The 113878-nt window shown below is 63.5% G+C and carries 104 protein-coding genes, 1 tRNA gene and 1 other RNA gene (1 of these 106 cut by a window edge); 63 read left to right on the forward strand and 43 right to left on the reverse strand.

Annotated elements, in window-relative coordinates; all coding sequences use genetic code 11:
• Positions 1-44: 44 nt before the first annotated feature.
• The 3 genes from fba to AB4037_RS08730 all read right to left on the reverse strand — a co-directional run bounded on the left by fba (position 45) and on the right by AB4037_RS08730 (position 3411).
• Positions 45-1109, reverse strand: a complete 1065-nt coding sequence (gene fba / locus AB4037_RS08720; protein ID WP_441771255.1) for a class II fructose-bisphosphate aldolase — start codon at positions 1107-1109, stop codon at positions 45-47.
• A 47-nt stretch (positions 1110-1156) separates the two neighbouring features.
• Positions 1157-2347, reverse strand: a complete 1191-nt coding sequence (locus tag AB4037_RS08725) for a phosphoglycerate kinase (protein WP_441771256.1) — start codon at positions 2345-2347, stop codon at positions 1157-1159.
• A 167-nt stretch (positions 2348-2514) separates the two neighbouring features.
• Complete coding sequence (locus tag AB4037_RS08730; RefSeq protein WP_441771257.1) at positions 2515-3411, reverse strand: LysR family transcriptional regulator; 897 nt, start codon at positions 3409-3411, stop codon at positions 2515-2517.
• Between the two features lie 96 nt (positions 3412-3507).
• On the opposite strand from AB4037_RS08730, the gene AB4037_RS08735 reads away from it, so the two are divergent.
• Together AB4037_RS08735 and AB4037_RS08740 are read left to right on the forward strand one after the other, a co-directional pair.
• Complete coding sequence (locus AB4037_RS08735) at positions 3508-4383, forward strand: NmrA/HSCARG family protein (protein WP_441771258.1); 876 nt, start codon at positions 3508-3510, stop codon at positions 4381-4383.
• A gap of 114 nt (positions 4384-4497) precedes the next feature.
• A complete protein-coding gene (locus AB4037_RS08740) occupies positions 4498-5052 on the forward strand; it encodes a TetR/AcrR family transcriptional regulator (protein WP_441771259.1) in 555 nt (184 codons plus the stop codon).
• Positions 5053-5098: 46 nt separating this feature from the next.
• On the opposite strand, the gene AB4037_RS08745 is transcribed toward AB4037_RS08740, so the two are convergent.
• From AB4037_RS08745 to tkt, 4 genes are all read right to left on the reverse strand, one after another.
• On the reverse strand, positions 5099-5812 hold the full coding sequence (locus AB4037_RS08745) for a DUF3142 domain-containing protein (protein WP_441771260.1): 714 nt from the start codon (positions 5810-5812) through the stop codon (positions 5099-5101).
• A 2-nt stretch (positions 5813-5814) separates the two neighbouring features.
• Positions 5815-7932 carry a tetratricopeptide repeat protein gene (locus AB4037_RS08750; RefSeq protein WP_441771261.1) on the reverse strand — a complete coding sequence of 706 codons (2118 nt, stop codon included), beginning with the start codon at positions 7930-7932 and terminating at the stop codon, positions 5815-5817.
• A gap of 168 nt (positions 7933-8100) precedes the next feature.
• Positions 8101-9111, reverse strand: coding sequence for a type I glyceraldehyde-3-phosphate dehydrogenase (gene gap / locus AB4037_RS08755; protein ID WP_434955164.1), 1011 nt, complete (start codon positions 9109-9111; stop codon positions 8101-8103).
• 137 nt (positions 9112-9248) lie between these two features.
• On the reverse strand, positions 9249-11237 hold the full coding sequence (tkt, locus tag AB4037_RS08760; RefSeq protein WP_434955163.1) for a transketolase: 1989 nt from the start codon (positions 11235-11237) through the stop codon (positions 9249-9251).
• 295 nt (positions 11238-11532) lie between these two features.
• On the opposite strand from tkt, the gene AB4037_RS08765 reads away from it, so the two are divergent.
• From AB4037_RS08765 to AB4037_RS08785, 5 genes are all read left to right on the forward strand, one after another.
• A complete protein-coding gene (locus AB4037_RS08765) occupies positions 11533-11784 on the forward strand; it encodes a DUF4164 family protein (RefSeq protein ID WP_441771262.1) in 252 nt (83 codons plus the stop codon).
• Between the two features lies 1 nt (position 11785).
• The gene (locus AB4037_RS08770; protein WP_434955161.1) at positions 11786-12151 is read left to right on the forward strand and encodes a cell division protein ZapA; all 366 of its coding nucleotides are present in this window, start codon (positions 11786-11788) and stop codon (positions 12149-12151) included.
• A 106-nt stretch (positions 12152-12257) separates the two neighbouring features.
• Positions 12258-12415, forward strand: a non-coding RNA gene (gene ssrS, locus AB4037_RS08775) — 6S RNA.
• 22 nt (positions 12416-12437) lie between these two features.
• On the forward strand, positions 12438-13016 hold the full coding sequence (locus AB4037_RS08780) for a 5-formyltetrahydrofolate cyclo-ligase (protein ID WP_434955160.1): 579 nt from the start codon (positions 12438-12440) through the stop codon (positions 13014-13016).
• Between the two features lie 316 nt (positions 13017-13332).
• The gene (locus AB4037_RS08785; RefSeq protein ID WP_441771263.1) at positions 13333-14157 is read left to right on the forward strand and encodes a TIGR00282 family metallophosphoesterase; all 825 of its coding nucleotides are present in this window, start codon (positions 13333-13335) and stop codon (positions 14155-14157) included.
• A gap of 25 nt (positions 14158-14182) precedes the next feature.
• Here AB4037_RS08785 and AB4037_RS08790 read toward each other — a convergent pair whose 3' ends face one another.
• Entirely contained in the window at positions 14183-15160 is a 978-nt protein-coding gene (locus tag AB4037_RS08790; RefSeq protein ID WP_441771264.1) for a HEAT repeat domain-containing protein, read from the reverse strand.
• On the opposite strand from AB4037_RS08790, the gene AB4037_RS08795 reads away from it, so the two are divergent.
• The 5 genes from AB4037_RS08795 to ruvB all read left to right on the forward strand — a co-directional run bounded on the left by AB4037_RS08795 (position 15159) and on the right by ruvB (position 19205).
• Positions 15159-15905, forward strand: coding sequence for a YebC/PmpR family DNA-binding transcriptional regulator (locus AB4037_RS08795; protein ID WP_434955158.1), 747 nt, complete (start codon positions 15159-15161; stop codon positions 15903-15905). The two genes, AB4037_RS08790 and AB4037_RS08795, sit on opposite strands and share 2 nt — an antisense overlap.
• A 93-nt stretch (positions 15906-15998) precedes the next feature.
• Positions 15999-16508, forward strand: a complete 510-nt coding sequence (gene ruvC, locus AB4037_RS08800; RefSeq protein ID WP_434955157.1) for a crossover junction endodeoxyribonuclease RuvC — start codon at positions 15999-16001, stop codon at positions 16506-16508.
• Positions 16509-16626: 118 nt separating this feature from the next.
• Entirely contained in the window at positions 16627-17445 is an 819-nt protein-coding gene (locus AB4037_RS08805; RefSeq protein ID WP_441771265.1) for an isocitrate lyase/PEP mutase family protein, read from the forward strand.
• 72 nt (positions 17446-17517) lie between these two features.
• Positions 17518-18135 carry a Holliday junction branch migration protein RuvA gene (ruvA, locus tag AB4037_RS08810; protein ID WP_441771266.1) on the forward strand — a complete coding sequence of 206 codons (618 nt, stop codon included), beginning with the start codon at positions 17518-17520 and terminating at the stop codon, positions 18133-18135.
• The gene (ruvB, locus tag AB4037_RS08815) at positions 18132-19205 is read left to right on the forward strand and encodes a Holliday junction branch migration DNA helicase RuvB (protein WP_434955154.1); all 1074 of its coding nucleotides are present in this window, start codon (positions 18132-18134) and stop codon (positions 19203-19205) included. The genes ruvA and ruvB overlap by 4 nt, the downstream gene beginning before the upstream one ends.
• A gap of 121 nt (positions 19206-19326) precedes the next feature.
• On the opposite strand, the gene pal is transcribed toward ruvB, so the two are convergent.
• The gene (gene pal / locus AB4037_RS08820) at positions 19327-19857 is read right to left on the reverse strand and encodes a peptidoglycan-associated lipoprotein Pal (protein WP_434955153.1); all 531 of its coding nucleotides are present in this window, start codon (positions 19855-19857) and stop codon (positions 19327-19329) included.
• Between the two features lie 368 nt (positions 19858-20225).
• Here pal and AB4037_RS08825 point away from each other — a divergent pair, with 368 nt between their 5' ends.
• The 6 genes from AB4037_RS08825 to AB4037_RS08850 all read left to right on the forward strand — a co-directional run bounded on the left by AB4037_RS08825 (position 20226) and on the right by AB4037_RS08850 (position 26817).
• Positions 20226-21269 (forward strand): sulfate ABC transporter substrate-binding protein, encoded by a 1044-nt coding sequence (locus AB4037_RS08825; RefSeq protein ID WP_441771459.1) that lies wholly within the window; start codon positions 20226-20228, stop codon positions 21267-21269.
• Between the two features lie 255 nt (positions 21270-21524).
• The gene (locus AB4037_RS08830) at positions 21525-22499 is read left to right on the forward strand and encodes a sulfate ABC transporter substrate-binding protein (RefSeq protein ID WP_441771460.1); all 975 of its coding nucleotides are present in this window, start codon (positions 21525-21527) and stop codon (positions 22497-22499) included.
• A 180-nt stretch (positions 22500-22679) separates the two neighbouring features.
• Positions 22680-23534 carry a sulfate ABC transporter permease subunit CysT gene (cysT, locus tag AB4037_RS08835; protein WP_441771267.1) on the forward strand — a complete coding sequence of 285 codons (855 nt, stop codon included), beginning with the start codon at positions 22680-22682 and terminating at the stop codon, positions 23532-23534.
• The gene (gene cysW / locus AB4037_RS08840) at positions 23527-24432 is read left to right on the forward strand and encodes a sulfate ABC transporter permease subunit CysW (RefSeq protein ID WP_434955150.1); all 906 of its coding nucleotides are present in this window, start codon (positions 23527-23529) and stop codon (positions 24430-24432) included. The genes cysT and cysW overlap by 8 nt, the downstream gene beginning before the upstream one ends.
• Before the next feature lie 14 nt (positions 24433-24446).
• On the forward strand, positions 24447-25559 hold the full coding sequence (locus AB4037_RS08845; protein WP_434955149.1) for a sulfate/molybdate ABC transporter ATP-binding protein: 1113 nt from the start codon (positions 24447-24449) through the stop codon (positions 25557-25559).
• Positions 25560-25782: 223 nt separating this feature from the next.
• Entirely contained in the window at positions 25783-26817 is a 1035-nt protein-coding gene (locus AB4037_RS08850; RefSeq protein WP_441771461.1) for a bile acid:sodium symporter family protein, read from the forward strand.
• Between the two features lie 46 nt (positions 26818-26863).
• On the opposite strand, the gene tolB is transcribed toward AB4037_RS08850, so the two are convergent.
• From tolB to ybgC, 5 genes are all read right to left on the reverse strand, one after another.
• Positions 26864-28192, reverse strand: coding sequence for a Tol-Pal system beta propeller repeat protein TolB (tolB, locus tag AB4037_RS08855; protein WP_434955148.1), 1329 nt, complete (start codon positions 28190-28192; stop codon positions 26864-26866).
• 37 nt (positions 28193-28229) lie between these two features.
• Positions 28230-29594, reverse strand: a complete 1365-nt coding sequence (tolA, locus tag AB4037_RS08860; protein ID WP_441771268.1) for a cell envelope integrity protein TolA — start codon at positions 29592-29594, stop codon at positions 28230-28232.
• A gap of 147 nt (positions 29595-29741) precedes the next feature.
• Entirely contained in the window at positions 29742-30197 is a 456-nt protein-coding gene (locus AB4037_RS08865) for an ExbD/TolR family protein (RefSeq protein ID WP_441771269.1), read from the reverse strand.
• Between the two features lie 40 nt (positions 30198-30237).
• The gene (gene tolQ, locus AB4037_RS08870; RefSeq protein ID WP_441771270.1) at positions 30238-30957 is read right to left on the reverse strand and encodes a protein TolQ; all 720 of its coding nucleotides are present in this window, start codon (positions 30955-30957) and stop codon (positions 30238-30240) included.
• Between the two features lie 530 nt (positions 30958-31487).
• Positions 31488-31922: a tol-pal system-associated acyl-CoA thioesterase gene (gene ybgC / locus AB4037_RS08875; protein ID WP_441771271.1), complete on the reverse strand. Its 435-nt coding sequence runs from the start codon at positions 31920-31922 to the stop codon at positions 31488-31490.
• A gap of 197 nt (positions 31923-32119) precedes the next feature.
• Here ybgC and ybgF point away from each other — a divergent pair, with 197 nt between their 5' ends.
• The 3 genes from ybgF (at position 32120) to ftsH (ending at position 36547) form a co-directional block, all read left to right on the forward strand.
• Positions 32120-33259 carry a tol-pal system protein YbgF gene (gene ybgF / locus AB4037_RS08880; RefSeq protein WP_441771272.1) on the forward strand — a complete coding sequence of 380 codons (1140 nt, stop codon included), beginning with the start codon at positions 32120-32122 and terminating at the stop codon, positions 33257-33259.
• Between the two features lie 72 nt (positions 33260-33331).
• Entirely contained in the window at positions 33332-34375 is a 1044-nt protein-coding gene (gene tilS, locus AB4037_RS08885) for a tRNA lysidine(34) synthetase TilS (RefSeq protein ID WP_441771273.1), read from the forward strand.
• A 243-nt stretch (positions 34376-34618) separates the two neighbouring features.
• Positions 34619-36547 (forward strand): ATP-dependent zinc metalloprotease FtsH, encoded by a 1929-nt coding sequence (gene ftsH, locus AB4037_RS08890; RefSeq protein WP_434955142.1) that lies wholly within the window; start codon positions 34619-34621, stop codon positions 36545-36547.
• 111 nt (positions 36548-36658) lie between these two features.
• On the opposite strand, the gene AB4037_RS08895 is transcribed toward ftsH, so the two are convergent.
• On the reverse strand, positions 36659-37030 hold the full coding sequence (locus tag AB4037_RS08895; RefSeq protein WP_434955140.1) for a hypothetical protein: 372 nt from the start codon (positions 37028-37030) through the stop codon (positions 36659-36661).
• Positions 37031-37405: 375 nt separating this feature from the next.
• Here AB4037_RS08895 and AB4037_RS08900 point away from each other — a divergent pair, with 375 nt between their 5' ends.
• A complete protein-coding gene (locus AB4037_RS08900; RefSeq protein ID WP_434955139.1) occupies positions 37406-37822 on the forward strand; it encodes a hypothetical protein in 417 nt (138 codons plus the stop codon).
• A 102-nt stretch (positions 37823-37924) separates the two neighbouring features.
• On the opposite strand, the gene AB4037_RS08905 is transcribed toward AB4037_RS08900, so the two are convergent.
• On the reverse strand, positions 37925-39727 hold the full coding sequence (locus AB4037_RS08905) for an ABC transporter transmembrane domain-containing protein (RefSeq protein ID WP_441771274.1): 1803 nt from the start codon (positions 39725-39727) through the stop codon (positions 37925-37927).
• Between the two features lie 334 nt (positions 39728-40061).
• Here AB4037_RS08905 and mgtE point away from each other — a divergent pair, with 334 nt between their 5' ends.
• Positions 40062-41435 (forward strand): magnesium transporter, encoded by a 1374-nt coding sequence (mgtE, locus tag AB4037_RS08910; protein WP_434955137.1) that lies wholly within the window; start codon positions 40062-40064, stop codon positions 41433-41435.
• 147 nt (positions 41436-41582) lie between these two features.
• Positions 41583-41810, forward strand: a complete 228-nt coding sequence (gene rpmE, locus AB4037_RS08915; RefSeq protein WP_434955136.1) for a 50S ribosomal protein L31 — start codon at positions 41583-41585, stop codon at positions 41808-41810.
• A gap of 539 nt (positions 41811-42349) precedes the next feature.
• Here rpmE and AB4037_RS08920 read toward each other — a convergent pair.
• Positions 42350-43558 carry an MFS transporter gene (locus AB4037_RS08920; protein ID WP_441771275.1) on the reverse strand — a complete coding sequence of 403 codons (1209 nt, stop codon included), beginning with the start codon at positions 43556-43558 and terminating at the stop codon, positions 42350-42352.
• A 111-nt stretch (positions 43559-43669) separates the two neighbouring features.
• Here AB4037_RS08920 and AB4037_RS08925 point away from each other — a divergent pair, with 111 nt between their 5' ends.
• On the forward strand, positions 43670-44266 hold the full coding sequence (locus AB4037_RS08925; RefSeq protein WP_434955134.1) for a TetR/AcrR family transcriptional regulator: 597 nt from the start codon (positions 43670-43672) through the stop codon (positions 44264-44266).
• A gap of 22 nt (positions 44267-44288) precedes the next feature.
• Here the strand turns inward: AB4037_RS08925 and AB4037_RS08930 are convergent, their stop codons facing one another.
• Together AB4037_RS08930 and AB4037_RS08935 are read right to left on the reverse strand one after the other, a co-directional pair.
• Complete coding sequence (locus tag AB4037_RS08930) at positions 44289-44480, reverse strand: DUF1192 domain-containing protein (protein WP_434955133.1); 192 nt, start codon at positions 44478-44480, stop codon at positions 44289-44291.
• 14 nt (positions 44481-44494) lie between these two features.
• Entirely contained in the window at positions 44495-45358 is an 864-nt protein-coding gene (locus AB4037_RS08935) for a DUF1444 family protein (RefSeq protein ID WP_441771276.1), read from the reverse strand.
• Positions 45359-45740: 382 nt separating this feature from the next.
• Between AB4037_RS08935 and AB4037_RS08940 the strand changes: the two genes are divergently transcribed.
• A complete protein-coding gene (locus AB4037_RS08940; RefSeq protein WP_434955131.1) occupies positions 45741-46460 on the forward strand; it encodes a DUF1013 domain-containing protein in 720 nt (239 codons plus the stop codon).
• 200 nt (positions 46461-46660) lie between these two features.
• On the opposite strand, the gene AB4037_RS08945 is transcribed toward AB4037_RS08940, so the two are convergent.
• Complete coding sequence (locus AB4037_RS08945; RefSeq protein ID WP_434955130.1) at positions 46661-46948, reverse strand: hypothetical protein; 288 nt, start codon at positions 46946-46948, stop codon at positions 46661-46663.
• Between the two features lie 130 nt (positions 46949-47078).
• Between AB4037_RS08945 and gcvA the strand changes: the two genes are divergently transcribed.
• Positions 47079-47999: a transcriptional regulator GcvA gene (gcvA, locus tag AB4037_RS08950; RefSeq protein WP_434955129.1), complete on the forward strand. Its 921-nt coding sequence runs from the start codon at positions 47079-47081 to the stop codon at positions 47997-47999.
• Between the two features lie 66 nt (positions 48000-48065).
• On the opposite strand, the gene AB4037_RS08955 is transcribed toward gcvA, so the two are convergent.
• Entirely contained in the window at positions 48066-48248 is a 183-nt protein-coding gene (locus AB4037_RS08955; protein WP_441771462.1) for a YdcH family protein, read from the reverse strand.
• 409 nt (positions 48249-48657) lie between these two features.
• Here AB4037_RS08955 and AB4037_RS08960 point away from each other — a divergent pair, with 409 nt between their 5' ends.
• From AB4037_RS08960 to AB4037_RS08970, 3 genes are all read left to right on the forward strand, one after another.
• Positions 48658-48837, forward strand: a complete 180-nt coding sequence (locus tag AB4037_RS08960; protein WP_434955127.1) for a YdcH family protein — start codon at positions 48658-48660, stop codon at positions 48835-48837.
• Between the two features lie 159 nt (positions 48838-48996).
• Positions 48997-50160 carry a DUF6600 domain-containing protein gene (locus AB4037_RS08965; RefSeq protein ID WP_441771277.1) on the forward strand — a complete coding sequence of 388 codons (1164 nt, stop codon included), beginning with the start codon at positions 48997-48999 and terminating at the stop codon, positions 50158-50160.
• 94 nt (positions 50161-50254) lie between these two features.
• Complete coding sequence (locus tag AB4037_RS08970; RefSeq protein WP_441771278.1) at positions 50255-51079, forward strand: creatininase family protein; 825 nt, start codon at positions 50255-50257, stop codon at positions 51077-51079.
• 41 nt (positions 51080-51120) lie between these two features.
• On the opposite strand, the gene AB4037_RS08975 is transcribed toward AB4037_RS08970, so the two are convergent.
• The 4 genes from AB4037_RS08975 to AB4037_RS08990 form a co-directional block, all read right to left on the reverse strand.
• Positions 51121-52200: an ABC transporter ATP-binding protein gene (locus AB4037_RS08975; RefSeq protein ID WP_434955124.1), complete on the reverse strand. Its 1080-nt coding sequence runs from the start codon at positions 52198-52200 to the stop codon at positions 51121-51123.
• 20 nt (positions 52201-52220) lie between these two features.
• A complete protein-coding gene (locus AB4037_RS08980) occupies positions 52221-53006 on the reverse strand; it encodes an ABC transporter permease (protein WP_434955123.1) in 786 nt (261 codons plus the stop codon).
• Positions 53003-53902: an ABC transporter permease gene (locus AB4037_RS08985; protein WP_434955122.1), complete on the reverse strand. Its 900-nt coding sequence runs from the start codon at positions 53900-53902 to the stop codon at positions 53003-53005. The genes AB4037_RS08980 and AB4037_RS08985 overlap by 4 nt, the downstream gene beginning before the upstream one ends.
• Before the next feature lie 70 nt (positions 53903-53972).
• Complete coding sequence (locus AB4037_RS08990; protein ID WP_434959586.1) at positions 53973-55016, reverse strand: ABC transporter substrate-binding protein; 1044 nt, start codon at positions 55014-55016, stop codon at positions 53973-53975.
• A gap of 451 nt (positions 55017-55467) precedes the next feature.
• On the opposite strand from AB4037_RS08990, the gene AB4037_RS08995 reads away from it, so the two are divergent.
• Positions 55468-56757, forward strand: a complete 1290-nt coding sequence (locus AB4037_RS08995) for an adenylosuccinate synthase (RefSeq protein ID WP_434955121.1) — start codon at positions 55468-55470, stop codon at positions 56755-56757.
• Positions 56758-57064: 307 nt separating this feature from the next.
• Positions 57065-58369 (forward strand): hypothetical protein, encoded by a 1305-nt coding sequence (locus tag AB4037_RS09000; RefSeq protein ID WP_434955120.1) that lies wholly within the window; start codon positions 57065-57067, stop codon positions 58367-58369.
• Positions 58370-58384: 15 nt separating this feature from the next.
• On the opposite strand, the gene rnk is transcribed toward AB4037_RS09000, so the two are convergent.
• The gene (rnk, locus tag AB4037_RS09005; RefSeq protein WP_434955119.1) at positions 58385-58786 is read right to left on the reverse strand and encodes a nucleoside diphosphate kinase regulator; all 402 of its coding nucleotides are present in this window, start codon (positions 58784-58786) and stop codon (positions 58385-58387) included.
• A gap of 548 nt (positions 58787-59334) precedes the next feature.
• The gene (gene rpoH, locus AB4037_RS09010) at positions 59335-60222 is read right to left on the reverse strand and encodes an RNA polymerase sigma factor RpoH (RefSeq protein ID WP_434955118.1); all 888 of its coding nucleotides are present in this window, start codon (positions 60220-60222) and stop codon (positions 59335-59337) included.
• A 540-nt stretch (positions 60223-60762) separates the two neighbouring features.
• Between rpoH and AB4037_RS09015 the strand changes: the two genes are divergently transcribed.
• Together AB4037_RS09015 and AB4037_RS09020 are read left to right on the forward strand one after the other, a co-directional pair.
• Positions 60763-61128, forward strand: a complete 366-nt coding sequence (locus AB4037_RS09015; RefSeq protein ID WP_441771279.1) for a DUF883 family protein — start codon at positions 60763-60765, stop codon at positions 61126-61128.
• Positions 61125-61523, forward strand: coding sequence for a hypothetical protein (locus AB4037_RS09020; RefSeq protein WP_434955116.1), 399 nt, complete (start codon positions 61125-61127; stop codon positions 61521-61523). Before AB4037_RS09015 ends, AB4037_RS09020 begins: the two co-directional genes overlap by 4 nt.
• A gap of 8 nt (positions 61524-61531) precedes the next feature.
• Here AB4037_RS09020 and AB4037_RS09025 read toward each other — a convergent pair whose 3' ends face one another.
• Positions 61532-62563, reverse strand: a complete 1032-nt coding sequence (locus AB4037_RS09025; RefSeq protein ID WP_441771280.1) for an RluA family pseudouridine synthase — start codon at positions 62561-62563, stop codon at positions 61532-61534.
• A 221-nt stretch (positions 62564-62784) separates the two neighbouring features.
• Between AB4037_RS09025 and AB4037_RS09030 the strand changes: the two genes are divergently transcribed.
• Positions 62785-62860: transfer RNA gene (locus tag AB4037_RS09030), tRNA-Glu, on the forward strand.
• A 171-nt stretch (positions 62861-63031) separates the two neighbouring features.
• Here the strand turns inward: AB4037_RS09030 and AB4037_RS09035 are convergent.
• Entirely contained in the window at positions 63032-63331 is a 300-nt protein-coding gene (locus AB4037_RS09035) for a hypothetical protein (RefSeq protein ID WP_434955114.1), read from the reverse strand.
• A 743-nt stretch (positions 63332-64074) separates the two neighbouring features.
• On the opposite strand from AB4037_RS09035, the gene AB4037_RS09040 reads away from it, so the two are divergent.
• Positions 64075-64743 carry a FecR family protein gene (locus tag AB4037_RS09040; RefSeq protein WP_434955113.1) on the forward strand — a complete coding sequence of 223 codons (669 nt, stop codon included), beginning with the start codon at positions 64075-64077 and terminating at the stop codon, positions 64741-64743.
• An 84-nt stretch (positions 64744-64827) separates the two neighbouring features.
• Here AB4037_RS09040 and AB4037_RS09045 read toward each other — a convergent pair whose 3' ends face one another.
• Positions 64828-65403, reverse strand: a complete 576-nt coding sequence (locus AB4037_RS09045) for a DNA-3-methyladenine glycosylase (RefSeq protein ID WP_434955112.1) — start codon at positions 65401-65403, stop codon at positions 64828-64830.
• 166 nt (positions 65404-65569) lie between these two features.
• Between AB4037_RS09045 and AB4037_RS09050 the strand changes: the two genes are divergently transcribed.
• The 6 genes from AB4037_RS09050 (at position 65570) to AB4037_RS09075 (ending at position 71336) form a co-directional block, all read left to right on the forward strand.
• On the forward strand, positions 65570-67165 hold the full coding sequence (locus AB4037_RS09050; RefSeq protein ID WP_434955111.1) for a glucan biosynthesis protein: 1596 nt from the start codon (positions 65570-65572) through the stop codon (positions 67163-67165).
• Between the two features lie 266 nt (positions 67166-67431).
• Positions 67432-68085 carry an alpha/beta fold hydrolase gene (locus tag AB4037_RS09055; RefSeq protein ID WP_441771281.1) on the forward strand — a complete coding sequence of 218 codons (654 nt, stop codon included), beginning with the start codon at positions 67432-67434 and terminating at the stop codon, positions 68083-68085.
• 187 nt (positions 68086-68272) lie between these two features.
• The gene (gene purE / locus AB4037_RS09060; protein ID WP_434955109.1) at positions 68273-68797 is read left to right on the forward strand and encodes a 5-(carboxyamino)imidazole ribonucleotide mutase; all 525 of its coding nucleotides are present in this window, start codon (positions 68273-68275) and stop codon (positions 68795-68797) included.
• The gene (locus AB4037_RS09065; protein ID WP_434955108.1) at positions 68794-69888 is read left to right on the forward strand and encodes a 5-(carboxyamino)imidazole ribonucleotide synthase; all 1095 of its coding nucleotides are present in this window, start codon (positions 68794-68796) and stop codon (positions 69886-69888) included. Before purE ends, AB4037_RS09065 begins: the two co-directional genes overlap by 4 nt.
• A gap of 125 nt (positions 69889-70013) precedes the next feature.
• Positions 70014-70247, forward strand: coding sequence for a 30S ribosomal protein S21 (rpsU, locus tag AB4037_RS09070; RefSeq protein WP_068285423.1), 234 nt, complete (start codon positions 70014-70016; stop codon positions 70245-70247).
• Between the two features lie 219 nt (positions 70248-70466).
• A complete protein-coding gene (locus tag AB4037_RS09075) occupies positions 70467-71336 on the forward strand; it encodes a tetratricopeptide repeat protein (RefSeq protein ID WP_434955107.1) in 870 nt (289 codons plus the stop codon).
• Between the two features lie 114 nt (positions 71337-71450).
• Here AB4037_RS09075 and AB4037_RS09080 read toward each other — a convergent pair whose 3' ends face one another.
• Positions 71451-72125: a redoxin domain-containing protein gene (locus tag AB4037_RS09080; protein WP_441771282.1), complete on the reverse strand. Its 675-nt coding sequence runs from the start codon at positions 72123-72125 to the stop codon at positions 71451-71453.
• Between the two features lie 101 nt (positions 72126-72226).
• A complete protein-coding gene (locus AB4037_RS09085) occupies positions 72227-75262 on the reverse strand; it encodes an ATP-binding protein (RefSeq protein WP_441771283.1) in 3036 nt (1011 codons plus the stop codon).
• Positions 75263-75857: 595 nt separating this feature from the next.
• Between AB4037_RS09085 and AB4037_RS09090 the strand changes: the two genes are divergently transcribed.
• From AB4037_RS09090 to AB4037_RS09105, 4 genes are all read left to right on the forward strand, one after another.
• On the forward strand, positions 75858-79022 hold the full coding sequence (locus tag AB4037_RS09090; RefSeq protein ID WP_441771284.1) for a cyclic nucleotide-binding domain-containing protein: 3165 nt from the start codon (positions 75858-75860) through the stop codon (positions 79020-79022).
• Positions 79023-79200: 178 nt separating this feature from the next.
• On the forward strand, positions 79201-80259 hold the full coding sequence (locus tag AB4037_RS09095; RefSeq protein ID WP_441771285.1) for a CobW family GTP-binding protein: 1059 nt from the start codon (positions 79201-79203) through the stop codon (positions 80257-80259).
• A gap of 141 nt (positions 80260-80400) precedes the next feature.
• Positions 80401-81411 (forward strand): WD40 repeat domain-containing protein, encoded by a 1011-nt coding sequence (locus AB4037_RS09100; protein WP_434955101.1) that lies wholly within the window; start codon positions 80401-80403, stop codon positions 81409-81411.
• Positions 81412-81415: 4 nt separating this feature from the next.
• Positions 81416-81676, forward strand: a complete 261-nt coding sequence (locus tag AB4037_RS09105; protein WP_441771286.1) for a hypothetical protein — start codon at positions 81416-81418, stop codon at positions 81674-81676.
• Between the two features lie 33 nt (positions 81677-81709).
• Here AB4037_RS09105 and AB4037_RS09110 read toward each other — a convergent pair whose 3' ends face one another.
• The 9 genes from AB4037_RS09110 to AB4037_RS09150 form a co-directional block, all read right to left on the reverse strand.
• Positions 81710-82351 (reverse strand): amino acid ABC transporter permease, encoded by a 642-nt coding sequence (locus AB4037_RS09110; RefSeq protein ID WP_434955099.1) that lies wholly within the window; start codon positions 82349-82351, stop codon positions 81710-81712.
• Complete coding sequence (locus AB4037_RS09115; protein ID WP_441771287.1) at positions 82348-83016, reverse strand: amino acid ABC transporter permease; 669 nt, start codon at positions 83014-83016, stop codon at positions 82348-82350. Before AB4037_RS09115 ends, AB4037_RS09110 begins: the two co-directional genes overlap by 4 nt.
• 157 nt (positions 83017-83173) lie before the next feature.
• Positions 83174-83965 (reverse strand): transporter substrate-binding domain-containing protein, encoded by a 792-nt coding sequence (locus AB4037_RS09120; protein ID WP_434955097.1) that lies wholly within the window; start codon positions 83963-83965, stop codon positions 83174-83176.
• Between the two features lie 48 nt (positions 83966-84013).
• Entirely contained in the window at positions 84014-85105 is a 1092-nt protein-coding gene (locus AB4037_RS09125; protein ID WP_434955096.1) for an ABC transporter ATP-binding protein, read from the reverse strand.
• 31 nt (positions 85106-85136) lie between these two features.
• Positions 85137-85973 (reverse strand): ABC transporter permease, encoded by an 837-nt coding sequence (locus AB4037_RS09130; protein WP_441771288.1) that lies wholly within the window; start codon positions 85971-85973, stop codon positions 85137-85139.
• Positions 85970-86860, reverse strand: a complete 891-nt coding sequence (locus tag AB4037_RS09135) for an ABC transporter permease (protein ID WP_441771289.1) — start codon at positions 86858-86860, stop codon at positions 85970-85972. The genes AB4037_RS09130 and AB4037_RS09135 overlap by 4 nt, the downstream gene beginning before the upstream one ends.
• Before the next feature lie 255 nt (positions 86861-87115).
• Positions 87116-88186: an ABC transporter substrate-binding protein gene (locus tag AB4037_RS09140; protein WP_441771290.1), complete on the reverse strand. Its 1071-nt coding sequence runs from the start codon at positions 88184-88186 to the stop codon at positions 87116-87118.
• Between the two features lie 457 nt (positions 88187-88643).
• The gene (locus tag AB4037_RS09145) at positions 88644-89501 is read right to left on the reverse strand and encodes a LysR substrate-binding domain-containing protein (protein ID WP_434955092.1); all 858 of its coding nucleotides are present in this window, start codon (positions 89499-89501) and stop codon (positions 88644-88646) included.
• A 296-nt stretch (positions 89502-89797) separates the two neighbouring features.
• Entirely contained in the window at positions 89798-90184 is a 387-nt protein-coding gene (locus AB4037_RS09150) for a RidA family protein (protein ID WP_434955091.1), read from the reverse strand.
• 145 nt (positions 90185-90329) lie between these two features.
• Here AB4037_RS09150 and AB4037_RS09155 point away from each other — a divergent pair, with 145 nt between their 5' ends.
• The 8 genes from AB4037_RS09155 to AB4037_RS09190 all read left to right on the forward strand — a co-directional run bounded on the left by AB4037_RS09155 (position 90330) and on the right by AB4037_RS09190 (position 97650).
• The gene (locus tag AB4037_RS09155; RefSeq protein WP_434955090.1) at positions 90330-91346 is read left to right on the forward strand and encodes an ABC transporter substrate-binding protein; all 1017 of its coding nucleotides are present in this window, start codon (positions 90330-90332) and stop codon (positions 91344-91346) included.
• A gap of 160 nt (positions 91347-91506) precedes the next feature.
• The gene (locus AB4037_RS09160; protein WP_441771291.1) at positions 91507-92304 is read left to right on the forward strand and encodes an ABC transporter ATP-binding protein; all 798 of its coding nucleotides are present in this window, start codon (positions 91507-91509) and stop codon (positions 92302-92304) included.
• 34 nt (positions 92305-92338) lie between these two features.
• Positions 92339-93178, forward strand: coding sequence for an ABC transporter permease (locus tag AB4037_RS09165; protein ID WP_441771292.1), 840 nt, complete (start codon positions 92339-92341; stop codon positions 93176-93178).
• Positions 93179-93180: 2 nt separating this feature from the next.
• The gene (locus AB4037_RS09170; protein WP_441771293.1) at positions 93181-94515 is read left to right on the forward strand and encodes a cytosine deaminase; all 1335 of its coding nucleotides are present in this window, start codon (positions 93181-93183) and stop codon (positions 94513-94515) included.
• A gap of 126 nt (positions 94516-94641) precedes the next feature.
• Positions 94642-96051: an FAD-binding oxidoreductase gene (locus tag AB4037_RS09175; protein ID WP_441771294.1), complete on the forward strand. Its 1410-nt coding sequence runs from the start codon at positions 94642-94644 to the stop codon at positions 96049-96051.
• Between the two features lie 98 nt (positions 96052-96149).
• The gene (locus tag AB4037_RS09180) at positions 96150-96458 is read left to right on the forward strand and encodes a cupin domain-containing protein (protein WP_434955085.1); all 309 of its coding nucleotides are present in this window, start codon (positions 96150-96152) and stop codon (positions 96456-96458) included.
• Complete coding sequence (locus AB4037_RS09185; protein WP_441771295.1) at positions 96458-97039, forward strand: NAD(P)H-dependent oxidoreductase; 582 nt, start codon at positions 96458-96460, stop codon at positions 97037-97039. The genes AB4037_RS09180 and AB4037_RS09185 overlap by 1 nt, the downstream gene beginning before the upstream one ends.
• A gap of 125 nt (positions 97040-97164) precedes the next feature.
• Positions 97165-97650, forward strand: coding sequence for a MarR family winged helix-turn-helix transcriptional regulator (locus AB4037_RS09190; protein WP_149252054.1), 486 nt, complete (start codon positions 97165-97167; stop codon positions 97648-97650).
• A gap of 184 nt (positions 97651-97834) precedes the next feature.
• Here the strand turns inward: AB4037_RS09190 and AB4037_RS09195 are convergent, their stop codons facing one another.
• Positions 97835-98455, reverse strand: coding sequence for a glucose-6-phosphate isomerase (locus AB4037_RS09195; RefSeq protein ID WP_434955082.1), 621 nt, complete (start codon positions 98453-98455; stop codon positions 97835-97837).
• Between the two features lie 272 nt (positions 98456-98727).
• On the opposite strand from AB4037_RS09195, the gene AB4037_RS09200 reads away from it, so the two are divergent.
• The 9 genes from AB4037_RS09200 to AB4037_RS09240 all read left to right on the forward strand — a co-directional run bounded on the left by AB4037_RS09200 (position 98728) and on the right by AB4037_RS09240 (position 111092).
• Positions 98728-99696: a substrate-binding domain-containing protein gene (locus AB4037_RS09200; protein ID WP_434955081.1), complete on the forward strand. Its 969-nt coding sequence runs from the start codon at positions 98728-98730 to the stop codon at positions 99694-99696.
• 214 nt (positions 99697-99910) lie between these two features.
• On the forward strand, positions 99911-101437 hold the full coding sequence (locus AB4037_RS09205; RefSeq protein ID WP_441771296.1) for a sugar ABC transporter ATP-binding protein: 1527 nt from the start codon (positions 99911-99913) through the stop codon (positions 101435-101437).
• Positions 101434-102423 carry an ABC transporter permease gene (locus AB4037_RS09210; RefSeq protein WP_149252057.1) on the forward strand — a complete coding sequence of 330 codons (990 nt, stop codon included), beginning with the start codon at positions 101434-101436 and terminating at the stop codon, positions 102421-102423. Before AB4037_RS09205 ends, AB4037_RS09210 begins: the two co-directional genes overlap by 4 nt.
• A gap of 139 nt (positions 102424-102562) precedes the next feature.
• On the forward strand, positions 102563-103711 hold the full coding sequence (locus tag AB4037_RS09215) for a glycerol dehydrogenase (protein WP_441771297.1): 1149 nt from the start codon (positions 102563-102565) through the stop codon (positions 103709-103711).
• A gap of 55 nt (positions 103712-103766) precedes the next feature.
• Positions 103767-104783, forward strand: a complete 1017-nt coding sequence (locus AB4037_RS09220) for a galactitol-1-phosphate 5-dehydrogenase (protein ID WP_441771298.1) — start codon at positions 103767-103769, stop codon at positions 104781-104783.
• A 95-nt stretch (positions 104784-104878) separates the two neighbouring features.
• Positions 104879-106396, forward strand: a complete 1518-nt coding sequence (locus AB4037_RS09225; RefSeq protein ID WP_441771299.1) for an FGGY-family carbohydrate kinase — start codon at positions 104879-104881, stop codon at positions 106394-106396.
• Positions 106396-107394 carry a sugar-binding transcriptional regulator gene (locus tag AB4037_RS09230; RefSeq protein ID WP_434955076.1) on the forward strand — a complete coding sequence of 333 codons (999 nt, stop codon included), beginning with the start codon at positions 106396-106398 and terminating at the stop codon, positions 107392-107394. Before AB4037_RS09225 ends, AB4037_RS09230 begins: the two co-directional genes overlap by 1 nt.
• On the forward strand, positions 107387-108463 hold the full coding sequence (deoC, locus tag AB4037_RS09235) for a deoxyribose-phosphate aldolase (protein WP_434955075.1): 1077 nt from the start codon (positions 107387-107389) through the stop codon (positions 108461-108463). Before AB4037_RS09230 ends, deoC begins: the two co-directional genes overlap by 8 nt.
• A gap of 232 nt (positions 108464-108695) precedes the next feature.
• Positions 108696-111092 (forward strand): aldehyde dehydrogenase family protein, encoded by a 2397-nt coding sequence (locus AB4037_RS09240; protein ID WP_441771300.1) that lies wholly within the window; start codon positions 108696-108698, stop codon positions 111090-111092.
• A gap of 21 nt (positions 111093-111113) precedes the next feature.
• Here AB4037_RS09240 and AB4037_RS09245 read toward each other — a convergent pair whose 3' ends face one another.
• On the reverse strand, positions 111114-113878 hold the 3' portion of the coding sequence (locus tag AB4037_RS09245) for an ABC transporter transmembrane domain-containing protein (RefSeq protein WP_441771301.1). 340 nt of this gene lie beyond the right edge of the window; the window shows 2765 of its 3105 coding nt (coding positions 341-3105); its start codon lies beyond the right edge, outside the window — the gene reads right to left on this strand; its stop codon occupies positions 111114-111116.

Consider the following 113878-nt stretch of genomic DNA (forward strand, 5'->3'; position numbering starts at 1 on the left):
GTCTCGCTCAAGCCGAGAGGCGCGAGGCGGTTTTCCGGAACCGCTCAAGCGAATTTCGGCTCGAATTTGCCGGCCTTGTAGCTCTTGGCCATCTCGTGGAGCGGAATGACCTTGATCTTGGCAGCCTGGCCCGCGGTGCCGAACTCCTCATAGCGCTGCTTGCACAGCTTGATCATCGCATCCTGGGCCGGCTTGAGATATTTGCGCGGATCAAATTCGCCCGGATTTTCGGCAAAGATACGGCGGATCTGGCCGGTGATGGCCATGCGGCAATCGGTATCGATATTGACCTTGCGCACGCCGTATTTGATGCCGAGCTGGATCTCCTCCACCGGCACGCCCCAGGTCTGCGGCATCTCGCCGCCATATTTGTTGATGATGTCCTGGAGCTCCTGCGGCACCGAGGAAGAACCATGCATGACCAGATGCATGTCGGGCATGCGCTGGTTGATTTCCTTGATGACGTTCATCGCCAGGATGGCGCCATCGGGCTTGCGGGAGAATTTATAGGCGCCATGCGAGGTGCCCATGGCGATGGCGAGCGCATCGACCTTGGTGTCCTTGACGAACTTCACCGCCTCGTCGGGATTGGTGAGGAGCTGGTCATGCGAGAGCTCGCCTTCGGCGCCGTGGCCGTCCTCGGCCTCGCCCGTGCCGCTTTCGAGGCTGCCGAGCACGCCGAGTTCTCCTTCCACCGAGGCGCCGACCCAATGGGCCATGTCGACGACGCGGCGGGTGATGCCGGCATTATAGCCATAGTCGGCCGGCGTCTTGCCGTCCTCCTTGAGCGAGCCGTCCATCATCACCGAGGTGAAGCCGGCCTGGATGGCGGTGAGGCAGGTCGCTTCGTTGTTGCCATGGTCCTGGTGCACGCAGACCGGAAGGTCCGGATAGATCTCGACTGCCGCATCCATCATCTTGGTCAGCATGATGTCGTTGGCATATTGGCGCGCACCGCGAGAGGCCTGCATGATCACCGGCGAGCCGGTGGCCTTGGCCGCCTCCATGATGGCGATTACCTGCTCCATATTGTTGATGTTGAAGGCGGGGACGCCATAGCCATGCTCGGCGGCGTGGTCGAGCAACTGGCGAAGGGTGATGCGTGCCATGAGAAGTCTCCGAAATTTGCCGAGGCGCGAGCGATTGGCCGGACGCGTCAGGCGCGCAGGATCTCCACGCCCGGCAACGGCTTGCCTTCCAGCCATTCGAGGAAGGCGCCGCCGGCGGTGGAGACATAGGAGAACTGTTCGGCGACCTTGGCATGGTTGAGCGCCGCCACCGTGTCGCCGCCGCCGGCGACCGAAAGCAGCTTGCCGGCCTTGGTGCGCGCGGCGACATGCTTGGCCGCCGCCACCGTGCCGTGGTCGAAGGGGTGCAGTTCGAAAGCGCCCAGCGGGCCGTTCCACACTAGCGTCTCCGCCTCGTCGATGGCACCCTTGATGCGCTCCACCGATTGCGGCCCGACATCGAGGATCATGCCGTCATGCGGGATCGAATCGAGGCCATAGGCGTGGTTCGGCGCATCGGCAGCGAAATGATAGGCCACGATGGCATCCACCGGCAGGATGATGGCGCAGTTGACCTTCTCCGCCTTGGCGAGGATGGCGCGGGCGGTATCGGCGAGGTCGCGCTCGGCCAGCGATTTGCCGACGCCGACGCCCTGGGCGTGCAGGAAGGTGTTGGCCATGCCGCCACCGATGATCAGCGCGTCGACCTTGCTGACGAGATTGCCGAGCAACTCGAGCTTGGTCGAGACCTTGGCACCGCCGACCACGGCGACGACAGGGCGCTTGGGCTGCTCGAGCGCGCGCGACAGCGCCTCGATCTCGGCCTGCATGGTGCGTCCGGCATAGGCTGGCAGGAGGTGGCCGAGGCCTTCAGTCGAGGCATGGGCGCGGTGGGCGGCCGAGAAGGCGTCGTTCACCCAGATGTCGCCATTGGCGGCCAACGCCTTGACGAAGTCAGGATCGTTCTTCTCTTCGCCGGGATGGAAACGCGTGTTCTCCAGGCAGAGAATGTCGCCCGGCTGCAGGGCGGCGACCGCCTTGGCCGCAACCTCGCCGATGCAATCCTCGGCAAAGGCGACGGGACGCTTGGCGATCTCGGCGAGCTTGGCGGCGATAGGCTTCAGGCTCTCCTTGGGATCCACACCCTTGGGCCGGCCGAAATGGGCGAGCAGGATGACCTTTGCCCTGGCGCGCGCCAGCTCCAGGATGGTGGGGATCACACGCTCGATGCGGGTGGCATCACCGACGACGCCATTCTCCATCGGGACGTTCAGGTCGACGCGTACCAGAACGCGCTTGTTTTCCACATTGACGTCGTCGAGGGTGCGAAAAGCGCTCATGCCTGTCCTGTCCATCTGTTTTCGGCAAGGTGCCTAGCATACCGCGCCCGCCTCGCAAAATCACCGGCGAGCAATAGAGCAAGCTGCCGGATCGATAAAGCGCTCAAGACGACGGAAGGACCTAAATTGCGTCAAAAGATTGCTCGGCGCGCGGTCGTCTTCAGCGCTCATCGGAACAATTGCGTATCGAGCTTTCGCACCACCAGCTCGATGAAAGCCTTGATCAGAGGCGATAGATGCCGGCTGCTGGGATAGACGACATAGAGGCCACCGGCTGACATGGTATGATTTTCGAGAATACGCCGCAGCCTCCCGTCTTGCAGGGCAGACTCTGCGAACTGGTAGGGCAATTGGGCGATGCCATAGCCGGCAATCGCCGCCGATAGCGCCGAATGCATGTCGTTGACGGCGAAACGGCCTGAAACCGTCACCGTTTCCTGGCCCCCTGGCCCCTCCAGTACCCATGGCGCGCCGTCCACCGATGGGCCGACGATCACGCAGGCATGCCGGGCGAGATCCGCTGTGGCCTGCGGCGTTCCGAACTGCGCGAGATAATTCGGGTCGGCACACAAGATTCTATGCGTAACGCCAAGCTTGCGCGCGATCAAAGTGGAATCCGGGAGGATACCGGTCCGGAAGGCCAGATCGATCCCATGCTCGATCAAATTGAGCCGGTCATCGGTCAGGATCAATTCAGCCTTGGTCTTGGGATAGGCGGCAAGGAAATCGAACACGGCACTGTTGAGCAGATGGTCGGCAAATCCGGCAGGCGCGGAAATGCGGATCGTACCCGAAGGTTCCGTTCTTGTTTCCGCAAGGCGCAGATTTGCCTCTTCGATCAGCCTCAGCGCCACACTGCTGCGTTCGTAATAGAGGCGTCCGGCCTCCGTCATGGCGAGGCTCCGCGTCGTGCGCTGCAGCAGGCGCGCACCGACGGCCTGTTCAAGCGCAGCAATGCGGCGACTCACTGTGGTCTTGGGCGCACGGAGCAGCCGTGCGGCTCCGGTGAAACTGCCGGCCTCGACCACCCGGGCAAAAACCAGAATGTCGTTGAGATCAAGCATTATATCCAAATTTGGAACGATGTTTTCCAATAATAGTCCATTATGGTTCGATGTGGCAGCGCTAAATTTGCTTCATCACAAGCAAGGAGCGGTGAAATGACCACCAAACGGACTGTATTGGTTACCGGTGCCACGGGTCAGCAGGGAGGTGCAGTCGCACGCGACCTGCTTTCCAGGGGGCATCACGTCAAGGCATTGAGCCGCAGACCCGACAGTGCCGGTGCGCAGGCCCTGGCAGCGGCGGGCGCACAGATTGTGCCTGGTGACCTCGACGACACGGCCTCTATCGTCAAGGCAGCCAGCGACGTCGACACGATGTTCTTGATGGGAACCATGCTGGCTGACGGGACTGACGGAGAAACCCGCCAGGGCATCGCTGCCGCCGACGCGGCCAAGGCAGCCGGTATCGGGCACTTGATCTACTCATCCGTCGCCGACGCCGACAAGGCTACCGGCATCCCGCATTTCGACAGCAAATATCTGGTCGAACAGCATATTGCTGGGCTCGGCGTGCCCTACACGATCAGCGCGCCGGTCTTCTTCATGGAAAACAGCGTGGCCCCCTGGTCGATCGACAGCCTGCGCCAGGGTGTGTACGCCCTCGCTGTCCCGGCCAAGCGCGCCTTGCAGCAGGTGGCGCTGGCAGACATCGGCGCGTTCAATGCCGCCCTGGTGGAGCGTCGCGAAAAGGTCTTCGGCAAACGCTTCGACTATGCAGGGGACGAGCTCTCCGGCGAGGAGCTGGTGAGAATTCTCTCGCGGGCAACCAACCGTCCGATCCGTTACCAGGAAGTGCCGACCGCCGCGATCCGCCAGCAGAGCGAGGATGCCGCCATCATGTTCGAGTGGTTCGATCGGGTCGGCTACGACGTCGATGTCGCCGGCCTGCACAAGGATTTCCCCGAGGTGAACTGGCACAATTTCGCCGACTGGGCAGGCAGCTTCGACTGGCGCATCCTCGATCCGCAATAAACATGCGGGCCATTGCCGCTGACAATCATGCGCAAAACGGAGCCCCGGATCATCCGAGGCGCCGTTTCCGTCGGAGACAGTTGCGATCTCAACTCGGACCTATCCTCCCCGTTCATGCCCGTGAAGGGCAACGACGACATGATCGCCTGCGCCCGACAGATGCTGCGCATCGCTCGCAGGAAGTTCTTCACCAAGCCCTATGACGCCGTGAGCATGGAGGAGATCGCCACGCGCGCCGGCCTATCCGAGGCCAAGGCATTTGACCTGTTTGCCAGCCAGGAAGAGCTGTTCGCATCGCTCGTCGTGCAGGAAATGGCCGCCGCCGCGGTCGAGATCTGGTGCAGCACGAAAGCGGCGTCCGCCTCTTTCCGGCCGGCTACCGGAGCGATCACCGCAATGCATCACAGACCGCCCAGCTCGGACGCCTTGCGAAGGAGGCGAAGGCTCGCGGCTCGGCAGAGCATTGATCGAGAGAGAATACCGCGCGTGAAGCATGCCAAGACGGCCACCTCATCTGCGGCCCCGACCGTCTCCAAATCATCACTAAGGCATTGTCCGGAAATAACTGAAGCGCCACCTTTGTCATGCCGATGCTTGACCCGAGCATCCAGGGGCTCTTCTTCGACGTCCGGAAGGAGGAACTGGATTGCCGGGTCAAGCCGGCAATGACAAGGTCGAGCCAATTGGATTCGTTCGTTGACGGACGAATCCTAAGTCAGCGCTGCCTCGGATTCTGCAGGAACACGACATAGCCGCGAAACCAGGGATTGGCGGTGAGGCCAGGCGGCTCCTGCCAGTCGCCGGCCTGCACGAGGCCGATGCGGAAAGGCATCTGCAGCCGGCCCAGACGCGAAAGGTAGGCGGCATAGCCGGGGATGGTGATGCGGCTCTGATAGGTCTGGATGATCACTTCGTCCACGACGCCGCCAAGCGCTTCGAGCCCCCTGGGATCGCCATTGCTGCTCCAATCCATCAGACCGGTAATGCCGAGCCTGTATTCCGCCGGCAGTTGGCGGCGCAGGCCCGAGAGGAAGGAGGCGTAGCTCTCCAGATGGCGCGTACGGGCATCGAAATCGATCTGCAGGCCGATGACACGATTGCCTGCCGCTTGCCAGCGCCCGAGCTGAGCGAGAACCTGATCGTAGATCTGCGGCGGCCATGCCAGGGTCTCGACGCGCACCACCAGCCACAGCGGCGTGTCGGGAAGGCGGGGAACGGCGCTTCGCCGCGACAGGAGGCGAACCGGTTCCCGGGCACCGACCTCCGAGCCGAGGAGATAGAGTTCGCGAGCCCGTGCGAGTTCGGGCTGCGTCTTTACCCCCGCCCACAGCCAGAAACTGTGATGGCGGTTGATGTCAACGGGCGCGGCCGTCGCGGCGGCACCGGCTGCCGCCAGGAAAATCGCGAGGGCACAGACTGGCCGCAGCATCTCTACCAGTAATACTCCAGGGACTGGGCCCAGCGTGATTGCGGGTAATCGCGTTTCAACGCCTTGAACCAGGCCTTTCGCTGTGCAGCGGGAACCTCGCTGTCATCACAGCCATTCTTGCCCGTCGGCGCGAAACACCAGACGGCGCGATAGAGGGCATAGGCTTTCTGATCCGATGTCGCGCCCGCCGCGCCGATGACGGTGCGATATGTGTCGAGCCGCGAAAATTTCCTGCCGGGAAACTGCACCCCCTTGCCGCCGAGTTCATCCTTGGCCGGCGGCGTATCCAGGAAGGCGCGATCGAGATCGTTGAGGCGAATGAACTCGCCCAGGCACAGTCGTCCGGTGATGTCGCGCTGATTGGCGGACAGCGTGGCAACGCTGCTCTTGAGATCGGGGCAAGTGAAATCCGACGCCGTTTGCGGTTTGACGAACAAATCCGAGGACGGTGGATCGTCGCCCCTCGCATCACCGGGATCCGTCTCGACCTTGGCATCGGCAGGCACCAACGCCACATCCCCCGGAAAGGCCTTGTAGGCCCCGCGGGTGAGATCGCGATAAAGCAGCGTGTAGAGGGCTGTCGCCCGCTCGGCCGGTGAGGCGGCGGCATCGCCTGCCTGGCGGCGCAGCAATTGGGGGCCGGCGCTGTATCGCAGCAAGGTTTGCCGGATGGTCTCATTGCGGACCGGCGAGGCCGGCTCGAAGATGTGTTCAGGCGTCCCTGCCCGCTCGTCATGCAGGGCCAAAGCGAGTTCGATGACCAAACGCTGGCTCACGGGGCTTGCCCCCTGGATGAGATCGAGCCAAAAGCCGCGGGCGTTACGGTCCTTCACCGAGTCCAGCGCCAGCCCGCGCAGCACCTGCCGGCTGAATTCGAGATTGCCGTAGCTTTTCTGTTGTGCCCGATCCGGCAGCAAGCCCAGAACGGCACGCGGCTGGCGAGCGACATGGAACTGATAGGAGGCGACGAGATAGTCGAACAGGTCCGTCTTGCCTGCGAAGAATTCGCGTTGCCCGTTCAGCTCCTCCAAGGTCAGGGCCTTGCTGCAGCACGCTTCACCACTAAGGGTACCGCCCTTGCGCATGCGAACCAGGTCAAGGGTTGCTAGCAACACGGGCGAGCGCACCTGTTCCGCCCCCAAAAGGGGCAATAGCTTGCTATCCAGTTCTTGAGCGAGATCGGCATCGGAAATGCCGCGCTCGCTCGCCTTCTGCTCCACGAGGCGCTCATATTCGGCGAGCAACTTGGCATTGGCGCCGCTCATCCAATAGACCCGGCGCAACAGGCCACGCGCGGAGGTGGCGTAGCGCCCGTTCGGATAGGCCGTCAGATAGTCCTGGAGGCCCGTTTCCGCCTCGGTCGCCTTGCCGGTATCGCGCTGCGGGACTTCCCTCAGATTGCCATATTCGTCAAAGGCGCCGGCCTGCAGATGGTTCACCTCCACGCGCCCCAGAAGATAGCGTCCGCTCTCCCGCAGCCAGGGCTGGGTCGAACGGCTCAGGGCAGCAAAATGCCGGGCGGCCGCGTCGAAATCACCGGCATAGAAGGCTGCCGCTCCCGACAGATAGGCAGCAAAGTCCTTAGCCAGGGGCGACTGGGCATGCTCGGCGGCCGCGGAAACGGCCTCTCGTCCCGCCCCGGCTCCGCTGCAATCGGGCCGCAGGCCCTGCCGGGCGGCGATCAACTCATCCCTTTCAGCGGATGTGACGCCCTGCTCTGCCCTGAGAGCCATCACGAAATCGGCTGTACCCGCATCGTTGCTGCGGCAGCGCGAGCCCTCGCCCGCGGCATAGAGCCCGTTGCCGCCCGTCGAGGGTGGTGGGTAGAGCGCGCTACGGAAGGTGGCCCAATCGCTCGGCTCAGCCAGCACCTTGCTTGCCTCCTCCTCATCCGACCGGACCGGCGCGGGCTGCGCATCGTCTTGGCCGGCGAGCAGGAGCAGCAGATTGGCACGCGTGTCGTTGCCGGGTTGCAGCACGGCGAGATTGCTGCAGGTGTTCGATCCCGTGCCCGCAATCTTCCAACTCGGCTTACAGTCGCCATCGGAGCTGGCCCGAGCCGCGATCGGGCTCAAGACAGCGACGATGAGAACGAAGAACCAGACGCCTCGCCGAGCCATATGGCTTCACTCCCCTTCGCGCCGCCCATTGCGGCGCCAGTCAATCACAGGCGCCCCGGGACAAGCAACCGATGCCGAGCGCCGGCAAACTCGGATGTGGAGGCTACACAAAAGAAAAGGCGCCGCAGTTACCCGCGGCACCTTACTCACTTCACTGAAAAAAGGCGCTCAGATCAGGCTGGCGAAATGCACCGCCGTGTCGGCCATGCGGTTCGAGAAGCCCCACTCATTGTCGTACCAGGTCAGGATACGCACGAACTTCTCGTCGATGACCTTGGTCTGGTCGAGCGCGAAGATCGAGGAAGCCGGGTTGTGGTTGAAGTCGCGGCTCACCAGCGGTTCGTCGGTATAGGCCAGCACGCCCTTGAGCGGGCCGCGCTTGGAAGCCTTGATGATAGCCTCGTTGATCTTCTCGACGCTAGTCTTCTTCTTGGTGTTGAACTTGAGATCGACCACCGAGACGTTGGGCGTGGGTACGCGGATGGAGGTGCCGTCGAGTCGGCCCTTCAACTCAGGCATCACCAGGCCGACGGCCTTGGCGGCGCCGGTCGAGGTCGGGATCATCGACAATGCCGCCGCGCGGGCGCGGTAGAGATCCTTGTGCATCTGGTCCAGCGAGGGCTGGTCGTTGGTGTAGGAGTGGATCGTGGTCATGAAGCCGCGCTCGATGCCGAAGGCATCATGCAGCACCTTGGCCACCGGCGTCAGGCAGTTGGTGGTGCAGGAGGCGTTGGAAATGACCAGGTGGTCCTTGGTCAGGTCCTGGTGATTGACGCCATAGACCACGGTGAGATCGGCGCCATCGCTGGGGGCCGAGACGATCACGCGCTTGGCGCCGGCCTTGAGGTGGGCGGCCGCCTTGTCACGCGCGGTGAAGATGCCGGTGCACTCCATCGCGATGTCGATGTTCAGCTCCTTGTGGGGGAGCTGGGCCGGATCCTTGATGGCGGTGACCTTGATCTTCTTGCCCTGCACGACGATGGAGTCGCCCTCGACCTTCACCTCGGCGGGGAAGATGCCGTGGATCGAATCGTAGCGCAGCAGATGGGCGTTGGTCTCCACCGGCCCGAGATCGTTGATGGCCACGACCTCGATATCCTTGCGCTTGCCCTCGACGATTGCGCGCAGGATGTTGCGGCCGATGCGGCCAAAGCCGTTGATGGCGACACGAACTGTCATCCGATATTTCCTTTCTCTGCCTTCAGCTAGAGCATTTTACAGAAAAGCCGACAGGCTTTTCGATTAAGAAAATGCGTCAAAACAAAGAGTTAGAGCAAAGCACACTTGCGTGCGCCCAGCTCGTTTACAGCTCATGCTCAGCCATTGTGGCGGCGCAAGGCGGTTTCGGCCACGGCTTCCGCCGTGATGCCAAAATGGTTGTAGAGGTCCTTGATCGGGCCGGAGGCGCCGAAGCCGGTCATGCCGACGAAGCCGCCATCAGCACCGATCACCGCATCCCAGCCGAAGCGGACGGCGGCTTCCACCGCGACCTTCACCGGAGCGTCGCCGATGATCTTGGCCTTGACCTCTTGCGACTGCCCAATGAGCAGTTCCAGCGAAGGCACCGAGACCACACGGGTCGGCACGCCGCGCTGGTTGAGGATGGCGCGGGCATTCATGGCGATCTCGACCTCGGAACCCGAAGCGAACAGCGTCACCGCGGCCTTCTCGCCGCCGGTGCCGGCCAGTTCATAGCCGCCCTGGGCGCACAGATTGGCCGAGGTGGCTTCTCGCAGCAGCGGCAGATTCTGGCGGGTCAGCGCCAAAATGGTCGGCCCGTTGGTGCGCTCCAGCGCGAGCTGCCAGCATTCCGCCGTCTCGATCGCGTCGCAGGGACGGAACACGCGCATGTTCGGCATCGCGCGGCAAGCCGCCAGATGCTCGACCGGCTGGTGGGTCGGACCGTCCTCGCCGAGGCCGATCGAGTCATGGGTCATGACATAAACAGGAGCGGTTCCCATCAGCGCCGCAAGGCGGATGGCGGGGCGGGCATAGTCGGTGAAGACGAAGAAGGTGCCGCCGGCCGGAACGAAGCCGCCATGCAGATAGATGCCGTTCATCGCGGCAGCCATGCCATGCTCGCGAATGCCCCAATGGATGTAGCGGCCCTTGAAGTCCTTCGGGGTGATCTCCACCAGGCCCTTGGCCTTGGTGTTGTTGGAGGGCGTCAGGTCGGCCGAGCCCAGCACCAGTTCCGGCATGACCTCGACAATGACGTTGAGGGCAGCCTCGGAGGATTTGCGGGTCGCCATCGCGGTGGGATTGGCGGCGAGCGCCTTCTTGTGGGCGAGGATGGCCTTGCCGAGCTTGGCAGGACGCACATGATCCATGCGGCGCGTGAACTCGGCCTGCTTGCGCTCGGACAAAGTGGCGAAACGCTCTTCCCAGGCCTGGCGGGCACCGACGCCGCGAGAACCCGCCTCGCGCCAGGCCTTGAGCACGTCGGCGGGCACCTCGAAGGGCGCGCCGGTGATGCCGAGATTCTCCTTGGAGAGCTTGGCTTCTTCCGGCCCGAGCGGCTCGCCATGGGCCTTGGAGGTGCCGGCACGATGGGGCGAACCGAAGCCGATCGTGGTCTTGCAGGCGATCAGCGTCGGCTTGCTCGACTTCTGCGCAGCCTCGATGGCGGCGGCGATGGCATCCTGGTCATGGCCGTCGACATTCACCGCGCGCCAGCCAGCGGACTGGAAGCGCTTGATCTGGTCAACCGAGTCCGAAAGGGTCAGCGGGCCGTCGATGGAGATGCCATTGTGATCCCACATCACGATCATCTTGTTGAGCTTGTAGTGACCAGCAAGAGCGATCGCTTCCTGGCTGACGCCCTCCATCAGGTCGCCGTCGGAGGCGATGACATAGGTATAGTGATCGACAACCTTCTTGCCGAACTGGGCAGCGAGCATCTTCTCCGCGAAGGCAAAGCCGACGGCGGTCGCGATGCCCTGCCCGAGCGGGCCGGTGGTGGTTTCAATGCCGACGGTGTGGAAATTCTCAGGATGGCCGGGGGTCTTGTGGCCGAGTTGGCGGAAATGCTTGAGTTCCTCGACCGTCATGCCCGGGACGCCGGTCAGATAGAGCAGCGAATAAAGTAACATAGAGCCATGGCCCGCCGACAGGATGAAGCGGTCGCGGTCGGCCCAATGGGGATTGGCGGCATCGAACTTCAGGAAACGCGTGAACAGCACGGTGGCGACATCAGCCATGCCCATCGGCATGCCGGGATGACCGGATTTGGCTGCCTCAACCCCATCGATCGCCAAGCCACGAATGGCATTGGCTAGGCGGTTCTGCATTTCGGTGAGTGCCATGGAGTGTTTCCTGATGATTTCAGCCGGAATTTGGCAAAAAAGGGCGGTGGGTTCTTAGCACCTCATCCCCGACTGTCAATGATCCCCGGGCTTGTGCCTGAAATTCACGCAACCGGCGGTGGGGTGATCGAAAGCCGGTCGTATCACCAGGGGAAGGCTGGCGGCTTTCACTTGGCCCTTGGGCGAAACCGCGATACTTTGATATTTAAGCAAAAACGCGGAGCGGCCCTGTCATGATTCGACGAAATGCCGCTATAGGGAAAGAGTGAGTAAGCCCTTGTCTGTGGATGCAGCCTTGCAACGATTGAATATGGCCCTGGTTCAGCTCGAAGAGGCCGCCGAGCATCGCGCGGAACTCGACCGGACCATCGGCGGACATCGCATCGAAGTGCAGGCCCTGTCGGAAGATCGCAATCGTCTCGCCTTGGAACTCGATGCGAGCTATGCACGCTTCACGGCGATGGAAACCGCCAATCGCGACGTATCGCGACGCCTCGACCAGGCGATGGATTCCATCCGTCACGTGCTTGAGCCGCAGGACAGCTAGCATGGCGCATGTATCCGTCACCATTGCGGGCCGCGCCTATCGCATGGCGTGCGACGAGGGCCAGGAAGAGCATCTCCTCGGCCTCGGCCGCCAGCTCGATGCCAAGATCGATGCCCTGCGTTCGTCATTCGGCGAAATCGGGGATATGCGTCTCGCCGTGATGGCCGGCATCATGGTCGCGGACGAGCTGGCTGAGATGCAGCGGCGGGCGGCCGGATTGCAGCATGATCTCGACGAATTGCGCCAGACCCGCGACAATGCGCTGCAGCGCGAGCAGCAGACCCAGATGCGGGTGACCCAGGCCCTGACCGATGCCGCCGTCCGGGTCGAGAAGCTGATCGATTCTCTGTCGAAGACAGGCGTATAGGGCATCTGAATTTTCCGGGAGCGCAGGCATCTCAGGAAGCCAGCGCTCCCAGCAATATTTTCATCGACCTCTGGCGCTCGCACCGTCTCGCCCTTATTATCTGAATGCGGTGCTGCCTGGTTCGTCAGGACAACTGTATCCCCGGGGCCATACGACTCCCAAGGGAGCTGTCACTGTTCTTGCTCGAGGGCTCGGACATTACGGCGCCCACCTACATCAGTAGGCACCCGGGATCGAAACGTCCAACGGCCGAGGTGGCCCGCTCCCTCCTCTTTCCAAACGTGTAATGGCCTCTACCGATCACAAGACCCAGTTGCGCCACAAGGCAATGGCGGCACGTGCAGAGATCCGCGGTCATCAGCGCCAGTCAGCGACGGCGAGAGCCGCCCATCACGCCTTCAGCCGCCTGAAATACACCAGCGGTATCGTCGGTCTCTACCAGGCCTTTCGCGACGAGATTCATCCCGGCGAAATCGCCGAGCGCCTGCACCATACGGGTCGCAAGCTGGCCTTGCCGACCACACCGAAATATGGGCACCCCCTCACCTTCCGTGCCTGGGCACCGGGCGATCCGCTGGTGGTGGGACGCCACAACATCCCCGAGCCCTCGCCCGAGGCGGAGGAAGTGCATCCCCAGGTGCTTCTGGTGCCACCCGTCGCCTTCGACCGGCGTGGCTACCGCATCGGCTATGGCGCGGGTTTCTACGATCGCACCATACCGCAATTGCGGGCGATGCATCCCGTCTTCACCCTCGGCTACGCGTTCGCCTGCCAGGAAGTCGCGGTCCTCCCGGCCGAGCACCATGACGTGCCGCTCGATGCCATCGCCACCGAAAACGAAATCATCACAGTGACGGGGCGTTAGGGCCTGCCCTCAGCTATGGTTTGGAATTTGATGAGGTCAAAAATGGTTGGATGGGAGGAGCGAGCGCTGCCAAGACTTCTGTCTTGGCAAGCGAAGCGACGCTGCAGACGACCATTTTTCACCTCACCGCCTTTGGCGGCGGGGCGCTTTTGGCCGATGAGCACGTCATTCCTGCCACAGGCAAAGCCTGTGGCAGACGTAGCAAGCCGAAAGGCTTGCGTCCTCGAACTCCCACGCACTTGCGAAGCAAGTGCGGACATCCTCGGCCAAAATCGCTCCCGTCAAATCCAATCCATAGCTGAGGGCAGGCCCTAATATGCGTCTGTTGTTCCTGGGCGACATCGTCGGCCGCACCGGCCGCAACGCCGTGATCGAACGCCTACCCGGCTTGCGCGAGGCCTGGAAGCTCGACGCCGTCATCATCAACGGCGAGAACGCCGCCGGCGGCTTCGGCCTGACGGAGGCAATCTTCGACGAGGTCGTCGCTTCCGGCGCAGATGTCGTGACGCTCGGCAATCATTCCTTCGATCAGCGCGAAGCTCTCGTCTTCATCGAGCGGGCACCGCGGCTGATCCGTCCTGCCAACTATCCCAAGGGCACCCCGGGGCGCGGTGCCACGCTGGTGGACCTGAAGAACGGCATGCGGCTGCTGGTCGTCCAGGTGATGGGCCGGGTCTATATGGACGCGCTCGACGATCCCTTCGCGGCCCTCGAGCGCGAGCTCGCCGCCTGCCCGCTCGGCCTCGGCGCCGACGCCGTAGTGGTGGACGTGCATGCCGAAGCCACCAGCGAAAAGCAGGCGCTCGGCCATTTCGCCGACGGACGGGCCAGCCTGGTGATCGGCACCCACACCCATGTGCCGACATCAGACCATCAGATCCTCGGCCATGGCACTGCCTATATGTCGGATGCCGGCATGTGCGGCGACTATGACAGCGTGCTCGGCATGGACAAGGAAGAGCCCATCCGCCGCTTCATCCAGAAGACGCCGGGCCTGCGCTTCGAGCCGGCGACGGGCGAGGCAACCCTGTCGGGCCTGGCCGTGGAAACCGACGATCGCACCGGCCTGGCGGTGAAGATCGCGCCTGTACGCATCGGCGGAAAGCTGTCGCAGGCCGAGCCCGATTTCTGGCTCGAATGACCTGATTCAGTAACGACGCCTCGCTCTATTGTCGCTTGGCTTGCAGGAGAGCGATCAATTCAGCAGGATCAAATTCCTGCTCCGCATTCAACCCGAGATAGATCTTCGCGGCATCGGCGAAGTCATCGACGTGACAAGTCGGCGTCAACAGCTCCTCGATCAGATAAGCGACGGCGCGGCGATCCTTTCGCCGGGCGAGGCCTTGCAACGCTTCTGTCCGCACGATCTCATCCTCGTCCACGGCATTCGCCAGGAGGGCGTCGCGGATGGCCTCGCCATCTGCCTCCGACAAACCCAGAGCTCTCGTCGCCCAATCGCGAACGCGAACTTCTTCCCGTTCCTTCATGAGGCGCAACAAGGTCTGGACGGCTTCCTCCGTCTGCGGTGCATGAAAGGAAAATGCCACCGCATAACGAACAAGCGGGTCCGTATGATTGGCGAACCGCATGAGATCGGGTTGGCAGCGCGGATTGGCAAGGTGACCAAGTGAAAACAGCGCGCATCGCAGCACTTCCAGTTCCGGATTCGATCTGACGAGCTCCAGCAGGACGTCGCAACACTCTTCCGGGAAACTGCGTGGGTTACCGAGTTGTCCGAGAATTGTGGCACCGACATTGCGTCGGACCGGGTTTTCCGAACGGCAAAGCATTATGGCAGCTTCCAGAACCTCACGGCTGCCACGGGCCTGCAAGATGACAAGCGCCTGATTACGGGAACAGTCCTCCTGTCTTTCATGCTCGACAGCCCGTTCGATCAAGTCGCTGGTCTCCTGCGGGAAGATTGGACCAGACGGATTTTCAGCCGGCTGAGAAGTGAGGCGGCGGCTATCATTCAAAGCAGCACCACTGTACCCTGGTAAAAGCACACGCCATATGATGACGTCCTTGCCTGAATCGCCAAGCCGGGATGGATTTTTCTCGCCACCAATTCTATAAGCCGGCCACAATTCACTCGGCTCGCGCTTCGCGAGCCCGCAGACGACATCAAGGCAAGATACACACATGGCCGGTCATTCCCAATTCGCCAACATCATGCACCGCAAGGGCAAGCAGGATGCCAAGCGTTCGAAACTGTTTTCCAAGCTCGCCCGTGAAATCACCGTCGCGGCCAAGCTCGGCCTGCCCGATCCCAACATGAATGCACGGCTGCGGGCAGCCATCCTGGCCGCGCGCGCTGAAAACATGCCCAGGGACAACATCGACCGCGCCGTCAAGAAGGCCGCCGGCACCGATGGCGAGAACTATGACGAGATCCGCTATGAGGGCTATGGCCCGGGCGGCGTGGCGCTGATCGTCGAAGCGCTCACCGACAACCGCAACCGTACTGCATCGGACGTGCGCTCCTATTTCACCAAGGCTGGCGGCAATCTCGCCGAGACCGGCGCCGTGTCCTTCATGTTCGACCGAGTTGGCGTGATCGAATATGACGCGGACAAAGGCTCCTCCGACGCGATGCTCGAAGCAGCACTGGAAGCCGGCGCCGATGATTGTTCTTCCTCCGAAGACGGCCACGAATTCATCTGCGCCGCCGAGAACCTCGCCGAAGTGACCAAGGCTCTGGAGACCCAGCTCGGCGAAGCCCGTAAATCCAGCCTGGTCTGGCGGCCGCAGAACACAGTGGCCGTCGATGACGAGACCGGCGAAAAGCTGATGCGCCTGGTCGACAATCTCGACGACCATGACGACGTGCAGCATGTCTACGCCAATTTCGAGCTTTCCGACGCCATGATGGCGAAGCTGGCGGAGTAAATCCTGGGATCGCCGGCTTCCAGCCGGCTCTTCCCATCCTGCAAGCACAGCGATTCCAAGAGCCGGCAGGGATGCCGGCGGTCCCAGGAAGTCATGTCACAGACCCCCATCCGTATCCTCGGCGTCGACCCCGGCCTGCGCCGCACCGGCTGGGGCGTGATCGAGGTACTGGCCAACCGGCTGACCTTCATCGCCTGCGGCACCGTATTTTCCGATGACAGCGAAGAACTCGCCCACCGCCTGCTCGCCTTGCATGAGGGCCTGACGGAGGTGATGACGCGCTTCGAGCCGGACGAGGCCGCCGTCGAGAAGACTTTCGTCAACAAGGACGCCACGGCGACCCTGAAGCTCGGCCAGGCTCGCGGCATTGCCATGCTGGTGCCGGCCCAAGCCGGCCTCGCCGTCAGCGAATATGCGCCCAACCTCGTCAAGAAGACCGTCGTCGGCTCCGGCCACGCCGACAAGAAGCAGATCGGCCTGATGATCAAGGTGCTGCTGCCCAAGGCCGATCCGAAATCGGAGGACGCGGCCGATGCCCTCGCCGTCGCCATCACCCACGCCCATCACCGCACCAGCCATAATCTGGCGGCGATCCTGAAGTAATTCCCTGGCGGCGCCCACTGGACCCGCAGGTTGAGAAGCGCCGGCCCCAGGGAAATAGCGCTTGCCTCCCGCGCTTCGCACCCCTAGAACAAACCGTGAATTTATCTGAGGATTCGCCATGACCCTGGCTCGCCGCGCCGCCGTCTTCTCCGAACTGCACCAGCGCCCCGAACTTTTCCTCATACCCAACGCCTGGGATGCCGGGTCCACCAAACTTCTTGATTCGCTAGGCTTTTCAGCGATCGCTACCACCAGTGCCGGCCTGGCTTTCACGGTGGGGCGCAAGGACGGCCAGATGACGCGCGAGGAAACCCTCGCCAATGCGCGGGTCATCGTGGAAGCGACCAGCCTGCCGGTAAGCGCCGATCTCGAAAACGGTTTCGGCGACTCACCCGAGGACTGCCGGCGCACCATCCTTGCCGGCATCGAGGTGGGGCTCGCCGGAGGCTCGATCGAGGATGCCACCGGTCGACCCGACCGGCCGATCTACGAGTTCGGCCATGCCGTCGACCGCGTCCGCGCCGCGGCCGAGGCGGCACGCGCCGGGGGATTCGTGCTCACCGCCCGCGCCGAGAACTTTCTGCATGGTATCGCCGACCTCGACGACACCATCCGCCGCCTCCAGGCCTTCCAGGAAGCGGGAGCCGAAGTGCTCTACGCGCCTGCCTTGACCCGCCTCGACCAGATTTCCAGCGTGCTGAGCTCGATCGACAGGCCGCTCAACGTCCTGTTCACCGTGGGCGGGCAGGATTTCACCGTCGCCGATCTCGCCAGGCTCGGCGTGCGCCGCGTCAGCGTCGGCGGCTCCTTCGCCCGGGCGGCTTTCGGCGCCTTGAAGCGTGCCGCCCTCGAGCTGCGCGACCAGGGAAGCTTCGGCTTTGCCAAGGATGCCATGTCCTATGCCGAGCTCAGCGCCCTGTTCGGCAAGGGCGCCTGAGACGGGACCTCGGCACGTGAAGCGGGCGCACGAATCAATCGAAACCGCTAGATATGGCCCGATGAGGGTCTCATGATTGGTAAACTGCGCGGCATCGTTGACAGCTATGGCGAGGATTGGGTGATCCTCGACGTGCAGGGTGTGGGCTATGTCGTCTATTGCTCCAGCCGCACGCTCGGCGCCCTGCCCTCCGCCGGCGAAGCGGCTGTGCTCGCCATCGAGACCTATGTGCGCGAGGACCAGATCCGGCTGTTCGGCTTCACCAGCGACAATGAGCGGGACTGGTTCCGCCTGTTGCAGACGGTGCAGGGCATCGGCACCCGGGTGGCACTCGCCATCCTCTCCACGCTCAAACCGGCGGACCTTGCCTCTGCCATCGCGCTCGGGGACAAGGCCGCCGTGGCGCGGGCTCCTGGCGTCGGTCCCAAGGTGGCCCAGCGCATCGTCACCGAACTCAAGGACAAGGTGCCGAGCTTCGGCCACGTCCCGGCCGATGTGATCAGCCTGCAGGCCGATCTCGGCGAACAGCGCGCCGCCGGCCCGATCAGCGACGCCGTCTCAGCCCTGGTCAATCTCGGCTATGGCCAGACCCAGGTCTCGGCCGCCATCGCTTCCGCCCTGCGTGAAGCTGGCGAAGGTGCCGAGACGGCCAAGCTCATTCGCCTCGGCCTGAAGGAATTGTCGCGATGAAGCCGACGCGGCGACAATCCGGCGCTGAGGCGCCCAAGGCTGCCCGGCTGCTGGACGGTGACCAGCGCAACGAGGATACGACCGACTCCACGCTGCGCCCACAGGATCTTTCCGAATTTGTCGGCCAGGCCAAGGCGCGCGAAAATCTCTCCGTCTTCATCGAGGCTGCCCGCAAGCGAGGCGACGCCCTCGACCATGTGCTGTTCGTCGGTCCCCCCGGCCTGGGCAAGACCACGCTGGCCCAGATCGTCTCGCGCGAACTCGGGGTCAATTTTCGTGCCACGTCGGGGCCGGTGATCGCCAAGGCGGGCGATCTCGCCGCACTGCTCACCAATCTCGAGGAACGCGACGTCTTGTTCATAGACGAGATCCATCGCCTTAATCCGGCGGTGGAAGAAATCCTCTATCCGGCGATGGAGGATTTCCAGCTCGACCTCATCATCGGCGAGGGACCGGCGGCACGGTCGGTGCGCATCGATCTTGCCAAGTTCACACTGGTCGGCGCCACCACCAGGGCCGGCCTGTTGACCACGCCGCTGCGTGACCGCTTCGGCATTCCCATCCGCCTGCAATTCTATACGGTGGAGGAGCTTGAGCTCATCGTGAAGCGTGGCGGGCGCGTGATGGGTACGCCGATCGCCGAGGACGGTGCCAACGAGATCGCCCGGCGCGCGCGCGGTACGCCCCGCATCGCCGGGCGCCTGCTGCGCCGCGTGCGCGACTTCGCCTCGGTTCTGGGCGCCGAGACCATTACCCGCACCATCGCCGACAAGGCCCTGAGCGCGCTGGAAGTCGACCAGGCAGGGCTCGATGCCATGGACAACCGCTACCTCAATCTGGTCGCCCTCAGCTTCGGCGGCGGCCCTGTGGGCATCGAGACCATCGCCGCAGCCCTCTCCGAACCGCGCGATGCCATCGAGGACATCATCGAGCCCTATCTGATCCAGCAGGGCTTCCTGCAGCGCACGCCGCGCGGCCGGGTGATGACCCCGCATGCCTATCGCCATCTCGGCCTGGCAGTGCCGAGTTCGACGACGCCGCAGATGCCGCTGTTCACCGACGAAGAGTGATGGTGGGGTGGGTCTTCGGACCCGTCTTCTTCCAATGGAAAGGGCGCCTCGATGGGCGCCCTTCTTATGCATAATCACGATCCGCCACGGGTCAGGCGGGTCCGAAGACCTGCCCCCCAACTTAGGAATTGCCGCCGTTCAGCACGGTGACGGCGCGGCGGTTCTGCGACCAGCAGGAGATGTCGTTGCAGGTCGCGACCGGGCGCTCCTTGCCGTAGGAGATCGTGCGCATGCGACCGCCGGAAATGCCCTGTGCCATCAGATAGTCGCGCACCGACTGGGCGCGGCGCTGGCCGAGGGCGAAGTTGTAGTCACGCGTGCCACGCTCGTCGGCATGACCTTCGACGGTGACGGAGTAGCGCGGATAGGCCTTCAGCCACTGGGCCTGCTTGTTCAGCGTCTGCTGACCCTCAGGGGTGATGTCGGACTGGTCGACGAGGAACAGCACGCGATCGCCGACATTCACGACGAAGTCCTGCTGGCTACCGGGCGATGCAGCGCCACCGGCTCCGTAGCCGCCACCGCCGGCTCCACCGGGACCGCCGAGGCCACCATCGGCACCCGATTTGCTCTTACAGGCCGCCAGTGCAAGCACGCAGGTCAGTGCAGCGGCAAAGCGCAGTGCGGGGACCGCGCGCAGGGACGTCATCATTCCGGTTACTCCTCCGGTCGTCAGAATTGGTAAACCAGCCATAGCGAAAGCTGGTTAATCGAACGTTCTGGAAACACGGCCCGTGGCGATTTCTTGGCCGCTGTGGTACCGCCGCGCCTCGCCGCAAGAGCCAAATTGCCACTATGGTTAACCAAGTGCTGATCAATTCCGGCGCAAAGGTGGCTCCGGCTGGGCTCGGGCAAGGCAGGCCGCCTTTCTCATGCACTGTGGCAATCTTGTCGCACATTCACTTAATGTGAATTAATTTATAATACCATTAATCTATGCACTTTATAGATTGACAAGGTCGATTGATTTAGTGGACATTCGGGACACGCTTCTCCCGACTGGAAACCGACATCATGACGATCAAAACGCTCCGCCTTGCGCGCCTGAGGGACACGCTCGGCGTACTCCTGGCCCTCGGCCTCGTGCTCTGGCTGGTCTTCGGCGCTCTTGCCGGCGCCCGCGCCGCCGAATTGCTCAATGTCTCCTATGATCCGACGCGCGAGCTCTACAAGGAGATCAACACCGCCTTCATCGCCGACTGGAAGGCCAAGGCCGGTGAGGACCTGACCATCAAGCAGTCGCATGGCGGTTCGGGCAAGCAGGCGCGCTCGGTCATCGATGGCCTGGAAGCCGATGTAGTCACCCTCGCTCTGTCCGGCGACATCGACGCCATCGCCAAGGCGACCAAGAAGCTTCCGGACAATTGGCAGTCACGCCTGCCGCACAATTCCTCGCCCTATACCTCGACCATCGTCTTCGTGGTGCGCAAGGGCAATCCCAAGGGCGTCAAGGATTGGGACGATCTGGTCAAGCCCGGCATTGCGGTGATCACGCCCAACCCCAAGACGAGCGGCGGCGCTCGCTGGAACTATCTGGCCGCGTGGAGCTACGCCTTCGACAAGAATGGCGGCGACGAGACCAAGGCCCGCGACTTCGTGGCGGCGCTCTATCGCAACGTTCCCGTGCTCGACTCGGGCGCCCGCGGCTCCACCGTCACCTTCGCCCAGCGCGACACCGGCGACGTCCTGATCGCCTGGGAGAATGAGGCCTTCCTCACGCTGCAGGAGTTCGGTGCCGACAAATACGAGATCGTCTCACCTTCCTCCTCGATCCTAGCCGAGCCGCCGGTGGCCATCGTCGACGCCAATGTCGATGCCAAGGGCACGCGCAAGCAGGCCGAGGCCTATCTCAACTTCCTCTACACCCCGGCCGCCCAGAAGATCATCGCCCACAACTTCTATCGGCCGATCGATGAAGCCGCAGCCGACAAGGCCGATCTCGCCCGCTTCCCCAAGCTCAAGCTGGTGACCATCGACGATCCCCGCTTCGGGGGCTGGAAGACCGCCCAGCCCAAGCATTTCGGCGATGGCGGCGTGTTCGACGAGATCTACAAGCCGCAATAAGGCGCACAAACGAACGCGATCAGAGCGGGCCCCAAGGGCCCGCTTTCCTTTTGGCGGCAGTCGCCATATAACACATAATTGTTGTGGAATTTATTGCATTTAACACATTGACAATGTCGATTGATTTAGTGGATATATAAAGAAGTTGTAAATTCTCCTTTCCCACTTCCAGGTTGTGAAATGAACGGCATGACCAGCCCCACCCGCCTTCGCGACACTCTCGCCGTGCTGCTGGCTCTCGGCTTCGTGCTGTGGATGACCTTTGGCGCGCCCGCGCGCGGCCATGCCGCCGAGCTTCTCAACGTGTCCTATGACGCCACGCGCGAGCTCTACAAGGACATCAACAAGGCGTTCGCGGCGGACTGGCAGGCCAAGACGGGCGAGGACGTCACCATCAAGCAGTCCCATGCCGGCTCCGGCAAGCAGGCGCGCGCCGTCATCGACGGGCTCGATGCCGATGTGGTGACGCTGGCCCTGTCCAACGACATCGATTCCATCGCCAAGGCGACCAACAAGATCCCGGAAAACTGGCAGTCCCGCCTGCCGCGCAATTCCACGCCCTATGCCTCCACCATCGTTTTCGTGGTGCGCAAGGGCAATCCCAAGGGCATCAAGGACTGGGGCGACCTCGTGCGCCCCGACGTCGCCGTGATCACCGGCAATCCCAAGACAGGCGGCGGCACGCGCTGGAACTATCTGGCTGCCTGGGGCTATGCCTGGGACAAGACCGGCGGCGACGAGACCAAGACCCGCGATTTCGTGGCTGCGCTCTACCACAACGTGCCGGTGCTCGACTCGGCGGCCCGCGGCGCCACCATCACCTTCGCGCAGCGCGAAGTCGGCGACGTGATGATCGCCTGGGAGAACGAGGCCTTCCTGACGCTGAAGGAATTCGGCGAGGACAAGCTGGAGGTCGTGGTTCCCTCGATCTCGATCCTGGCCGAACCGCCCGTCAGCATCGTCGACGCCAATGTCGACGCCAAGGGCACGCGCAAGCAGGCCGAGGCCTATCTCAATTTTCTCTACACCCCGGCCGCCCAGAAGATCATCGCCCATAACGGCTATCGCGCCAGCGACGAGGCAGCCGCCGATCCGGCCGATCTCGCTCGTTTTGCCAAGTTGAAGCTGTTTACGATTTCCGAGCCCCAATTCGGTGGCTGGGCCAAGGTTCAGGCCAAGCATTTCGCCGATGGCGGCATCTTCGACCAGATCTACAAGCCGAAGGGGTAGTGGACCTACCCTCCCCTGGAGGGGGAGGGTCGAGGCGAAGCCTCGGGGTGGGATGACTCTCCGTGGTGAGGTCCCCCCGCATCCATTTCCAGCGCCCCCTATTTCACCCCACCCCGGCCCTTCGGGCCGACCCTCCCCCTCCAGGGGAGGGTAAGGGAATGTGATCGCCACAGGACACCCATGGCTCTTGCCGCCACCTTGCGAGCCCCCTTCGTCAAGCCGACCGCCCTGCCGGGCTTCGGGCTGACGCTGGGCTACACGATCTTCTATCTCAGCCTGATCGTGCTGATCCCCCTGGCCGCGCTGTTGCAGAAGGCGGCCGTGCTCGGCCCTTCCGGCATCATGGCAATCGCGACCGAGGGACAGGTTTCCGCCGCCCTGAGGGTCACCTTCGGCATTTCGCTCCTCGCGGCCCTGGTCAATGTCGTCTTCGGCGTCATCGTCGCCTGGGTGCTCGTCCGCTATGACTTCCCGGGCAAGCGCCTGGTCGATGCCGCCGTGGACCTACCCTTTGCCCTGCCGACAGCCGTGGCGGGCCTCGCCTTGTCGAGCCTCTATGCCTCCAATGGCTGGATCGGCCAGTTCTTCGCCCTTGCCGGCATCAAGGTCGCTTTCACCACCAAGGGCATCTTCGTCGCCCTCGTCTTCATCGGCCTGCCCTTCGTGGTGCGTACGCTCCAGCCGGTGCTCGCCGAGATCGACAAGGAGATCGAGGAGGCCTCGGCCACGCTCGGTGCCACGCGCTTCCAGACGGTGACGCGCGTGCTGCTGCCGCCCTTGCTGCCGGCGGTGCTGACCGGCTTTGCCCTCGCCTTCGCCCGCGCCGTCGGGGAATATGGCTCGGTGATCTTCATCGCAGGCAACATCCCCTATGTCTCGGAGATCGTGCCGAGCCTGATCTTCCAGAAGCTCGAGCAGAACAAATATGCCGATGCCGCCGCCATCGCCATCATCATGCTGGCGATTTCCTTCGCCATGCTGCTGGCGATCAACCTGATCCAGGCCTGGAGCCGCAGGAGGATGGGTGATGCCTGAAGCGACCTCCGAACTCGCGATCGAGCTCTATCGCGAACCGCCCGTCTCGCGCGAACACAACGTCACCAGTGAATCCCGCCTTGTCCGGCGCGTGCTGATCGGCATCGCCCTCGCTTTCCTGGCGGCCTTCCTGGTAATGCCGCTGATCGAGGTGTTCTACCAGGCCTTCCGCAGCGGAGCGGCCGCCTATTTTGAGTCCTTCGAGGACCCTGATACCCGCACGGCCGTCTGGATGACCTTGATCGTCGCCCTGATCGCGGTGCCGCTCAACATCGTCTTCGGCGTGATCGCGGCCTGGGCCGTGGCCAAGTTCGATTTCAAGGGCAAGAGCCTGCTCATCACCCTGATCGACCTGCCCTTCTCGGTGTCACCGGTGGTGGCGGGCCTCGTCTTCGTGCTGCTGTTCGGCGCCCAGGGCCTGCTCGGCCCCTGGCTATCAGCCCATCGCATCCAGATCATCTTCGCCCTGCCCGGCATCGTGCTCGCCACCATCTTCGTCACCTTCCCCTTCGTGGCGCGCGAACTCATTCCGCTGATGCAGGCCCAGGGCAAGGCGGACGAGGAGGCGGCGCTGACGCTGGGCGCTTCGCCGCTGAAAATGTTCTGGACGGTGACCGTGCCCAACATTCGCTGGGGCCTGCTCTATGGCGTACTCTTGTGCAATGCCAGGGCCATGGGCGAGTTCGGAGCGGTCTCGGTGGTATCGGGCCACGTCATCGGCGGCACCAACACCATGCCGCTGCATATCCAGATCCTCTATGAAGGTGGAGGCTCGGCCGCGATTGCCGCCTTTGCCGTCGCTTCCCTGCTTGCCCTGCTGGCCCTGGTGACCCTCGTGGCCAAGACGCTGCTCGAATGGCGCTATGGCGATGAACTCGCCCACGGCGCCAAGCACTGATAAGGACCAGATCCATGGATATCCGCGTTACTGGCCTGACCAAGAGCTACGGCGTCTCGCCGGCCTTGCACGGCATCGATCTCGACATCAAGTCGGGCGAGTTGCTCGGCCTGCTCGGCCCTTCCGGATCAGGCAAGACCACGCTGCTGCGCATCATCGCCGGGCTCGAGCGCCCTACCACCGGCACGGTCTTTTTCGGCACGGACGACACGGCCGGCCTGACGGTGCAGGAGCGCCGGGTCGGCTTCGTATTCCAGCATTATGCGTTGTTCCGCCACATGACGGTGGCTGACAATGTCGCCTATGGCCTGCGGGTGCGCCCGCGCGCCAAGCGGCCGGCAGAAGGCGAAATCGTCCGGCGTGTGGCCGAACTCCTCGATCTGGTGCAACTCGGCGCTTTCGGCCAGCGCTTCCCGTCCCAGCTCTCCGGCGGCCAGCGCCAGCGCGTCGCCCTCGCCCGCGCCTTGGCGGTGGAACCCAAGGTATTGCTGCTCGATGAGCCCTTCGGCGCCCTCGATGCCAAGGTCCGCAAGGAATTGCGCAGCTGGCTGCGCACCATCCATGACAAGACCGGCCACACCACCATCTTCGTCACCCACGACCAGGACGAGGCGCTGGAGCTGTCGGATCGCATCGCCGTGCTGGACAAGGGCCGCATCGACCAGCTCGGCGTGCCCGACGAAATCTACGACCATCCGGCCACCCCCTTCATCTTCGGGTTCATCGGCGAGTCGAGCCGTGTGCCGGTGACGATTTCGCAGGGTCGCATCCTGCTCGAAGGCACCGCTTTGCCCTTCAATGCCGACGGCCTGCCGGACGGGCCGGCCAGCCTGTTCTTACGCCCGCACGACGTCGCACCGGTCGAACCGGGCGCATCGGTCCTCAACGGGTTGATCGTGGCGCAGCGCCGCGTCGGCGCCACCCGCCGCCTGGAGGTGGCCCTGGGCACCCAAGGCACGGTGGTGGAGGTCGATACGCCCAGTCTCAGGACCAGCGAGAACAACAAGCCGGTCGGCCTGAAGCTGCTCAACGCCGCTCTTTTCGCCGGCAATGGCGAGGCCCGCTATTTCCGCGGCGCGGCCACCGAACCGGTGGTCGTCCGGCCGAGCGCCTTCCAGCGCGCCTGACCCCGCCGATGGTGCGGCACAGCAGCGCTGCGAGCGTCCTGCTCCCACACGGCGCGTGCATGGCAGGTCTGCGCCTGCCCGCCACGGCGCTGGTGAGGCTTCCGCCCCTCGCAAGGATGGGTTAACGCTGAGCGGCGTTTTCGGCGCCGGTCTTTTCGGCAACACCGTCTCTCCCCGTCAGGTGGTCATCAACTTGTTCTCGCGCTTCCGCCCCGACAATTTCATGCTGATGCTGCTGGGCGTCGTGGCGTTGGCGAGCTTCATGCCCATCGCGGGCAAGCCGGCCGAGATATTCGGAGCCCTGACCAACGGCGCGATCGCCCTGCTCTTTTTCCTGCACGGTGCCCGGCTCTCGCGCGAAACGGTGATTGCCGGTCTTTCGCATTGGCGCCTGCACCTGACCATCCTGCTATCGACCTACGCCCTCTTCCCGGTACTGGCGCTCGCCCTCGATTACGGCCTGGTCTCGGCGCTGACGCCGACGCTGGCCAGCGGCATCCTCTTCCTCGCCATCCTGCCCTCGACGGTACAGTCCTCGATCGCCTTCACGTCGATAGCGGGCGGCAATGTCCCTGCTGCCGTCTGCGCGGCATCGGGCTCCAACATTCTCGGCATCTTCATCACACCGCTGCTGGCGGGCCTGCTTTTCGCTTCGCGCGGCGCGGGCTTTTCCGGTTCCGTCCTGATCACCATCGTCACCCAGCTCCTGCTGCCCTTCGTGCTCGGCCAGGTGCTGCAACCCTGGATCGGTAGTTTCGTGCGCCGGCACCGCTATGTGCTGAGCTTCGTCGACCGCGGCTCGATCCTGATGGTGGTGTATCTGGCCTTTTCCGATGCCGTCACGGGCGGCCTGTGGCGGCAATTCTCGGCTACGGCCTTGCTCACCATGGTGTTCGTCGATGCCGCCCTGCTCGCTTTGGTGCTGGTTATCACCACCTATGGCAGCCGCCGTCTCGGCTTCTCCAAGGAGGACGAGATCACCATCGTGTTCTGCGGCTCGAAGAAAAGCCTCGCCACCGGCGTGCCGATGGCAACCGTGATTTTCGCCGGCCAGAACATCGGGGCCATCGTGCTGCCGCTGATGCTCTTCCACCAGATCCAGCTGATGACCTGCGCCATCCTGGCCCAGCGCTATGCCCGGCGCCTCAAACCGGTGGCACTCGACGAGGCTGAAATTGCGGACGAGGACTGGCCCACCCGCAAGGCCGCCGCGAAGGAAGCAATCGTCGCAGGCCAAATGAAAAACCCTCCCCGATGAAGGGGAGGGCTTGAGCCGATACATGAAAGCCGAACAGCTTTCCCCGTTAATTCCGCTTGAACAGATTGGCGGACCAAGCCGGGTCGGAGGCATAGCCTTGCGTCGGCACGCGCTGCTCGGGGGTGCCGAAGATCGAGGCCTGCCAGAGCTGCGGGCCCTGGCCAAGGTCGCGGAACCACATCAGATAGAGACCGTTGGGGGCCCAAGTCGGGCCTTCATTGTGGAAGCCCTCGGTGATCATGCGCTCGCCCGTACCGTCCGGCTTCATGATGCCGATGCCGAACTGGCCGCCTTTCTGGCGGGTGAAGGCGATCAGGTCGGAGCGGGGCGACCACACCGGAGTCGAGTAGCGAGCACCGCCATCACCGCCGGTGATGCGCTGCTGGTTCGAACCATCGGCGTTCATGATGTAGATCTGCTGGGTGCCGCCGCGGTCCGACTCGAACACGATGCGGCTGCCATCCGGTGAATAGGATGGCGAGGTATCGATCGCGCTGCCATTGGTGAGCTGCGTCGCCTGCTTCGACTGCAGATTCAGCAATTGGATGGTCGAGGAGCCGTTCTTCTCCAAGCTCATGATGACCTTGCGGCCATCGGGCGAAAACCGCGGCGAGAAGGTCATGCCCGGGAAGTTGCCGACCACTTCACGCTGGCCGGTCTGGACATTGGCCAGATAGACGCGGGGATCGGCATTGCCGAAGGACAGATAGGTCAGCTCCTGGTTGGTCGGAGAGAAGCGCGGCGTCAGCACCAGATCGGTGCCACGGCTGAGATAGACGGTATTTGCGCCATCCTGGTCCATGACGGCAAGACGCTTCACGCGCTTATCCTTGGAGCCGGATTCGGAGATAAAAGCGATGCGTGTGTCGAAAGCGCCGGGCTCACCCGTCACTGCCTTGAATACCGCGTTGGCGGCGACATGGCCGAGCTGACGCCAGTTATTGGCAGAGGTCGAGAACTGCTGGCCGGCAATCTGCTTGCCTTGGACGACATCCCAGACACGAACCTGGATGCTGAGACCGCTCCCACCTGCCACTACTTGGCCGGCCACCACGACCTGGGCATTCAGCGTCTGCCAGCTGGCGAAATTAGGCGCCGCGTTTGGTCCTACCTGCTCGACGAAAGCCTTGGAATCGATCGGCTGGAACAAACCCGAGCGACCAAGGTCGTTGCTGATTACGCCCGAGAGATCGCGTCCGCCCCCGCTGATGGGCATAACAGCAACGGAAACAGGGGTAACCGCCGTCGCTCCATCATAGGTCAGCGTCAATATGCTGCTCTGCGCAGCCGCTGGTACCGTCGTGCTCAAAGTGGCCACGGCCAGTGCGGCCAATAGAAGGCTGACCTTTTTATGTAACAAGGAGGCGATGGACATTCTCATCTCTCGATTTTTCGGAAGGCCTTACACTCGGTCAAAAGCTGCCGGGCTTCACGACATAGTTGAAGACCTTCCAGGATGCGTAGAGGTCTCGTTTGAACTTCAAGGGGTTCTCTGCTGTGATGCAGCGCTTGACTGCACGCGTAACAGCACCGGCGACCGTCGGATTGCTTGCACTCACCAATTGGGCGTCCGCAATGGTGCCGTCCTCATTCATATGCAGGCGGATGGTTGCGCTATCACCGGCCCCATCCTTACCAAAGGAGGGATTTAGACAGCTCCTGATCTGACTGTTGATCATGCTCTGCATCGCCATTTGCTCGCCCATACTCAGGCGGGGCGCACTAGCATCCGGCCTGCCGGTGGATGAAGTCTGGCCGACATTGTCGCGGGTATTGCCCGCCCGCCCGGAGGGCTTGCTCGGCGTCGTTGCTGGAACATTGCTCGCCACCTGCTGGCCTTCCTTGGCCTTGCGCTTGGCGAGGATACCGTCAATGCCGTCGAGCTGCTTGGCGTTCTTGGCGGCCGAAGCCTGCTTGGCAGCCTCTGCCTTCTTGTCGGCGATCGCCTTGTCGATGGCAGCCTGACGCTCGGCATCAGCCTTGGCCCTGGCATCGGCGAGTTGTTTCTGCTTTTGGGCTTCCGCTTTCCTGGCGGCTTCGGCGTCGGCGATCTTCTGCTGTTTCTCGGCCTCAGCCTTCTTGGCGGCTTCCGCCTCGGCGATCTTGCGCTGTTTGTCGGCCTCGGCCTTCTTGGCAGCTTCGGCTTCGGCGACCTTGCGCTGCTTGTCGGCCTCGGCCTTCTTGGCAGCCTCCGCGGCCTCGGCGAGCTTCTGCTGCTTTTCGGCCTCCGCCGCTTCCTTGGCCGCAGCATCGGCCTTGGCGGCAAGCTCGGCGCGGGCCTGGGCCTGCGCCTTGGCAGCAGCATCGGCGGCAGCCTTGGCCTGGGCCGCCTTCGCCGCGGCTTCCGCCTTGGCCTGCGCAGTCTTGGCCGCAGCATCGGCCTTGGCTTGTTCCTGAGCCTTGGCGGCGGCCTCGGCAGCGGCAGCGGCCTCAGCCAGCTTGGCGAGGGCCTGCTTATCCGGCTTCGATTCGGGCTTGGGTGTCGGCGAGGGCGGCGGGGCGTCGTCGGAATTGTCGGCGACTTCGGCATCCGGTACGTCACGCGTGGGCGGCGTCGGCGGAGCCTGCACCTGCTGCGGCGCTTCCTGTCCGCCGCCACCGCCGGCTGACGGTGTCGGATCGCCCTTCATGATCTGGTCGTATTGTTCCGGCGTGACCATATCCACCGGAACGGCCGGGGCCGAGTCGAGCGGCTTGGCGGCCGGAAACGCGAACAGCAACGCTCCCAGCAAAATTACATGCACCGCCGCCGAAACGGGAAGTCCATAATCACGCATCGTACTCAAACCGGCCTTTCAAACCCCAATCTCGACGTCATCGCCTGCTCGATATTCCGCGACGTCGCCAAGCTACCCCGCCCCCGTGCCGCCCGCCTGTCAGCGCGAACATCAGCCGAAACGAGGTAAATGCGAGCATTCCCGTTTCTAGCTCTGCGGCTGGGTTACCAGCGCTGCCTTCTTGAACCCCGCGCTCGTGATATCGCTCATCACCTTGGCAATTTGATCCCAGCTCGCCTTGCCGTCGCCCTTGACGAAAATGCGCTCTTCGATCCCTGCCCCGTTCTCCGTCATCGCCTTGAGGCGGCCGAGCAAATCAGGCTCCGGCTTGTCGCTGTCGTTCAGATAGGACTGGCCGTCCGCCTTGATGGAGACGGTGATCGGGCGCTTGTCCACCGAAATGGCCTTCGCCTGGGTCTGTGGCAGATCGATATCGACGCCTTGGGTCAACAGCGGCGCAGCGACCATAAAGATGATGAGCAACACCAGCATGACGTCGATGAACGGCGTCATGTTGATATCGGCAATCGGCGCCTTGTGACGGCGGCGGCGGCGTGTTCCGCCACCCGAGCCGCCTGAACCTGTCGCGACACTTCCACCCATGATGCTTTCCTTGAATGAGGGACCGGAACGAGGCGGCCGCTCAGGCGGCCATGCGCTCGTCGATCTGGCGCGACAGGATGGCGGAGAATTCGTCGGCGAAGCCTTCCAGGCGCGCCTGCTGCTTGGCGACTTCCGCGTTGAACTTGTTGTAGGCGATCACCGCCGGAATGGCGGCGACCAGACCCATCGCGGTGGCGAACAGGGCTTCGGAAATACCGGGCGCCACGGCGGCGAGCGAGGTATTCTTGGTGGCCGCGATCGACTGGAAAGCGGTCATGATACCGACCACCGTGCCAAACAGACCGATGAACGGGCTGGAGGAGCCGACGGTGGCGAGCACCAGGAGCTTGGATTCCAGGCGCTCCACCTCGCGCTGAACGGTGACGTCCATCACCTTTTCGATGCGAGCCTGCAGGCCGAGGAAGGAGCGGCCGGGGGATTCGAGCGAGCGCTTCCACTCGCGCATGGCGGAGACAAACAGGCCGGCCATGCCGTAGTTCTGGCGCTGCGACAGCGAACGATAGAGCTCTTCCAGGCTCTGGCCCGACCAGAACACCTGCTCGAAACGATTCATGGCGGCACGCGAACGCGAGAACAGGATGGCCTTGTCGATGATGATGGCCCAGCACCACACCGAGGCTGCCATCAGGCCCAGCATGACGATCTGGACGACCAGACCGGCATTCATGATCAATCCGAGCAGGCTCACATCGGTTACCGGAGCCAGGGCCGTCTGGGCCATATCGGCGGTCGCTTCCATTCCTTCAATTCCTCGTCCTGAGGCCGACGGGCCAAGCCGGTCCGCAGGGGATCGGCACATTCGTAGCTAAGCAGATCCGTGCAAGATCGGCATAGTCGCAACAATAATCGGCGAGCCTGATCTCGATCCCGCGCTTCAAGCCGAGATCAAGCCTGCCTCAGGCACCGCCCCGGCACACACCAAACGTTACTCGGGAAATCCACGCACCTGGTTGTGCAGAGCAACAACACCAAGCGTCACGGGCTCCTTTTGACGTTTGAATGTGACCGCAGTGCGGCACCCCTTCCCGACCGCGATAAACGGCGGATTCCAGGCCTATTGATCATCGGTACCGTTAATGTCGGGTTACGGCCGACCTCGATTCGCGAATTCTTATTTACGATGCGCTGCAACATTGATGACGGCGGCTCCAAAGCCGACCGATTACTGATCCCGACTAAAGCGTTTTACGATTTGATGGAAACAGCCCAAACCGCGAAGAAGTGCGGAAACAAGACGTTGGCGCAAAAAAGCATTTACGCTTCAATGCACTATGCTTTGGACAACACGTTGCGCAGACTCTCCGGCAGGCGCTGGGGCCGGCCGTTGCGGATACAGACCACCAGAACCTTGGCGGTGGTCAGGACTTCCTCGCCCCGCCGGATGCTCTGTTCGAGATGCAGCGAAGGCCCGCGCACCTCGCCGGCCTTGGTCTCCACTTCGACGATGTCGTCCATCAACGCAGGGCGCAGGAACTCGACCTGGATCGAACGCACGGCAAAGGCGATGCCCTCTTCGCGGTGAAGGGCGAGTTGATCGACACCGAGCGCGCGGATGAACTCGGTTCGCCCCCGTTCGAAGAAGCGCAGATAGTTGGCATGGTAGACGATGCCGGAGAAATCGGTGTCCTCGTAATAGACCCGAAGAGGCAGGCTGTGGCACGCCTCATTAAGCACGCCGCCGAAATTCGGCGGGGTTTGCGCCATTTCTATCATGGGGAAAGCCGTTTGTTCAAAGTTTCGCCTGACTTGACCTGTGTGGTATCGACGTGACTGGAGCAGGATGTGTTTTTATGAGAACACGCCTTGCCCGAATACCGAGTTTCGACCCATCCTTGCGATTTACGGCGATTCCGCCAGATCGCAGAACGCTTTGGATTGATTGCAACCGAATGAGCCGCCTCATGCTCCGCCCCGCTTCCGCCGCGCTTTTGCTGGCCGTGACCCTGGCCCTGCCCTTGGGCCCGGTGCGCGCAGCGTCCTATGACGAGGGACTGATGCCGCCCGGCAGCGTCGGGCAGGACCAGTCCACGCAGGACAACAGCTACACGCCCGACCAACCTTACCCCCAGCCGCCCGCACAGGCCGGGTATGACGGCAACGTCACAGGCTCGACCGATGAACAGCCCCCCGCGGCTGCGGCCCCGAGCGCGCCGCAGAACGGCTATGTCGTAGCCCAGGAATCCACCATGGGCGATCTTCTCGTGCGCGTACAACGGCTCGAAGGCGAGAACCGCCGACTGCTTGGCACCGTCGAGGATCTACAGTCACAGGTGCGCAAGCTTCAGGACGACATGAAGCGGCAGCAGGAGGATACCGAATATCGCCTGCAGGCCCTCGAAGGCGGCGGGGGCAAGGCGTCCGCTCCAAAGCCGGCGCCCAGCGCGCCTTCGCGCCAGAAGAGCGGCCAGAGCGCCCCGGCCACGCAGCCCAATTCCCTGGGCAGCCTTCCCGCCCGCGGTGGCAACGATGTCGCCATGCAGGACTCCACAGGCGATGTTCCCGAACAGGCGCCGCCGCCCTCGGCGCCGCGCCCGCGCAACTCCACCGTCTCCCCTGGCCTGCCGGGTATCGCCGTCGACACATCGCGTCCCATGGCCAGCAATGCGCCGGAAGCCGGCGCTGAACCGGCACCGGCACCGGCCGCCCCCGCTACGCCAGAGGCCGAATACGCTTCCGACTATCGCCTGATCGAGACCCAGCGCTACGACCAGGCCGAGGCCGCCTTTCGCAATTTCGTCGCCAGCCATCCCAAGGACAAGCGCGTGCCCGACGCCATCCATTGGATCGGCGAGAGCCTCTATCAGCGCAAGCAATATACCGATGCGGCCGAGCAGTTCCTGAAGGTCACCAAGACCTATTCCAATTCCAGGCGCGCACCCGCCAGCATGCTTAAGCTGGGCATCACGCTGGCGGCCATGGGTGAGAAGGATGCAGCCTGCGCGGCTCTTCAGGCCGTCGGCAGTAAATACCCCAAGGCCGGCCCGACCATCCTCAGCGGTGCCGATCGCGAGATCAAGAAGAACGCCTGCAAGGTGGGGTGAGTCAGGCATCTGCAGATGCCTGACCGGAACATTGCCATTGCGGACGCAAACCGCGCGTTCGGGGACTGAGCCGTGTCCGCAGCCATTGCCCTGCAGGAACTTCCTGCCCTCTTCGCCGATTTCCACAATCGCGCCCATGTAATCCTCGCTGTCTCGGGCGGCGGCGATTCCACCGCCCTGATGCTGCTGGCCGCGCGCTGGCGCGAGCAAAGCCCGCAAACCCGTCTCACCGTTGCGAGCATCGATCACGCCCTGCGTGCCGAAAGCGCGGAGGAATGCCGTATCGTTTCCGCAAGAGCCGTCGATCTTGGTTTGCCCTGTATCGTCAAGCGCTGGGAGGGCGACAAGCCTGCCGCACGCTTGCAGGAAGCGGCTCGCAGCGCCCGTTACGCCCTGCTGACTGCGGTGGCCACCGAAGTCGGAGCGGACGCGATCGCCACGGCCCATACGCTCGACGACCAGGCCGAAACCGTGCTGATGCGGCTGCTTCACGGCTCGGCCGTCGACGGCCTGGCGGCGATGCGTCCCCTCACGCCCCTGGCCGACCTCAGCCTTCTCCGCCCCCTGCTCGGCACGACGCGGGCCCGGCTGGTGGCGACCCTGCAGGCCGCCGGGGTGGCCTGGCTCGAAGATCCCTCCAACCGCAATCCCCGATTCGAGCGCGTACGCCTGCGCGCCCTTCTCGCCCAGCTCGCGCCGCTCGGCCTCGACCCGGCACGCCTGGCCTTGCTCGCCCGCCGCGCCGCGCGCAGCAACGATGCCCTTGAGGCCGTTGCGGCCGAGCGCTTCGAGATTCTCGCCCGACGGGAACAAGACCGCCTGCATCTCGACGGCCCGGGGTTTGCGGCCTGCCCCGCCGATATCAGGCTGCGTATCCTGGAGCGAGCCGTCCTGCTGATGCAGGACAAGAGCAAGGCATCAGCCTATGGCCTGCGCCTCGAACGGTTGGAGGCGCTGGCCGCAGCACTCGATCAAGCCCTCGACCCGGCTCTCGGCCAAGGCGGATCCTGGCAGCGCAGCCTCGGCGGCACGCTGCTGCGGCTGGACAAGGCCGGCAATCTGCAAATCACCCGTGAGCCCGAACGCCGGCGCGGTGCTGCAAAAACCAAGATGTAGAAATTGTCATTTTCCACCGGCCTTGCCCTAGAAGCGGCAAAATAATGGCCTATTTCAAGAAATTAGCGGCGCATGCGCCACTTGAATCTTCACCGTGACAAGCCCTCGCCACTTCTATAAGGGAGCGCAGGGCTATCTATCCCACGGGCTTGGCTTGGCATTTGGCTCGCCCGTGCCTATTTTAGCCGCGATATGCTGTGGCGTCTCCTGCACAGGCAGGCCGTCCGCCGCGAAAGGCAAGAGATGAACGCGAACTTCCGAAATTTTGCGCTTTGGGTGATCGTAGTGCTGCTGTTGCTGGCACTCTTCACTCTGTTCCGGCAGACGGGTAGCCAAAGCGCTTCCGCCGACAGTTCGATCTCCTATTCCGAACTGGTGAAATCGGCCAAGGAAGGCAAGGTCAAGGACGTCACCATCACGGGTAGTGAGCTCAAGGGCAGCTACGTCAATGGCGGCTCGAACTTCACCACGCAATTGCCCAACGACCCGGGACTGGCCAAGACATTGAATGATTTGGGCGTGCAGGTCAGTGCCGCGCCGCCGGCCGAAACACCATGGCTGCTGCAGCTCCTGCTGCAGGCCTTGCCGATCCTGGCTCTGATCGGTGTGTGGATCTTCCTGTCCCGCCAAATGCAGGGTGCCGGCGGCAAGGCCATGGGCTTCGGCAAGTCCAAGGCCAAGCTGCTGACCGAGGCCCATGGCCGCGTCACCTTCGATGACGTGGCCGGCATCGACGAGGCCAAGGAGGACCTGCAGGAGATCGTCGAGTTCCTGCGCGATCCCCAGAAATTCCAGCGCCTGGGCGGCCGTATCCCGCGCGGCGTGCTGCTGGTCGGTCCGCCCGGCACCGGTAAGACGCTGACGGCGCGTGCCGTCGCCGGCGAAGCCAACGTGCCTTTCTTCACCATTTCCGGTTCCGACTTCGTCGAAATGTTCGTGGGCGTCGGCGCCAGCCGCGTGCGCGACATGTTCGAGCAGGCCAAGAAGAACGCGCCCTGCATCATATTCATCGACGAAATCGACGCCGTCGGCCGCCATCGTGGCGCCGGCCTGGGCGGCGGCAATGACGAGCGTGAGCAGACCCTCAACCAGTTGCTGGTCGAGATGGATGGCTTCGAAACCAACGAGGGCATCATCATCATCGCGGCGACCAACCGCCCCGACGTGCTCGACCCTGCCCTGCTGCGTCCCGGCCGCTTCGACCGCCAGATCGTGGTTTCCAACCCTGATTTGTCCGGCCGCGAGAAGATCCTGCGCGTGCATGTGCGCAAGGTTCCGCTCGCCCCCGACGTCGACCTCAAGATCATCGCCCGCGGCACGCCCGGCTTCTCGGGCGCCGATCTGATGAACCTGGTCAACGAGGCTGCCCTGCTCGCAGCGCGCCGCAACAAGCGCATGGTCACCCATCTCGAATTCGAGGACGCCAAAGACAAGATCCTGATGGGCGCCGAGCGCAAGACCATGGCGATGTCGGAGGAGGAAAAGCGCCTCACCGCCTATCACGAGGCGGGCCACGCCGTCGTCGGCCTCAACGTGCCCAAGGGCATCCCGGTGCACAAGGCCACGATCATCCCGCGTGGCCGCGCGCTCGGCATGGTGAAGTTCCTGCCCGAGGGCGATCGCTACTCGATGAAATTTGTCGAGTTTACCTCCCAGCTCGCCGTCGCCATGGGCGGCCGCGTGGCCGAGGAGATGATCTTCGGCAAGGAGAACATCACCTCCGGCGCCGCCGGCGACATCGAGCAGGCCACGCGCATGGCAAAGGCCATGGTCACCCGCTACGGCTATTCGGATGAGCTCGGCACCGTGATGTATGGCGAGAACCAGGACGAGGTCTTCCTCGGCATGTCCATGGGCCGTACGCAAAGCGTGTCCGAGGCGACCTCCCAGAAGATCGACGCCGAAGTGCGCCGCCTGATCAATCAGGGCTGGGAAGACGCCAAGCACATCCTTACCGAAAAACGGGACGAGCTCGAGGCCCTGGCTCAGGCGCTGCTCGAATATGAAACGCTGACCGGCGACGAGATCCGCGACCTCCTCAACGGCAAGCCGCCTTCGCGCGATCCGCTGGACGAGCCCCAGACGACCCGCGGCTCGGCCATCTCCGCCGGCAAGCCACGTCGCCCGCCCCCGCAGACGGAAGGCGGCATGGAGCCGGCCCCTTCGGCCTGATGGCGCATTGATATTCGATACGATCAAGGCCGGTCTCGCGACCGGCCTTTTTCGTGACTCGGCCGTCGAAGGTTGCGGCTGGCCGCCGGGGAATCGGAGACGAGCCGCATTTCAGGACATCAGATCCGACCAGGCTTGGTAGAGGCCGCTGACCGCGATCACGGCGAGGAAGGACCATACCAGCCACCGTACCCATGTCAGCCGCCATAGACGGCGCCCGACATAGATTTTGAACAAAGTGCCCATCGCCGAGAAGACCGGATAAAGGAAGACGAGCTGGATGATGGCGGCCAGGGAGAAAAAGAATAACAGGGCCACTGCCCCGCTCGGCAGGATGCCTTCCAAGGCAAGCGCGCTCCACATCAGGGCAATGATCAGTACCAGAAGCAGGCATGACCACCCGATCCCCCAGCCAAGATCGCGCCAAGCCCGGCTCTTCTCGTCCGCAAGGCCGCGATCTTCGTTCCCAGGAGCCTGTTCCACCCCAAATCTCCGATCGAAGAGAGGCCGTAGCCGAACTCTTTATGTCACGGCGTATCCCATCTACCGATCTGCCTTGTCATCCTCGGTCGGCAAGTACCCTGCGAAACAGCAACCCAATAGCCATCGAATTTCTTCTATTCCCGTAGTGGTAGGTAGCTTATCACGGATGGTCATGATGGATTGCCTCGCTCTCCACTGTGATGTCCCCGGACCAAAGTGCGGTTTATCCGAACCGTGCCTTGCTCTAACTCCTTGTTTCCAGGCCAATCCAACGGATTGGCGAGAGCGCCTTTGCGATTTGAAGTGATCCCGTCAAATCGCAAAACGCTTTAAGCCATCGCCGACCGGGGCCCGGCGGCAGCCAGAGATGTTTCCATGCTGAAGAATATTACCGGCGCCGCCGCGCTCGCTCTCCTGATCGCCTCACCCGCCGCTGCGCAAAGCTGCGCGCAGAACTTCAAGAGTTCCGGCGTGCCGTTGCTCACCGGCCTGACCTACAGCACCTGGGCAGTCTTTCCCAAGGTTGCTCCGGCCAAGGCGCTCGACAATGTCGGGCGTGCCCTGTCCGCTGAGGGTATCGACGTCGTCAGCGTCAACAAGAAGGCCGGTGTGTTGATCGCAACCCAGGACGGCGCCAATTCCGGCCGACCCCAGACAATCCGGGTCATCGCCCGCAAGACTGGCAGCGCGACCCGCGTCGATCTCGAATTCCATGTGCAGCCCGGCCAGTTCTCGACCGAAAGCGCCCTGCGTACCCATATCTGCGCCGTCGTGAACGCGGCGGGACGATAGGAGCGCGGCTGGTGTGCCGATCTTCAGACGACATTCTTGAAAACACCGCGTTCATCAACACGGGAAATGCCGGTCTGAAGACCGGCACACCGCTCCTCCGGCTCAGGCCGCGTCCCTGAATTGCAGCTGTGCCAGCCGGGCATAGAGGCCACCGCGCGCCACCAGGGCCTCATGTGTGCCCTCTTCGACGATGCGTCCGTCATCGAGCACGATGATGCGATCGGCAGCCTGCACCGTGGCCAGGCGATGGGCGATCACCAGGGTGGTGCGTTGGGTCATCAGGCCGTCGAGCGCCGCCTGCACCGCCTTTTCGCTTTCCGAATCCAGCGCCGAGGTCGCCTCGTCGAGCAGCAGCACGGGGGCATCCTTGAGGATGGCACGGGCGATGGCAATGCGCTGGCGCTGGCCACCCGACAGCGTCACGCCGCGCTCGCCGATCGGCGTGTCGTAACCCTGTGGCATGGCTCGGATGAAGCCGTCGGCCGCGGCCAGGCGAGCTGCTTCCTCGACCTCGGCGTCACTGGCGTCAGGACGGCCGAAACGGATATTGTCGCGGGCGGTCGCCGCGAAGACCACCGGATCCTGGGCCACCACCGCGATGCGCTGGCGCACGCGCTTGGGATCGGCCTGCGGCAGCATCACGCCGTCCAGCGTTATCAGGCCGAACTGGGGGTCGTAATAGCGCAGCAGGAGCTGGAACAGCGTGCTCTTGCCGGCTCCGGACGGCCCGACGATGGCGACCGTCTCGCCCGCCTTCACCGCAAGATCGATATCGTGCAGCACCGGCCTGTCCGGCTGGGTGGGATAGGCGAAGGTCACGCCCTCGAAGGCCACGGCACCGCGCGCCGGCTCGGGAAGGGCCAGCGGCCGGGCCGGCGCCGATATCGCCGGCCTTTCGCCAAGAAGTTCGCCCAGACGCTCGGCGGCACCGGCCGCCTGCACGATCTCCGCCCAGACCTGACCAAGCTCCGAAAGGGCACCGGCACCGAACACGGCATAGAGCACGAATTGCGACAGGGTGCCCGGGGTCATCACACCCGCCACCACATCATGAGCGCCGAGCCAGAGCACGCCGACCACCGAGGCGAATACCAGGAAGAGGGCGATTGCCGTCAACACCGAGCGCGAGCGGGTCGAAATCGCAGCGGCCTGGTAGGCATTCTCCACTTCGCCCGAAAAGCGCCCTATGGCGAGGCGCTCGGCCGTGAAGGCCTGCACCGCCCGCATGGCACCGATGATCTCCCCGGCATAGGCGGAAGCATCGGCCAGGGTGTCCTGCGCCTTGCGCGAGCGGGTGCGCACGGACCGGCCGAAGGCAACCAGCGGCAGCACGATGATGGGAATGGCGATCAGCACCAGCGCCGAGAGTTTGGGGCTGGTCCACACCATCATCACCGCAGCGCCGGCGAACAGGAAAAGATTGCGTAGGGCCACCGAGGCGGACGAACCGAACGCAGCTTTGATCTGGGTCGTGTCGGCGGTGAGGCGAGAGAGCACCTCGCCGGTCTTGGCCGTATCGAAGAACACCGGTGAAAGGTCGGTCAAGTGGGCAAACACGGCGGTGCGCACGTCGGCGACCACCCGTTCGCCCAGCGTCATCACCAGATAATAGCGGCAGGCACTGGCCAAAGCGAGAATCAGCACCACGCCGGTCATGGCCAGGAAGTAGGAATTGATGGCGACGGCATGATCGGCCGAGAAGCCGTGATCGATCATGCGGCGCATGGCGATCGGCACCACCAGCGTCGCCGCCGCCGCCAGCGTCAGAGCCAGGAAAGCCAGCAGGATGCGGCCACGATAAGCCAGGGCATAGGGTGCCAGCGCCATCAGCGGGCGCAAGGTCCGGCTGTTCCTGGCGGATTCCGCGGTATTTTCTCGGGTTTTCGGGTCAGTTTCCGTGGCCACGTAGTATTCTTCCTTTCGAGCGCGCGGGACAATGCCCCGCTGTGGGCGCTGCTGCAATCGCACGGGCCCAAACCGCTTCAGTTTGCCGCGCTCTCCATATTATCGCGCAGTGCAAAAAAGCGCTTGACTGCGACGGCGGAGAGGCGCAAGTCGCGATTGTTCCGGCCTTTGGATTTATTCCAAAGGAAGCGTCCCTGGCCGGACCCCACGAGATCAACGAGATCATGCCAAGCGACAGTAGCAGTCGAATGTTCGCGCCGTTGACGGCTTGTAAGGACTGACCGCTTGCGGGCTCGTCCTTCCGGCCGGCAACGGCCGAGAGGAAGGAAGAGCCATGGAAGACCTGGCTGAAAAGACCGTTGACGTTGCTGACCGCGACATCCTCGAGGTTTGCCTCGGCCTCGAGCACGTAGCCGACATCGTCGAGCTGCTCAACGAGCAGGAGATCGAGGAACAGGCGCATGTCCTCGTGCACCTGCCCGACGAGCGGGCCATCGAGGTGCTCGACCAGCCAGGCCTGGACGATCCTGCGGCACTGATCGAGGCCCTGCCCGCCGAACGGGCGCTCAAGCTGATGGCCGGCATGTCCTCGGACCGTGTGGCGGATGTCTTCCGCTACATGGACGATCCGCCGCGCACCGATCTGCTCAATCGGCTCGATCCTGAGACCCGCGCTTCGCTCGACAGGCTGCTGTCCTATCCCGAGGACACCGCCGGCGCGCTGATGACCACCGAATTCGTGTCCGTGCCCTCGTCCTGGACGGTGGAGCAGACGCTCGACCACATCCGCCGGGTCGAGCGCACGCGCGAGACGATCTATTCGGTCTATGTCCTCGATCCCAAGACCCGCCAATTGCTCAAGGCCGTGGCGCTGCGCCGCCTGATCACCGCCGATCCCAAGGCCTCGGTGCTGACGGCCGCCCGCTTCGACAAGCCGATCACCGTCGCGCCGACGGCCGACCGTGAGGAAGTGGCACGCCTGATCGCCAAATACGACCTCCTGGCGGTGCCGGTGGTCGACGACAGCATGCATGTCATCGGCATCTGCACCTTCGACGACATCATCGACGCGATCGTAGCCGAGGGCACCGAGGACGCCCAGAAGTTCGGTGGCATGGAGGCCCTCGACGATCCCTATGACCAGATCGGCTTCTGGTCGATGATCAAGAAGCGCGCGGGCTGGCTGTCGGTGTTGTTGCTGGGCGAGATGCTCACGGCGAGCGCCATGCAATTCTTCGAGGGCGAACTCGAAAAGGCAGTGGTGCTCACCCTGTTCATCCCGCTGATCATGTCCTCGGGTGGCAATTCCGGCTCCCAGGCAACCTCCCTGCTCATCCGCGCGCTGGCGCTGAGCGAGGTGAAGCTGAAGGACTGGTGGCGGGTCGCCCTACGAGAACTGCCGACCGGCATCGTGCTTGGCGCAATCCTCGGCCTGATCGGCATCGTGCGCATCGTGGTCTGGCAGAAGGCCGGCTTCTACGACTACGGGCCGCATTGGGCCCTGCTGGCCCTGACCATCGGCTGCGCCCTCACGGCGATCGTCACCTTCGGCTCGCTGACCGGCTCCATGCTACCCTTCATTCTCAAGAAGGTAGGCTTCGACCCCGCCAGCGCTTCTGCGCCCCTGGTCGCGACGCTGGTCGACGTCACCGGCCTCGTCATCTATTTCACCGTCGCCCTGGTCATTCTGCGGGGAACATTGCTGTAGCCCCGGCGAGATGACGTTTCCCGCATGTGAGAAATGCGGGAGCGGTGCTTGTATCCGGACCGAAATTGCGCTATCGAGCCGCCCACTCATTCGAATTTGACTTGTCCGACCGGGGTAGCGCTCCGGCACAGAGCAGGATTTGACCCCATGAAGTCCGACATTCATCCCGACTATCACAAGATCAAGGTTGTCTTCGTCGACGGCACCGAGTTCCACACCCATTCGACCTGGGGCAAGGAAGGCGACACCCTTCAGCTCGACATCGACCCCAAGACCCATCCGGCCTGGACCGGCGGTTCGCAGCAGCTCCTCGACCGCGCCGGCCGCGTGTCGAAGTTCAACCAGCGCTTTGCCGGCATCAGCTTCAAGCGCTGAGCCTAGAGCGATTTGCGATTTGACGGAATTGGCAAGAATCGCAAAGACGCTCAAGCCAATCCTTTGGATTGGCTTGGAAACAAAGAGTTAGAGTAAATAAGCGTTCATGCTTGAACGCGTTTTGCTCTAGCAGACATGGCTGGGACGATGAGAGCGGGCCTTCGGGTCCGCTTTTGTTTTTGGGCTGTCCTGGTCGTGGGAGGCAGGTCTTCAGACCCGCCCTGCTCTTCCATCGAGCCTCGCGCCTCCAGGCGGATCCGAAGATCCGCCCCCCACACACAAAAAGAAGCCGCGATACGGATGATCGCGGCTTGTCCAAGTCGAAACAGGGAGGCGTCAAACAGAGTGAACAGGAGCCACTCGAACATCCAGCGAGCTGGAATGGCGTGAGGTTATCGCGGAATTCTTGATATTCGGTTAACGCCCGCCGGTTCGAGAGCAAAGCGTGCCTTATCCGAGTCGCATTTTTCTCTAACTCTTTGTTTTGACGTATTTTTCTTAATCAAGAAATCTATCAACTTCTTTGGAAAATGCTTTAGTCAGGCGGCCGCCGCGCATAGCCCGTCTTCCTTCGCCACCGGCGTCAGCCTGCACGAACCCAGCAGCGCAGCCGTGAGCGCGACGATACCGGCCGCAAAAGAGATCCAGAAGCCGTCGGCAGCACCAAAGCGATCAATAACCCAGCCCGAGGCGAAGGAGCCGACCGCCATGCCGATGCCGATGCCGGTCATCGCCCAGGTGATCCCCTCGGTGAGCTTGGCCGCCGGCACATGCCGCTCGACCAGACCCATGGCGGTGATCAGTGTCGGCGAGATCGATACACCCGACAAGAACAGCAACAGCGCCAGCATCACCACATTGGAAACGAACAGCAGCGGCACAGTTGTGGCCGCGGCTACCGCAATGGCAATGACGAATTGACGCTCGAGCGGCGTCTTCAGCTTCAACGCCCCGAACACCAGGCCGACAATGAGGGAGCCGGCGGCGTAGCCAGCGAGGACAAAGCTGGCTGCCGTCGCCTGCCCCAATTGTTTGGTAAAGGCGATCACCGTGACCTCTGCCGTTCCGAAGATGGTGCCGATGGCGATCAGGACGAAAGTCAGGATGCGCACCGAGGGCAAGCGGATGGCCGAGGAAGCACTGGGGCCGGTGAAGCGGCCGGGCGGTTCGGTGGACTTTTGCATCACGAAAAGCGCCGTGCCGACGGCAAGGAACACGGTCGAAACCAGCGGACCGGCCTCAGGGAACCACGCCACGCTCAGCCCGACCGAAAGGATGGATCCAGCCATGTAAACGACTTCGTCGGCCACCGATTCGAAGGCGAAAGCAGTGTGCAATTGCGGCGTATCGCGATAGAGCTCCGACCAGCGTGCCCTGACCATCGCAGGCATGCTGGGCATGGTGGTCGCGAACAGGGCCGCAACGAACAAGATCCATGCCGGCCAATGGAAATGCGCGGCCAGGAGCAGAACCGAGAAGGCGACAACCGACAGACTCGTCGCGGGAATGAGGACTCGGCTCTGGCCGTGGCGGTCCACCAGGCGGGAGATCTGCGGAGACATGAAGGCATTGCCGAGGGCGAAGGTCGCCGAGACGGCGCCGGCCAGCCAATATTCGCCGTGGGTCTGCGAGATCATGGCAACGATACCCATGGTCACCATCGCAAGTGGCAGGCGCGCCAGGAAACCGGCAGCCGCGAAGGCCTTTGCCCCCGGCGCTCGGAAGATCAGGCTGTAGGGATTGGACATCGGGCACTCCAAGGGAAAAGGATGCGCTGACATACGCAACGTATGTATTCGACATAGTTGCATACGTCTCGTATGTCAACTAATATACGCGGTGTATGCAAAGGAGATGACATGGCCCGCAAACCGCGAGCACAAATGATCGCCGAGACCCGCACCAAGCTGGTGGCCGCGGCACGCGCCGCCTTCGGCACGGTCGGCTATGCGGAAGCGTCGATGGATGATTTCACGGCGGCTGCCGGCCTGACGCGCGGCGCTCTCTATCACCATTTCGGCGACAAGAAGGGCCTGCTCGCGGCGGTGATCACGGAACTCGACGCCGAGATGTCCAAGCGGCTCGCCGCCGTTTCGGCCCAGGCTGAAGATCCCTGGCAGGGTTTCGTCGCCGAATGCTCGGCCTATATCGAGATGGCGTTGGAGCCCGAAATCCAGCGTATCCTGTTTCGCGACGGCCCGGCCTTCCTCGGCGATCCCTCACAATGGCCGAGCCAGGATGGCTGCATCGCCTCGATGAGTGCCACATTGGCCGCGCTGAAGCGGGACGGTGTTCTTGCCGATGTCGACCCGGAGGCCGCAGCCCGGCTGGTCAATGGCGCCACCTGGCATGCCTCGCAATGGATCGCCAATGCGGCCGATCCACAGGCGGCGTCCAAGCAGGCGGTGAAGGCCTTTCATGCCTTGCTGAACGGCCTCCTGCGTCACCCCGCCTGAACGGCGGGTTTGGCTTACAGGCTCAAGTCTTGAAGAAGGCACTCGCTGCCGAAAGCGAGGCTGCCTTGCGGGCCTTGGCTTCCTCCAGGCGCACCATCTCCTGTTTCAGGGCCGCGATGCGCTCGTCGAGCTCATGCAGCGACAAGGTCGAGAGGTCCTGCCCGATCTGATGTGCCACCGGCACCTTTCGCGGCTCTTCGTCGAAAATCGCCATTTCGTCTCCTCACATCAAATACGGCGCTGCTCGGCGAGTTCCGCCGTCGTCGCCATTCTAAACCCATTGGCATCGAGCACAAAAAGCTCGTCCGTGAGCGGATGTGAGCGCAACTTGGAATCTTCGCTCACTTTCGCGGCAAAATCAGCCCTTGCCGAAAAGTCGGGCGTCCAGGCCACCAGGAAATCCCGATTGGGAATGCCGGCGATCACAAGGTCGCTCCCCAGCGCCTTCAGCAGCCTTTGCCGGATCGAGGGCAGCAGCAGGCGGGCGGCATCATAGCCATCCTGGGTCAGAATGGTCGCGTAGGCGCCCTGGCCTCTCGCCGATTTCTTGGCCCCGATCGCCAGCGCGCCGGAGGCGGCCTCCAACCCCGCCAAGGCTGCTTCGTGAACGGCGTCGGCATTGACGCCCCATGTCTTCAGATCATCCGTCGTAACGAGGGAATAGCGCTCACCCTGATCGAGCGCATAGGCGATCACCACCGTGGCCGTCAGATCGCGCGAGATCAGCTCCTTGGCCTGCTGGCGATATTCGATAGGCACGATCTGCAGGCGCAGTTTTGCACGCGCATCCTGCCAGTGCCTGCGCTCGTCGTCATCGGCGGGCCGGACGGCCAGGATACCATCGAAGAAAGTAAGGATTTGGCTCTCCCGGTCCGCCCCCCGCGCCGTGCCGAGCTGGCGCTGCAGATTGCCGAGATAGACCTGCTTGGTATCTTCGCCGACCTTGACATGCACGCTCTCGGGGTCATCGCCGGGCAGAGTGAATTTCAAAGCGGGCCGGTGCCGGCGGAGCAGGCTGACCACTTCCTCGCGAAAGCTCTCGGGAGCGCCCACCGCCGCGGCCGGGACACCGGCAACCACAAGCCCCACCATCGCTTCCATCACCCGGCGGCGTCCGATCCCGTCTAAGCAGAGTTTTCCGGTGCGGCCCGCGGATGCGGCCCGCCAGAAAACTCTGCCAATGTTTGATATCCTGCAAATTCCTCCTGATCGTGCCCATGGCACAATCAGGAGGAATTTGCTTGGGCTCCGCCCTGCCATCCCGTCCGCTCCCACCTGCCCGCACCGAGGGGATCACCATAGCCAGGATGGCTCCCTGTCGACAATCCTGGCGGGAAAGCGGTGCAACAGGCTTCCCTTTCGGGCGAACGACGACTATATGAGGTATGAATCCCGACAATCAGCTCGCGTCGGGCTTCGTTCCAGGAGGCTGGAGCGAGGCGGCAGCGGGCTCATGCTTTCCGAGGAGATGCCAATGTCGACCGCCCCGCTGATGCCGAAGGCCACCGCCGTCTGGCTGGTTGAGAACACTGCCCTCACCTTCGACCAGATCGCCGAGTTCTGCAAACTGCATCCGCTGGAGGTCAAGGGCATTGCCGATGGCGAGGTTGCGGCCGGCATCAAGGGCCAGGATCCTGTGATCGCCAACCAGCTCACCCGCGAGGAGATCGCCCGCGGCGAGCGCGATTCCCATCACCGCCTCCGGCTGGCCGAGCCGAAGGTCAAGATCGCCATCGCCAAGGTCAAGAAGGGCCCGCGCTATACGCCGGTCTCGCGGCGCCAGGATCGCCCCAACGCCATTCTCTGGCTGGTGAAGAACCATCCCGAACTCAAAGACGCCCAGATCATGCGTCTGGTCGGCACCACCAAGACGACGATCGCCGCCATTCGCGATCGCACCCATTGGAACACCGCGCAGCTGGCCCCGGCCGATCCGGTCATGCTCGGCCTCTGTACCCAGATCGATCTCGACTTCGAAGTCGCCCGCGCCTCCAAGGATCGGCCGCCCGAGCCCGAGAGCGCCACGCTGCTGCCCGCCGAAATCACCACCGGACCGACGGCTGATCGCGGCCATAGGCAAGACAATCCCTTCGCCTCGCTCGGCAACACGCCGCGCCAGGCAGAAGAGGAGGACGAGCTGGACGTCGCCAACGTGTTCGCCAAGCTCAAGGGTATCAAGCAGAAGGACGACTGAGCGCCAGGCGGCCTGCTCAGATCCATCACTTGAAAGGGCTTTTTCGCCAGCACGGAAAAGCCCTTTTGCTTGTGGAGGTTGGCAGCCGGCTTCAGCCGTGCTTTCCCGGCCCCGTTGCGACCTAATACCGGCAACAAGAAAGGGCGCGATCGGTGATCGCGCCCTTTCTTGTCATCCGATAGAATCCAGGAACATCACCTTTATGGAAGCTGGCGACCGAACTCGTCGCGCACGCCCTCATAGCGGGCATAGCGGATCGGCGGGACATCGTCATCGCCATAAACGTCGCGCTGATGCCCCATCGCGACTGTCTGATCCTGCCCCCTGAGCTGTGCCAGGCCGGCGGAGATCGCTTCGACGAAGGATGTGGCCCCCTCGACCAGAATGGCGGCGATCGAGTAGTGCAGGCGCACCTGCGTCCCGTGCAGAGCCGGGGCATAGCTCCAATGCCGGCCCCATTCATCTTCGTGGAATTCGACGCTCGACATACTCGTACCCTCAACAAAAAGTAAATACGCTCTTGCGATATGTTTCCTATTTTCAATGCTTTATGCTAGATTATCAATGGAGCAAACCTTTCTTCACCATCAACAAAAACTTGATGATCACAGGTAGGGCATGAGCAGATCGGGAGCTGGCCTCGGTGCATTGTGGACCTTTGCCGTCGCCGCTCGTCATCTGAGCTTTGCCAAGGCCGCGATCGAGCTCGACGTGACCCCCGCCGCCGTCAGCAGCCAGATCCGCGCTTTCGAGGACCGCCTCGGCACCCGGCTGTTCTTTCGCACCAGCCGCAGCATGAAGCTCACCCATGCAGGCGAGGAACTGCTCGAAGCGACCGGCGGCGCCCTGCGCACCATCGACGAAGCCTTGCACAGGGCCGCCAACACCACCCAGCGCAAGAGCTTCACCGTCTCTTCCGGCTCATCCTTCGCGGCCAAATGGCTGGTGCCGCGCCTGCCGCGCTTCCGCCAGCAATTTCCCGACATCGACATGCGCATCGATATTTCCGATACGCTCGCCGATTTCAGCCGCCAGGAAGTCGACGTCGCCATCCGCTTCGGCCGTGGCGCCTATGCCGGCCTGCGCTCGGACCGCCTGTTCGTCGAGGACGTCTTTCCGATCTGCAGTCCGCAGCTTCTGCATGGACCCATTCCGTTGCGAGAGCCCAACGACCTGCAATATTTCACCCTGATTCATCTCGACTGGCACAGCCAGGATTCGATGTGGCCGGATTGGCGCATGTGGCTGATGGCCGCCAAGGCCGACAAACCCGACCCGATACGCGGCCTGCATTTCAGCCAGTCGATCATGACCCTGCAGGCGGCCGTCGACGGCCAGGGTGTGGCGCTCGGCAACACCAGCCTGGTCGGCGACGATCTGGCGGCGGGCCGGCTGGTGCGCCCCTTCGACCTGTCGCTGAAGATCGCGCCGGAATTCGCCTATCATTTGGTGGCACCGCGGACAAAGGCGGACAAGCCGATGATCAAGGCATTCCGGGACTGGGTGCTGGCCGAGATCGCCAGCGGCAAGGCCGTCTGACGGCCCGGTTCGCGCGCACGCCCTATCGTGACCCGCGCCCCATGCAATGCCGGTGACGCAAAAGCGTCAGGCGATGATATCCGGCGTCAGCAGGTCCTCCAGCAGGGACATGCGGTCCTTGAGATGGAGCTTGCGCTTCTTCAGGCGTTGAAGCTGCAGACGGTCGGGAGTTCCCACCTGTTCCAAAGCGGCAATCGCGGAGTCGAGATCGCGGTGTTCCTGGCGCAACTGCCCCAGCTCCGCAATCATCGCGGCTTCCTCCTCCTCGGTGAGTGGATTTGACAAGCCCATACCCTTCCATTCCGAATGGCAGCCTCGGTATTTGGACCGTCCTGCCGCCCCATGCCCCTTCGGGCACGGTGCCGAACTATGCCGAGCCGATTTCTCGCCCGCAAGCGCTGCGGCAAGATATCGCCATCTATTTACACCCGTTTGGCAAAGCTTGCCGGACAACTTTCACAAGCCCTTCCTAGGCCTTTGATCCAGCATTCTTTTTGGCTCTTCCACACTGCATTACCGTGCGGTAAGCTATTGTTCTGACTAAATTTATTGTTGCTTTGCACAATCGATTCACGGCGAGAATCCACGATTTTCCTTCGACATGCGTACCGTTTCGTGAGAACGTTGAATGTCGGAACTGTGACACAAGGAGCCGTTAATGCCTGTGCAGTCGCATTTGGTCGAACTGGAGCGCAAACATCACGCTCTCGAAACAGAACTCACCATCGCACTGGCTCATCCCTCCTCGGATGACCTCAAAATCGCAGAGCTGAAGCGCAAGAAACTCCTTCTGAAAGACGAAATTGCAAGATTGAAGAGCACCGAGAGGTTGCACTGAACCAGTCGAAGCTGGTGTATTCTGACCGCCGGACCGGAGCAAAATCCGGTACCGGCGGTTTCATTTTGTGGCCACCTTGTGCCAATTGATACGGACGGCTCCCCCAAACAGGTTCATCATCGGCTGTGATCGAAGCAATAACCCATGGAGGGGTTTGCTATGGCCGGCACCACACGCCATCTGGGGATTGGCCTCGTTTCTTCCTTCCTGCTGGCCTGTGCCATCCTGCCTACTGCAGCCACATTCGCGGACCGGGCGCGGGCCGCGCCCGTCGCCGCCATCCAGGCGCAGGCTCCCAGCCTCGAAGAATTCAAGACCGTGCTGTCGGGCTACGGCCAATACATCTATTCCGAACGCTATGGCGAGGTCTGGAAGCCTTCGGTGGTGCCTGCTGGCTGGCACCCCTATCCGGCCTGCCGCTGGGTCTATGACCGCAATTTCGGCTGGACCTATGACGACCCCACCGTCTGGGGCAAGATCATCCATCATTACGGCCGCTGGGCCTCGGACGGCAGCAATGGCTGGGTCTGGATACCCGGCACGCAATGGAGCCCCGCCTGGGTAATCTGGCGCGGCGGCGGCGACTGGACCGGATGGGCACCGACACCGCCCGCAACCGACCAGCAGGAAATCAGCCTCGCCAATTTCAACGTGGACAGGCAATGGACCTTCATCGAGACGGCCAAGCTCGGCAATCGCTGTGAGGGTGAAGCTTCGGCGGTGCCAGTCGGCACCTTCGTCGGCTCGGCCCCGGTGACACGCATCAAGATCGTGCGCGGCATTGCCGTGTTCGTGCTGCCGCCGCCTGCAACCGTCATCGACTACGACACCGGCCCGGTTGCGCCCTGGCCGGCCGAGTTTCTCGGCGAATGGCTGCTCTGGCTCAATACCGCCGCCTCGGCCGCCTCGCTGACCGTCGGTGACAGCCTTGCTGCTGCCTGCGCGCCGCCGCCAGCAGCGCCGGCCGTCACGCCCATCGCCTTGCCGACGCCGGCAGCCCCCCGCTTCAAGTCCTGGAGCCCACCTCCGCCCCGCTATGCCAAACGGCGCGACCTGCGCCGGGTCGATGCGCCGGAAGCCCCGCGCAGCAGGCGGCGGATTTATCCTGCGCCGGACTATGTCGACGAGCCACCGATCTACAGCCCACCGGCCCGCCGCCGCCCACCTGTCTGGAATGATGGCCCCGTGGTCCAGAGGCCGCCTCGCTATCCGCCGCCGGGCCCGGTGGTAACGCCCTCCAACAATCCGACTTCATCCAATTCCGGCCAGCGTTATCGCAGACCCCGTCCGCCCGGCCCCTATCGCGGCCAGCAAGTCTGGTAGCAGGCACTGGCTGGCCGGACCGAGAATGCAGCGGGGCGTTGTAATGGCGCCCCGCGGCTGTATGGTTCGGGCATCCCTTTTCCTGGAATCGATCATGCCCGCCTCCGCTTCCCTGCCCCGCCGCCAATGGTTCGAGATGACGACGGAGGATTTCCGCACCGGCGAAACCGCCGATTGGATCGCCGTCTTGCCGATCGCCGCCGTGGAACAGCACGGGCCCCATCTGCCGGTTGGCGTGGACAGCATGATCATGCAGGGCTATCTCGACCGCGCCATCCCGCTGATTCCCGCCGACATTCCCGCGACCTTCCTGCCGATCCAGACCATCGGCAAATCCAACGAACATCTGGAATTCCCAGGCACCCTCAGCCTTTCGGCCGAAACTGTAATCCGGGCCTGGGTCGAGATCGGCGAAAGCGTGCACCGGGCCGGTATCCGCAAGCTCCTGATCGTCAATTCCCACGGCGGCAACATGGCGGCGATGGATATCGTGGCCCGCGAATTGCGCGTGCGCCACGGCATGCTGGTCGCCTTCACCTCCTGGCACATGTTCGGCTACCCCAAGGGCGCCTTCTCGGATGACGAGACGCGCCTGGGCATCCATGCCGGCGAGATCGAGACGGCCTTGATGCTCGCCTTCCGGCCCGACCTCGTGCGCATGGACAAGGCCAAGGACTTCCGTCCGGTCACTTACGAAATGGAACAGACCTTCAAATATCTGCGCACCGGCCGTCCCGGCGGCTTCGGCTGGATGGCCCAGGACATCCGCCCCGAGGGCGCGGCGGGCGATGCCGGGAAGGCAACGCCGGAACATGGCGAACTCTCGGCCGAATTCGGCGCCCAGGCGCTGGTCGACCTGCTCAGGGATATCCGGGACTTCGATCTTTCACGTTTGAGGAACGGGCCGCTCAAGGAATGAGGGCTGCATCCTTCTCCCGCAAGGAGAGAAGGATGCAGCCCTCAGGCCGCGACCTTCTCGACCTCTTCCAGCAATTGCAGATCACCGCGGCCGAAGGACACCGTCACGTCCTCGCCCATCTGGGGGGGCGGGGCACCCGGATTGTTGAAGGTATCGAGCGAGACCACGTTCTCGTCGAAGCGCACGCGGATGCGCACGATCGAGCCGAGGAAGCTGACGAGCTCGATGCGACCGGTGAGGCTATTGCGCCCCTCGCCGCCGGTGCCCAGCACCACGGCTTCGGGGCGCAAGGCTAGCGTGCGCGTCTCACCATTGCTGGCACCCTGCAGGCCACGGCTGGTGATCACCTCCTGCCCATCGACCGAGAAGCGTCCGGCAGCGGCATCGACGACCTTGCCCGTGAGGAAATTCAGCGTGCCGACGAAAGAAGAGACAAAGCGCGTCTTGGGGAAATTGTAGATCTCGAAGGGCGTGCCGACCTGTTCCATCTGCCCGGCGCTCATCACCACGACGCGGTCGGACATCGACAACGCCTCTTCCTGATCATGCGTGACGAACAAGGTGGTGATGCCGAGTTCCTGCTGCAGCACCCGGATCTCGTCACGCAGGGACACACGGATCTTGGCATCCAGCGCCGAGAGCGGCTCGTCCAGCAGCAGGATCTTCGGGCGCACCGCAATCGCGCGCGCCAGGGCCACGCGCTGCTGCTGGCCACCGGAGAGTTGGAAGGGATAGCGATCAGCGATCTGCGGCAGCTTGATCATCTCCAGCATCTGCTTGACGCGGGCGTCGATCTCGGACTGGGATTTCTTGGCGATCTTCAGGCCGAAGCCGATATTCTCGACCACGGTCATGTTGGGAAACAGGGCATAGGCCTGGAACACCATGCCGACATTGCGCTGGTTGGGCGCCAGGCCAGTGATTTCCTTGCCGTCCATGCGGATCGAGCCGGCGGATGGCGACTCGAAACCGGCGACCATGCGCAGGACCGTGGTCTTGCCGCAGCCGGAGGGACCGAGCAGGGTGATGAATTCCCCCTTCTGGACCGACAGATCGAAACGCTTCACCACCTGGTTGGCGCCGAAGCTCTTCTGCAGCCCGGTGATCTCGAGAAAGGACATCTTGACCTCCAGTAGCAGTTTCAGCGTGCCGGCCGGGCGCCGCGCGAGCGTCCGACCAATTGCAACAGGCCCATGCAGGCCCAGGTGATGATGAAGGCAACGATGGCGAGCGCCGAGGGCTCATAGGCCCGGTTCGCGCCGATCAATTGCAGATAAGTACCGAAGACCGGCCGGTTGAGCAGGCTGGCAAAGGTGAATTCGCCGATGACGATAGCGAAAGCGATGAAGGAGCCGCTGAGCACGCCCGAGCGAATGTTCGGCAGGATGACTTGCCACAGGATGGTGAAACCGCTGGCACCCAGACTCTGGGCCGCCTCTGTCAACGTCTTGACGTCGATAGCGCGCAGGCCTGCATCGACGGAACGGTACATATAGGGCAGCGCCAGCACGACATAGCCGAAGGTAAGCAGGAGGTCCGTGGTCCATTCGCTATCGGTCAAAGGCAGCCAGGACGACGAGTTGAACATGCGGATATAGCCGAACACGATGATGATTGCCGGAATGACCAGCGGCAGCAGCGTGACGAACTCCACCGGCGACCGCCATCGCGGCAGGCGCAGGCGCACCAGATAGGCCGCCGGCACCACCAGCAGGATGCTCAGAATGATCGTAGCAAGCGCGAGCAGGATCGAACGGATGAACGCGTTCTGGAACTCCGCCTGGGCGAACACCACGCGATAGGCTTCGAAACTGTATTGCCCGCGCAGCATGCGCAGCGAGAACTCGAAGGTGGAGAGCAACGGGATGATGAAATAGCTGATTGCCAGCAGGATGATCAGCCAGGACAGCACGGAGGATTTCTTCATCGCACCCACCGCTCGCTATAGCTGCGCAGCCAGATATAGGCGCCGCTGGAAATACTGGTGATCACCACCATGCCGAAGGCGATGGCGTAGCCCAGATTGGGATTGCTGAGCACGTCGCCGCGGATCTGGGCGAAGAGCTGGATGGGAATGATCGGCAGGCTGGATCCGGTAAGCGCATAAGCGGTCGCCACCGCGCCGAAGGCATTGGCAAACAGCAGCAACGTCGCACCCAATATGCTCGGCAGCAGGATCGGCAGGGCGATGTGCCGCCAATAGTGGAAATTGCTGCCGCCCAGCACGGCATTGGCCTCGCGCCATTCGCGCTTCAATCCATCGAGAGCCGGCGCGATCACCAGCACCATCAAGGGAATCTGGAAGTAGAGATAGACCACGGTCAGACCGGTAAAGCTGAGAATGTTGAATCCGGTCGAATAGAGGTTGAAGCCGAGCCAGTCCCGCAGCAGGACGGTGACGAGCCCCACCCGCCCCAGCGTAGCCAGGAAGGCGAAGGCCAGCGGCACACCGGCGAAATTCGAGGCGACCCCCGAAAATGTCATCACGGCGCCGCGCATCCACTCGGGCAGCCCACCGAGAATGACCGCATAGGCCACGAAGAAGCCGATGAAGGCACCACCGAGGGCCGAGGCGAAGCTGATCTTGATGCTGAGCCAGAAAGACGAAACGATCGCCGGATTGGTGAACAGCTCGAAGATGTTGCCGAAGGTGAAATGTCCCTCCCGGTCGAAGAATGCCCCGACCAGCAGCAAGGCCGTCGGGACCACCAGGAAGAGCAAGGCGAAGAGCACGAAGGGCGCCATGCCCAGCACGGCCAGCCCTCCACCGGCTCTGGCCGAGCCTGGAGCTGCAGCTGGGGCAGTGTTTGCGGTGGTATTCATGCGGCGACCACAATAGCACGCGTCCTGCCCGGAAAAACCGGACAGGACGCGCAGGAGATGACAAACGATCTTACTTGACGGCGGCGCCGACCACGCTGTCCCAATCCTTGGTGATCTCGGCCTTGGCAGCGCCCTGCTCATCAAGTGTCGGGAACACGGCCTTGGCATAGGCTTCCGCCGGCGGAAGCTTGGCAAGCAGGTCAGCCGGGATCTTCTTGTTGGCGACGAGGTCGTTGAAGCGGATCGGATGGCAATAGCCCTTCAGATAACCGATCTGGCCTTCGTCGGAATAAAGATACTCCATCCACAGCTTGGCGGCATTGGGATGCGGTGCGTAGGCGCTGATGGCCTGGACATAGACGCCAGCCACCACACCGCTGGCGGGAATCACCACGTCGACATCCGGATTGCCCTTGAGCGTGTCGCGATCGGTAAGGGCGTTGTAGTCCCAACGCAGCACGATCGGGGTCGCGCCCTGGGCGAGCGAGGCGGCCTTGCCGATGGTGGGCACGAAATTGCCCTTCTTGTTGAGTTCGGCAAAGAATTTCAGCCCCTCGGCGGCAGCCTTGCTGGCATCGCCCTTGGCGGCGGACAGGCCGGCGGCATAGACACCCTGGATCGCCTGGTTGGCTGTGCGGGGATCGCCAGCCAGCGCCACTGCATTCGCGTAGTCGGAGCTCAGCAGGTCGCTCCAGTCCTTGGGCGAATTCTTGACGATGTCCTTGTTCACCTCGAAGGCGAGCACGCCGTAATAGTCGCCGTACCAATGGCCATCGGCGTCCTTGGCATTGTCGGGAATGGAAGCCCAGGTCGCCACCTTGTAGGGCTGGATCAGGCCATCCTTCTTGGAGGTCGGGCCGAAGGAAAGACCGACATCGATCACATCGGGCGCCTGCGGGCCGGTATTGCCCTTGTTGGCCTTGATGGCCTCGACTTCGTCGCCCGAACCGGCGTCCGGATTGAGCTCGTTGACCTTGAGGCCATACTTGGCCTTGAAGCCCTCGATGATGGCGCCGTAGCCGCACCAGTCATGCGGCAGCGCGATCGTGGTGAGCTGGCCTTCCTTCTTGGCGGCGTCGATCAGCTCCTGGCTCTGGGCCAACGCGCTGCCCATCGAAGCCGCCAAGGCCAGCACGGATACCGATGCGATACCCAGCCACGTTTTCCTGCTCATTTGTCCAACTCCTAAGATGGTGCCGCGCCGGCCCATTTTTCCGTAAAGGTTTTTACAGCGGCGCTGGTATCAATGACGGTTGACACTTTTGTGTCAATAGTGGGCGTCATATATGACAGCCTCAATATTCACTGTTTGCAGCGATTTTTACGGGTTTACGACGCCCGCTCGATCCGTTAGGAAGTGAAAAAGCCCGGCCATCGGATGAGCCGGGCTTTTGCGTGTCCGGGTTTTGGAATTCCGTGCGAAGGTGTTTTACGATTTGGTGGAACCACCAGCGATCGAAAAACGTATCGAAACGAGAGAGTTAGAGCAAAACGACGTTTCCACTTGAACGCGTTTTGCTCTCGGAATTTCGGGGCCGAGGGCCAGAGAGAGAAGGGAGATCACCATGGCCAATGTCGTCGTGGTCGGGTCGCAATGGGGCGACGAAGGCAAGGGTAAGATCGTCGACTGGCTGTCGGAACAGGCCGACGTCGTCGTACGCTTCCAGGGCGGCCATAATGCCGGCCATACCCTCGTCATCGGCGACAATGTCTACAAGCTGTCCCTGCTGCCCTCGGGCATCGTGCGCGGCAAGCTCTCGGTGATCGGCAATGGCGTGGTGCTCGACCCCCGCGCCTTCGTCGCCGAGGTGAAGAAGCTGACGGAGCAGGGCGTTTCGGTGACGCCCACGACATTACGCATCGCCGAGAACACCCCGCTCATTCTCTCGCTGCACCAGGACCTCGATCGCCTGCGCGAATCGGCGACCGATGGCACCAAGATCGGCACGACCGGGCGCGGCATCGGTCCCGCCTATGAAGACAAGGTCGGCCGCCGCGCCATCCGGCTGATGGACCTGGCCGATCTCGGCTCCCTGCGCCCGAAGATCGCGCGCCTGCTCAACCATCACAACGCCCTACGCCGCGGCACCGGCCAGAACGAAATCGATCCGGAAGCCCTCTATCAGGAACTGGCGGACGTGGCGCCGCTCGTCCTGCCCTTCATGGACGACGTCGGCGCCCTGCTCGACAAGGCGCGCAAGGCCGGCAACCGCATCCTGTTCGAGGGCGCCCAGGGTGCCCTGCTCGACATCGACCATGGCACTTACCCCTATGTGACCTCTTCCAACACGGTCGCGGGGCAGGCCGCCGTCGGCTCCGGCCTCGGGCCGGGCGCGCTCGACTATGTGCTGGGCATCACCAAGGCCTATACGACGCGCGTAGGCGAAGGCCCCTTCCCCACCGAACTCACCGACGAGACCGGCCGCCTGATCGGCGAGCGCGGCCGCGAATTCGGTACGGTCACCGGCCGGGCCCGCCGCTGCGGCTGGTTCGATGCCGCCTTGGTGCGCCAGACCATCCGCACCTCCGGCATCACCGGCATCGCCCTCACCAAGCTCGACATTCTCGATGGCTTCAAGACCATCAAGGTGTGCGTGCGCTATGAACTCGATGGTCGCGAAATCGACTATCTGCCGGCCAGCCAGGCCGCCCAGGCGCGCGTGAAACCGATCTATGAGGAGATCGAGGGCTGGCAGGAAACCACGGCCAAGGCCCGCTCCTGGGCCGACCTGCCGGCGCAGGCGATCAAATATGTGCGCCGCATCGAAGAGCTGATCGGGGCGCCGGTGGCCGTGCTCTCCACCAGCCCCGACCGGGATGACACGATCCTTGTGCAAAATCCCTTTCAAGTCTAAGAGCAGACCTAATCCCGTCAGATTCGGGCATTAGTGCGTGATCTGCTGCGATGGCACTGTGCGGGTTGCGATCCGCGCGGCGCCGGGCGTATCCGGCGATGGTCTTGTTCCCAGGGGCAGGATCAGGCGTGGTTTCGACCACGTCTTGGCAGCCGGGCCTGCCTGCAGCGGATCATGGGCCCGGAGCAAACTGCGATTTCTCCGAATCGCATTTTGCTCTTACGTCTTGTTTTGACGCATTTTCCTAACCGAAAAGTCCATAAACTTTTCTGGAAAATGCTTCTGTGAAGAGATCGAGCCAGAACGCGTGTCGACGGACTATTTTCCTCCCATCCAGCGAGCCGTGCAGGGTCTTTCCCCCAATACGCAGGAAACCCGCCAGGCGCTCTATGAGAAAGCCCGCTCCGCCCTTCTCCGCCAGCTCAATGCCGCTGATCCAGCGCTGACGGAGGGGCAGATTGCGAGGGAACGCAACCTGCTCGAAGAGGCCATACGGCGCGTCGAGCACCATTACGACGAAGCCGAGTTCACGCCCGAGCCGGTCGTCTCCGAGCGCCCGGCCGCTCCCCAGTCCCAGTCCGATGGCCAGCCTGCCGACAACGATGCCGTGGACGATGAGGCGCCCTCGCCTGCCTCGTCCCGGCCGAACGGCTTGCCGGCTTTCGCCGAGCGCAAGACCGAGAAGCGGCGGCCTCAGGCGCCTCGTCGCAGCAGTTCCAACGGCAATTTCCGGCGTTATGCCGTGATGGCCGCGCTGGCAGCCGTCATCATCGGCGGAGGCGCCGCCACTGCGCTCTATTTGCGCGGAAGCGACGACAGCCCGGCGCCGGTACCTCAGCCGGGGCCCGCACCACAAGCATCATCCAAGCCCGCACCCGAGCCCGGCAAATTGAATGACCGCCTCGGCGGCGCGCCGGCCGCCCCCCCGACCGAAGTCGCCACCGGCAATCCTTCGGCACCGACGCCGGCCGCCCCGCAGCCTGCCGCACCGGCGCCGCAGGTTCCAACAGCGCCCGCACCGCTGCTGCCCTCGACGCAGTCGGAGGCGCCGGAGGGGCAACGCGCGCGCCTGATGGAGGAAGACCCGAGCGCCCCGATGAAGGGCCGCCTCTTCGAAGGCACCGTGAACTGGCGTACGGAATCGCAGGCCAGCGGTACCAACGGACCGCTCGACACTGTCGTCGTCGGTGAAATCACCGTTCCCGACCGCAAGATGAAGGTGCTCCTCACCCTCAGGCACAATTCCGACCGTTCCCTGCCGGCAAACTACCTCTTGAACATCCAGATGAGCGTACCGGCCGACTATCCCAGCGGCGCCGTCGGCGACGTCAAGAGCGTGAACGTCAAGGCCGATCCGCAGGTCCCTGGCTTGCAGCTCGACGGGGCGTTGATGAAGGTCACGACGGGCGTGTTCCTGATGGGTCTGCTCGACCCACCCGACGAGAAGGGCCGCAACGCCAAGATGTTGCAGGCCAATCAATGGTTCGACCTGGTGTTCACCTTCGCCAACGGCCGCAACGCCGTATTCACCTTCGAGAAGGGGCCGACTGGCGAGAAGGCCTTCAACGACGCCATGGCCGCCTGGAACACCGACGCCGCCGCGGCGCAATAGATCGCGGCGCCCCTTTCAGGATGCCTTTACGGTCGTGACGCGCAATTCGTGCTCGCGGCCGTCGCGGGCCTTCCAGGTGATCGACTGCCCCGGCGACAGGCCCAGCAAGGCCGTGCCGATCGGCGTGAGGATCGAGACCTTGCCCTCGGCAATGTCGGCCTCGCCCGGATAGACCAGTTTGACCTCGCGCAAGGCGCCGCCCTCCGTCTCGAAGGTGACGACGGAGCCGATCTGCACCACACATTCGCCGACCTGCACCGCCGGAACGATCTCGGCCCGGTCGAGCTCGCCGAGCAACGCCTCGGCCACTTCAGGGAACCGATCGAGGGCGGAGGTGGCGAGCTGCGTCAGGCGCTCGAAATCGATCTCGTTCACGATGATATTGGGCTTGGTCTGGTTCTTGATGGGTTGATTCATGATTGGATACCTCAGAATAGCCGCGACATGGCACGCCCACCTGCCAAGCGGCTACCCGCTGAGCATGGCGACGAAAAATGGATGCGCCGGCCCCGCGCTTGGCGCGAGCCTGCCGGCGACAGCATTGCGATTTGACGGATTGAAAAATGCGCCGGGTGGTATGCCGCCCCGGATGGGAAGCGGCGCGCCCCGCAGCTCGGGGCGCAAACGGCCGAGCCCGGGGCTACGCTTCCGCGATCGGGAAGAGACGAAGGGTGATTTTGACCACGGTGCTCATGGCTCCACCATGTTGATCGACACCAATCCTGTCAAGCCGGATCGGATGATGTCCCGAACGCGCTTTACATCGAGGCATGGAGACAGCTGCGCCCCCTAGAGCAAAGCCCGTTTAGACGGAAACGCTGTTTTGCTCTAGCTCTTTGATTCCAAGCCAATCCAATGGATTGGCTGGAGCGTTTTGCGATTCTCGGTGATTCCACCAAATCGCAAAACGCTTTAAGGAAAAAGCCGCCCGAAGGCGGCTCCCCTTTAGGCTATCGCGAGCAGTATCAGGCCGGCGCGTGCGCGGCTTCCAGACGGGCCACGCCGGAGCGTACTGCCGCCTGGATCTTTTCGAAGGCCCTGACCTCGATCTGGCGTACACGCTCGCGCGAGACGCCGAACTCGTCGGAGAGTTCTTCGAGCGTGATGGGATCATCGGCAAGGCGGCGTGCCTCGAAAATGCGCCGCTCGCGATCGTTCAGCACATTCAGGGCTTGGCGCAGGGCGGTGGAGCGGTTCTCGCTTTGCTCCGTCTCGGCCAGGCGGGTCTCCTGACTGACAGAATCGTCCACCAGCCAGTCCTGCCACTCGCCGTCGCCTTCCTCGCGCACGGGAGCATTCAGCGAAGCATCGCCGCCGAGACGGCGGTTCATCTCCACCACTTCCTGCTCCTGCACGCCGAGCGACTTGGCGATCGACTTGACCTGCTCGGGGCGCAGATCACCTTCATCCAGCGCCGAAATCTGGCTCTTGGCCTTGCGCAGGTTGAAGAAAAGCTTCTTCTGGTTGGCGGTGGTACCCATCTTAACCAGCGACCAGGAGCGCAGAATGTACTCCTGGATCGAGGCGCGGATCCACCACATGGCGTAAGTAGCGAGGCGAAAGCCCTTTTCAGGCTCGAAACGCTTGACGGCCTGCATCAGGCCGATATTGCCTTCCGAAACCACCTCGCCCAGCGGCAAGCCATAACCACGATAGCCCATGGCGATCTTGGCCACGAGCCGCAGATGCGAGGTCACCAATTGATGTGCAGCCTCACGGTCGCCATGCTCGCGCCAACGCTTGGCAAGCATGTACTCCTGCTCCGGCTGGAGCATCGGGAAGCGGCGAATTTCATCGAGATAACGCGACAGGCCACTCTCGGCGGCCAAGACGGGAAGCGCGGCAGAAGCCATATGTTCCTCTCCTCTGAACCCCCATCGAGGGCGGTTCAAATCGCCATCCCTCCTTACGAAGCAGACGGCGCCTACGTGATATGGGGACGATACCGGCCCTTGTGAAGACCCTTGTGGATCTTCCCGGTCACGGCATCTCGCGGCCCCGCATGTGCCACCCTCGGCAAATCTATTGACTTGCTTTCACCGAGGACGTCTCACCGGCCATGGGACATTCGTCACCCGGGCGGCTGAGGCACGGACCAATCCCGATCACCCAACTCATCATGCGCCCGATTGCGGCGTTTTCACGTTGCAATTTTTCCCAGGCGGCCATGCATTAATGTGACAGCTCGGTAACATTGTCAAATTAAGGGATGTTAATCGATTTCCAGGCTGAGGGAACCGCCGCCCGTCGTACCGCGTTTACCGTAACGCTTTGTTTACCTTGCACCAACCACCCGTCGGCCTAACTCTTCTAGAGTGCCCTCCGCCATCGCAGCCCGCGATGCTGGAAACCGGCCGCGGCCCTTCACTGTTGACCAGACAGGAGACATCAGTATGGACGGCGATAAGCGCACGGCTCAGGCCAAGGCCGATCTTTCCGAGAGCCTCGGCAAGGATCTCGACGCTCTGAGGGCTGAAGTTGCCCGCCTGACCGAGCAGCTCAGCGCCTATGTCGACGCGGAGAAGAGTTCCTGGTCGAAATTCCTGTCCAAGGAAGCCAGGCATGCCAGGCAGGTGCTCGACGACAAGGTGAACGAGGCTGGCGCCAAAGCCAGCGAAATCGGCGATGCCGCCAGGGAGCAGGCATCCGACCTGCAGAAGGCGACGCTCGACTACATCACCCGCAAGCCGCTGCAATCGGTGGCGCTCGCTGCCGGCATCGGCCTGATCCTCGGCCTGTGGAGCAAGGGGCGCTCGTGACTCGTCTCCTTGCTTTAGGTGCCCTCGCCAAGGAGGAACTGAGCGCCGTCCTGCGTCAGTACGGCACCGTCCTCCTTTGGCGCTTGCTCGCAGGCTGCTGCGTTGTCGCGATGGCGATCATCGGGCTGATCAGCCTGCACCGTTTCCTGGCTGAAACCTATGGCCCCTATTGGGCCGATGCAGCGCTCGGCTGTGGATTTGCAGTGCTGGCGGTGTTGGCTCTGGTTGGGGCGCAGGCCGCCGAGAGGAAAGCCAAGCGCCGCCGGCTCCTCGCCGCGACCTTGGTGACAGCGGCGGGCGTCGTCGAGGAGAGCCTGCCGGACAAGAAGACGGTCAGCGGCGCCCTGGCGCTCGCAGCTCTGGCAGGTGGCTTCTGGCTCGGCCGCAAGCGCTAGCTTCGGCTTCAACCGGTGCGCAAGGCCTTGGCCAAAGCGGCGAGGTCCGCCGGCAACGGGCTTTCGAACACCAGATGCTTGCCGCTGACGGGGTGCTCGAAACCGAGCAGCCGGGCATGCAGTGCCTGTCGCCCGAGAGAGGCAAGCACTGCGCGCGGCGCCTCCGGCAGGAGGGCCGCCTTGGTCTTGAAGCCGCTGCCATAGACGGCATCGCCCAGCAGCGGATGGCCGAGATGGGCCATGTGGACACGGATCTGATGGGTCCTGCCGGTCTCCAGCCGGCATTCCACCAGGCTGACCAGCGGCTGGCCGCCGTGGCTGCCCAGGGCCTCGACCAGGGAATAATGGGTGATCGCCTCCCGGCCGCGCCCAAGCGCCACCACGGCCATCTTCTCGCGATTGCGGGTGGATCGGTCGATGCCGGTCTCGATCGTGCCATGCGCGCGCGCCGCCCCCCAGACGAAGGCGAGATAGGCCCGTTCCAGCGGTCCGGTACGGCCATGATCGGCGAACTGAGCCGCCAATCCCTGATGCGCCCTGTCGTTCTTGGCGACCACGAGCAGGCCGGACGTGTCCTTGTCGAGGCGATGCACGATGCCGGGCCGTTTCACGCCGCCAACACCCGACAGCGAATCACCGCAATGGGCGATGAGCGCATTCACCAGCGTGCCGCTCTCATGCCCCGCCGCGGGATGCACGACCAGGCCGACCGGCTTGTCGATGACCAGGAGGTCGTCATCCTCATAGACGATGGCAAGCGGAATATCCTCGCCCTGCGGCTCGGCAGGCTCCGGCTCGGGGACCCGCAGCGCAATTCGTTGCCCCGGCTTGAGGATCTGGCCGGCATCGAGCACCGCACGGCCATCAATCGTGGCATGGCCGGCTTCGATCAGGGCCTTGATGCGCGTGCGTGACAGAGGCTGCAGATCGGGCCTGTTATCGGCGCCCTGGCATTGGCGGGCCAGGAAGCGGTCGATGCGCTCACCGGCTTCGGCGACCTCGAAAAGCGTCTCTTCGGAGTTGTTGGCGATGCTGTTCATGGGCGCCTACTAGAGCAAAACACGTTCAAGTGGAAACGTCATTTTTCCCTAACTCTTTGTTTCGACGCGCCTTTGCGATTCCTGCCGATTCAATCAAATCGCAGGACGCTTTAAGCGGGAATGTCAGCAATGCCAAGAATTCAAACCACAAATGCGCCAATCGTGCAGATTGCCGCTTGCCGACGGCCTGATTTGCCGCTATAGGCGCACTCCTTGCCGCTGCTCCCATCGTCTAGTGGCCTAGGACGTCGCCCTCTCACGGCGAAAACACCGGTTCGAGTCCGGTTGGGAGCGCCAAGCTTTTCAAGCGCTTAAGCAAGCATTTCCAGAACATCGGCTGATTTGCACCGCCATGCCGCGTTGGATACGCGCCTCGCCGCTGATCGTCCTATGCGCCAAACGAAAAGCGCCACGGTTTCCCGCGGCGCCCGTCAGATTTTCATTGGAAATGAGGTCTGGGTCAGCGCGTCAGCGCATGCCGACCAGACGCTTGGGCGTACGATATTCAACCACCACGGCCCGCGGCGCGACCGCCGCGCGGGGCGACTTAGCAATCGGCAGACTGAGACGACGCTCGGTCGGCTTCACCGACCGCTTGGCAATGGCACGCACGTCTTCAACGGCGATACCGAGCAGCGATGCAGCGATCTCGACCTGCTGGTCGAAGTCATCATTGAGACATTCGGCGGCGACCAGGGCTTCCTCGATGGTCGGAAGGGCCTGCTTGACGCGCCGGCTGCCGAATTTCGTGTTCCAGGTCTCGCTCACGGATCTATGCCTTCTCTTTCACTTGACGGCACCATAGCAGGATTCTCACAATGTTGCAGTGCAACAAAGGCTGAGCAGCTATGCGTTGCAATTTCGGCAAAAGTTGGGATCGACGTGCCGAAAAGCCGCTGACGGCATACGAGCGACGCCGCTACCCCAAAGCGTTTTGCCATTTGGCGGTCACGCCAAGAATCGCAAAGGTGCTCTAGCCAATCCGTTGGATTGGCTTGGAACCAAAGAGTGGGAGCAAACAAGCGTTTCTGTCTAAACGCGCTTTGCTCCAGGGATGTCCGACGCCCCCTATTCCGGTCTGCAATAATTTCCAGGCGAACACAGTACCTCGGAGGCCTGCCTGATTTCGATCAGCAACTGGCATGCGGTTGAAGCGGGATCAAGCCACGCAAGGGGCATGGCACCTCAAATACCTCTGCGTAAGAAATACCAATAAAGAATAATTTACCCAATGGAATCCCAGAAAACCCTATCCCTAAATTGGCTAATCCTGACAATTCTAATCCAGATGCTTCCGTAGCTACTGCTATCAGAACACCCGCTGCCACCTCGTCGCAACGCGATACACTGCGCTAGACTGCGATGCAAAAACGCAACAGGCCGCTTGGTTTCCAATGGATGAGCTCTGAACATGCTTAATAAGCCTTCACTTTTCGGCTGCCGCAGCGCTATGATGACACCGGCTAGATACCGCGTTGATCCCACCTTCGAGTAACGGTTCGATATTTGTCATGACACTACGTTTCCCGCGCCTGGCACCGGTGCTGTTCATCCTGCTTGCTGCCTTCTCTACACAGACGGCCGCCGCCCAGACCGCTCCGACGAAGCAGGGACCTGAAGTCATCGGCGACGTCGTCGGCTTGACGCCAGCCGTACATGGTTCGATGTCCGGACGCCTGGAAATCGGGTCCAGCGTGCATCAGGGCGAGAAGATCGTCACAGGCCCGAGCGGCGTTATCGAACTGCGTTTTCTCGACAATACCCATCTGATGCTCGGCTCCAAGTCGTCGGTCACGCTCGACAGCTTCGTCTATGCCGGCAATGGCAAGGCTAAGTCCGTCGTGCTGCAATTCGCCAAGGGAGCCTTCCGCTTCGCCACTGGCGATTCGGCCAAGAGCGCCTACAAGATTCACGCTCCCCAGGCCTCGATTGGCGTGCGCGGCACCAAATTCCAGGTCGATTCCCGCAGCCCCACCAGCGCCATCACCCTCTATGAGGGCAAGACCTTCATCTGCCCGCCACGGCGCCCCATCCGCTATTGCAAGCTGGTGAAGCCGGGCGAGACCGCGCTGGTCGGCGAGGATCGCATCATCCGCATCGTGCCCGCCGCGGGTTCACCCACCGAGCACTGCACGGGCACGGCCAATTCCAAGATCTGCGACACTTTCGGCGGCAAATAGGGCCTCGAGCCGAGCCGGACAGGCGATCGCAACACGTCCTTGGCGGGCCCCTTCGGGGGCCCGTTTTCGTTTGTGCTTGGGATATCAGAACTTCTTGCTGAGGAATTTCGAGCCGCTCCAGCCGAAGCGCCAAGGCCGTTCGATTGCCTTGCTGATACCGATGCGGGGGCCGGCGGCGATGGGTGGCTCATGGGCTCGCCGCAGGAGTTCGAAGGGGAGCTGGGTCATCGCCAGCCCGTTCTGACCGCCGGTCAGCCCCAAGGCCTGGCAAAGCCGCCCGGGTCCAGAGCAGAACAGGGCCGGATTGGCGAGCCCCCGCCTCTGCGCCATGCGATCGAGTCCCGCAGTCGGTTCCAGGGCTCGCAGCAGCACCGCACTAGCGCGGCCGGGCTCTCCGGATACGATATTGGCGCACCAATGCATGCCGTAGGACAGATAGATGTAGATATGGCCTGGCGGGCCGAACATCACGGCGTTGCGCTGCGTCGGCCCGCGATAGGTGTGAGAGGCCGGATCGTCACGGTCATAGGCCTCGGTCTCGACGATGACGCCGCCGACGCCATCGACCAAGAGGGTCATGCCGATCAGATCTCTGGCAACGGTGAGAACGTCGCGTCTATAGAAGGCGGCGGGAGCATAGGCCTGGGATGAATTGGGCATTTCTCAGATTTTGGAAGATTATTGGGTTCTTTTGAGCTTTTTTGCGCAAAATTCTCGCTCAAATTAATCTATTGTCACGAAATCGACGCGGTTTGAAGCGCCACGGCATTGACAGGCGATAATCCCTGTTTAGCTTGCGGGCGCAATAGAAGTTAGGAACTTGTTGATGAACGACGCTTTCGACCGACGGCTTTTCCTCCAGGGAGCCGTAAGTCTCTCGACTCTGATGGCACTGGGCCTTCCGACCGCAGCATTCGCCGACGAGGGCGCGCTGACTTTCGGTCCGCCTGCGCCTTTTTCCTTCGAGGGTCTGGTCGAGCGTGCCAAGAAGCTGGCGACGGAGGCCTATGTTCCGACCGAGAAACCAGCGCCCGACATCACCTCCAAGCTGACTTATGAGGAACTCGGCAAGATCAAGTTCAAGACCGAGGACGCTCTGTGGGCCGATGGTCCAGCGCCCTTCCCGGTCACCTTCTTCCATCTCGGCACCTTCTTCCAGAAGAAGGTCACCATCAACGTGGTCGAAGGCAAGAACGCCAGCGAGATCATCTACCGCAAGGCTTCCTTCGACATGCCGACGGACAGCCCGGCGCAGGCCATGCCCGACGGCGTCGGCTTTGCCGGTTTCCGCTTCCAGGAGCCCCGCAACGGGCCGGTCGACTGGAAGAAGAACGACTGGGTCGCCTTCCTCGGCGCCTCCTATTTCCGCGCCATCGGTGAGCTCTATCAATATGGCCTGTCGGCCCGCGGCCTTGCCGTCAACGCAGCCGATCCTAACCCGCCCCATCAGGAAGAATTCCCCGATTTCAAGGAGTTCTGGCTGGAAGCCGTTCCCGGCTCAGCCGACCAGATCAAGGTCTATGCCCTCTTGGACGGTCCGTCCGTCGCCGGCGCCTTCTCCTTCCTGATGACGCGCGCCAAGGCCGTGCTGATGGATATCGAGGCGCAGGTCTTCACGCGCAACGATATCAGCCGTTTCGGCCTGACCCCGCTGACCTCGATGTATTGGTTCTCCGAGACAGCCAAGCAGACCGCAGTCGACTGGCGCCCGGAAGTGCATGATTCCGACGGCCTGGCCATGTGGACGGGCGGCGGCGAGCATATCTGGCGCCCGCTCAACAATGTGCCGGCCACCACCACCTCGGCCTTCACCGATACCAACCCGCGCGGCTTCGGCCTGCTGCAGCGCGACCGCCTGTTCGATCACTATCTCGACGGCGTCAAATATGATCTGCGGCCCTCGCTGTGGGTGGAGCCCCTGGCGCCGTTCGGCGAAGGCACCGTCCAGCTCATCGAAATCCCCACCAATGACGAGATCCACGACAACGTCGTGGCGATGTGGGTGCCGAAGGATCCGGTCAAGGCCGGCCAGCAATTCACGCTGAAATATCGTCTGCACTGGTCGGCGGACGAGCCCTTCCCCACCAATCTCGCCCGCGTGGTGGCGACGCGGCTGGGCAATGGCGGCCATCCCGGTACGCAGCGACCGGTCGGCTTGCGCAAATTCGTGATCGAGTTTCTCGGCGACCCGCTCAAGGACCTGCCCTACGGCGTCAAGCCCGAGCCGATCATCACCGCCTCGCGCGGCGAGCTCTCCTACATCTTCACCGAAGCAGTGCCCGACGGCATCAACGGTCATTGGCGCGCCCAGTTTGACCTGCACGCCACGGGACCGGAGCCGGTGGAACTGCGCTGCTATCTCAAGCTCGGCGACAAGGTGCTGAGCGAGACCTGGCTCTACCAGTACCATCCGTTCGTATAGCGCTGGATGATCTGAGATATCATGCTCTGGTGATCCGGGGGCACCGCCCCCCGGAAGCCGTGCCGGCCTGTCGCACAAATCGGATACGAAAGCTCCGCATCAGCCCGGATCAAAGCGACAAATGAACGGCTGCTGTCGATCCTTTGCAGCTCAGACTCAGCCCGGTCACCTCACTTCAATTCGGCGCAGCCAGCCGACACCGCGGTCTTGATTTCGCCGAAAGAGATGTCGAAGCTCCATAGCCGTCAAAGTCGGGAATGAACAAGATGGCCACCTTTATCCTGATACCCGGCGGCTGGCAGGGCGGCTGGGTCTACCAGAGGGTGGCAGATATATTGACCGCGCACGGGCACAAAGCCTTGCCGACCACTCTTTCGGGGCTCGGTGACGTTCCCGCCCCGACGGCCAATCTTGACACCCACATAGACGAGGTCGTTCGTGCCGTGAAGTCGCATCGCGACGACCTGGTTCTTGTTGGACAATCCTACGGCGGAATGATCGTAAGCGGCGCCGCCGATGCTGCACCATCACAAATCCGGGCACTGGTCTATGTGGACGCCTATGTGCCTGAATCCGGCGACTCCGTCTGGTCGCTGACGACGCCTCGCTTTCGGGATGTCTTCATCGCAGGCACACAGGCCGACGGACTGACTTGCGCGCCGCCTCCCCATCTGGACCCGCGATGCCGGCCCCATCCAATCGGAACGTTTCTCCAGTCGATCAATCTCGGCGGACGTTGGCGTGACGTGCCGCGCAAGACCTTCATCGGCGCATTTGGATGGGAAGGAAGCCCGTTCCTTGACCTTTACCGGCGCCTGAGCAGCGAGCCGGAGTGGGCGACCCATGCCTTCGATTGCGGGCACAATGTCGCGCGACTGAAGCCCGAGGCCCTGGCCGCGATATTGCTGGCCCAGGTTTGAGCAACCGACGACCGCAGTCTACGCAACGTGCCACAATGCTTCGTTTCATGTGCTCCCTTCCCGCAAGATAGGCCTTGCTTCAAGGCTCGTCCCCATCGCTGACTTCCAAGTCGGGCGGAGAATAACGCGCTACCTTCCCAAAACCGGCATCTTGCTCTAGACACCCCTTTTGCCGAAGGGAGTCCCGATGCCATCCAGCACCGCGGCGGGGCAGGCCGTGCCTGTCGCCATCATCATGGGAAGTCAGTCCGATTGGGCCACGATGCGCCACGCTGCGCAGACCCTGGATACGCTCGGCATCGGTTATGAAGCCCGCATCGTCTCGGCACACCGCACGCCCGACCGCCTCTACGACTTCGCCAAATCGGCAAAGGCGAAGGGCTTCAAGCTGGTGATCGCTGGCGCTGGCGGCGCGGCCCATCTGCCCGGCATGGCTGCGGCCCTCACCCCGCTCCCCGTCTTCGGCGTTCCGGTTGAATCCAAGGCGCTTTCAGGCGTGGACAGCCTGCATTCCATCGTGCAGATGCCGGCCGGCATACCGGTGGGCACCTTGGCGATCGGACGTGCGGGCGCCGTCAACGCCGCTTTGCTCGCCGCCGCCGTGCTCGCCCTCCACGACGAGGCCCTGGCGACGCGGCTCGAGCGCTGGCGCGCCGCCCAGACCGAAGCGGTTGCCCATCATCCCGTTTCCGACGACACGGTGAAGGCATGAGCCAGGGTATCCAAACACCGCGCGTCGGACCGGGAGGAACGCTCGGCATTCTCGGCGGCGGCCAGCTCGGCCGCATGCTGGCCCTGGCGGCCGGACAGCTCGGCATACGCTGTCACATCTATTGCCCCGACGATACCAGCCCGGCCTTCCAGGTCGCCGAGCGCTTCACATGTGCCGCCTATGAGGACGAGGCGGCGCTTGCAGCCTTTGCCGAAAGCGTCGATGCCATCACCTATGAGTTCGAGAACATCCCGGCCGCCACGGCGGCGATCCTTTCCGCGGCGCGCCCCGTCCTGCCGGCCGTGCGCGCCCTGGAAACCACCGCGGACCGCCTGACGGAAAAGAACTTCGTGCGCTCGCTCGGCATCGGCACCGCCGAATTCCGGGCCGTCGACAGCCATGCCGACCTCGCCTCCGCCGTTGCCGCCCTGGGCCGCCCCAGCGTGCTCAAGACCCGGCGCTTCGGCTATGACGGCAAGGGGCAGACCATCATCCGGCCGGGCAACGACCTCTCGGAGGCACTGGCCCGCATGGGTGGCCAGCCCGCGATTCTGGAGGCCTTCGTCCCTTTCGAGACAGAAGTCTCGGTCATCGCAGTCCGGGCCGACGACGGCGCCGTGCGGACCTACGACCTCACCGAGAACCTTCATCACGACCACATTCTCGATCAGTCGATCGTACCTTCCCATTTTTCGGCGCTGGTCGAGGTCGAGGCCCGCGAAATCGCCGCCCGGATCATCGCTGCGCTCGACTATGTCGGCGTGCTCGCCGTCGAAATGTTCGTGACCTCGGACCGTCAGGTCCTGGTCAACGAAATCGCCCCGCGCGTGCACAATTCCGGGCACTGGACGCAGAATGCCTGTCTGGTCAGCCAATTCGAGAATCACGTGCGCGCCGTCTGCGGCTGGCCGCTGGGTTCCACCGAACGCCACTCAGACGCCGTGATGACCAATCTGATCGGCGACAGCGTGCATGCCTGGCGTGCTCTGGCCGCTGAACCGAACGCCTCGGTGCACCTCTATGGCAAGCGCGAGGCACGTGCGGGACGGAAAATGGGCCATGTCACACGGATAACGCCGAGATCGCGCTAATCCGTATGGACAGCGGCGATACCTTCTGATATGACCCCGCTTCCAAATTCGGCGGTGCTTTGGCACCGGGTTTCCTGTTGCCAAGCCGCCGCAGCGATTCACACCAGGATAATAGGACAGCACGCGTGCAGGTTCTCGTTCGCGATAACAATGTTGATCAGGCGCTGAAGGCGCTCAAGAAGAAGATGCAGCGTGAAGGCATCTTCCGTGAAATGAAGCTGCGCGGCCATTACGAGAAGCCGTCCGAGAAGCGCGCCCGCGAGGCTGCCGAGGCCGTTCGCCGCGCCCGCAAGCTGGCTCGCAAGAAGCTGCAGCGCGAAGGCCTGATTCCCGCAACGCCGCGCGTTGTGAAGAAGTAAGTCTGATTTTTGATCGGAAGATAGGTTGAACGAACGCCCGAGCCATTTGGCCCGGGCGTTCACGTTTGTAGCGTATGAGGTCGCCGGGGGTGCGCCGGCCAGGTGAGATGCGTCGAAATGCATGGAAAGGCTTTACTTTCCAGCAAGGTTAATGCGGCAGATTGCCGGTCGAGGACTCGCAGCTCCCGTAACTCGTCTCGATGGATCCGGACCGACAAGATGACATTTTCCACGACAACCACGGCAGAGTCCCCAGCCAGAACCTCCATCTCCCGTATCGCCGCCCTCCTGCTGCTGGGCGTTGCGGGCCTCGGTCTGGTCGGCTGTGCCTCCACCGGCAGCGGTGGCGATGATGGCGATGCCAGCAGCCGCCAGGTCTCGTCGGCCGATATCGGTTCACTTTCCTCGGTGATCGAAAAGAATCCCAACGATCCCGAAGCCTGGAACATGCGCGGCTCGGCCTATGCGCGTTCCAACCAGTACGGACCGGCGATCTCCGACTTCAACCGCGCGCTGCAGATCGATCCGAACTTCGTCCAGTCCCTGGCCAACCGCGCTTTGGTCTACCGCAAGACCGGCCAGACGGCCCAGGCCCTCGCCGACTACAATCAGGTGATCACCCACGATCCCAATTATGCGCCAGCCTATGTCGGCCGCGGCAACATCTATCGCCTGCAGGGCCAGACCCAACAGGCCATGGCCGACTATGACAAGGCCATCAAGATCAAGCCGGAGACGGCCGAGGCCTATTACAATCGCGGCTTGATCCGCCAGGCCAGCGCCAATCATGAAGTCGCGATCGACGATTTCACCTCGGCGATCTCCAACGATCCGCGCGCCGAGGCCCCCTATTATTCACGCGGCAGCTCCTATCTGCAGTTGCAGAAATACAAGGAAGCACTGTCCGACTTCGATCAGGCCCTGCAGATCAACAACCGCAACGCCGCCTCCTGGGCGGGCCGCGGCTATGCCCAGGCCGGCTTGAACGACACCCAGAAGGCACGCGAGAGCTTCCAGCGCGCGCTGGCGATCGATTCGAGCAACGCAGCGGCTAAGAGCGGCCTCAGCCGGCTCGGCGGCGGCGCCTGAGGGCACGGCTGCAAGGCAACGCGCCTCAAGTCGGTGAGGGCGGCCATCCGCGAGTGGCAGGCCGTCTCACCTCGCGTGGCGTCCCCCTGCCCGTTCGGCTGGAAGGCAGGGCCCTCAGTAGGACCCGCCTTCCTCCCGTCCGAGCGCCGTCTCGGCCGCGGCAACGATTTCCTGGGCGGAAGGAAACTTCCCGATTCCCGCCAGGCCCTCGCTGCATTCGATGTGGGTCCAGCGCACCAGCCCCTCGCGATCGATGAGAAATTGCCCCTTGAGCTGAGGCCATTGCCGCTCCAGATCGGCATGATCGGTCTGGTTCTCGATGTAACCGTCGAGCTGGGCCAGCGCCTCTGCGGCTTGCCGAACCGGCAAAGGTTCCGCCAGCTCACCGGTGGGATTGACACGGGTCTCCGCCAGGGCGGCCATCAGCTCCGGTGTCGGCAGCGGCTTGGGGACACCATAGGCCCGGTGCGTCGACAGCGTCGGATCGGTTGCGATGCGCAGCCGGCTCGGCCTGAACTTGAAATAGAGCCGGGCATTTTCGAGTTCGGTCGCGACGACGCCGAGCGTCTCGATCCCCAACGCCTGCAATTGGGGAGCCGTTGCGGCCATCTGCGCGATCGCCCTGCGGCAGAACGGGCACCACAATCCGACGAACAGGGCAAGAAACAACGAATTCCTGCCGCGAAAATCGGCGAGCGATACGCTGCCCGACCCGTCGAGAGCGGGCAACGAGAAATCCGGCGCGCGTTCACCCAAGGCAATCGGCACCAGTGTCGGCTGCATGTTCATGCAAAACCCCTTTCATCGTGGCCAAAAACATCGTGTCGAAAATTTAGGGTGTGCCGTCCGTGATGGTTTCGGCGGAAACGATGCGACGACAAGGAATGGAGTTAACAAAAAAACGGCAAGACCATCAGGGCGTCTGGCTCCAGGCCGGCACGCTGACAAACCTCCTGCGACTTGGCCAAGTATAGCGCCGCTTGCTCCTGGTTCCCAGCGTCCAGATGGAGCGTGCCCAAGCCATCATAGCAGGGAAACAGGAATTGCGGCTCGCCCATGCGTTCGGCCAGGCGCAAGGCTTCCTCATAGGAGGCGAAGGCGAGCCGGTGTTCGCCGCGACATTGATAGATCTGGCCAAGGATGATGAGCGGCGCGGCCAGGTGATCGAGCAGGCCGAGCCGCCGATCGAGATCGACCGCCATCTGCGCTGCTTCGACGCCCTCCGCCTCGCAGCGATCGGTCAGCGCACAATAGGCGACCGCGAGATTGGCGTAGATCCGGGACTGGAAACCAAGGTCTCCTACCTTCTTGGCCATCTCCAAGCCACGCAGGCAGGTTGCGATGCTGCGCTGCGGATCGAGGGAGCTGTAGAGCACGCCGAGATTGGTATAGCCACGGCAGGCAGCCTGCAGCAGGCGATGGTCCTCGGCGAGCCGCACGCTCTGCTCGATCTGCTCGATCGCATCCGCCGGCCGGCCGATGCGCGCTAGCGCCACGCCGATGGTGTTGTAGGCCTGAGCCCGTATCGCAGCCAATTCCCGCAGACGTTCCTGCTCCGCATCGGCACCCTCACGATCCGTCTCGGCAAGGGCTCGTTCCGCCCAGGCGATCGCACCGTCATTGTCGCCGGTGCGAAAGGCCAACCGCCCGACCTCCTGGAGCAATTGCGCACGCTCGGGCGAATATCCCTCGCCCCCGATCAAGGCGAGGCCTTGCATGAAGCAGCCCCTGGCTGCCTGGCGATCGCCCGCTTCCCAATGCAGACCACCGATCTTGCGCTGGAGGCGCGCCGCCGCGGCCGAATCCGCCGCGGCCTCGAAGGCCTGACGCACGGCCTCATAGTGAATAGCCGCCTCTGTTCGCCGCTCGGTCAGCGCCAGCAGGTCCGCCAACCTTTCCCGTGTCGCCAAGCTGTCACCTTCGCAGCCGGCGCAGTCGGACAGAATACCAAAGGCCCGCTCATAATGGCGGATGGCATCGTCATTGGCGTAGACGGCGCGGGCCCGGTCGCCAGCCGCCATGAGATAGCGCGCGCCCTTGGCCTTGTCGAGGCTCAGGCTCCAATGATGGCCCAACGCCTCCAGATCGCTCAGCCTCTCGGGACGGCCACCCACGGCCCGTTCGAGTGCGCGGCCGGCCCGGTCGTGCAGTTCGGTCCGGCGGGCAAGCAGCAGGTTCTGGTAGACGGCTTCATGGATGAGAGCATGGGTGAAGCGATAGCTGCCCGCGCCCTCGCTGACCCGGACGATGAAATTTGCCTCGGTCAGGTCGCGGAGAGCGGCTTCCACTCGAGCCGGTTCGGTGGCGATAGCCGCAAGATGGGCATCCTCGAACGCCATGCCGAGTACGGCTACCTCATGCAGCACACGCCGCTGGTCCGCCGGCAGTTCATCGACGCGCGACAGCAGCAAGCCCTGCAGGGTCGGCGGGACATTGTCGGCTTCGAGCGGGGCCGCGCGGATCCAGCGATCTCCCTCGCGCCGGAGCACGCCCCTGGCCACCAGGCTTCGGACGATCTCTTCCACGAAGAGAGGATTGCCACCGGACCGACGGATGACGAAGGCCCGGATTTCATCGAGAGTATCCGCGTCGGCCTCCCCAAAAAGGGCGCCGACGAAGGCCCGCGTCTGATCCGCCGAAAGGGGAGCCAGGGGAAGGCTCGATTGCACGGCGTGGGCAAAGCATAGCGGGGGCCGGCCGGGGCGGTGGGACAGCACGATCATCAGGCGCCGATCCGCTAGGTGGTCGGCGATGTCGCACAACAGCTCCACCGAGGCCATGTCGGCCCAGTGCAGGTCTTCGACGACGACCAGCAAATGTCCCTGGTCCAGGCGGCGCCCGATCAGCATGCGCGCGGCCAGGGCGATCTGGCGTTTCACCTGTTCGGGCGCGAGTTCGTCGGCGCTCGCCCCCTCCATGCCGAGCATGTAGCTCAGGACCGGGATGACGGCCTCGGCCATTTCGAGCTCGGCACCCAGCCCGACAAGTCCAGCCGCAAGCTTTCGGCTCGCCGTTTCGAGCGTATCGTCGCGGTTCACCCGATAGGCCTCGCGGAACAGGGCACCGAAGACGCCATAGGCCGGTTCGCCAAGGGAGGAGCACGCGGTGCGGCGTACGGCACCGCCGGCCAGCCTGCCCTGCGCTTCGAGCACCGCCAGGAATTCGGCGACCAGCCGCGATTTGCCCGAACCAGCTTCCCCCACGAGGTTGACGATCTGGGCAGATCCCGCCTGCGCTCGATCGAAGGCGGCGATCAGCCCCGCCAATTCGTCGTCACGGCCGATCATCGGGCTTTCCAACCCATGGGCAGCCAGCCCGCGCGCCGAAGCGGGCGTGGTCGACAGGCCGATTAGCCGATAGGCCGCCACCGGCTCCGCCTTACCGCGCAGAGCCAGGACATGCGCTGGCTCGAAACTAAAACGGTGCTGGGCCAGGGCATGTGTGGCCGCGGAAACCAGGATAGTGCCTGAGGCCGCCGCCAGCAGGCGTGCCGTCGTGTTGACGGTGTCGCCGGTCACCGCATAGGCGGCGCCGGCGGCCTGGCCAAGGTGACCCGCAACCACAAGGCCGGTATGGACGCCGATATGGAGGCTCACCTGCTGTCCCAGCCGCCCGGCCCAGCGTTCATTGAGCCGGACGCTCTCCTCCGTCATGTCCAGCGCAGTGCAGAGGGCCCGCTCCGGATCGTCTTCATGGGCAATGGGTGCACCGAACACGGCCAGGACAGCATCGCCGACGAATTTTTCCACGAAGCCTTGATAACGCGTCACCACGCCCGCCAGGGTTTCGAACAGGGCGGTCTGGAACGCCCGCACCTCCTCGGGATCGAGCCGCTCGGCGAGCTGGGTGAAGCTCGAGACATCCGCAAAGAGCACTGTCACCTGTCGCCTGTCGACCTCTGGATCGGCGCGCGTCTTGGCCGGCACCAATGGCGCAGGGGCGACGGGTTCGGCGGCCGGGCCAGCTGCGCCGAGCGTCCGCGCCGTGCCGCAACGAGGACAAAAGGCAAATCCGGCCTCACAGAGGAAGCCGCATTTTGCGCAAGGCGCCGGTTGCGCACATCCGCATCGCGGGCAGAACGCGAAGACCGATGTCAGCTCAAGACCGCACCCGGCGCACACCATAGGACGATCCGCCAGAGATAATTCGGGCCCACCGCCCCGCCCATGGCCGCGATAGCCGGTCGGCGCCAGACCAGATCCAATTCCATGTTCTAATGGATCGAGCGACGCCAGGTGGAAGGAAATACATCTTCCTGCTCCAAACGCAGGATTTTGCTCACGTTTTTATTCTAGGCGGCGCATAGGGGCACAGCAAGCGTCTTTTGAGCCGGCCACTCGCAACCTCCTTCTTCCTTGGCAAAGAGTAGATATGAATGTTTCGCCGCGCCCCGTCCGTCACACCAACTTCAATCGATAAGTATTTCGATTACAATTATCCGTATTTCCCGGTATTTTGACTTCAGGCACCGACCGAAGACCACCTCACTCAAGTCGTGTGCGCTATTGGTACGAGGGAGCGGTGAAGCAAGAGCCCATGCCGAGCATCCAGGCCGAGGCGCCCGGCCGGGGGTCCATCGAGCCGGCGGCGGATGGCAAGACGCTCCCACCATTGTTTGTCTATATTTGGCGCAACAGCCGGCGGCAGCAGATCATTATCCTGGTCGCGGTCCTGCTCTCCTTGCCGTTCTACTTTCTGTCGCTCGACCTGCCCCGCAGCATCGTCAACGATGCCATCCAGGGTCGCGCTTTCCCGCACGAAGTTACCGAGGCGCCGCTTTTCGCCCTCAGCCTGACCCTGCCGGCCTTTCTGGGCGGCGGCACGCTGAGTTATGCAGGCGTCACCTTCTCCCGCATCGCCTATCTGATGGTGCTCAGCTCCGTCTTCATGCTGCTGGTGCTGGTCAACGGTGCTTTTCGCTATGTCATCAACATGCAGAAGGGCAAGCTCGGCGAGGAATTGTTGCGTCGCCTGCGCCTCGATCTCTTCGACCTGTTGCTGCGCTTCAGGCCCGAAGCCATCCGCACGATTCGCTCGGCAGAGGTCGCTACCATCATCCGTGACGAGGTCGAGCCGATCGGCGGCTTCGTCGGCGATGCCTATATCCAACCCGCTTTTCTTGGCAGCCAGGCTCTCACCGCCCTCGGCTTCATCCTGCTGCAAAGTCCCCTGCTTGGCCTTCTCGCTGCGGCCATGGTGCTGGTCCAGGGCCTGATCATCCCGCGGCTGCGGCGCGAGCAGCTCAGGCTCGGGCGCCAGCGCCAGGCACGCTCACGCTCGCTTGCCGGTCATGTCGGCGAGATCGTCGACGGCATCGGCGAGGTCAGCAACCATGGCACGGCTGCCTACGAAAGGCACAGGATCGTCGGCATTCTCGATGAGCTCTTCTGGATCCGCTATCGCCTTTATGGCCGGAAGTTCATGGTGAAATTCATCAATTCCGTGCTGGCGCAGGTGACGCCCTTCCTGTTCTACGCGCTGGGCGGCTATTTCGCCTTGCGCGGTTCGCTGGACATCGGCCAGTTGGTGGCGGTGATCGCGGCCTATCGCGACCTGCCACCGCCCATCAAGGAGTTGATCGACTGGGACCAGCAGCGCCAGGACGTCGAGGTCAAATATGAGCAGATCCTGGAGCAGTTCTCCCTGGCCGAACTGCCTCGGCCCGCCGGAGCGGCCCCCGACCTGACGTCCGGCGGCTCTATCGCCGTCGAAGCCCTGCGGATCCACGCGCCAAGCGGCGACGTCCTCCTCGACAACGCCAATCTCACCCTGCCGCTGGGGTCGCATGTGCTGTTCACCGGCTCCCGCGGCGAGGGCTTCATCGCCCTGGCCCAGGTTCTGGCGCGCCGCCTGACGGAATTCAGCGGCAGGGTACGCTTTGCCGGACAGGACATCGCCGCCTTGCCTGCAGACTGGATCGGGGAAAATCTCGGTTATCTCGGTCCCGATTGCAGCATTTTTGGGCGTTCGCTGCGCGATAACATCGTCTACAGCCTGCTAAACCAACCTGTTGGCGCGAGCGCGGGCGCCCTCGATCTGAGCAGGGCCGGGGCCACCGATTCGCGGGAACTCGACCAGCTTATCGTCAACCTGCTGGCCGAGGTCGGCCTCGCCGAGGCTGTCTATGGCTTCGGCCTTGCCCGCAAATTCGCCGTCGAGCCCGATCCCGAGCTTGCCCAACGCCTCGTTGCCTGCCGCCGGCAGCTCATCCGGGAACTCGAAGCGACGCATCTGGCTGAGCTGATCGAGCCTTTCGATCCGGCCTGCTTCAACCCCTATGCCACCCTGGGCGAGAACCTGTTCTTCGGCGTGCCGACCGCCGAAGGCGCCATCGAGGCCCTGATCGACGACCCGCAGATCGCCGCCTTGCTCGCCGAGCAGGGACTCGATCGCAGCCTCGCCGACCTGGGACTGAAAATCAGCGCGACCATGGTGGAAGTCTTCTCGCAGATCGCCGCAGACCATATCGCATTCGAGCGCTTTTCCTTCATCTCTTCGAGCGATCTGCCGCACTTTGCCGAGATTGTCGCCCGCGCCGGCGCACGAGGCACCGGCACCCTTGCACCAACCGAACGCAAAAGCCTGTTCATGCTGGCGCTCAATTATGTCGAGACCCGCCACTGGCTTGGGCTGGTGACCGATGCCCTCGCCGAGACGATCGTGCGAACCCGCAAGCAGATCATGGCCCTCGATCCCGCCCGGTTCGTCCGAAAGCTGGAATTCTACGCGCCCGACCGGCTCTGCCCCGCCGCACCGCTGCGCGACAATCTGCTGTTCGGACGCATCGACCATGCGATGGCCGGCGCCGAAGAGCGCGTCATGACCACCCTGCGCAAGGTCGTGCAGGATTGCGGGCTCGAGCCTGTCATCTACCGGCTCGGCCTCGATCAGGAGGCCGGCCCCGGCGGACGCCTGCTGCTGCCGGCCCACAAATGCGCCCTTGCTTTGGCGCGCTGTCTCATCAAACGCCCGAAGATCCTCATCCTCGACCAGCCCGACCTGATGTTTCCGGAAGGCCAGCGCGCCCTCATCCTGGAGACGGCGCGCCGCCGCATGGCCGGGTGTACCCTCATCGTCGCCACGCGGGACGACACGGCGCGGACTTCGTTCGATGTCGTGGTTGCGACCCGTGGCAACCGCATCGAAGCGGTGACCCGGCTATCCGCGCCGACGGCGCCCCAGGAAGCCGTGCCCGAGACGCTGATCGAGGACTTGCCCGAGGTCCAGGCCCTGCGCGACGTGCCGATGTTCGCGGCCCTGGACACGCCACGCCTGAAGCTGATCGCCTTCACCTGCGAACACGTGGCGTTCGCACAAGGCCAGACCCTGTTTCGCCAGGGCGATGTCGCCGATGCCGCCTATGTCATCCTCTCGGGCACCGCCGACGCCTTCATGGAACATGAGGGCGAGAGCTTTCATCTGTCCACGACCGAGCGGCATTCCATCATCGGCGAGATGGGACTGATAGGCAGCTTGCCTCGTTCGGCCACGGTGGTGGCGGCCACTGACCTCGGCACCCTGAAGATCGCCAAGGACATTTTCGTCAATCTCCTTACCGAACTGCCCTCCGTTGCGCTCGTGGTGATGCGCGACCAGATCAAACGGCTGGTCCTTGCCGAGAGCCGCCTCACCCGCCTGATGCAAGGCCTGCCTCCCTTCGGCGCGGATGACCCCGGTCCGTCCTGAGCAGAAACGGGCCGGCGCACGAGGCCTTTGAACGCGGCGTCAAGAATCGCGCGCTTTGGGGCTTACATCTCGGGCCATCAATCCAATATAAGGCAGAGCGAATGCGGCTGGGACGAATGCGCACCCGGCCGTGCGCCTATCCGTTGCTGAAGAGTGCGTCCGCGCTCCGGAGATTGCCATGGCCGACACGATTGCTTCCGAAAGCAAGACGTCCGACAAGATTCCCGTCACCGTTCTCACCGGCTATCTCGGCGCCGGCAAGACCACCCTGCTCAACCGCATCCTGACCGAGCCCCATGGCAAGCGCTATGCCGTCATCGTCAATGAATTCGGCGAGATCGGCATCGACAACGACCTCATCGTCGACGCCGACGAAGAGGTGTTCGAGATGAACAATGGCTGCGTGTGCTGCACGGTGCGGGGCGACCTCATCCGCATCATCGACGGCCTGCTCAAGCGCAAGGGCAAGTTCGACGCCATCCTGGTGGAGACCACGGGCCTCGCCGATCCCGCGCCGGTAGCGCAGACCTTCTTCGTCGACCAGGATGTCGCCGAAAAGACCCGCCTCGACGCTGTGGTCACCGTGGCCGATGCCAAATGGCTCAAGGATCGGCTCAAGGACGCCCCCGAGGCCAAGAACCAGATCGCCTTCGCCGACGTCATCGTGCTGAACAAGACCGACCTCGTCACTGCGCCCGAACTGCATGAGGTCGAGATGCGCATCCGCGCTCTCAACCCTTATGCCAAGCTGCACAAGGCGACCCGTTCCAACGTGGCGATCTCAGATGTGCTCGGCCGCAACGCCTTCGACCTCGACCGCATCCTGGACCTGGAACCCGCTTTCCTAGAGGTCGACGAGCACGACCATGATCACGACCATCACCATGGCCATGGCCATGACCATCATCACCATGACCACGGCCTGAAGCACTATCACGACGAGACCATGCAGTCCTTGTCGCTGAAGATCGATGGCGATGTCGATCCGGCCAAGTTCATGCCCTGGATCGACCGCATCGCCCAGAGCGAGGGGCCGAGCCTGCTGCGCTGGAAGGGTATCCTCTCCTTCAAGGACGAGCCGCGCCGTTTCGTGCTGCAGGGCGTGCACATGATCGTGGACGGCGACCTCCAGCGGGAGTGGAAGCCGGACGAAAAGCGAGAATCGCGTCTCGTCTTCATCGGACACAATCTCAACCGCGACGAGCTCGAAAAGGGCTTCCGCGCCTGCGCGGCGTGATCGTATACCCTCCCCTGCAGGGGGAGGGTCGGCCTGAAGGCTGGGGTGGGACGAATTCACCGCCCACCCGGACCCGTCACCTCCCGACGCTACGCGTCGACCCTCCCCCTCCAGGGAGGGTGTAAGTTCCAAGAGTCTCCCTTGAACACCACCACCTTCCCTTCCCTGTCCGAGAGCGTCACCTCGATCGAGGCCGGCAGCCATGTGCTGGCCTGCCATTGGCTTGGCCGCACGCCTGTCTTTGCGTTGGCCGACGGCACCGTGCTCAGGGCGGAGATCGGCGAAGAGAAGCGCGATGCCCTGTTCGGCGATGCCGGCCTGCTGGCCGTCACCGCCAATGCCACCACACTCGTCGCCGGCGGCGATGACGGCCGAATCATGGCCCTCTCCGCCAATGGCGAGATCGGCCAGATCGGGCAGGCCGGCAACAGATGGATCGACGCGGTGGCGGTGTCCGCAGGAGGCGCAACGGCCTGGTCGGCGGGCAAGGCCGTCTATGCCCGCGACGAGAAGGGTACTGTGAAGCAGTGGACGGCGCCGTCCAGCGTGCGGGGCCTTGCCTTCATGCCCAAAGGCTACCGCCTCGCCGTGGCGCACTACAATGGCGTATCCGCCTGGTTTCCCAATTCGAGCGCTGCCCCCGAATTCTACGAATGGAAGGGCAGCCATCTCGACATCACGATTTCGCCCGACAACCGCTTCATCGTCACCTCCATGCAGGAGAACACCCTCCATGGCTGGACTGTGGCCGAGAAGAAGCACATGCGCATGTCGGGCTATCCCTCCAAGACACGCTCCTTCTCCTGGTCGCATGACGGCAACTGGCTGGCGACTTCCGGCGCCGATGCCGGCATCGTCTGGCCGTTCCAGAGCAAGGACGGTCCCATGGGTAAGGCTCCGCGCGAATGCGGTATCCGCCACGCCAAGGTGACGCAGGTGGCCTTCCACCCCAAGGCGCTGGTGCTGGCGCTCGGCTATGAGGACGGCTGCGTGCTGCTTTGCCGCCTGACCGACGCCTCCGAAATCCTGGTGCGCCGTGCCATGCCCGGATCGGGCATCACAGCCCTGGCCTGGGACAAGACAGGAGCCCAGCTCGCCCTCGGCGCCGAGGATGGCGCTGCCGGCATCCTCACTTTGCCCGGAGCTGCCTGAGGCGATGTTCGGCCTGTTCCGCAAATCCAGCCAGGCCGAGCGCGACAGGGCAGCCGCCATCAAGCAGATGGCCCGGGAGATCCTGGACCTCGGCGAGGAGACCACCATCTCCGTCAGCGAAATCCAATGCGGCGATGCCGCCTGCCCAGGCACGGAAACGGTGATCCTGGTGATGCAGCCGGGCGTCAAGACCAAGGCCTACAAGGTGCTGGCGCCGCTCCTGGAGGTGGAACGGGCTGCAGTAGAGGTGGCCTTGGCTGGATAGGGCCAGCTGGAAACCGGCGTTCCAGGAGTGCCCCTACACCCCGCGCCTTTCCAGTGCATCGACGTAGCGCGTCAAGGGGAAGCAGATCACGAAGAAGATCAACGCCACGCAGCCATAGACGATGAAGGGCTGGAAGGTGGCGTTGTTGATGGCATTGGCCGTGCGCAGCAATTCCTCGAAGCCGATGATCGAGGTCAGCGCCGTGCTCTTCACCAACTGCACCAGGAAGCCGACGGTCGGGGCGCGCGTCATCGAGAGGACCTGGGGCAGGACGATCAGGCGCAATTGGCGCCAGTAATGCAGGCCAAGGCTGGCGCTCGCCTCCCACTGGCCCCGCGGCAAGGCCTCGACGCCGCCCCGCCAGATCTCGGCGAGAAAGGCGCTGGCGCACAAGGTCAGGCCGAGCACTGCCGTCAGCCAGGGGTCGATGCGCAGGCCGATGCGCGGCAGACCGAAGAACACCAGGAAGAGCTGCAGCAGGAGCGGGGTGCCCTGGAACAGCCCGATATACCATTCGGCCGGTCGGCTCAGCCATTTGCGGCTGTCGATGCGGGCGATCAGGATGGCGAGGCCGACCAGGCCGCCGCCGATGAAGGCGACGATCGAGAGAAGCACGGTCCAGCGGGCTGCCAGCAACAGATTGCGCGCGATGTCCCAGAAGGTGAACTCGATCATGCCAGACCTCCGAACAGGAAACGCCGGCCGCCGAACTGCAGGAGACGCCGCAGGACGATGCTCAGCACCAGATAGATCAAAGCGACCACCAGATAGGTCTCGAAGGGCAGGAAGGTGCGCGCCTGGATGAGATCGGCTTCATAAGTGAGTTCCTTCACCGCGATCTGCGAGACGGCCGCCGATTCCAGCATCATGATGACGATCTGGCTGCTGAGGGCCGGAAAGATCACCTTGAGGGCCTGAGGCAGCACGATCTTGACGAAGACCTGCCGTGGTCGCAGGCCCAGAGCCAGCCCCGCCTCCTTCTGCCCCCGCGAGACGGCGTCGAGGCCGGCGCCGACGATCTCGATGCCATAAGCGGTGAGGTTGATGGTAACAGCCACGATGGCGACCATCAGCGGATTGAGCAGGATGCCGAGGCTCGGCAGCCCGAAGAAGATGAAGAACATCTGCACGATGAACGGCGTATTGCGGATCAACTCCACATAGACAGTCACCAGATAGCGGACCGGCGCATGGCGGCTGCGCCGGCCGGCGGCACCCAGAACGCTGAGGAACAGGCCGAGCACGGCCGAGACCAGGATCATCAGGATCGTGATCCCGGCGCCTCTTGCGATCGCGGCAAGCGCGGCGCCGAGCCAGCCGAAGTCGAGACTACTGCCCATTTCCGTGCCCTTCCCTTCAAAGCCGGGGCGCACCAACGGCCTTGATGCCTGAACGATGAGGCATCGTCATTGCGTGTGGAGCGAAGCAATCCAGGTCCCTGGATTGCCGCGTCGCAGTGCTCCTCGCAATGACGTGCGGGTCAATTTTGAGAACCGCTCAGTCCTTGAGATCCTTGGGATCGAGCGGCTTTTGCAACCACTTCACCGAGATCTCGTTGAGCTTGCCATCCGCCAGCAGCTTGGCGACGGCGTCATTGAGAGCCTGCTTGAGGCGGGGCTCGTTCTTATTGATGGCGATATGATCGGGCGAAGACAGCAGCTGGAACTTCTGCTCGGGCTTGAGATCCACCCGCTTGGCCAGCACCTGCGAGCCGACATCGTTGCCGACCACCATCACCTGGGCCTGGCCGGAGAGGAAGGCCTGGATCACCGAATTGTAATTGTCGAAGCGGCGAACATCGGCGGAAGCCGGCACCACCGCCGTGAGGGAAGTGTCCTCCAGCGTGCCGCGATTGACGGCAATGGTCTTGTCGCCGAGGTCTTCCTTTCCGGCCACCTTGAGGGCCTGCGGGCCGATCACGGCGATATAATAGGGCGCATAGGCCGATACGTAATCGACCACCTTCTCGCGTTCGGCGCTGTAGCCGACGCTCATCAAGAGGTCGACGCGCTTTTCGGTCAGGAAGGGAATGCGATTCTGGCCGGTCACGCTGACGAGGTTGAGCTTGACCTTCAGGCCGTCGGCGAGGATCTGCGCGACGTCGATGTCATAGCCCTTCAGGCTCATATCCGGGTTGACCGAGGAGAAGGGCGGGAAGTCGCCGAAGACGCCGACATTGATCACGCCGGCCTTGGTGATGTCGTCGAGTGCGTCGGCCTTGGCCGCGACGGTCGCGGCAAACAGGGCGGCCGTCAGGGTGGCGGCCCGCAGGAGACTGCGTAGGATCATGATGTCGGTCCTTTCCTTGGATGGTTTGTTCTGGTTGGAGGAAATGGCTCAGGCTGCAACCGGCACGACCACGCAGCCTTCGGCCGGCAGCCCGACGATGACCGGCTGGCCGAGGCCGTGCACGTCACCGCCGCGGTTGGGCTGGACGGCGAGAACCTGCCCGCCGCCCTGCAATTCGACCAGGATCTGCCGCATGGCACCGAGCGGAGTCACCTCCAGTACCTGGCCCGGGATGCGGTTGCGCTCACTGGAAAGAGCCGCCGCCTGCAGCGGCATCAGGTCGATGCTCTCGGGGCGCACGCACAGATCGACCTCGCTCCGCCCAGCCGTATCGTGCGGGGTCGAGACCACCAGCTTCAGGCCGTTGGCACCGACGAAGGCGGCAAGGCCGTTGCCCTGGGCTTCCAGGCGGCCACGGAACCAGTTGGCCCTGCCCATGAACTCGGCCACGAAGCGCGAGCGGGGCTTGCCATAGACCTCGTTCGGCGGTCCTTCCTGCACGATGCTGCCACTCTTCATCACGAAGACACGCTCGCCCAGGCTCATCGCCTCCTCCTGATCGTGGGTGACCACGATGGTGGTGGCGTCGACTGCGGCGAGCACCTGCTTGAGTTCGGCCCGCAATTCCTGGCGCAGCTTGGCATCGAGGGCGGACAGCGGTTCGTCGAGCAGGACCAGGCCGGGCCGCGTCGCCAGGGCGCGCGCCAGGGCGACACGCTGCTGCTGGCCGCCACTGAGTTGATGGGGCTTGCGATGGCCGAAATCCGGCAGGCGCACCAGTTCCAGCATCTGCGCGACGCGGTCGTCGATCTCGTTTCGCGGGCAGCCGCGATAGCGCAGCCCGTAGGCAATGTTCTCGGCGATGGTCATATGCGGAAACAGCGCATAATGCTGGAACAGCAGGCCGACATTGCGCTGATAGGGCTTGAGCCGTGTGACATCCTCGCCGGCGATGCGCACCGTGCCTGCATCCGGCCTTTCGAAGCCGGCGATGATGCGCAGAATGGTGGTCTTGCCGCAGCCGCTCGGTCCCAGAAGGGCAACGGTCTCGCCACCGGCGATCGAGAACGAGACGCCGTCGACCGCCGTCACATCGCCGAAATGCTTGACGGCATCGATGAATTCCACGGAGTTCGCCATGTCTCGCTCCCGTTATTTGAAGAGTAGGTCGTTACCTGAACATTCCTTGGCCGATCAGACGATCGAAGCCGACGAGCCGTTCCAGGATGATGATGAGGATGGCCGTGATGCCGACGAGCAGGACGGCCGCGGCCGCGATGGTGAGATCGAAGGAAGCCCGCATATTGCTCACCAGCGCCACCGGTAGCGTGTAGGTGGTGGGATCGGTGAGGAAGAGGCTGACGGCGACATCGTCCATCGAGATGGCGAAGGTGAAGACGGCGCCGGTGACGATGCCGGTGCGGATCAGCGGCAGTGTGACGCTCCAGAAGGCCTGCCGCTCCGTGGCGCCCAGGATCAGGGCCGCTTCGGTCAAGCGCTTGTCGCGGCCGACCAGGCTGGCCAGCGTGGCGCGCAGCGCATAGGGCAATGTGATGATGATGTGCCCGGCCAGCAAGCGCGGAAAACCGCTGATCACGCCAATCTTGGAGAGGAAGAGCAGGAGGGCGAAACCCGTCACCACCGCCGGCACGATCAGCGGCGACAGGAAGGCCCCCATGATGACGCCCTTGCCGCGGAAGTCGCCGCGGTCGAGCCCCACCGCCGCTGCGGTCCCGATGACCACATTGACGAGGGTCGCCAGCACCGCGATCTCCAGGCTGGTGCTCAGGCCCGCCACGACATAATCCTGCGAGAACAGTTTTTCGAACCAGTGCAGCGACAGGCCGGGCGGCGGCAGCGGCCCGAGATAGTCGCGGGCGTCGAAGGCGAGCAGCCCCGCCACCAGCAACGGCACGATCAGGAAAGCCAGGCCCAACCCGATCACGATGTTCGTCGTGGAGATGGCGAGGCGGTCGCCCCACAGCTTGGTCTTGCCCTCGGCGGTCATGCGCGTTGCCTCCGGCCATGCTGCACCAGCGAGACCAGATAGACGACGATGAGGGTCAGGATCAGCATGGTGATCGAGACGGCGGCGCCGCTGGGATAATTGGAGACGTCGCTGAAGCGGTTGTAGATCACGTTGGAGATGAACAGCACCCGCCCCTTGCCGAGCACCATCGGAATGACGAAGGCGCTGATCGAGAAGGTCAGCGAGACCAGGAAGGCCGAGACCAGCGACGGCAGGCTGCGCGGCAGGGTGATGTCGAGATGGGCTCGCCATGCGGGCGCACCCAGCGACTGTGCGGCATCGATCAGGCGAGGATCGAGATTCTGCACCGTGCCGATCAAAGTCAGCACGCTGATCGGGATCACCGCATGCAAGAGCCCGGCCCCGACCAGCGTCTCGATATACCAGCGGCTGGTCGGCGCTATCCCCAAAAAGGTGAGCAGTGGACGGGCGATGCCGACCGAGCCGAAGGTGAGCTCCAGCGCATAGGTTCGCACCAGCATGGACAGCAGCACCAGCGTGATCATCAGACCGATGCAGGCGACCCGCCAGCGCTTGGAAAAGCGCCGCACGACGCCATAGGCAATCGGGAAGGCGATGATCATGCCGACCAGCGAGGCGGCGACGCTGATGCGGAACGTCTCCATCAGCACGCCTGCGAAGGACGGGCTGACGAGTTCGCGATAATTGTCGAGCACGAAGGGCGAATCCGCTGCCGAGCCAATGCGGCCCGGCACGAATTGACGGAAGCTCTCCAAAGCCAAGTCGATCAGCGGCGCGGCGAAGATCAGGGCGAAGACAGCAAGCGCCGGCAAGAGCAGCAGCATCGCGCCGCGATTGGGGGATGGCGTCGCCGCGCTGGTGGTCGGGACGGCTTGGGACGACAAGGCGATATCCTCCTGCAACCTGCCCCGGCTGAGCACAGGGGCGGAAACGGCATAGGCGCTGACGACACCCTCCCCTGGAGGGGGTCGGCACTTCCTCTTGGAAGTGCCTGGGGTCGAAGCAAGGCGTCGGGGGGGGTTGATCTGACGCCACGTCTTCAAGGTATTTGCCGGCGAGATCTCGGAGTCCCATAAAAGGAGTCACCCCACCCCGGCCTTTCAGGCCGACCCTCCCCCTCCAGGGGAGGGTTGAGAACCTCAAAGCAGCGGAGCGATATCGGCTTCCCAGCGCTTGGCCCAGGCATCCTGGTTGGACAGCACCACATTGTAGTCGGGCACATGGACGAACTCGTCCATTTCGGCCGGCGTGAAGATGAGATGCTTGAGGTTCTCGGGCTTCTCGGCCTTGGCGTTGAGCGGCGCTTCGCCCGCGACCTTGGCGTAGAGCGTGTTCATCGCCGGGCTGATGGCGAAATTGATGAAGTCCAGCGTTGCCTTGAGATTGGGCCGGTTCTTCAGGACGGCAAAACCGCTCTGATAGAGGAAGGTCGCCATGCCTTTCTGCTTGGTCAGGCGGGTCACCGGGAAATTCTTGGCGACCGCCGCCCAACTCGGTTCTGCAAAAAAGCCGACGGAGGTCTCGCCTGCGGTGAAGGAATTGGTGAAGTCGACATCCGTCACCGCGATGCGACCGATATTGCCGGACTTGGCGAGATCCGCCATCAGCTTCCAGCCCGGCTCCATGTTCTTCTCGTCGCCGCCGCCATGCAGGGCCAGCGCCACGATCTGCAGCATCATGCTCTGGGTCGGGCCGGGCCAGCAGATCGCCCCTTTGAGCTTGGGGTCGAACAGGTCGTCGATCTTGGTGACAGGCATCGGCACGGTGTCGGTGCGATAGCCGAAATACATGCCGCCGACGGCGCGCGGCACCGCCATGATGCCGCCCTTGTCGTTCTTGATGATCATCTTAGCGGGAATATCGGCGAGATTGGGAATGTCGGCTGGATTGACGGTTTCCAGCCAGTCTTCCTTGATCATCGAGTTGAAAGAGCCTTCCCAGCCGGCGACATAGTCGAAATCGGTGCGCGGCCAGATCGCCTTGATCTTGGGCAGGATGGCGGCGGCGCCGCCCTGGTGCAGCACCCAATCGATATCGACGGCGCTTTGCTGCGCGGCGATTTCCTTCATCGCCTTGACGACATCGCCGCCCCATTCGACGGCCGTCAGCTTGGTGCCAGCCGCCCGGGCCGGTGCGGCCTGCCCCAGCAAGACGGGCAGGCTCAGCGAGCCTATGAGAGCGAGCAGGTTCCTGCGCGACAATTCGACCATGATGTTTCCCCTCGGTAGCCGTCACCATGCCCTCGTCGTGGATCGACTGTTATGGACAGGCTCGGTACGAGGCCAAGGGGCCTGAAAAAGGCAGGCTGCGGTAGCCGGATAATTCGCGTGAGGGTATAAGCGTTGCTGAATGCTCCCCGGGGGAAACGGATTATCTCATACAGAAGATACTGAGTGTCTGTTTGTCATCCCCGGCGAGGCTACAGGCCTCGGGAAGGGGATCCAGGGGCCAAGAGATTCTACCTGCGGCCCCTGGATCCCCTTCCCCTCGCTTCGCTCGGCCGGGGATGACAAAACACTCGCCCGGATCGGTATCAGGCGTGGCCGAGTTCGACTTTTCGTGGCGACTTTGTCGAGCTCGGGTCGGTCACTGAAAACAGCTCAGGCGTGGCCGAGCTCGACTTTTCGTGGCGACTTTGTCGAGCTCGGGTCGGTCACTGAAAACAGCTCAGGCGTGGCCGAGCTCGACCTGGCGCAACACGAAATCGGCCAGGAAGCGCGATTCCTCGCGCGCGCCGCTGCGAACGTACAGGCCGATGTCGATTCGGGCCGAGCCTGGCATGTCGATCGACTTGTCGAGGGCGCGGCAACCCTCGGGAATCGTCGCCGCGATCATCGGACCGATGCCGATGCCGACGCGCACCGCCGTCGCCATCGCCACCAGGGTCGAAGCCTCGCAGACGATGCGCCAGTTGCGGTTGCGCGTAGCCAGCGTCGCCATGGCCGGTCCCCGCCAGGGACAGCTCTCCACGAACATGATCACGGGCAGCGGCATGTCCGGCGTGAACTCGATATCGGCACGCCCGACCCAGTGCAGATATTCGTTCCAGACATGCGCCGGCTTGCGGCTGCAGCGGCTGGTATCGCACACCGCGATATCGAGTTCGTCATTCTCGAGCATGGCGGCCAGGCGCGCATTGGACTCGACCAGGATGTCGATGTCGACACGGGCATTCTTGTCGCGGAAATCCCGGAGAATATCGATCAGGCGGGTAGCGGCAAAATCCTCGACCACGCCGAGGCGGATGCGCCCCTCGATCTGCCGGCCATTCAGGCGCTTGCCGACTTCGTCGGTCAAGGTGAGGATCTCACGGGCATAGGGCACCAGGAGCAGCCCGTCCGCGGTGAGCGTCAGCCCCTTGGGGCTACGCTCGAACAGGTCCGAGCCGACCAGGGCCTCGAGCTTGCGGATCTGCATGCTGACCGCGGCCTGCGTGCGATGCAGCGACAGCGCCGCACCGTTCACCGTCCCCACTTCGGCGACGGAGAGAAAGGCGCGAAGCAGATAGGGATCGAGATTCAGCATGCGGGGCGCCGGATAGGGTGGTCCATGCTTTCGGTCCCCTTGTCTGGCGCCCCCACCTGTGCTGGCTGGCCTTCTGCGACCTCAGGACACCTGTCGGCATTGTTCCACACCGATCAAAAATCACAAGGGCTTATACCGCTCGGCGACAAGTCCCCTTGCCCCCTGGAGCAAAGCGCGTTTAGACGGAAACGCTTGTTTGCTCTAACTCTTTGTTTCCAAGCCAATCCCCAGCGGATTGGCTGGAGCGTCTTTGCGATTCTTGGCGTCACCACCAAATCGCAAAACGCTCTCGGCTCTCACGCCTTTGCAGCCACGACCTCCACCTCGACCTTGAATTCCTCACGCGTGAAGCCCGAGACGATCATCAGGGTGGAGGCAGGCGGCGGATCGGCGACCACCGCATCGCGGGCCTTCATATAGCCGGCCATGTGCTCGCGGCCGGTGACATAGGCATTGATCCTGACGATGTCGGCGAGCGCCATGCCGGCCTCGGCCAGTATCGCTTCGATCGCCGTGAAGATCAGCCTGGCCTGCGCTTCCGCACCCTCCGGAATCGACTCGTCCGGGCCGATGCCGAGCTGGCCGGAACAAAACACCATGCGGGCGCCGGCCGGCACCTCCACAGCATGGCTGTAGCGGGCGAAGGGCGCACGCAGCGAGGACGGCGTGATGGCGCGAAGCATGACGGGTCTCCGAAAATCTGGCCGGCGCAAAATTAATCGTGATCACGACTTGTGCAAGCTTGAATTGGCGCTAACAATCGTGCGTCGGCGTTGCGGCAATCCGATACCAGAAACTCGCAAGACGAACCGAACAGAGGCGACAGGAATGAACAGCATGCTCAAGACCGCCGTGCTTGCAGCAACGGCCGTGGTTTTTGCCGGCTTGAACGGCGCCTATGCCGAGGAACTGGTGAAAGTGCGCTTCGGCACCAACTGGCTGGCGCAGGGTGAGCATGGCGGCTACTACCAGGCCGTGGCCGACGGCACCTACAAGAAGTTCGGCCTCGACGTCGAGATCGTGCAGGGTGGCCCGACCGCCAACAACGCCACTGCCCTGGTTGCTGGCAAGAACGACTTCTATATGGGCGGCAATCTCGTCGAGGTCTTCTCGGCGGCCAAGGAGGGCGTTCCCCTCGTCGCGGTGGCCGCGACCTTCCAGAAGGACCCGCAGATCCTGATGACGCATCCCGGCGTCGGCCTCGATAGCTGGGATGACCTGAAGAAGGCCAAGACCATCTTCATCGGCCCCGATTTCCAGGCCACCGGCTATGCCTGGATGAAGGCGGCTTTCGGCTTTACCGACGAGGTGGTCAAGCCCTATGACTTCAATCCCGGGCCCTTCATCGCCGACAAACAATCTGTGCAGCAAGGTTATGTGGCGTCCGAGCCTCTCCAGGTGGAAAAGGGCGGCGGCTTCAAGCCCAATGTCTTCCTGATCGCCGACCAGGGCTGGAACACCTATTCGACCCTGATCGTCACCCGCCAGGACATCATCGATGCCAAGCCTGACGTCGTGCAGAAATTCGTCGACGCCTCGGCGATCGGCTGGGCCACCTATCTCTACGGCGACAACAAGCTCGGCAATGCGGCGATCCAGAAGGACAATCCCGACATGACCGACGAGAACCTCGCCTTCGCCGTCAAGCAGATGAAGGCCTATGGCATCGTCATGTCAGGTGACGCCGAGAAAAACGGCATCGGCGCCATGACCGACGAGCACATGAAGTCCTTTTTCGACAAGATGGTCACCGTCGGCCTCTACAAGCCCGATTTCGACTTCAGGAAGGCTTATACGCTGAAATTCGTGAACAAGAATGTCGGTTCCGACCTGATCAAGAAGTGAGCATGGTCAATAAAGTGCATTTCCCGGGAGCGCGGACGTCCACGTCCGCTCTTGGAAACGCCGAGGATGCAGAAAGGAAGAGCGGACATCGCGACATGCCAGGCATGTCGCTGCGACGTCCGCACTCCCAGGAACAGCCCCTCTCCGCGGGAGCTATGCCTTGACGCCCCCCTCCAGCCGCCCGACCGTCGTCTCGCTGCGCGACGTGGGCAAGACCTTCTCCTCGGGCACCACCGCGCTCCAGCATCTCGATCTCGACATCCGCCAGGGTGAGATCCTCTCTTTGCTGGGTCCCTCGGGCTGCGGCAAATCGACGGCACTGCGCATCATTGCCGGGCTGGGCGAGGCCTCGAGCGGCAGCGTTTCCTGGGCCGATGGCGACACCGACCATTCCCGCGACGTGGGTTTCGTCTTCCAGGAGCCGACGCTGATGCCTTGGGCCAGCGTGTTCGACAATGTCTGGCTGCCGTCGCGGCTCAAGGGCGTGTCGCGAAAGGCTGTCCGGGACAAGGTGATGCAGGCCCTCGACAGCGTCGGCCTCACCGCTTTTGCGCGGGCCTATCCGCGCGAACTCTCCGGCGGCATGCGCATGCGCGTCTCCATCGCCCGGGCCATGGTGACCCGCCCGAAGCTCCTCCTCATGGACGAGCCCTTCGCGGCGCTCGACGAAATCACCCGCCAGAAGCTCAACGACGATCTGATGCGCCTGCAGGCAGAGCTTGGCTGGACGGTGGTGTTCGTCACCCATTCGGTATTCGAAAGCGTTTATATTTCCGATCGCATCGTGGTGATGGCGGCTCGGCCGGGACGCGCTTTCGCCGAGATCGCCGTCGACGCCGAGCGCCCGCGCGGCGCGGCCTTCCGCACCACGCCCGTTTACGTCGACTATTGCCGCCAGGCCTCCGCCACGCTGACCTCGGCCATCGGCAAGGCGGTCGAGAGCGTCGACGGACATTGATCGCCAAGAATTTGGACCGGGGGGCAGAAACAGGATGAGCGTGATCAGTTCGGCGGGCGATGCCGCCACTCCTCCCGTCACAACTCGCCGGAACCCGTCGGCACTCCTGAAATGGCTGCTGCCGCTCGCCTTTCTGGTGGTCGTGCTGGGGGCCTGGGAATATTGCGTGGCCGCCGGCCTTACCCCGATGAAGGTGGTGCCCGCCCCCAGCGAGATCTGGGCTGCCTTCTTCCGCGAATGGGAAACACTGGGGCCGGCCTGGCTCTTCACCCTGGAAGTGACGTTGAAAGGCTTCGTGCTCGCGGTGGTGGGCGGCGTTTCGCTCGCCATTCTGTTCTCGCTGTCGCGGCTGGTCGAATATACGCTCTATCCCTATGCCATCATCCTGCAGGTCACGCCGGTGCTCGCCCTGGCGCCGCTCTTGCTGGTGATCTTCTCGCAGGCCACCGTGCTCTTGATCTGCGTATGGCTCGTCGCCTTCTTCCCGGTGCTCGCCAACACGCTGATCGGCCTGCGCTCGACCGACCACAATCTGCTCAACCTCTTCGAGCTCTACCGCGCCTCTTCCTGGCAGAAATTGTGGCTGCTGCGCCTGCGTGCGGCCCTGCCCTATTTCCTCGGTGGCGTGCGCATCGCCGGCGGTCTTTCCCTGATCGGCGCCGTGGTGTCGGAACTCGCCACCGGTGCGGGTGGCGCGCGCGGGGGTCTTGGCTATATCATCTATCTCGCGCCACGCTATTTTGCCTATCCGCGGGCCTATGCCGCGCTGGTGCTGCTGTCGCTGACGGGCATCGCCATCTTCCTCGCCCTGTCCTATCTGTCGCATCTCCTGCTGTACAAATGGCATGAGAGCGCGCTTAAGCGGGAAAACTGACCGTGTCCAAGCCCCTCGCAGTTCCCACCGATGGCCGATGGTCGGTCGAGGCCAGCGTACCGGCCTGCCTGGTGTCGCAACCACTGGCCGGCGCCGACCAGGATGGCCTGGCACGCATCTGCCTGACCGTCGCGGACGGGCGCATCGAGGCGATCGAGGCCGTGACAGGTCCCTCCGGTACACTCAGCGCAGGCATGGTCTTCCCGAGCTTCGTGGAACTGCACACCCATCTCGACAAGGGCCATATCTGGCCGCGCCGCCGCAATCCCGACGGCACCTTCTTCGGGGCTCTCGACAACGTGACCCTGGATCGCGAGGCTCATTGGTCGGCCGCCGATGTCGCCGCCCGCATGGATTTCTCACTACGCTGCGCCTATGCGCACGGCACCTCCGCCATCCGCACCCATCTCGATTCGATCGGCAAGCAGATAGGCATCTCCTGGCCTGTTCTTGCCGAAATGCGCGAAAAATGGGCCGGCCGCATCGAATTGCAGGCCGTCGCGCTGTTTTCCATCGAGCATGTGGCCGATCGCGCCCACATGTCCGACATCACCGCCGCCCTACGCGCGCATGACGGTATCCTGGGCGGCGTCACCTATATGGTGCCCGAGCTCGACCAGGGCCTGGACACGCTGTTCCGCCTCGCCGCCGACAACGGCTTCGATCTCGATTTCCATGTCGACGAGACCCAGGACCCCGAAGCCCGCACACTAAGCCATATCGCCGAGGGGGCCCTGCGGCATCGCTTCGCCGGCCAGGTCACGGTCGGCCATTGCTGTTCCCTCGCCCGGCAGGAGGAGGACGAGATCAAGGCCACCATCGACAAGGTGGCGCAGGCCGGCATCGCCGTGGTCTCGCTGCCAATGTGCAATCTCTATCTGCAGGACCGCGTGCCCGGCCGCACCCCCCGCTCGCGCGGCGTGACGCTGCTGCACGAATTGAAGGCGGCGGGCGTGCCGGTCGCGGTCTCCTCCGACAATACGCGCGACCCCTTCTATGCCTATGGCGATCTCGATGCCCTCGAAGTCTTCCGCGAGGCGACGCGCGTGGCCCATCTCGACCATCCTTTCGGCGACTGGCCAAAGGTGGTTACGGCGACGCCGGCCTCGGTGATGGGCATCGACGCCGGGCGGCTGCGTGTCGGTGGGCCGGCCGATTTCGTGCTGTTCAAGGCCAGGAGCTGGACGGAGCTGCTGTCCCGCCCGCAGGCCGATCGCATCGTGGTGCGCAAGGGCCGGGCCATCGACACCGCTTTGCCGGACTATGAGGAACTCGATGCGGTGCTGTCAGACCGAACCGAAGGTTTGGTCCGGCGATCGCAGGCCAGCGGCCCCTAGGCGCTCAATCAACCAGACTTGACGCACCAGACATGGTGTGCCGATCTCCAGATCGGCATTTTTCTTCGACGGAACGCTTCGCTTCCAAGAATGCCGATCTGGAGATCGGCACTCCGAGATCCGCCCATGACCGACATCGCCGCCCTCAAGGCCCGCCTGCCCGACATCCGCATCGAGGATCACCCGACCTTGGTGCGGCAGAAGAGCCGCGACTTCTTCTGGTATTCGCCGGTGCTCAAGCGCGAGCTCGACCACATCACCGGCGATTGCATCATCTTCGCCAAATCCACGGACGACGTCGTCGCCACGCTCGCCGCCTGCTACGCGCTCGACATTCCGGTGACGCCCCGCGGCACCGGCACCGGCAATTACGGCCAGGCGATGCCGCTGTCGCGGGGGGCCGTGCTCGATCTGTCCTTCATGGACAAGATCATCTCGATCGAGCCGGGCGTGCTGGTTGCCGAAGCCGGCGCGGTGATGGCCGAGATCGACAAACAGACGCAAGCCCATTCCGGCCAGGAATTGCGTCTGCATCCCTCCACCGCGAAGACGGCCACCATCGGCGGCTTCGTCGCCGGCGGCTCGGGCGGCGTCGGCTCGATCACCTGGGGCGGCCTGCGCGACTGGGGCAATATCACCCGCCTCAAGGTAGTGACGATGGAGGCAAGCCCACGCATCCTCGATCTCACCGGCGAGGATCTGCACAAGGTCAGCCATGCCTACGGCACCAACGGCATCATCACGGAAGTCGAGATGCCACTGACATCGGCCTTCAAGTGGATCGACGTCATCGTCGGCTTCGATACGCTCGCCGAGGCGGCCGCCTTCGCCAACGAGACCGGCGAGGCTGACGGCATCCTCAAGAAGCAGCTCGCGGTGGTGGCAGCGCCGGCCGCGCATGACTATTTCAACCGGCACCGGCGTTGGATCCCGCGCGACAAGCATATCGTCTGCGCCATGATCGCCCCGCAGAACTACGATGCCTTCCTCACCATCACCCGCCGGCGCAAGGGCGCAGAACTGTTGTTCTCGACGTCGGGCATGAGCGAGGCGGACCGCAAGGGCCTGCCCGACATCTACGAACTCGGCTGGAACCACACCACGCTGCGTGCCCTCAAGCTCGATCCCACCATCACCTATCTTCAGACGCTCTACCCCTTCCCCAACCAGCTCGAACTCGTCTCCAAGATCCATGCCGTCTTCGGCGACGAAGTGGTGGCCCATCTCGAATTCGTGCGCTTCGACGGCAAGATCACCTGCTTCGGCCTGCCGCTCGTCAAGTTCACCACCGAGGAGCGCCTCGACGAGATCATCCGCATCCACGAGGACATGGGTGCGCCGGTGTTCAACCCGCACCGCTACACGCTGGAGGAAGGCGGCATGAAGCAGACCGACGAGATGCAGCTCGCCTTCAAGCGCGAAGCCGATCCCAAGGGCCTGCTCAATCCCGGCAAGATGATCGCCTGGGACGATCCCGATTATGACTATTCCTCGAACCGGACCTATCTTTTCCGGGGCATGCAAATGGAAGCCTGATCGGCTTGCCAGGATATCGGACACACTCGCCTGCCAAATGCACCTCGCCACGAAATGGCGAGGTCCAACACCAAACCATAGCTATGAAAGGCCCTGCCATGTGTGGAGCACACAACAGCGACAACACCAATCTGGCGACCGGAACGCTCCAGGTCGACGATGAGCGGGTGCGCATCACCCGCTACGATTTCGAGCCCGGCCAGGAGACGGGCTGGCACCGCCATGAATATCCCTATGCCGTGGTGCCATTGGTCGACGGCACTTTGCGTATCGTCGACACGCAAGGCGAGAAGCTGGTTCCACTCGCTGCCGGTACCTCCTATTCGCGCCCGGCCGGCGTCGAGCACAATGTCTTCAACGGCGGCCAGTCCCACATGGCCTTCGTCGAGGTCGAGATGAAGGGCTGATGCGGGTCCTCGTCCTCTTCTCGCACCCTTGCGAGGAATCCTTCGGCGCGGCGCTGCATACCTGCGCCGTGGAGACCTTGCGCAAGGCCGGCCATGAGGTCGACGACTGCGACCTCTATGCCGAAGGGTTCCAGCCCGTGCTCACGGCCGCCGAACGGCGCACCTATCACGACACCGCAAAAAACCGCGATGGCGTGGCTGATTATGTCGAACGCCTGCAACGGGCGCAGGCGCTGGTGATCGTCACGCCGATCTGGAACTACGGCTTTCCGGCCATCCTCAAGGGGTTTTTCGACCGGGTCTTCCTGCCCGGCGTGTCCTTCACCCTGGTCGACGGCAAGGTCCAGGGCAATTTGCACAACATTACCAAGGTGGTGGCCGTCACCACCTATGGCGGCTCGCATCTGAAGGCCCTGCTGATGAGCGATCCGCCCCGCCGCGTGGTCACGCGCATGCTGCGGGCGGTGGTGAAGCCCTTCGCGCGCTTTCAATACCTCGCCCATTACTCGATGAACCTGTCGACCGACCACTCGCGCGCTGCCTTCCTGACCAGAGTGGAGAAGGCACTGGCCAAGGTTTAGAGCCTACGTCGGACAGGAAATATTTACCGGATTTCAGGCTAAAGCCGACGAAATCCTCGACATTTTCTGTGAGAAACTGTATCTGAAGCCGGCTACAGCAAATCATCAGCCGGCGGATCATTACCATGCGACATCCGGCCTCCAAGACACTTGGTTATCAGTTGATCCACGTGGCCCGCCTGCATCGGGCCCGCACCGCCAAACTCCTCGAAGGACTTGGCCTGTTCCCGGGCCAGGAACAGGTGCTCGAAGCCCTTGCCGGGCGAGAAGCCCTGTCGATGAGCGAATTGGCGGAAATCCTGCGCGTCAGGCCCCCGACAGCCTCCAAGACGATTGCGCGCCTGTCGGCCGCCGGCCTGATCGAGCGCAAGGCGACCGACGGTGATGGGCGCGTCGTGCGCGTGGGCCTGAGCGCGGACGGCAAGGAAAAGGCCGCGGCTATCGCGGCCCTGGCGCTCGACATCGAGGCGGAAGCCACCAGCCATCTCGACAACAAGGACCGCAAGCGCCTGCGCAAATTGCTCAAGCGAGTCGAGAAAGGCTTCAAGCACGCGCTCGGCGGCGAGATCGACGCCGATGATGACGACGAGGGCGACGCCGACGAGGCTTGAGGGCGCCAAGCCTTCTCCCCTTGCGGGAGAAGGTGGCGCGAAGCGCCGGATGAGGGGTTTTGCAACCTTACCGTTCTTCGTGGCTCAACGCCCGCCTCCGATTCGAATTGGATGAGTCGGGAGACCCCTCATCCGCCCCTTCAGGGCACCTTCTCCCGCAAGGGGAGAAGGGAAGTCGCGCACCTCACCTCGCCATGATGGCCTCGACCAACTCCTTAGCCCGGAACTGGTAGCCAGCATTGTCGACGGCCGCCCATCCGCCCTTGCCGTCATCGACGATACGGCTGCGCATGCCGCCGGCCTTGGCGATGATGTCATAGTCCTGGCCTGAGTCGGCGGGATAGGCGAAGGTCATCACCAGATCGGTCGAGCCGACATTGACCGAGCGGTGGATCCAGTAGGGCGGCACATAGCACAGGCTGCGCGGCCCGATCTCGACGCTGCGGATTTCTCCGGCCGGCGATTCCAGCAGCATGATGCCGTGTCCGCTCTCGCCGTAATACATTTCCGGACGATTGGGATTGGCGTGGATGTGGCCGCGCGTGAGGAAATATTCCCGCCCCACCTTGCCTGGAATCATGCGGGTGACCCCGATGATCATGTCGCCGGCATCCGCCGAGGGTTTGTAATCCGTCACCTCGTAAACCACCTTGTCGCCGAGTTCGGCGAGGACGGTTCGATAGGCAGCCTCGTCTTCATAGAGGCCGGCAAGATCGCCCATCGTCTTGGTGTAGCGGTTGGTTGCCCCCCGCAATTCCCCGTTCTCGACATCGACGACGCACAGACCCGGCTCGCGCATGGGCATATCAACCAACCTTTCTTTTGATTGCGGCGCTCTTGGAAGCTCGCCATTCTGTAGCATCACTACATTTTTATCAACACCCCGACAACCCTCGGCGCACTATTTTAACTCATTTTAAGCTAATTTAGACAATATTGCGTTGCAATATTTCACGTATGTGATTTTGTTTCAATTTTTTAAAATTTGGATCGCTTGACCCCTGTCAAAAAATGTACTTATGCTACAGAACAGGGCCAGGAAAAACGCCCTGACGGACGACGTGGAGGAGAGAGCCAATGAAGAAAACCCTTTTGGGCGGCAGCCTGGCCGCAGCATTGCTGGCCGGCACGATGGGCATGGCGAGCGCCGCCGACTGCAAGATCGGCGTGGCGATGTACACGCTGAGCGCCCCCTATTTCGCCGCCCAGCAGGCCGCCGCCATCGATCAGGGCAAGAAGGCCGGTTGTGAGGTCACCACCTCCGATGGCCAGAACGACATGGGCAAGCAGATCTCCGACGTCGAGGACATGGTCGCCAAGGGCGTCAACCTCCTGATTCTCAACCCGCGCGATCCAGAAGGCCTCGTCGGGGCAGCCAATGCCGCCACCGCGGCTGGCGTGAAGGTGGTGGTGATGGATTCCTCGATCAACACCAAGGCCAAGATCGTCACCCAGGTGCGCTCCTCCAACGACCAGAACGGCTTCCTCGTCGGCCAGTGGCTGGCCAAGAAGATGCAGGGCAAGCCCGTCAAGATCATCCTGCTCTCCGGCTCCCAGGGCAATGAAGTGGGCCGCGACCGCCGCCTCGGCGTCTTCCGCGGCCTTGTAGAAGGCCAGCTCGTCAATGACGGCAAAGCCAGCTTCGAGGTGCTCGGCCAGGGCTGGGGCAATTGGGCGACCGAGGACGGCCTCAAGGCCGCCGAGGACCTGCTGCAGGCCCATCCTGACGTCACCGTGCTGCTCGCAGAGAACGATTCGATGGCGCTGGGCGGCATGAAGGCGCTGCAGGCCGCCGGCAAGACCGACGTGCTGGTGCTCGCCGCCGCCGATGGCCAGAAGGAAGCGCTCGCTCTCATCAAGGACGGCAAATATGGCGCGACCGGCCTCAACGATCCGGATCTGGTGGCGCGTACCGCTGTCGATATCGGCCTGAAGGCGCTCAAGGGCGAGCTCTCCCCCGACACGCCCAAGCTCGAACTCACCACGCCGGCGGTGATCACTCAGGAGAACGTCGACAAATTCTACAAGAAGGACGCGGTGTTCTAAGCGGCGGCTTCGGCGTCATGCGCCTTCTCCCTTTGGGGGAGAAGGTGCCCCGAAGGGGGGATGAAGGGTCTCGTACCCCATCCGAAACAACTTCAGGGACAAGCACCAAGAACAGAGAGGTTTCGTCAACCCCTCATCCGGCGCTTCGCGCCACCTTCYCCCACACGGGGAGAAGGCAATAGTCGCCCTGCGATATCCAAACCAGCGAGGCATCATGTCCGAACTCGCCAGGCTCACCGCCATCACCAAGTCCTTCGGCGGCGTACACGCCCTCAAGGGCGTCGACTTCGACGTCCAGAGTGGCGAGGTTCATGCCTTGCTCGGCGAGAACGGCGCCGGCAAGTCGACGCTGATGCGTGTGCTGGGCGGCGAACTGCACCCCAGCAGTGGTGAGGTGACGGTCGCCGGACGTCACGTCGACTTCCGCGATCCGCGCCTGGCCAGGGCACTCGGCATCGCCGTGATCCATCAGGAATTGGCCCTTGCCCCCGATTTGTCGGTGGCGGAGAACATCTTCCTGGGCGAACTGCCCGGGGTCTTCGCAGGGCCGGGGCTGAGAAAGCGCGCCGGCGAATTGATCAAGCGGCTCGGCTTCGACATCGATCCCGGCGAGCGCGTCGGCAATCTCGCCGTCGCCCATCAGCAGGTGGTCGAGATCGCCAAGGCGCTGTCGCGCGAGGTCAAGATCATCATTTTCGACGAGCCGACCGCCGTGCTGTCGGATCGGGATGCCGAGCGCCTGCACAAGGTCATCACCGATCTGCGCAGCCATGGCGTCGGTGTCGTCTATATCTCCCATCGCCTCGAGGAGGTGATGCGGATCTCCGATCGCATGACCGTGATGAAGGACGGCCAGCTCGTCGGCACCGTCGCCGCCAAGGACGTGACCATCGACGACATCATCCGGATGATGGTCGGCCGGCCGCTCTCCGCCCTCTTTCCCGAGAAGAGGGAGCGCAGGATCGGCGAGGAAGTGATCAGCGTGTCCGCGCTCCATGCCGGCCGCAAGGTCCGCAATGTCAGCCTCGCCGTGCGCGCCGGCGAGATCGTCGGCCTCGGTGGCCTGGTCGGCTCCGGACGTACCGAGGTCGCCCGCCTGATCTTCGGTGCCGACAGGCCCGATAGCGGCGCCATCAAGTTCAAAGGCAAGCCGGTGCATTTCCGCTCGCCGCGCGACGCCGTCGCGGCGGGCGTCGGGCTGGTCCCCGAGGATCGCAAGCATCAGGGCGTCATCCTCGACAAACCCATCCGGGTGAACGCCACCATGGCTCGGATGTCGTCGGTCACCACTGCGCTCGGCTTCCTGCGCCGGGGCCTGGAACGGCGCACCGTTGGCGAACTCGGCCAGAGCCTGCGCCTCAAGGCCGCCAGCGTCGACGCGCCCGTATCGAGCCTGTCGGGCGGCAACCAGCAGAAGGTGGTGCTGGCCAAGTGGTTCCATGCCGACGGCGATCTCATCATCCTCGACGAGCCGACCCGTGGCGTCGACGTCGGCGCGAAGACCGAGATCTACACGCTCGTCAACCGCCTGGCGGAAGCCGGCAAGGCCGTCCTGGTAATCTCTTCCGAACATCAGGAACTCTTCGGCTTGTGCGACCGCGTGCTGGTGATGCGCGAGGGCGAGATCCGCGGCGAACTCAGCCCGGGCGATTACAGCGAGGAAAACCTGCTTTCCCTGGCCATGAGCGAAGGCGGGCAACCCGGCAAAGCAATTCAAGCGGCGAATGGTATAGGACAATGACAGCTCTCAGCGAGAACCGCGGCGACGGCAAGCGCGGCTATGATCTCGGCGCCCTGGTGCAGCGTTTCGCGACCCTCGGCATCTTCCTGGTCCTGGTCATCGTCGCCTCCGTGTGGACCGACAGCTTCCTGACCAAGAACAATATCCTGAACGTGCTCCGCCAGGTCGCCTCCGGCGCTGGCATCATGTCGGTTGGCATGCTTTTCGTCATCCTCACCCGCGGCATCGACCTTTCGGTCGGTTCGGTGCTGGCGCTGGGCTGCGTGCTCACCGCCTATTTCATCGCCAAGCTCGGCTATGGCGTCGGCGTCAGCATCGCGCTGGTGATCTTGTGCGGCGCCGCCTGCGGCCTCGCCGTCGGCTTCTTCGTCGCCTATATGCGCCTGCCCTCCTTCGTGATGTCGCTGGCCATGATGGCGATCGCCCGCTCGCTCTCCTTCATGATTTCGGAAGGGCGGCCGATCTCGATCGGTGACGGCGGCCAGGCCCTGGCCGATTTCGGTGCCGGCTACTGGCTCGGCATACCCCAGCCCGTCATCCTGATGTTCGCGGTGTTCATCGTCGGCGGCATCGTGCTCTCCTTCACGCGCTTCGGCCGCATCATCACCGCCATCGGCTCCAACGAGGAAGCGGTGCGGCTGTCCGGCATTGCGGTGCCGCGCTATGTCCTGGCCGTCTATGTGATCTCCGGGGCGCTGGCCGGCCTCGCCGGCGTGATTTCCGCCAGCCGCACCACCATCGGCTCGGCCCAGGTCGGCGTCGGCATGGAGCTCAACGTCATCGCAGCCGTGGTGATCGGCGGCGCCAGCCTGATGGGCGGGCGCGGCGACGTGGTCAACACGCTGCTGGGCACGCTGGTGATGGGCATCATCGCCAACATCATGAACCTCGCCGGGGTGCCCGGCTACAGCCAGCAGCTCTATACCGGCCTGATCATCGTGGTCGCGATGCTGCTGCAATACGCAACCGGCACTCTGAAGCGATAGACGACAACCCAACGCGCTGCCGACTCCGTTGACAGCGCGTATTTTTCTGTCTAAATTTTCACATAAATGATCTTATTTCACAAATGTGAATATTGATCATTCATCGCCACCAGGCGATGCGACATAGGGAATTCTTCCAATGGCTGAATCTCGCGGGTGGCACAGCGCACAGGGCCGGGCCTTCGGTGGTCCGCTCAAATACATCCAGCGGGCCGGCGAAATCGGCCGCCTCGCCGATCATTTACGCCCTCTCGGCAAGCAGGCCTTCCTGCTCGTCGACGGCTTCGTCTTCGAAAAGCTCGGCGCCTCCATCCTCGCCTCGCTCGAAGGCAGCGGCCTCGGCCTCACCATGGAGAAGTTCAACGGCGAATGCTGCCGCGAGGAGATCGACCGGGTGACATCCCTGGTCTCCCAGGCCAAGGCGGATATCGTCGTCGGCATCGGCGGCGGCAAAACGGCCGACACCGCCAAGCTGGCCGCGATCGCCAACGATGCCCGCATCGCCATCGTGCCCACCATCGCCTCCACGGACGCACCGACCAGCGCCATCGCGGTGACCTACACGCCGCAGGGCGTGTTCAAGGAATCCTTCATGCTGCCACGCAATCCGGACGTGGTAGTGGTTGACAGCGCCCTGATCGCCAAGGCCCCCGCTCGCTTCCTCGTGGCCGGCATCGGCGATGCCCTCTCCACCTGGTTCGAAGCCCGCTCCAACCTGGAATCGCGCTCCGACAACTTCATCGCCGGCGGCTATCCGGCCCCGCTGGCCGGCATCGCCATCGCCAAGGCCTGCCATGAAGTGCTGATGCGCGATGCGCTGGCAGCCAAGCTCGCGGTCGAGAAGGGCGCGCTGACGCCAGCCGTCGAGAACATCATCGAGGCCAATACGCTGCTCAGCGGCCTGGGTTTTGAGAATTGCGCTGTTTCCGCCGCCCACGGCATCCATGACGGCCTGACGGCTCTGGAGGAAAGCCATGGCTTTTTCCACGGCGAGAAGGTCGCCTTCGGCGTGCTCTGCCTCCTGATGCTGGAAGGGCGCCCGCTCGCCGAGATCGAAGAAACCGCCCGCTTCTGCAAAGCGGTGGGCCTGCCGACCACCCTTGCCGACCTCAGGCTCGGCAAGGCCACAGCCGACGACATCGAGCGCGTCGCCAAGGCGGCCCTCAAGGAGGGGTCGATCACCTGGCGGGTCGCGGTGCCCTTGTCGGTGGAAATCGTCCGCGATGCCATCATCGCCCTGGACGCCTTCACTTCCTCACTCTTCGGCGCGGAGCGGCAGGCCGTTTGACGGCCCCTGATCCCCCTTCGCCAACACACCTCCTCCATATTCAAGGACTTTGACCATGCGCGCAGCCGTCATGTATTCGCCGGGTGACATCCGCCTCGAGGACGTTCCCAAGCCGGTCGCGGCAACCGGAGAGGTGCTATTGCGTGTTGCGGCTGTCGGGGTATGCGGCTCGGACCTTCCTCGCATGCTGACCAAGGGCGCCCATCGCATGCCGATCATCTGCGGGCATGAATTCTCGGGCCATATTTCGGAGATCGGGTCGGGCGTGACCGGTTTCGAGAAGGGCGAACTCGTCGGCGTCGCCCCGCTCATCCCCTGCCGGGTCTGCGATCAATGCGCGACCGGCAATTTCTCGCGCTGCCGCAACTATGACTATTTCGGCAGCCGGCGCGACGGTGCCTATACCGAATTCGTCTCGGTGCCGGTGGGCAATCTGCTCAAGGCCCCGGCGGATGCCGATCCCCGCGCCATCGCCATGACCGACCCGGCCTCGATCGCCCTCCACGCCGTCTGGAAGGCCCCGCCCACCGTTGGTCAGCGCGGCGGCGTCATCGGCTGCGGCCCGATCGGGCTGTTCGCCATCCAGTGGATGAAACTGATGGGCTGCACGGAAGTCGTCGCCGTCGACGTCTCCGAGCAGAAGCTCGAACAGGCGCGCGAGGCCGGTGCGACCCACACCCAGTTGATCACCGATCCGTTGCCGGCTGGGCTGAACTGCGACCTCATCGTCGAGGCCGCCGGCCATCCCTCCTCGATCAACTTCGCCGCCAAGCTGGCCGGCCCCGGCGGTCATGTCGTGTTCATCGGAATCCCTGTCGGCGAGGTCGCGCTGGAGAACCAGACCTTCCAGCACTTCCTGCGCCAGGAAGTGTCGCTGCACGGAGCCTGGAACTCCTTCGGCGCCCCGTTCCCCGGAAAGCAGTGGACGGTGTCGCTCGAGGCTCTCGCCACCGGCAAGCTCAAATGGGAGTTCATGATCACCCATGAACTCACGCTCGAGGAACTGCCCGGCATGTTCGAGAGCTTCAAGCGCAAGAACGAGTTCTTCTCCAAGGTGATGTTCAGGCCGTAAACTGTAAAATCGACACAAAAGCACGTCGATCCTTACCCTCCCCTGGAGGGGGAGGGTGAAGCGGACAAGATGTCCGCGCTCCCGGAGAACCACTCATGCCACGTCTTCTCGGCCTGGATTTCGGCACCGGCGGCATCAGGGTCGGCGTGTTCGACCTTGAAAGCCGTGCGATGCTTGGTGAGCGGGAGGTCCAGTACCCCACCCGCCACCCGCATCCGGGCTGGGCGGAGCAGTCGCCGATCGACTGGTGGGACGCGCTCGGGCAGGCCAGCCGCGGCCTGATGCGCGACCTCGGCTCGCCTCATATCGATGGCGTCTGCGCCGCCACCACGGCCTCGACCGTGGTCGCCTGCAAACGGGATGGCACGCCCCTGCGCCCCTCCCTCCTGTGGATGGACTGCCGGGCTGCCGAAGAAGCGGCCCGGACCGCGCTCTCGCAGCACCCCGTGCTGGCCTATGCCGGCGGCGGCGATGCGGCCGAATGGCTTGTGCCCAAGGCGATGTGGCTCTCGCGCCACGAGCCGGACGTCTATGCCGGGGCCGACATCATCTGCGAGTGCCTCGACTACATCAATTTCAAGCTGACGGGCCTGTGGGTCGGCTCGCGCATGAACGCGACCTGCAAATGGAACTACGATTCCGTCACCCGCCGCTTCCCTGACGAGCTCTACGCCGAATTCGGCATTCCCGACCTCGCCACCAAACTGCCAGATGATATCAAGGCGGTGGGCGCACCGATCGCGCCGGTCAGCGCCACGGCGGCCGAGCATCTCGGCCTCGTTAACAGGCCCATGCTGGCCCAGGGCGGCATCGATGCGCATACCGGCATCGCGGGCGCAGGCACGCTGCGGCCGGGCGAACATCTGCTGATCGGCGGCACCTCGATCGTCCATCTCTTCCAGCTCGCGGCGCAGGCACCGGTCACCGGCTTCTGGGGGCCATATCCCCATGCCCTGGTCGATGATTATTGGCTGGTGGAAGCGGGCCAGGTTTCTGCCGGCTCCGTGATGTCCTGGTATGCGCGCAATATGTTCGGGCTCGACCAGCAGGAGCGCGCTGCCCTGGTGCAGGAAGCGAGCGCTTTGCCGGTCGGCGGCACCGGTCTGCTCACACTCGATTATTTCATGGGCAACCGGACGCCCTATCGCGATCCCCTGCTGCGCGGCGCCGTACTCGGCCTGTCGCTCAGCCATTCCAGGGCGGACCTCTATCGCTCCGCCGTCGAAGCGGTGGCGCTGGGTTCGGCAAACGTGTTCCGCCGCATCCGGGAACTCGGCATTGCCTGCAACCGCATCGTCTCTTCGGGCGGCTATGCCAAGAACCCGCTGTGGCTGCAGGCCACGGTCGACGCCATGGGCATGCCCGTCGAACTCCTCAGCCAAACCAATCTCACCCTTGTCGGCACGGCCGCCTGCGCCGCTACCGGCGCCGGCCTGTTTGGCGACCTCTTTGCCGCGGCGGATGCGGTGGCCCAGCCGGTTACGCTGGTCGAGCCCGACCTCGCCGCCCATGCCCGCTATGGTGAATTGCTGCAGGATTATCTTGAAGCGACCGAGCTTCTTGCGCCACTCTCGCGCAAGCTGGCATCAAGACAGCTTGAGGGATCGCGTTGATGAGTGTCGGCAATCTCGACCATGACGTCCAGTTCAGGACCATGTCCGGCGAGCAGCGCGAACTCCTGATGATCCAGGTCGCCAAGCGCTATTACGAGCTCGACATGACCATGGGCGACCTTGCCAAGGAGCTCAACCTCACGCGCTGGCAGGCCAGCCGCCTGCTGACCGAGGCGCGCGAGGCCGGCATCGTGCGCATCGAGATCGTGCCGCGGGCGCCGCGCTCTCCTGACATCGAGTCCAGGCTGCAGCGCCGCTGGAACCTGAAGGAAGCCGTCGTCGTCCCCAACAATGGCGAGGAGGACGAGGGCCTCCTGCTCGATGCCGTGGCGCAGGCTGCCGCGCGCATGCTCGCAGGCCTCGGCAAGGTACCGCTGATCGGCGTCTCCTGGGGCCGCACCATGAGCGCGGTTGCGCACCGCCTGCCGCCCTTCTGGAACGAGGGCGTGGAAGTGGTGCTGCTCAATGGGGCCATGAACATCCGATCGCCCTCTATCCGCACCAACAACACCGCCGAACTCTTCGCCCGCTCGGCCAATGGTACGGCGACCTTGCTGCCGGTGCCGGCCATTCTGGGCCATGCCGCCACCCGCGTGGCGCTGGAACAGGATCCCACTATCGCCAGCGTGCTGGAGCTTGCCCGCAAAGCGCCGGTGATCTGCTTCGGCATGGGCACGATCAGCCCCGATTCCGTGCTGGTGCAATCGGGCTTCGTCACCGAAGCGGAAACGGCGGCCCTCAAGGCGAAAGGCGCCGTCGGCGATATTCTCAGCCGCTATGTCGATGCCCATGGCAATATCGTGGACGCGGACATCGATGCCCGAACCATCGGCCTGGATCTGCGTTTTTGTCGGGAGCGGAAATTCTCGATCGGCGTCGCCGCCGGCAAGTCGAAACAAGCCATAACCCTTGCCTGCCTCAGGGCTGGCTATCTCAACGTGCTCGTCACCGACGAGCAGACAGCACGCTTCCTCCTGGATGAAACCCACCATGGATAAGACCGATAAAGGCACGCCGGCTGCCTCCAAGAAGCCGGGCCAAGTCTCCTCTGCTCAAGCCGCTCCGGCCCTTAGCGTGGTGCCCACCGGCTCCGCCCTGATCGTATCAGGCCAGGGCGCCCATGCCCGCAATCCCGGCACGGCCCTCAAGCCCGAATGGTTCGAGGCGATCGAGGTCAATCTCAGCGCCACCGAACGCCGGGCCGCGACCCTCGGCGGGCGCCGCACGGTGAAGAAGGAATACCAGGCCGCCTGGCTGGTGAAGGCGGTGCAATGCATCGACCTCACCACCCTGGCGGGAGACGACACGCCCGGCCGCGTGCATCGCCTCGCCCTGAAGGCGCGCCGCCCCATCCGCGAGGACATCGTTACAGCCCTCGGCCTCGCCGATGCCCCGCCCACGGTGGGCGCCGTCTGCGTCTATCCCACCATGGTCGGCCCCGCCGTCAAGGCGCTCGCCGGTTCCGGCATTCCCGTCGCCTCGGTGGCGACGGGCTTTCCCGCCGGCCTCACCCCGCTGCCGCAGCGCCTTGCCGAAATCCGCTATGCCGTCGACCAGGGCGCCCAGGAGATCGACATCGTCATCAACCGCGCCCAGGTGCTGACGCAGGACTGGAACGCCCTCTATGATGAGATCCGCGCCATGCGCGAGGCCTGCGGCGAGGCCCATCTCAAGGCCATTCTCGCCACCGGCGACCTCAAGACGCTGCGCAATGTCTACAAAGCCAGCATGGTCGCGATGATGGCGGGCTCCGACTTCATCAAGACCTCCACCGGCAAGGAGGACGTCAATGCTACTCTCCCCGTCAGCCTCACAATGCTCCGTGCCCTGCGCGACTATGGCGAGTTCACCGGCGAGGCGGTGGGCTTCAAGCCGGCCGGCGGCCTCAGGACGGCCAAGGACGCCCTGGCCTGGCTCGCTTTGATGAAGGAAGAGCTCGGCCGCCCCTGGCTGGAACCCAATCTTTTCCGCATCGGAGCCTCATCGATGCTCGCCGACATCGAGCGCCAGCTCGAGCATTTCGTGACCGGGCGCTATTCGGCGCTGACTCACCACGCTCTGGCATAGGAAACGCAACGCGAGAACCTTCTCCACGAAGTGGGGAAGGTGGCCCGACGAAGTCGGGTCGGATGGGGTGCGGCCCGCTAGTGGCACCCTCTTCGGACTGAAAGCGCTAGCGGCCCACACCCCATCCGTCATTGCTTGGCAATGACACCTTCCCCACTTCGTGGAGAAGGCCAGGCGCACCTCCCTCCGCTGGGGAAAAGGCACGCCGAAACCTATGCCCAGGAGGCCCCCGATGCCCACCGTCAAGGAAATTCTGCAAACCATGGACTATGGTCCTGCCCCAGAAGCCGACAATCACGTCACGGCCTGGCTCGCGAGCCATGAAAAGGGCTTCAAGCACTTCATCGGCGGAGCCTTTGTCGCCTCCAAGGGCAAGGAAACCTTCGAGGTTGTGAACCCCGCTCGCGATACCCTGCTCGCCAAGGTCGCCGCCGGCACATCCGAGGATGTCGATGCCGCCGTCAAGGCCGCGCGCAAGGCTTTCCCCGCCTGGTCGGCGCTGCCTGGCCATGAACGCGCCCGCTATCTCTACGCCATCGCCCGCCACATCCAGAAGCGCGAGCGTTTCCTCTCGGTGCTGGAGACGCTGGACAATGGCAAGCCGATCCGCGAGAGCCGCGACATCGACATTCCCCTGGTCGCCCGACATTTCTATCACCATGCCGGTTGGGCCGAACTGGTCGAGACCGAATTCGCCGGCTACGGCCCCGTCGGGGTTTGCGGGCAGATCATTCCCTGGAACTTCCCGCTGCTGATGCTGGCCTGGAAGATCGCGCCGGCGCTCGCGGCCGGCAACACGGTGGTGCTCAAGCCCGCCGAGTTCACCCCGCTGACGGCACTCGCCTTCGCCGAGATCTGCCGCGAAGCCGGGCTGCCGGATGGCGTGGTCAACATCGTCACCGGCGATGGCGCCACGGGTGCGGCCCTCGTCGCTCATCCCGATGTCGACAAGATCGCCTTCACCGGCTCCACCGAGGTCGGCCGGCTCATCCGCCAGGCCACGGCGGGCTCGGGCAAGAAGCTTTCGCTCGAACTCGGCGGCAAGTCGCCCTTCATCGTCTATGAGGATGCCGATCTCGACGGCGCCGTGGAAGGCGTGGTCGATGCCATCTGGTTCAACCAGGGCCAGGTCTGCTGCGCCGGTTCGCGCCTGCTGATCCAGGAAGGCATCGCCGAACGCTTTCTCGGCAAGCTGCGCCGCCGCATGGAGACGCTGCGCGTCGGCGATCCCCTCGACAAGTCGGTCGACATGGGAGCCATCGTCGCGCCGGTGCAGCTCCAGCGCATCCAGGACCTCGTCAAGAAGGGCGAGCAGGAGGGCGGCACGCTCTGGCAGGCCGATTGCGCCCTGCCGGCCAAGGGCAGCTTCTTCCCGCCCTCGATATTCGTCGATGTGGAACCATCCTCCACGGTCTCGGAGGTCGAGATTTTCGGGCCGGTTGCCGTGGCGATGACCTTCCGCACGCCCGACGAAGCCATCCAGCTTGCCAACCACACGCGCTATGGCCTCGCCGCCTCGATCTGGTCGGAGAACATCAATCGCGCCCTCGATACCGCCGCCCGCATGAAGGCCGGCGTGGTCTGGGTCAACTCGACCAATCTGTTCGACGCCGCTGCCGGCTTCGGCGGCTATCGCGAGAGCGGCTTCGGCCGCGAGGGCGGCCGTGAAGGCCTCTATGAATATCTCAAGCCCGACTGGGAGAAATCCCTGCCCGCGGCCGAGGACAACAAGGCTGGCGCCCTTGGCGTCACGCCAGCCGAGGCGCCTGCAGGTACCGCCCTGCCCAGCATCGACCGCACCGCCAAGCTGTTCGTGGGCGGCAAGCAGGCCCGCCCTGATTCCGGCTACAGCTATACGGTCAAGAGCACGGCCGGCGCTACGCTCGGCCAGGCCGGCCTCGGCAATCGCAAGGACATCCGCAATGCGGTAGAGGCGGCGACCAAGGCAAGCGGCTGGGGCGCCGCCACGGCGCATAACCGTGCGCAGGTGCTCTACTACATCGCCGAGAACCTGTCGGCCCGTGCCGCCGAGTTCGAGCAGCGCCTGGTAAGCTACGGCCACAGCTCCAAGGCGGCCAAGGCGGAAGTCGAGAAGGCGATCCGGCGCATCTTCTACTACGCCGCCCAGGCCGACAAATATGACGGCCGCGTGCATTCCACCCGTTCGCGCAACGTGACGCTGGCGATGAACGAGCCCTTCGGCGTGGTCGGCATTCTCTGCCCGGATGAAGCGCCGCTGCTCGGATTCGTCTCGCTGGTGCTGCCGGCGATCGCCATGGGCAACCGCGTCGTCGCGGTGCCGTCGCCGGCCTTCCCGCTGGCAGCGACCGACTTCTACCAGATCCTGGAGACCTCGGACGTACCAGCTGGCGTTGTTAACATCGTCACCGGCGCGCGCGACGAACTCGCCAAGACCCTGGCCGAGCACGACGACGTCGACGCCCTCTGGTATCACGGCTCCAAGAGCGGCGCCGCGGCCGCCGAGAAGGCATCGGCCGGCAACCTCAAGGCGACCTGGACCAATCAGGGCCGGCCCCTCGACTGGCTCAAGGACGCGCAGGCCCAGGGCGCCGACTATCTGCGCCATGCCACCCAGGTGAAGAACATCTGGGTGCCCTACGGCGAGTAAGGCCCGCGCTCCAAGAAAGCCTCACGGCTGATCGGCGGCAACCTCGCCGGGCTGTTTGGGTCGATACTGGCCCTTGGTGATCACCTCCTCACCGACCTCGACCAGATGGTGCCCGACGGTGCGCAACAGATGCAGGGCGACGGTGATGTCGCTCTCGACGATATCCAGGAATTCGCGCGTGCCGATGCGCAGGCCCGTCAGATCGGCTATCGCGATCATCGACACCATGCGCGTCTGGCCGAGGATGACGGCGAGGTCGCCAATCAGGCGTCCCGGCAGGATGGTGTCGATCAACTCCTCCTCACCCACCACATTGATCCAGCGCAGCTCGGCACTGCCGGAGGCGACGACATAGGCACCATCGGGCACCTCCCCGGTTCGAAAGACATAGTCGCCGGCTTTGGTCGACATCCAGCGTGAGGCATAGGCGAGCAGCTCGATCTGGCTACGCTTCAGGCCGCGGAAGCTCTCCACGGCCGAGAGCACCTCGACCTTGGCCTGCAGATCGCCCGACATCGAAGCGTGATAGGCTGGGACCGGTGGGCGGCTCGCCCCATTGATCGGGCGGCCATCGCGGATGGTAACCACCAGATCGAAATCCTCGCTCTGAGCAATCTGTGGCTCCAGCACGATGATGGTGCTCTCGGGCAGCAAGCCCCGCAGCCTGAGCCAGATGGCGCGGCGGTCCGCCTCGGAGGCACTCGCCATAGCATGATCGAGCAAGACGAGATCGGGCCGGCGGATCAGGGCCCGGCCAAGGCCGATGCGCTCGCGCACCGCCGGCGAGAGATTGGTGCCGGCGATCGCGGTGCGCACGTCTCCCACCAGCAGGCGCAAGGCGCCGGCCAGCCCTTGTGCCTCCACCACCTCCATCAGCACATGATGAATCTGCCGGCGGGTCGCCTCCGACGGCGCCACGGACAGGCCGAACACCAGGTTTTCCAGCACGGTCAGGTCATAATTATAGGTTCCGGCCTCAATCGGCGAGAAGGTCTCGCCCGCCAGCTCCCTCAGGCGCGCGCCGTGGCGGGCGCGCGCCGCCAGGATGGCCGCAGCAAGCTCGGCAGGAAAATCGGTACCCAGATCACTCGGCGCGATGTTGAAGAGCAACGATAGCAGCGTACCACGCTCGGCGACGCTCATGCCGGCGACATCATGGGCCTGCTCCTTGGACGCGACCGACCTCAAGCGTTCGAACAGCTCGGGGCCGATGGTGGTGAAGCGGCGCAGCAGCGGATGCCGCGGCCCGACTTCGCCGAAGGCCCTGACCAACGTCGAAGCGAGATCGATCGAGAAGGCCAGGAGCTGTTCGGCGATGTCGAGTCCCGCGATGTCAGCCAGGAGAGCTTCACCCGGATGGCTTGATTCAGTCTCGCTGTGATGGTGTACGGCGTAGAGCAGATTCTCACCGATGGTCAGGCCGGGATTGATGGCACCGGGGTCGAAACGGTCGATCTGCTCGGCCAACCCTTCGGCCTGGAGGCGCAGCGTCACCTCTTCCCGCAGGGCGCGGACGCGGCCGGCGAGATCGTCATGCTGGCCCGCGACAAGATAGCCGTCGAGGGCGCGATCGAGCAGCATTTCCGAACGGCCGATCACCTCGATGACATCGAGCCACCAGGCGTCGACCTCGCTGTCGTTCTTGAAACCGACGAGCCCGCCATCCCTCCAGGAAACATCGAGGCGATCGGTACTGTTGGCGGTCTCCGTCGCTTCGACCAGGGCCTTGGCCGCTTCGCCCGACGGTTCGCCGGAGGACTCCGGCTCTAGATAGAGCGGCAGCCTGGTATTCTGAGCGATGGTGCCACGAAACAGATAGGGCGTGCTGTTGGCGACGCCGATACGCGCGGCCAGCATAGTCGGGCTGGCACCGGCGAGATCGAGGCCGGATATGGTCACCTGCCCAGCGCTGGGCATCGAAGCACCAGAGAGCAGATCGCACAGGGCCCGTCGCACCAGCATGTCCGCGCTCTGAATGGCAACGAGCGACCCGCCGGGTATGACAAGATCGACCTGGTCGAGCAGAGGCACGCCGCCAAGGCCCGGCATGGTGACGTCGCGCAAATGGATCGCCCCGTTCAGGCGGGGGACGTCGGCATCTGCCACCACGGGAGCCAGCGCCTCCGGCACTTCGAACTGCTCCAGCAGGCTGTCATAGCGCGAGGACGCCTCCTGGGCCTGGTTCCAGTAGGTCAGCAATTCGCGCCAGGGATCGGCAATGTCGCGGGACGCGGAGAGCGCCGCGATCAGGGCGCCGACGCTGAGTTGGCCATGGATGACCAGATAGCCGCCGATCAGGAAGAACAGGAAGGGGGTGAGCTGGGTGATCGAATTGTTGACGAACTTGATCAGGAATTTACGCTCGAAAATGAGCAACCGGATCGTATAGAGCTCACCCAGCTGCTTGCTGAATTCGGCAAGCCGGTAGCGCAAACCGCCATTCTGACGCAGATCGGCGACGCCGGCGACGCTTTCCCCAATGCGCTCCGACAGGGCGCGCACCCTGCCGACGCGCTGATGATGAAGCCTGTTCACATAGCGCTGCATACGCGGGATCAGGTAGGCCTGGACCGGGATGAGGCCGATACCGGCAACGCCGAGCCAGACATTCTGGAGAAAAAGGAAGGCGACGATGGTCAGGATCTGGCCGAACTGGAACACCGGCTGGGCGAAGGCATCGCCCATCACTCCGCTCAACGGCTCCGCCTCGGCGGTGACCATCGAAACGACCTCTCCCTGCGAGACAGTATCGAAGCGCTGCAGGGGAAAGCGCAGCACCTGGGCAA

It is taken from the genome of Labrys sp. KB_33_2, assembly GCF_052114505.1.
Taxonomy (GTDB): domain Bacteria; phylum Pseudomonadota; class Alphaproteobacteria; order Rhizobiales; family Labraceae; genus Labrys.

Bases quoted from the DNA above. Each gene is read 5' to 3' on its own strand.
- gcvA (WP_434955129.1), top strand. From the start codon at position 47,079: ATGAGCAGATCGGGAGCTGGCCTCGGTGCATTGTGGACCTTTGCCGTC.
- tkt (WP_434955163.1), bottom strand. From the start codon at position 11,237: ATGGCACTCACCGAAATGCAGAACCGCCTAGCCAATGCCATTCGTGGC.
- purE (WP_434955109.1), top strand. From the start codon at position 68,273: ATGCCATCCAGCACCGCGGCGGGGCAGGCCGTGCCTGTCGCCATCATC.
- AB4037_RS08940 (WP_434955131.1), top strand. From the start codon at position 45,741: ATGTCGACCGCCCCGCTGATGCCGAAGGCCACCGCCGTCTGGCTGGTT.
- ruvC (WP_434955157.1), top strand. From the start codon at position 15,999: ATGTCACAGACCCCCATCCGTATCCTCGGCGTCGACCCCGGCCTGCGC.
- AB4037_RS09130 (WP_441771288.1), bottom strand. From the start codon at position 85,973: ATGACCGCCGAGGGCAAGACCAAGCTGTGGGGCGACCGCCTCGCCATC.
- AB4037_RS08985 (WP_434955122.1), bottom strand. From the start codon at position 53,902: ATGAATACCACCGCAAACACTGCCCCAGCTGCAGCTCCAGGCTCGGCC.
- AB4037_RS08730 (WP_441771257.1), bottom strand. From the start codon at position 3,411: ATGCTTGATCTCAACGACATTCTGGTTTTTGCCCGGGTGGTCGAGGCC.
- AB4037_RS08780 (WP_434955160.1), top strand. From the start codon at position 12,438: ATGGCCTCTACCGATCACAAGACCCAGTTGCGCCACAAGGCAATGGCG.
- AB4037_RS09195 (WP_434955082.1), bottom strand. From the start codon at position 98,455: ATGCCCATGCGCGAGCCGGGTCTGTGCGTCGTCGATGTCGAGAACGGG.
- AB4037_RS08770 (WP_434955161.1), top strand. From the start codon at position 11,786: ATGGCGCATGTATCCGTCACCATTGCGGGCCGCGCCTATCGCATGGCG.
- fba (WP_441771255.1), bottom strand. From the start codon at position 1,109: ATGGCACGCATCACCCTTCGCCAGTTGCTCGACCACGCCGCCGAGCAT.
- AB4037_RS09180 (WP_434955085.1), top strand. From the start codon at position 96,150: ATGTGTGGAGCACACAACAGCGACAACACCAATCTGGCGACCGGAACG.
- AB4037_RS09175 (WP_441771294.1), top strand. From the start codon at position 94,642: ATGACCGACATCGCCGCCCTCAAGGCCCGCCTGCCCGACATCCGCATC.
- rpmE (WP_434955136.1), top strand. From the start codon at position 41,583: ATGAAGTCCGACATTCATCCCGACTATCACAAGATCAAGGTTGTCTTC.
- AB4037_RS08975 (WP_434955124.1), bottom strand. From the start codon at position 52,200: ATGTCCTTTCTCGAGATCACCGGGCTGCAGAAGAGCTTCGGCGCCAAC.
- AB4037_RS09185 (WP_441771295.1), top strand. From the start codon at position 96,458: ATGCGGGTCCTCGTCCTCTTCTCGCACCCTTGCGAGGAATCCTTCGGC.
- AB4037_RS08935 (WP_441771276.1), bottom strand. From the start codon at position 45,358: ATGGTGGGGCTTGTGGTTGCCGGTGTCCCGGCCGCGGCGGTGGGCGCT.
- AB4037_RS08735 (WP_441771258.1), top strand. From the start codon at position 3,508: ATGACCACCAAACGGACTGTATTGGTTACCGGTGCCACGGGTCAGCAG.
- cysW (WP_434955150.1), top strand. From the start codon at position 23,527: ATGCCTGAAGCGACCTCCGAACTCGCGATCGAGCTCTATCGCGAACCG.
- AB4037_RS08920 (WP_441771275.1), bottom strand. From the start codon at position 43,558: ATGTCCAATCCCTACAGCCTGATCTTCCGAGCGCCGGGGGCAAAGGCC.
- cysT (WP_441771267.1), top strand. From the start codon at position 22,680: ATGGCTCTTGCCGCCACCTTGCGAGCCCCCTTCGTCAAGCCGACCGCC.
- pal (WP_434955153.1), bottom strand. From the start codon at position 19,857: ATGATGACGTCCCTGCGCGCGGTCCCCGCACTGCGCTTTGCCGCTGCA.
- AB4037_RS08845 (WP_434955149.1), top strand. From the start codon at position 24,447: ATGGATATCCGCGTTACTGGCCTGACCAAGAGCTACGGCGTCTCGCCG.
- AB4037_RS08865 (WP_441771269.1), bottom strand. From the start codon at position 30,197: ATGGGTGGAAGTGTCGCGACAGGTTCAGGCGGCTCGGGTGGCGGAACA.
- AB4037_RS08995 (WP_434955121.1), top strand. From the start codon at position 55,468: ATGGCCAATGTCGTCGTGGTCGGGTCGCAATGGGGCGACGAAGGCAAG.
- AB4037_RS08785 (WP_441771263.1), top strand. From the start codon at position 13,333: ATGCGTCTGTTGTTCCTGGGCGACATCGTCGGCCGCACCGGCCGCAAC.
- AB4037_RS09065 (WP_434955108.1), top strand. From the start codon at position 68,794: ATGAGCCAGGGTATCCAAACACCGCGCGTCGGACCGGGAGGAACGCTC.
- AB4037_RS08945 (WP_434955130.1), bottom strand. From the start codon at position 46,948: ATGTCGAGCGTCGAATTCCACGAAGATGAATGGGGCCGGCATTGGAGC.
- AB4037_RS08900 (WP_434955139.1), top strand. From the start codon at position 37,406: ATGCTGAAGAATATTACCGGCGCCGCCGCGCTCGCTCTCCTGATCGCC.
- AB4037_RS09205 (WP_441771296.1), top strand. From the start codon at position 99,911: ATGTCCGAACTCGCCAGGCTCACCGCCATCACCAAGTCCTTCGGCGGC.
- tolB (WP_434955148.1), bottom strand. From the start codon at position 28,192: ATGTCCATCGCCTCCTTGTTACATAAAAAGGTCAGCCTTCTATTGGCC.
- AB4037_RS08930 (WP_434955133.1), bottom strand. From the start codon at position 44,480: ATGGCGATTTTCGACGAAGAGCCGCGAAAGGTGCCGGTGGCACATCAG.
- AB4037_RS08805 (WP_441771265.1), top strand. From the start codon at position 16,627: ATGACCCTGGCTCGCCGCGCCGCCGTCTTCTCCGAACTGCACCAGCGC.
- AB4037_RS08965 (WP_441771277.1), top strand. From the start codon at position 48,997: ATGGCCGGCACCACACGCCATCTGGGGATTGGCCTCGTTTCTTCCTTC.
- AB4037_RS08850 (WP_441771461.1), top strand. From the start codon at position 25,783: ATGCTGATGCTGCTGGGCGTCGTGGCGTTGGCGAGCTTCATGCCCATC.
- AB4037_RS09240 (WP_441771300.1), top strand. From the start codon at position 108,696: ATGCCCACCGTCAAGGAAATTCTGCAAACCATGGACTATGGTCCTGCC.
- AB4037_RS09200 (WP_434955081.1), top strand. From the start codon at position 98,728: ATGAAGAAAACCCTTTTGGGCGGCAGCCTGGCCGCAGCATTGCTGGCC.
- gap (WP_434955164.1), bottom strand. From the start codon at position 9,111: ATGACAGTTCGTGTCGCCATCAACGGCTTTGGCCGCATCGGCCGCAAC.
- AB4037_RS09230 (WP_434955076.1), top strand. From the start codon at position 106,396: ATGAGTGTCGGCAATCTCGACCATGACGTCCAGTTCAGGACCATGTCC.
- rnk (WP_434955119.1), bottom strand. From the start codon at position 58,786: ATGAATCAACCCATCAAGAACCAGACCAAGCCCAATATCATCGTGAAC.
- AB4037_RS09050 (WP_434955111.1), top strand. From the start codon at position 65,570: ATGAACGACGCTTTCGACCGACGGCTTTTCCTCCAGGGAGCCGTAAGT.
- AB4037_RS09095 (WP_441771285.1), top strand. From the start codon at position 79,201: ATGGCCGACACGATTGCTTCCGAAAGCAAGACGTCCGACAAGATTCCC.
- AB4037_RS09190 (WP_149252054.1), top strand. From the start codon at position 97,165: ATGCGACATCCGGCCTCCAAGACACTTGGTTATCAGTTGATCCACGTG.
- AB4037_RS08990 (WP_434959586.1), bottom strand. From the start codon at position 55,016: ATGGGCAGCGCGTTGGCCCAGAGCCAGGAGCTGATCGACGCCGCCAAG.
- AB4037_RS09125 (WP_434955096.1), bottom strand. From the start codon at position 85,105: ATGGCGAACTCCGTGGAATTCATCGATGCCGTCAAGCATTTCGGCGAT.
- AB4037_RS09110 (WP_434955099.1), bottom strand. From the start codon at position 82,351: ATGATCGAGTTCACCTTCTGGGACATCGCGCGCAATCTGTTGCTGGCA.
- AB4037_RS09220 (WP_441771298.1), top strand. From the start codon at position 103,767: ATGCGCGCAGCCGTCATGTATTCGCCGGGTGACATCCGCCTCGAGGAC.
- AB4037_RS08725 (WP_441771256.1), bottom strand. From the start codon at position 2,347: ATGAGCGCTTTTCGCACCCTCGACGACGTCAATGTGGAAAACAAGCGC.
- ruvA (WP_441771266.1), top strand. From the start codon at position 17,518: ATGATTGGTAAACTGCGCGGCATCGTTGACAGCTATGGCGAGGATTGG.
- AB4037_RS08970 (WP_441771278.1), top strand. From the start codon at position 50,255: ATGCCCGCCTCCGCTTCCCTGCCCCGCCGCCAATGGTTCGAGATGACG.
- ruvB (WP_434955154.1), top strand. From the start codon at position 18,132: ATGAAGCCGACGCGGCGACAATCCGGCGCTGAGGCGCCCAAGGCTGCC.
- AB4037_RS09215 (WP_441771297.1), top strand. From the start codon at position 102,563: ATGGCTGAATCTCGCGGGTGGCACAGCGCACAGGGCCGGGCCTTCGGT.
- ftsH (WP_434955142.1), top strand. From the start codon at position 34,619: ATGAACGCGAACTTCCGAAATTTTGCGCTTTGGGTGATCGTAGTGCTG.
- AB4037_RS08955 (WP_441771462.1), bottom strand. From the start codon at position 48,248: ATGATTGCGGAGCTGGGGCAGTTGCGCCAGGAACACCGCGATCTCGAC.
- mgtE (WP_434955137.1), top strand. From the start codon at position 40,062: ATGGAAGACCTGGCTGAAAAGACCGTTGACGTTGCTGACCGCGACATC.
- AB4037_RS09140 (WP_441771290.1), bottom strand. From the start codon at position 88,186: ATGGTCGAATTGTCGCGCAGGAACCTGCTCGCTCTCATAGGCTCGCTG.
- AB4037_RS09040 (WP_434955113.1), top strand. From the start codon at position 64,075: ATGACACTACGTTTCCCGCGCCTGGCACCGGTGCTGTTCATCCTGCTT.
- AB4037_RS08980 (WP_434955123.1), bottom strand. From the start codon at position 53,006: ATGAAGAAATCCTCCGTGCTGTCCTGGCTGATCATCCTGCTGGCAATC.
- AB4037_RS08795 (WP_434955158.1), top strand. From the start codon at position 15,159: ATGGCCGGTCATTCCCAATTCGCCAACATCATGCACCGCAAGGGCAAG.
- AB4037_RS08740 (WP_441771259.1), top strand. From the start codon at position 4,498: ATGCCCGTGAAGGGCAACGACGACATGATCGCCTGCGCCCGACAGATG.
- AB4037_RS08830 (WP_441771460.1), top strand. From the start codon at position 21,525: ATGACCTTTGGCGCGCCCGCGCGCGGCCATGCCGCCGAGCTTCTCAAC.
- AB4037_RS08745 (WP_441771260.1), bottom strand. From the start codon at position 5,812: ATGCTGCGGCCAGTCTGTGCCCTCGCGATTTTCCTGGCGGCAGCCGGT.
- rpoH (WP_434955118.1), bottom strand. From the start codon at position 60,222: ATGGCTTCTGCCGCGCTTCCCGTCTTGGCCGCCGAGAGTGGCCTGTCG.
- ybgC (WP_441771271.1), bottom strand. From the start codon at position 31,922: ATGGCGCAAACCCCGCCGAATTTCGGCGGCGTGCTTAATGAGGCGTGC.
- AB4037_RS09025 (WP_441771280.1), bottom strand. From the start codon at position 62,563: ATGAACAGCATCGCCAACAACTCCGAAGAGACGCTTTTCGAGGTCGCC.
- AB4037_RS09145 (WP_434955092.1), bottom strand. From the start codon at position 89,501: ATGCTGAATCTCGATCCCTATCTGCTTCGCGCCTTTCTCTCCGTCGCC.
- AB4037_RS09045 (WP_434955112.1), bottom strand. From the start codon at position 65,403: ATGCCCAATTCATCCCAGGCCTATGCTCCCGCCGCCTTCTATAGACGC.
- AB4037_RS08925 (WP_434955134.1), top strand. From the start codon at position 43,670: ATGGCCCGCAAACCGCGAGCACAAATGATCGCCGAGACCCGCACCAAG.
- AB4037_RS08790 (WP_441771264.1), bottom strand. From the start codon at position 15,160: ATGTGTGTATCTTGCCTTGATGTCGTCTGCGGGCTCGCGAAGCGCGAG.
- AB4037_RS09155 (WP_434955090.1), top strand. From the start codon at position 90,330: ATGAACAGCATGCTCAAGACCGCCGTGCTTGCAGCAACGGCCGTGGTT.
- AB4037_RS09055 (WP_441771281.1), top strand. From the start codon at position 67,432: ATGGCCACCTTTATCCTGATACCCGGCGGCTGGCAGGGCGGCTGGGTC.
- AB4037_RS09120 (WP_434955097.1), bottom strand. From the start codon at position 83,965: ATGATCCTACGCAGTCTCCTGCGGGCCGCCACCCTGACGGCCGCCCTG.
- AB4037_RS09075 (WP_434955107.1), top strand. From the start codon at position 70,467: ATGACATTTTCCACGACAACCACGGCAGAGTCCCCAGCCAGAACCTCC.
- deoC (WP_434955075.1), top strand. From the start codon at position 107,387: ATGGATAAGACCGATAAAGGCACGCCGGCTGCCTCCAAGAAGCCGGGC.
- AB4037_RS09015 (WP_441771279.1), top strand. From the start codon at position 60,763: ATGGACGGCGATAAGCGCACGGCTCAGGCCAAGGCCGATCTTTCCGAG.
- AB4037_RS08960 (WP_434955127.1), top strand. From the start codon at position 48,658: ATGCCTGTGCAGTCGCATTTGGTCGAACTGGAGCGCAAACATCACGCT.
- tolA (WP_441771268.1), bottom strand. From the start codon at position 29,594: ATGCGTGATTATGGACTTCCCGTTTCGGCGGCGGTGCATGTAATTTTG.
- AB4037_RS09115 (WP_441771287.1), bottom strand. From the start codon at position 83,016: ATGGGCAGTAGTCTCGACTTCGGCTGGCTCGGCGCCGCGCTTGCCGCG.
- ybgF (WP_441771272.1), top strand. From the start codon at position 32,120: ATGCTCCGCCCCGCTTCCGCCGCGCTTTTGCTGGCCGTGACCCTGGCC.
- AB4037_RS09150 (WP_434955091.1), bottom strand. From the start codon at position 90,184: ATGCTTCGCGCCATCACGCCGTCCTCGCTGCGTGCGCCCTTCGCCCGC.
- tolQ (WP_441771270.1), bottom strand. From the start codon at position 30,957: ATGGAAGCGACCGCCGATATGGCCCAGACGGCCCTGGCTCCGGTAACC.
- AB4037_RS09165 (WP_441771292.1), top strand. From the start codon at position 92,339: ATGAGCGTGATCAGTTCGGCGGGCGATGCCGCCACTCCTCCCGTCACA.
- AB4037_RS09210 (WP_149252057.1), top strand. From the start codon at position 101,434: ATGACAGCTCTCAGCGAGAACCGCGGCGACGGCAAGCGCGGCTATGAT.
- AB4037_RS09225 (WP_441771299.1), top strand. From the start codon at position 104,879: ATGCCACGTCTTCTCGGCCTGGATTTCGGCACCGGCGGCATCAGGGTC.
- AB4037_RS09080 (WP_441771282.1), bottom strand. From the start codon at position 72,125: ATGAACATGCAGCCGACACTGGTGCCGATTGCCTTGGGTGAACGCGCG.
- AB4037_RS08750 (WP_441771261.1), bottom strand. From the start codon at position 7,932: ATGGCTCGGCGAGGCGTCTGGTTCTTCGTTCTCATCGTCGCTGTCTTG.
- AB4037_RS09105 (WP_441771286.1), top strand. From the start codon at position 81,416: ATGTTCGGCCTGTTCCGCAAATCCAGCCAGGCCGAGCGCGACAGGGCA.